A 115,343-nucleotide genomic window follows, 5' to 3' on the forward strand; every position below is an offset into this window, starting at 1 on the left:
GGCTAACCAAAGTAAATCAGAGTTTTTAGCCAATATGTCACATGAGCTTCGTACTCCTATGCATTCCATTTTAAGTTTTGCACGCTTTGGGCTAGATAAGCTTGGTGCAGGAGAAACCCCTGTCGATAAATTAAAAAAATATTTATCGCGAATAGAAACCAGTGGTGAGCGTTTACTTTTACTACTCAATAATTTGTTAGACCTGTCAAAACTCGATGCGGGCCATTTTCCATTTAACCCAAGTAACAATGATTTAATGGCGATCATTAAAACAGGCATCGAAGATGTCGCAGGCTCTGCAATGGAGAAGAATATTCAAATTCGAGTCAATTCTCCAGTAGATAAATTGCCGCTGTTTTGTGACCAAGAACAACTTAATCAGGTGATGCGAAACCTGCTAGGAAACGCACTTAAATTTAGCACGAAAGACAGTGAGATAGGTGTTGCGATTACCTTAGTTGAAGAAAAGGTCAATATTGCAATCAGTGACAGTGGTGTCGGTATTCCTGAAGACGAGCTAGAGCAGGTCTTTTCTAAGTTTGTGCAAAGTAGTAAAACCAATAGTGGTGCAGGTGGAACTGGGCTCGGTTTAGCGATTTGTAAGGAGTTTATACTACTACATAAGGGTTATATTTGCGCTAAGAACAATAATAATGGCGGTGCAACTGTGATGATTGAGTTACCATTAAAGAAACAAAACGAATTAATGGTTTAGCAAACTTGTTAAACCAAGACTATAACTATTCTATAGGTATCAAGAAAAGGAATAGATCATGGCATTGCAAAGAATTTTAGCTGTTGATGACGAGCCGTTTAATTTAGAGATCATAGAAGAAATCTTAGAAGACTTGGACTTACAATTGGTGACTGCAGAAAGCGGACCTGAATGTTTAGAAGTGCTGGAGTCGTTTTCCCCTCAAGTCGTTTTACTTGATGTAAGTATGCCGGGTATGGATGGCTATGAAGTATGCCGTCAAATAAAAGCAAACCCAGTCACTAAAGATATTGTCGTTATGTTTGTGTCTGCTCGAGGTTCAGTTGAAGAGCGTATGGAAGGTTATTCCGTAGGTGCCGAAGACTATATTGTTAAGCCTTTCGCTCATGGTGAATTAAAAAGCAAACTCAGTAATTTGGGGCAGATTTTACTTGAAAAAGAAAGTCTGGAACAACAAGTTGAAGATGCAACAAGCACTGCATTTAGCGCCATGGCGACCAGTAGTGAAATGGGGCAAATTGTTAATTACATCGAGCAAATCGGTCAAATAGACGATGTCTCTGAATTAGCACAAGCCTTGATCAGTTGTCTTTCAAGTTTTGGTTTGAATTGTAATATGGAGTTAAGAATTGACGACGACAGGCAGCATTTTGCGTCATCAGGTTTATGTTCTCCGATTGTGCTGGAACTTTTTGAGATCCTCAAATCAAAAGGCCGTTTACATGAGTTCCAAAACCGTATTCTGGTAAATTACGAAAATCTCAGCCTATTGATTTTGAATATGCCTGAAGACGATGAAGAAAAGCATGGTCGTATTCGCGATCATATTTGCTTTATCGTGAGTGTGACTGAGCAGCAACTTTTGTCAATTTTGACACGCAGAGAGTTACAAGAACAGCAGCAAAACCTCTCAGAAGTCATTTCTATGGTGCATAGTAAATTTACCGGATTAATGTCGTTACTGGACGATAACCGTAAGCACAACGAAGAGGTATTTCGCTCACTGCAAGAGCAGTTTGAGAACCGGATCCCGACGATGGGCTTAGATGAAGACCAAGAAGTATTTATCTTCACTAATGTTGATGAGGCAATCCAAAACTCTGTTGCGCGTGAAGAGTCTATCACTAGAGTCAGAACGGCTTTTGCTGAAATCGAAGCGGATTTATCACTAATCAATAAAAAGTAGTGGGGCAACCACTACTTAAGCATCGCGCGGTAATCCCTTTTCAATAATGCGGATCAAGCGCGATTGCTTTCTATCTTCATTGCGCTGTTTTTGCCTTTGTTGCTCTAAAGCCCATTCAATGTGCTCTTTAACCAAATCACTACTTTGATAAAGCGCAGCTTCTAATGCGTTTACGATGGTTTGATTAAATGGTGCATTTCCGAGCCCAACAGCTAGGTTTCTCTGCCAGCGTTCGAAACCAATTCGGCGAATTGGACTGCCTTCGGTATTTTTCAAGAATATATCTTCTGTCCAACTAAACAAAACCAGAAGTTCTTGATCTTTTAGGTTCTTACGTGGCGCAAAATCATCTTCTTGAGTAAGTTGCCCGAAGCGATTCCAAGGGCAAACCAGCTGACAGTCATCACACCCATATACGCGATTGCCCAGAAGAGTGCGATACTCTTCAGGAATGGGGCCTTGCAACTCGATGGTTAAATACGAAATGCACTTCCTAGCATCAACAACATAGGGTTCAACAATGGCACCAGTAGGGCACAATGTTAAACAGGCAGTGCATTTTCCACAGCCTTCTTCTTTGTTTGGTTTATCAATAGGAAGGGGTAAGTCAACAAATAACTCTCCTAAAAAAAACCATGAACCAGCTTGTTTATTGATTAACAAGCTGTTTTTACCACGCCACCCAAGCCCCGCTTTTTCGGCGAGTTGGCGTTCTAGTACTGGCGCAGAATCCACAAAAGGGCGAAAGCCAAACTGTCCAACTTCTTGTTCAATTTGTTGTCCAAGCTTCTTCAGTTTATTACGGATCACTTTATGGTAATCACGACCTAACGCATAGCGGCTAATATAGGCGGTTTCTTTATTTCCAAGCGCCTTTGCAAAGCTCGCTTCAGGTGGCAGATAATTCATTTTTACACTGATGATCCGCTGAGTGCCCGGGACAAGTTCAGCGGGTCTTGCCCGTTTCATTCCATGGGCGGCCATGTAACTCATTTCGCCATGATAGCCATTATCTAACCAGCGCTGCAGTTGAGCTTCGTGTTCTCTCAGATCAATGTCAGTGATCCCAACGTCGGCAAAGCCAAATTCTTTACCCCATTGCTTAATTTTTGCAGCAAGTTCAATATAATCAATCTTAGTGGCAGTCACGGAATCATAATCTTGGAAGCTAAATACACCACTAATTTACCACAATACGCATACCTCGCCCAACAGGTACAAGCTTATGAAGCACAAGCTGCGAAAAAAATGGGACTGTCTTTATGGCAATTAATGCAACGAGCTGGTGAGGCATTATTCAGTTTGTTTGACGTCGAGTTTGTTGATGCTGAACGAATCTTGATCTTGGCTGGAAAAGGCAATAATGCGGGAGACGCCTACTTGTTGGCTGCGCATTTACAGCAAACGGGCCGGCAGGTTGTCGTTTACAGTGTGTTTCCTACTAGTTTATTGCAAGGTGATGCGTTAAAAGCCTACCAGCATGCTAAATTATGTGAAGTAGAATTCAGTGCAGGTTGGCCTCAGCAGCAAACGTTTGATGTCATTGTGGATGGCATATTTGGCACAGGGTTTAAAGGTGATCTAAGTGCTCCGCTTATTTCTATTTTTGCTCAATGTGAAAAAAGCACTGCAACTAAGGTGAGTATAGATGTCCCCAGCGGTGTTAATGCCAATTCATCAGAGGTTGCTATTGGCGCCTTTAAAGCAGATGTCACGCTGACCTTTATCGCTTTGAAGCAAGGCTTATTAACGGGTAAAGCGACGGCGCATTGTGGTCGACTCTATTTAGCTGAATTGGGAATTGCAGAAGCGTTTGCAACGCTTATTAAGCCTAGTGCCACTTACCTCAATCAATGTGAGCACCTTTCGAACAGTCCAGCAAGAGCAATAGACACATACAAAAACCAATGTGGTCATGTGTTATTAATTGGTGGTGGGAAGGGGATGGCTGGTGCCATACGGCTCGCGGCAGAGGCCTGTTTACGCGCAGGGGCTGGCCTTGTCAGTGTCGCAACGCATCCAGATAATGTTGCCATGGTATTACAAGGGCGCTATGAGCTTATGGTTCATGGTCTTGAAAATAAAGCTGATTTATTGGCACTTATGGATAAAGCCGATGTCTTAGTGATAGGACCAGGACTTGGACAATCTAGTTGGGCAAAGAAGCTGTTTGATACTGCCATAGAGTTTGATGGTGAAATAGTCTTAGATGCCGATGGCTTAAACTTACTAGCAAAGCGACCAAAAAAATTACCAAGGTGCGTCATTACACCCCATGAAGGAGAGGCTAGGCGGTTATTAGGTGAGCATTACAGTATGTCTGCTCGCTTCGAAGTGGCGAAATTACTCCATGAAGAATATATGGCTTCAGTGGTATTAAAGGGGCCAGGCAGTTTGATATATGATGGCAATTGCACAGCAATTAACCGCTCAGGAACGCCTGCAATGGCCAGTGCTGGGATGGGAGATGTTTTATCTGGTATGATTGCTGCTTTAATTGCACAAGGGTTAGCCCAAAACACCGCTACACAACTCGCGGTGTATATTCACGGATTAGCAGCGCAGATAGCTGCTAAAGATGGTGAAAAGGGGTTACTAGCCAGTGATTTATTCGTTTATATTCGACGTTTATTAGGATAAACATGCGTAATACGTTTACTTTATTGTTAGAGGATCAAACTGCAACCGTGAATATGGGTGGCAGGCTTGCTCAGGTTGTTCAACAAGGCGCGGTGATTTTTTTACATGGTGATCTCGGGGCAGGAAAAACCACTTTAACACGCGGCATTGTGCAGGGCTTAGGTCACACAGGTAAGGTTAAAAGTCCAACCTATACCCTAGTAGAGCCTTATGAATTATCGAATTGCTCTGTTTATCATTTTGATTTATATCGTTTGGGCGATCCTGAAGAGCTAGAGTATATGGGGATCCGAGATTATTTTGCACCGACAGCGATTTGCGTGATTGAATGGCCTGAAAAGGGTCACGGGTTTATCCCGACTCCCGATTTAAACATTACTATGCAGTACCAAGGGGAGCAAAGACAGATCAGTATAGAAGCTGAGTCTGAACGAGGTATTGCAATACTAAACACACTACAAAACGATGAACAGTCTAAGAATAATTAAAATAATACAGTTAAGTCTCATCTTTTGCCTGTTACTGAGTGTATCGGCATGGGCAAAAAATAGCATCGAAGGGGTTCGGGTGTGGCCTTCACCTGAGAGTACCCGCGTCGTGCTTGATATGTCAGCCAAACCCGAGTTTAGCTACTTTATGCTAAAGAACCCGCTTCGTTTAGTGGTTGATTTAGAAAACACAAAAAAGCATAACAAGCTGCCGGCAATTCCTAAAGAGCATCGGGTATTGTCTAAGCTGCGTTATAGCAAACCCAAAAGTGCGAAAAGTACCCGCTTGGTGTTCGATTTAACGCGTACTGCTCGACCTGTTATTTTTGCTTTGGCACCCACAGGGCCTTATAAAAACCGTTTGGTGATAGATTTATATGGTAAGCAAAAAAGCTTAGAGGCGAACGATACTAAGAAAAAGCGGGAACGCGTGACTGATAGGGATATTATTGTTGCAATAGATGCCGGTCACGGTGGCGAAGACCCAGGTTCAATTGGCCCTTCAGGGACCTATGAAAAAAATATAACGCTCCCGATTGCGAAACGGCTGGCGAGGATGATTGATGCAGAACCGGGTATGCAAGCAAGGCTCACTCGCACTGGAGACTACTTTCTAAAGCTCAATACACGTACTTCAAAAGCAAGACAAAAACGTGCTGACTTTTTTGTGTCTATTCATGCCGACGCATTTACTCGACCAGAACCTAACGGCACCTCAGTATGGGTATTATCTTTACGACGCGCGCAGTCAGAAACTGGTAAATGGCTAGAAGACCGAGAAAAGCACTCTCAATTACTAGGTGGTGCTGCTGATTTGATTAAAGACACGGCAAATGAGCGCTATCTAGCAAAAGCCTTATTAGATATGTCGATGGACCACTCCATGAAGACGGGTTTTACCGTTGCCGAAGAAGTCGTAAGAGAGCTGAAGAAAGTCTCTAAATTGCATAAAAAAACGCCTCAGTCTGCTAATTTTGGAGTTCTAAAGTCACCTGATATACCGTCTATTTTGGTTGAAACAGGATTTATCTCAAATCCAAAAGAAGAAAAAATGCTTAAAACGGCACGTCACCAAGAACGACTTGCTCGTGCAGTTTTTAAAGCTATTCGTGCTCACTACCAAAAGAACCCACCTGTTGATTCATTATTTGCTCGCTTGAAAGAAAATAAGCCTATGCAGCATAAGGTGAAGCGTGGCGAGTCATTGAGTTTATTAGCACAGCGTTACGGCACCACGGTATCGGCGCTGAAAAAAGCCAATAAACTGAGTAAAAATACCTTGTATATAGGCCAGGTATTAAAAATCCCTAAAGTGTAGATGAGCATGAGCATTGAAATTTTACCAGCCCGTTTAGCAAACCAAATTGCAGCGGGTGAAGTGGTTGAAAGGCCTGCTTCTGTTGTTAAAGAGTTAGTCGAAAATAGTATTGATGCAGGAGCAAATCGCATCACTATCGATATTGAACGCGGCGGTCATAAGCTGATCCGCATTCGTGATAATGGTCGCGGTATTGTCAAAGATGAACTTACTTTGGCACTCTCTCGTCATGCGACCAGCAAATTGAAAAGTTTAGATGATCTCGAATGCATCTCATCTTTGGGGTTTCGTGGTGAAGCTTTGGCATCAATCAGCTCGGTATCGCGTCTTACTTTAAGTTCAAAGCCCGCAGAGCAAGAAACTGCTTGGCAAGCATTCGCAGAGGGAAGAGACATGGCCGTGCAAGTACAGCCGACTGCTCACCCCAATGGCACTACGATTGAAGTTAAAGATTTATTTTTTAACACCCCAGCTCGACGTAAGTTTTTACGTACCGAAAAAACCGAATTTAGCCATATTGATGAGCTGGTGAAACGCATTGCGTTAAGCCGCTTTGATGTGGCAATTACCCTGACTCACAATAAAAAAGTGGTTCGTCAATATCGTGCTCGAACGCCAGAGCAGGGTACCGACAGAGTAGCACAAGTGGCGGGTAAAGCGTTTGCAACCGACGCAGCATATATCGAATCCGGTGCTGAAGGCCTAAAACTATACGGTTGGGTATTACCGTGTGGAGATAATGGCAACTCACAATATACCTATGTAAATGGTCGTATGATGCGAGATAAACTTATTTTGCATGCAATACGCCAAGCATTTGAAGAGCAGATGGGGCAAATAGAATTGCCCGGCTTTGTGATTTATCTCGAATTGGACCCAAGACAAGTTGATGTTAATGTGCATCCGGCCAAGCATGAAGTGCGCTTTCATCAAGCGCGTTTAGTTCATGATTTTATTGTGCAAGCAGTGAAACAAGCGGTATTTATGCCAGAGCAAAGTAGTTTGAGTGCAGAGACACAACCAGATTATGTCGAAGATGCTCAGCAGCAGAACTATCGCTCAGAGCTGGCCTCCGCATCTGAGCCTCTTGTATCAGTCCCTTCAGGGTTTGATTTTACGCCCAAACCTAGCCAATTTTCATCAAGTGCCGGGCAAAGTAGTAGGGCGAACTCAACTTCATACTCAGGGGGGCGTGCAACTGTAAACCAGAATACGACTGAGCAAACTCAGCATCAATATAATGCCAATGAGTTTTACCAAGCACTGACACCGCAAGCTCAAACACCAGCATCTTCAGAGGCTTCGTCACTCGAAGACAATGTAGCAAATACAGTTGGTACAGAAGTCGACATGATGCCTTTGGCTGAGGGGATGCTGTTTGTTAAAAAGCAAAATCATATTCTGTTAAGTCATTATAAGTATGCTTTGTTACCTTTATGGCTAGCTGATATTGAGCAAGATGCGGCATTGACTGGTAAAGCTTTATTGTTACCAGTTCGCGTAAATTTAGACTCTGTAAATAAGCAAGCGCTCGAGAAAAACCAATCTTGGCTTACTTTGCTTGGATTTGATATTCAGTTTTTTGAAAAATACATTATGGTTAAAAAACTGCCAATCAATGTGTATAGCATAGATGTGGCTGAGCTAATCAATCGCACGTTAGAGTGTTGTAATAAAGAATTTAGTGATATTCATCATTGGCTTGAGTGGTTGTATGAGCAAACACCGAGTAGCTATTATGTCAGTGATAGCTTTGCAAATTTACAAATAAAAATACAAAACAACACACAATGTCTTTCAGCAATACAGGCAAAAGCAGTTAAACTAGACAGTAATATGTTTAAAATTATTTTAGAACAAGGCGCACAGTGAGTAAGTTACCTGTCATTACCCTAATGGGGCCAACCGCCGCTGGTAAAACAGCACTGGCAATTGAGTTATGTCAGCATTTAGACACAGAAATTATCAGTGTCGATTCTGCGCTGGTGTATAAAGGGATGGACATTGGTACCGCGAAACCCAATGCGCAAGAACTGGCGCAAGCGCCACATAAATTGATTGATCTGATCGATCCCAAAGAGAGTTATTCGGTTGCAGAATTTAGACGTGATGCCATTGAATGTATCGATGCGCTGCACGCGAAAGGTAAAGTGCCCATTTTAGTCGGCGGCACCATGATGTATTTTAAGGGGTTAATAGAAGGCCTATCACCTTTGCCTGAAGCAGATGACAAAGTTCGTGCCCAGTTAGAAAAAGAAGCCAATGAGTTTGGTTGGCCTACACTTCATGGACTTTTAACTGAAGTTGACCCAGAAGCCGCAGCGAAGATCAGCGAAAATGATTCTCAGCGAATTAATCGTGCATTAGAGGTGTATCGTTTAACAGGTAAAACCATGACAGAGTTGCAGCAACAAAAGCAGCCAGAGTTACCTTATACGTTTCATCAATTCGCCATCGCCCCTTCTGACCGTAAAGTCTTACATGACAGAATCGAAAAAAGATTTAAAATAATGTTAGATCAGGGGTTTAAAAATGAAGTTTTGGCCCTATATCAGCGAGAAGACCTACATTTAGATTTACCGTCGATACGTTGTGTTGGATATCGACAGATGTGGGAACACTTAGCCGGCGAATACGATCACGATGAAATGTTATTTAAAGGAGTCGCGGCGACGAGACAACTCGCAAAGCGACAATTAACTTGGTTGAGGGGATGGCCAAACGTGACTTGGTTAGAGACTGATTCGCAAGAAAACTTGCAACGTGTTCTAACTTCGCTAAGCTATTAGTAGTTGATAAATCAAGCTGTTCGAGTTTTCTCAACAAAGAAAATATAATAACACCTAAAACGAAGGATAAGACAATGGCAAAAGGCCAATCTTTACAAGACCCATTTTTGAATGTACTACGCCGTGAACGCATTCCTGTTTCAATTTTTTTAGTTAACGGCATCAAATTACAAGGTAAGATCCAATCATTCGATCAATTCGTAATCTTACTTGAAAATACAGTGAACCAAATGGTTTACAAACACGCTATCTCAACGGTTGTGCCTGCTAGAGCAGTAAATTTCCAATCTGCACAAGGCGGTGATAACACAGATAATTCTGGTAGCGAAGAAGGTAATTATTAATTTTTTAGGAGCGTAATGCTTGTTTGACCGTTATGAAGCCGGCGAACAGGCAATCTTAGTTCATATCGACTTTCAAAACGAAGGTGATCGAGAAGATCTCAGAGAGTTAGAAATGTTGGTATCTTCTGCTGGTGTTAGAAGTTTGGCGGTTGTGCAAGGCAGTCGCCAAGCACCACATGCCAAACTATTTGTCGGAACAGGTAAAGCAGAAGAAATCGCTGAGGTTGTCAAAATCCACAACGCAGATGTCATCATCTTTAATCACCAACTCAGCCCCTCTCAAGAAAGAAACCTAGAGAGTATCTGTAAATGTCGTGTATTAGACAGAACGACACTGATTTTAGATATTTTTGCCCAGCGAGCACGTACTCACGAAGGTAAGCTACAAGTTGAGCTCGCTCAGCTTAGGCATATTTCAACTCGCCTGATCCGTGGTTGGACCCACTTAGAACGTCAAAAAGGCGGGATTGGCTTACGGGGTCCGGGTGAAACTCAGCTTGAAACCGATCGTCGTTTATTAAGAGACCGTATAAAAAGTATACGTAAAAGGCTAGAAAAAGTCGCTACGGTTCGAGAGCAGGGCAGACGTGCGCGTAGTCGAAATGAAGTACCTACCGTGTCTTTAGTGGGTTACACCAATGCGGGTAAGTCTAGCTTATTTAATTTTGTTACTGATGCTGAGGTTTATGCTGCAGATCAGCTCTTTGCAACACTTGACCCAACGCTTAGAAAGTTAGAAATAGACGACATTGGCCCTGTCATTTTTGCTGATACTGTAGGGTTCATAAGACATTTACCTCACGATTTAGTCGCTGCGTTTAAAGCGACACTGACAGAAACCCGTGAGGCAGATCTACAATTGCATGTGATCGATGTTGCTGACAATAGAAGAAAAGAGAACATAGAAGAGGTACAATCGGTTCTTAAAGAGATTGAAGCAGATGAAATTCCTCAGCTTTTAGTCTATAACAAGATTGATCTCTTAGAAGATGTTAAGCCAAGAATTGATTTTAACGACGAAGGTGTGCCAATTCGAGTGTGGTTGTCTGCGCAAACTGGCGAGGGCACTGAATTACTACTAGAGGCTATCTCTAAGCTACTGGCAAAGAAAGTGTTTGCCCACACACTTTGCGTACCACCTGCGTCAGGTAAATTACGTGGAGCGCTGTTTAATTTAAACGGCGTTAAACAAGAAAACTATGATGAGCAAGGCAATTGGCTGCTTGATGTCCGTATTCCACAAGTTGATTGGGAAAGGTTGAAAAAAGAACAAGGTGCAAATATCGAGCAGTTCATCGTTTCAGTTTAAACAAAGACTGTTACGATTTTCTTCGCATAAAGATATAAGTCATGCGAGATATTTGTTAGATTTAACTTAATTCATTTTAGATAACAATGGAGTATAGCTATGGCCTGGAATGAGCCGGGTAAGAATGGCAATGATAACGATCCGTGGAAAAACCGCGGTGGTAAAGATCAAGGCCCACCCGATCTTGACGAAGTATTCCGTAAATTCGGCGATAAGTTTGGCGGTATTTTTGGCGGCAAACCTGGTGGTAGTAATGGTGGTTTAGGCGGTGCAGGTATTACCTTTGTATTGCTAATTGCTATCGTTGTTTGGGCTCTAAGTGGTATTTATACCGTGAAAGAAGCAGAGCGAGGCATTGTATTACAGTTTGGTAAATTCGATCGAATTGCTGAGCCAGGCTTACGCTGGAAGGCAACGTTTATTGAACAAGTAATTCCAATCGACATCGAAGCGGTTCGTTCGTTATCAGCGTCAGGTTTCATGCTGACTGAAGACGAAAATGTAGTGAGTGTTGAATTCGAAGTTCAGTATCGTGTTGTAGACCCAACGCTATATCGCTTTAGCGTGACAGATGCCGATCACAGCTTACAGCAAGCGCTTGATAGTGCGCTTCGTTATGTTGTAGGTCATTCACGCATGGACCAAGTGTTAACTACGGGTCGTGAAGTGGTTCGTCAACGTACATGGGACGAGTTAAATAAGATTATTGAACCATACAACCTTGGTTTAATCATCACTGACGTGAACTTTAAAGATTCTCGCCCACCAGCTGAAGTAAAAGATGCGTTTGATGATGCGATTGCGGCACAAGAAGATGAAGAGCGTTTCATTCGTGAAGCAGAAGCATACGAAAGAGAAATCGAGCCGCGTGCACGTGGTCAGGTTACTCGTATGACGCAAGAAGCTGAAGGTTACAAAGAGCGTATTATTCTTGAAGCACAGGGTGAAGTAGCACGATTCGAGCAACTTTTACCTGAGTATCAAGCGGCGAAAGAAGTAACTCGTCAGCGTCTTTACATCGATATGATGGAAGAAGTATTAGGTAGCAGTAGTAAAGTGTTGGTTGATGTGAAAGGTGGTAACAACATGATGTATTTACCGCTTGATAAGATCATGCAGCGCAGTGGTCAACAAGGCGCCATGACACTACCAAACGCGAACGACCTAAATCAATTACGCCAAACTTTAGGCCAGCAATCACGTAATAACAGTACTGTGAATAGCGCTAGAGATCGTTTTTCAAATGACAGATATAACAACAATGGGAGATAAGCGTTATGAGAAATTTTAGTTCTATCCTCTTAATTGTTGCAGTGTTGATGTCATTTTCATCGGTGTTTGTTGTTAAAGAAGGTCAACGTGCAATTGTTTTACTATTCAGTAAGGTACAAAAAGACAGTGAAGATAACGCGGTTGTATATGGCCCAGGCCTTCATTTCAAAGTGCCTTTCTTTAGCCAAGTAAAGCAGCTTGATGCGCGTATTCAAACGCTTGACGGTGCACCAGATCGTTTCGTAACGAGTGAGAAAAAAGACTTAATCGTTGATTCGTTTGTAAAATGGCGAGTGAATGATTTCAGCGCTTACTATCTGCGTGCGCGTGGTGATAAGCAATATGCTGAAACACTACTTAAGCAAAAAGTGAATAACGGTCTGAGAACTAACTTCGGTAACCGTACAATCAAAGAGATTGTATCTGGTGAGCGTAGTGAGTTAATGGCAGAAGCCTTGGTGCAAGCATCTGAGAGTGCGACTGAGTTAGGTATTGAGGTGTTAGACGTTCGTGTAAAACAAATCAACCTACCTAATGAAGTGAGTGAATCTATCTTCCGTCGTATGCGTGCTGAGCGTACTGCGGTAGCTAAAGAGCACCGCTCTGAAGGTCAAGAGAAAGCTGAAACAATTCGTGCAGAAGTAGATCGTCGTGTGACGGTTATGCTTGCTGATGCTGAGCGTAATGCGCGAAGCGTACGAGGTGAAGGGGATGCAACAGCGGCTAAGATCTATGCTGATGCATACAATAAAGACGCGGAATTCTTCGGTTTCGTTCGTTCTTTAGAAGCGTATAAGAAAACCTTCAATAACAAAGGCGATGTTATGGTGTTATCACCAGACAGCGAGTTCTTTGACTACATGAAGGATGCGAAAGGCGCGAAGTAATTAAATAGCGCTCGTATTTCTTAATTAAAAAGCCCTGATTTTTTCAGGGCTTTTTTGTTGCATTTCAAAACATTGTTTTATTCGCTTCCATAGTACAGAAAAAATACCACTTTTACGGTTATCTTCGTTGTCATTTTCTGGTAAAATCCTCGCCTAATTTTTTCTAAGTGATATTGCAATGGGTAAAAACGTCGTTGTACTAGGCACCCAATGGGGTGACGAAGGTAAAGGTAAAGTAGTTGATCTACTAACAGATAAAGCTTCTCTTGTTGTGCGTTATCAAGGTGGCCACAACGCGGGTCATACTTTGGTGATCAATGGTGAGAAAACAGTTCTACACTTAATCCCGTCAGGTATTTTACGTGACAACGTTAAGTGTGTAATTGGTAATGGTGTTGTATTAGCACCTGACGCGTTAATGAAAGAAGTGGGTATGCTTGAAGAGCGTGGCGTACCAGTTCGTGAACGTCTACTTATCAGTGAAGCATGTCCTCTGATCTTGCCTTACCACGTAGCATTAGACCAAGCGCGTGAGCTAGCGCGTGGTGAAAAAGCGATTGGTACAACTGGTCGTGGTATCGGTCCTGCATATGAAGATAAAGTGGCTCGCCGCGGTCTTCGTGTTGGTGATCTATTCAACCCAGAGCAGTTTGCTGCAAAACTTAAAGAAATTCTTGAGTACCATAACTTCACATTAGTTAACTACTACAAAGTAGACCCAGTTGACTTCCAGAAGACTTATGACGATGCAATGGCTGTTGCTGATATCCTAAAAGCAATGGTTGTAGATGTAACTGAGCTACTTGACCAAACACGTGAAGCAGGCGACAACATCTTATTTGAAGGTGCTCAAGGTACACTTCTTGATATCGACCACGGTACATACCCATATGTAACGTCGTCAAACACAACAGCTGGTGGTGTTGCGACGGGTGCAGGTTTCGGTCCACTTAACCTAGATTATGTACTTGGTATCGTTAAAGCTTACACGACGCGTGTAGGTTCAGGTCCTTTCCCTACAGAGCTTTACGATGGTCTTGATAAGCAAGATCCAGTAGGTAAGCACTTAGGTGACAAAGGTCATGAGTTCGGCGCGACTACAGGTCGTTTACGTCGTACTGGTTGGTTTGATGCTGTTGCAATGCGTCGCGCTGTACAGATCAACTCAATTTCAGGCTTCTGTTTAACTAAACTAGACGTACTTGATGGTGTTGAAACAATCAAGATCTGTACTGGTTACCAGTTAGAAGATGGCACAGTAACAAACGTTACGCCACTTGCAGCTGAAGGCTACGAGAAAGTAACACCTGTTTACGAAGAAATGCCAGGTTGGTCTGAAAATACATTCGGTGCAACGTCAGTAGAGCAGCTTCCTGAAGCGGCTATCAACTACATCAAGCGTATCGAAGAAATCACAGGCGTACCAGTAGATATCATCTCTACAGGTCCTGACCGTATCGAAACAATGATTGTTCGTAACCCATTTGGTGCGTAATTGAATCTTGTTTAGAAAAGCTGCTTCGGCAGCTTTTTTTGTGCCTGAATCTTTTCGTGCTGTTTAACTTTGGTATATTTATTGAATGATCTGAGCGTCATTTATGTGGGTGAGTGTTTATGTTTCAAAAGCGTCATTTAATCGGCTTACTATTAGCCATTATCAGTCAATTCTCTTTCGCACAGCCGGAAGAGTTAAAAGCCGTGCCGCTTTATACCCAAGCTGAATTAATTGAGTTAATTAAAAAGAACCAGCATTTAAAACGAGTCAAAGACGATGAGTGTCAGCTCGTGCAAGATATCGAAGCGCGTGCTGAAACCATGGCGTTGCCCTCATATCAATTTTTGTATGGTGACATGCTGGCCTATGCAGTGTGTGTAGAGCGCGACGTTGAACTTGGCCTGTATTATATGAAACAAGCTGCAGAGCAGGGCTTAGCCTCAGCGCTGGAGCAATTAGGCAGGTATTACGATGTGGGACAGCTTGTACAAGCTGATAAGGCAATGGCCATTACATATTTGCGTGAAGCTGCAGCGCAAGGTGATTTAAAAGCGCAAATGCGTTTAGTGCGCTTATTCAATGAAGGTCATGGTAGCCCAAGAGATTACGAAGACGCGTATCGATGGTTATTTCATTCAGTAGTAGCCGATAAAAAAGTTCACAAACAGATAGAAGTGGCGTTGGCAGATCTTGCCAGAAAGATGCCTGCGAGCGTGGTTCGCAGGGCAAGGTTACCAATGTAAAATTGGTAACCAGACTCAATTTACTATTAACTCACAGCCTCAGATTCATTTTGCAGGTATGAATCTTTCAGCACACTCATCTTGGGTGGTTGCAAGGCAACAATTTTATCCCCTTCTTTTGGTACATACTTTTGCTCACTCACAAATGGCCGAATTTCAATTTGCTCATCATCTTTGGCATTTTCTTCGATAATGAATAGGGGCAGAGCCTCTTTATTTACTTTTTGATATTTTTGCCAATCGAACTCTTCTGTAAGCTTAGTTGCGCTGATCTTACCACCTTTCGAGATCAGGCTACTGAGCTTGGCAAAGCTACCTTGTTCACCAAATAAAATTTGGCGAGATAAAAAAGTCGCACTGTCTTTGTTTGCTTTTGCATGGTTGGTTGAAGAGCGCAGTGAAAATACACTCTGTTCATTCAATAAATGAGAAAAATACTGTACACCTAGCGCATTATGATGACGGTTAGGAGAAAGAGCTAGTACCTTATTGAGTTGCGTCATGGGTAAATAGCGTTCAGCATGCTCGGATTGTGGGTTGCCATAATAGCATTGAAGGCCGTCCATACGTGCCATTTTACAGTTTTCCCAAGCTGGGTCTGATAAATGCACGCTGATATTTTGGTCTTGTAAACCCTTAGCAATCGCACGAGCAACATGATTAGCGCCAATTATCAGAAGAGTATTGGGACTCGGTTGTCGGACACCTAAAAACTTAGCGAAAGGGGTGGCAGTTAAGCTTTGAAGTACCACGGTGACTATGATGACAGTGAAGATCAGCGGCACGATTTTTTCGGCATCTGGAATACCTTTTTCAATCATACTTAACGCAAAAACAGAGCCTACTGCAGCGGCAACTATCCCTCGTGGAGCAATCCATGATAACAGCAACCGAGATTTAAATGATAAATCAGAATTAAACGTTGATACTGCAATACAAATAGGGCGGGCAACGAAAAGTACGATAGCGATAAAGATCACGGTATTCAAACCAAGTAACATTATATCGCTAACTTCTAGTCTTGCTGCCAAGAGAATAAATAGACTAGAGATTAAGATCATAGATAAGTCTTCTTTAAACTCTAATACAGAGTCAATTTCCAAATCGTCTTGGTTGCCCAGCCAAATACCAAACACTGTCACTGCCAATAAGCCTGACTCATGGCTTAAATGGTTTGAAAGTGTAAAACTGAAAAGTACGAGCGCTAAAATACCAAACTTATGTAATTCGTAAGGCAGCCACTCTTTTCTGATCAATAAAGTAGTGAGCCAACCACTGATTATGCCTATCCCTAGTCCAACCCCGAGTGTAGAGAATAAGGCCCACATGGTGTGGCCAAATACCTCGCCACTGCCAACTAGACTGACAGCTTCAAAGACTAATACTGCGAATAATGCGCCGATAGGATCGATCACTATGCCTTCCCACCTCAATACACGGTCTATGTCTTGGTTTGGTCGCATGGCATTAAGCATAGGTGCAATGACTGTTGGGCCTGTTACAACCAGCACTGCGCCTAAAATAGCCGCGACACGCCAATCTAGCTGTAAAATATAATAACCAGCAAAAGCAATAATGATAAAGGTCGTGAGCATACCTATTGAGCAGAGGTTACGAACAATTTTACCTATACCTTTTAATTCTCGAAAATGTAAGGTCAGTGCGCCTTCAAAAAGAATAATAGCAACGGATAAAGACACGACGGGGAAGAGTAAATCACCCAGTAAAAGATCTGGGTCGAGTTGACCGGTAACTGGGCCAAGTAATAAACCAACTAATAACAGAAATAGAATAGCAGGAACCTTAAAGATCCAAGCTAACCATTGCGCGAAGACTGAAAAAACAGCAATTCCAGCAATATAAATAGCTGACATGCATTCTCCTATCATATAGCCCTATGAGGATATAGCTATCTAGTAAATATAAAAAAATTTATAACGATTTATACAGTAATAGTCGGTTAATTTTATAACTCTATGCAATCCTGAACTAACGAACATAAACTTATTAAGTTAAACATAGCCCTGATTGAGAGAATATGTGTTTAAAATGAAGAAATAATGAAAGGCGGAAAGTGGTGGAGCTAAGCAGGATCGAACTGCTGACCTCCTGCGTGCAAGGCAGGCGCTCTCCCAGCTGAGCTATAGCCCCACGTTCCAGTTTGGATACGTTCGAAAATTTATATTTTTTTTATTTCTCCGTCAATACTGGTGGTAAAAAAATCCCAAAGTTTTTTCATGCTTTGTTACACTGATTGTCAAAATAATAAGAGTCTTGGTCTGTTTACTATGTTGAAGTTCCCTTTTCTTTTTTCACTTGTGGCGATAATTTTGTCTGGGTGTATGACAAAGCCTGATGAGCCTTTTAAAGTTGCAGATCAAACATTACACACACGTCTGGCTGATAATGGTTCAAAATTATTCGCCTTCATCGTAACCGTTGAGAAACAAGCTCGGGTGAAGTTAGATACACGAAAAGAGATCTCACGCAGTGAGTTTAAGATGTTTCTAAATGAAGAACATATCGAAGACTCGCCAGCATTAAAATTAGCTCTAGAAGAGCGTGCGGTACAGCTTCTAAAGATGGCTTTAGACGAGCAAGACTATTGCCAGCAAGGTTACGATATTAAAGAAGTGTATTGGAAAGAGCGTAAGGTGCAATTAAGAGGTCAGTGTCGTGACTGAAGTTACAGAAGTTAATAAGCTATCTGAGTTAGAGAGCTTATTTAAACAATTGAACTTCAATGCAGTAAAATATCAACACCCGCCTTTACACACGTGCCAAGATGCAGATGAACTTAATCTCAACCGGGTTGGTGTAAGGATAAAAAATCTATTTTTACGAGATAACTACGGTAAGCGACATTTCCTATTGTTGGTGCCTGCAGATTATCAGGTAGATTTAAAAGCGCTGTCTAAACAGCAAAAGTTATCGCGATTGGGATTTGCATCATCTCAACGGTTAGCTAAATACCTAGGTGTTAAACCGGGCTGCGTTTCAGCGTTAGCGGTTTTCAACGATACTGAACAAGTTGTTACTGTATGGGTAGAATCAAGTCTATGGCAGGCTGAGCAATTTCAGTGTCACCCGTTTTTCAATGATCAGACTTGGGTGTTAAACAAAGCGGATTTAGAGCGTTTTTTTGAGTACACAGGTCATGCGCCTCAAGTCATAGACGTGCCTTGTTTGTAGTTAGTAAGGCATGCAATAAGCCCAAGTGAGCAGCAAACTAATAAACAAGTCAAAAACGCGATATAGCCATATTCTTCAAAGATAAAACCAGGTAAGAATGACCCGAGTGCGCCACCGCTGTAATAAAAAGACACATAAGCACCGTTAGTCACCGAAGCTGGTGCGGTACTAATTTTGTTTGCTAACGGCGCTGCGGTTGCATGTATAACGAACATACAACCACAGAAAAGGGTAAAGCTGACAATGAATAGGCTGAATATATGACTTGTAAGCATGATGTGGCTTACACAATATAAAATAAAAATTAGACTCAGCAGTGCCCAAGCGTTTTTAATTTTCTTATTAAGCCATGGTGTGCATACAGATAAAATTGCTCCGACCAAATAGCCCGTGTAAATAAAACCAATTTCTTTATTATCCGTAATACCGTATTGATTTTGTACAATAAAGGGTAAAAAGTTCAGTAATGCGGCAAAGCAAAAGAACATGAAAAATACTGCGACGAATAGGCGTAAAAGAGCAGTGTCTTGTAAATGCACTAAATGCAGCCAGGGCTTTATTTTTTGTTTAGTGCTTTCTTCTTTCTTGGGTTGTTTAGGAATGATTAACGCCAGGATAACTAAGCCCACGCTAACTAAGAAGAAAAAGTTCTGCCACTGCCAAAATGCGGCAAAGTTTGCTGCAAGCATCCTGCCTAAGTATCCCCCAATAATTGAACTACCAATATACAGAGTCATATTTCTTTGTAACGCATCACCTTGAAAAGTGGTGCCGATATAACTTGTCATGCCTATTAGCGCAGCAGGTAATGTTAGGCCTTGTATAAGTCTGCAAATTAATAGTCCTGAGAAGTAATCTGAATAGGCAAAAAGTAAGTTACTTGCAGCAAGGATCAGTAAGGCGATACGCAAAATCGACAACGGATTGAATTGGCTCAGCATAACGCCGTAGCAAAGTGGTGCGATGGCAAGTGGCATCATTGTCACTGTCATTAATGCGCCACTGTTTGCAATTGAAACATTATATAGCTCAGAAAAAATAGGTAACAGAGGTTGAGGGGCGTATAAGACTAAAAATGTACAGACAGAGCAAAGCAGTAATTTAAATAATGACATGGTGTCTGATACCCAAAACAGCGCAAATAAGAAACTATTGTGCTAAACCTTTATAGGCTAGTTAAATATAAAGTTAAATTGCAGAGCATGTTAATGCATGAAACGCGTTAAGTTTAAAGCTTTATCAATTAGTTGGTAATTTTTTGCGCTAAATCACACTTTATTTGCTTTACTTTAGTTAGATTGCAGTTGCACCTCTCTTTGTCGTGTCGTGCATCTGAGTTAATATATTGGGAATTGTATTTTCATGGAGTTGCAGCATGGGTTCTCTACAAGACCAATTACTAAAAGCAGGTTTAACGACTGAGCATAAAGCCAAAGTTGCTAAAACCGAAAAACGTAAAGCACAAAAGAAGAAAAAGAAAAAAGGCGCGACAAGTGATCAATCTGACTTACAAAAGCATATTGAACAAACAAAGCTTGAACAGCAGCGCAAAGCCGAAGAGCTAAATCAAGCTAAGCAAGCTGAGTTAAAAGAGCGTGAGCAAGTTGCTCGTGTTAAGCAAATTTTAGAGCACCACAACCAAGATGAAATTCGTGGTGAAGTGACATTCAACTTTACCTACGACAATAAAGTAAAAGAGTTGGATGTGAACGAGCAAACTAAACAAGCCCTATCAAAAGGGCGTTTAGCAATTTGTGTTCTTGAAGGTAAGTTTTATGTACTTCAAGACGAGCCAGCACGTAAGATCGCTGAAGTTGACGAAAAATACATCGTTTTCCATGTTGCTGACGATACAGCAGAAAGCGATGAAGACGACCCATATGCAGGTTATGAGATACCAGACGATCTAACTTGGTAAATTCGTGATTGGGGCAAGTAAAGAATTCATATAGTCACACAAGAAGAGAAAATTATGAGTAAAGTAAAATATATGGTTTTAGGTACAGGCATTGCGTTAACTGCATTTGCAAACAATGCAGAAGCTGCAGACGGTAAAGCGTTATACACGGCAAAAATGTGCCAAACATGTCACGGTGCTGAAGGTAAAGCGCCAATCATGGACGCTTATCCTAAAATCAATGGTCAAAACAAAACATATCTACTTAACCAAATGAAAGACATTAAATCTGGCGCGCGCGCTAACGGTATGTCTATGGCAATGAAGGCGATGGTTGCAAATGTATCTGACGCTGAGCTAGAAGCGATTGCTGATTATTTATCAAAAGTTAAGTAATCCACATTGGATTATGAAAAAACCACCGCATGTCGGTGGTTTTTATTTTATTGAACATCGAACAAGAGTCATTTAGACTTCTAAACTTCTAAATTGGCTGGTTGAGCCAAGTTAATATTTTAAGGCAAATTATGTTTGAACTACCAAAACTCAACTTAAAAGACAAAGTCAGCGAACAAGAGTGGCAACTTCGTGTTGATTTGGCTGCGTGTTATCGTCTAGTTGAGCATATGCGTTGGGGGGATTTAATTTATACGCATATGTCTGCGCGTTTACCCGGTACAGATCATTACTTGGTGAATGCATTCGGTTTGAGTTTTGATGAAGTGACAGCATCTAATTTAGTGAAGGTCGACTTACAAGGGAATATTTTGGATGACACGCCATTTGAAATAAATCCTGCTGGATTCACTATTCACAGCGCTATTCACGAAGTAAGAGAAGACGCTCACTGTGTGATCCACCTACATACAAAAGAAACCATTGCTGTTGCCAGCCTTGAGTGTGGTTTATTGCCATTAAGCCAACACTCTATGTTCTCATTGCCCTCGCTGTCTTATCACGATTATGAAGGCTTAGCGGTGAATGAAGACGAAAAAGCGCGTCTACAGAGTGATTTAGGTAATACCAACCATATGCTGTTAGTTAACCATGGTGGTTTGACCGTAGGTCCAACGGTGGGTGATGCCTTTATGCGTTTTTATGACTTACAGCGCGCTTGTGAAATTCAAGTCGCGATCCAAGCGACGGGTCAAAAAGCTGTGCCTGTGCCTCAACCAATCATTGACAATATTTATAATCAAGCAAATGTCGTTCATAGCGGTAGCACTGGTGGTCAGTTAGCCTGGCCTGCAATGCTGAGAAAAGCGTACCGCCTTGATCCTAGTTTTGCTGAATAGGAGCTAACATGAAAGTAACTCGCGTCGAAGTTTTTGATATCCATTGTCCAGACAGACCAGCTTGGACTCCAGTTTTTGTTCGTATTCATACTGATGAAGGTATCAGTGGGGTAGGTGAAGCCGGTCTTGCTTATGACTTAGGTCACAGTGCGGCAGCGAGTATGATCAAAGAAATGGCAGAAGCTTTTCTTATTGGTCATGACCCATTTCAAACAGAAATGCTTTGGTCACGTATGCTACGTGAAAGTTTCTGGGGATTAGGTGGTGGCCCTGTAGTTTACGCTGCGATGAGTGCCATTGATACCGCACTTTGGGATATTAAAGGCAAAGCATTAAATCTGCCTGTTTATCAACTTCTTGGTGGTAAGGTAAACCCAGAGCTACGCACCTATGCGTCGCAGCTACAGTTTGACTGGGATGATGAATTCAAAGCCCTTGTGCAACCTCATGAATATGCGGAAGCAGCACACAAAGCAATTGCCGAAGGATACGACGCGGTTAAAGTTGACCCTATCATGTATGACAAAGACGGTAATACCTATTACGACCGTACTAAGCTTATCTCTCGCGCGGAAATGAAGTTATACCGTGCGCGTATGGCGGCTATTCGTGAAGCGGTAGGTGACGAAGTAGACATTATTTTTGAATGTCATAGTCTACCAGGGGCTACCTCAGCCATTCAAATTGGTGAGATTGCAGAAGAATTCGATTGTATGTATTACGAAGAGCCGGTGAATTACTTAAACCACTCTTTACATGCGAAAGTTGCCGATAAAGTGGCAGTACCAATTGCTGGTGGTGAGCGTTTATATAACCGCTGGGGTGTACGTCCATATTTAGAAGATCAAAGTGTAGATGTATTACAGCCAGACATCGGTCTATGTGGTGGTTTTACTGAAACGAAGAAAGTGTGTGATTACGCGGATATCTTTGATGTGCGTATTCAAGCGCACGTATGTGGTGGTCCTGTTGCCACTGCGGCATCGCTTCATTTAGAAACGGCTATTCCTAACTTCTTAATTCATGAGCACCATACTTATGCGATTAAGAAATGGAACCGTGAGTTATGTATTCAAGATCCACAGCCTAAGAACGGTGTATTCAAAGTATCAGAAGCGCCTGGTATCGGTATTGAGCTAAATGATGAAGTGGTTATGCGTTCTACACGAGTTGAAATAAAATAACAGCTAAACATCACTAAACCTAAAAAAGGGTCACATTACAGTGACCCTTTTTTAATGACTTAAGTTTTAGCTTGGTGGTGTATTAACTAAACTTAGCCATCTCATGTTCAAGGTCTTTAGTTAAACCTTTAATGCTGTCTGTTGCACTGTGAGCATGGTGAGATACATTGGCAGTCTGTGCCGCCGTATCAGAAATGGTGACTACACGCTGAGCGGTATCTTCACCCGCTGCGAGCTGCTCTTTGGCCGCATGGGCAATCTGGTCACTCATTTGGGAAATGGCACCCAGAGAGTTCGCAACCATTTGTAATGCATCACTGGCATCTTTAGACATTTTTACAGTCTTTTCAGATGTTTCTACACTTAAGCTCACAGAGCTTTTCGCCTCTTGTGTTGCAGATTGAAGATTACCAATCATGGTATGAATTTCTTCAGTACTTGATTGGGTTCTTTGAGCTAACTGTCTTACTTCGTCAGCAACAACCGCGAATCCTCTACCTTGCTCACCAGCCCTAGCTGCTTCGATGGCTGCATTTAACGCTAATAAGTTGGTTTGCTCCGCAATGCTTTGAATAACACTCAGTACATTCGCAATATTCTTAACTTCATCATCTAAAATACGAATATTATTACCAGCGCTGTCGATTTGCTGTTCTAATAGCGCGATTGCTTGTGCCGCTTCAGACGTTTGCTTATCTGCATTTTGACCTTGCTGCTCGGCTTCTTGTACGGAGTAAGCGGCCTGCTCGGCATGTTCAACAACAGTTTGCGCCGAGGCTGTCAGTTCAGTAATAGCCGAAGCAACCATTTGGGTTTCTTCACTTAAGCTGCGGGTGAGTTGCTCTAACTCTTCTGAGCGAGCTTCACCGTCATGGCTTTGTGATTGCAATTCAGCACTTACATGCTGGATACCATCGACAACGCCTTTCAGACCTTGCTGCATATATTGCATGGCGGCAATGATGCTTTCTTCATTGGCGTTGTTGGTGTTGATGTCTGTGCTTAAATTACCGCGAGATACACGTTTCACAATTGCAAGCACAGTATCAAGTTCTGCGCCCAGCTTATTAGATAGACCTAAGCCAAACTTAGCTAGAGCAAAGGCTAAAGCAGTCGCAATGATAAGAGAGATAACTAAAAGCCATTGAGCGGTATTCCAATAGCGTTCATTGACCTCTTTCATACTGATGCCCGTACCAATATACCAACCAAAGCGAGACGTTTTTTGAACAACAGACGTGAGGTCGACAACTTCCCCTTCACGAACAGAGTCCCAATGATAGGTGATAATACGATTGGTTTTATTACCGACCAGCCTTTTTACTTTCTGGCCTATGCTTTGGCCACTGGCATCTTTAAAGTCGTTAAAACTGGTACCTTGTAATTCAGGGTCGTGCGGGGTGGCAATAAAATCAAGCTTCTCGTTAACCACATATACATATTCTGAATCGTGATACTTATTCTCTCGAAGCATTTCTGTGGCTAACTTCTTAGCTTGCGCTTCGTCTAGTTCGCCTGTGGCAACATAATGTTCGAACTGTTCAACAATGTTGACCGTGCTTTTCATGAGTTGATTTATACGAGCAATATTATCACTTTCACTTGCGTGGCGAAGCGCTTGTAAACCAAACACTGCAACCACTAAAAGTGAGACGAAAATTGCCGCAGTAAATAAAATTATTTTTATTCTTAAGGTGATACCTGACAGCACGACGGACTCCTAACTTAGTTCAGTCTTTCATGTCTATCATGATTATAGGGTAGATGTTAAGTGAGGATTATAAAAATGCAGGGTTATTGATGTGATATTTTTTCATAAGCCCTGCATATTTATATGGTTATTAGCGAATGAGTTGAACTTCCTGTTCATTTAAAGCGCGATATTCACCAGGCGCAAGCGTTTCATCTAACTCGATACCACCAATATTTTCTCTATGTAATTCAATAACTTTATTTCCAACTGCTGCGAGCATGCGTTTTACTTGGTGGTATTTACCTTCGCAAATAGAGAGTCTTAAGCTGTACGTCGCTAAGCGCTCTGCTTTAGCAGGTAAAGTTGCATCTTTTTCACCATGTAGCATGACACCTTTCTCTAATTGAGACTGCATTTCATCACTGATAGGCTCTAGGGTTTCTATCAAATAAGTTTTAAATTTCCTCTGCTTAGGAGAAGTGACTTTGTGTGACCAATCGCCGTCATTGGTGATGAGGACTAAGCCTGTGGTGTCGATGTCTAAACGGCCTGCAACATGAAAGTTTTTTAAGTTGGGTTCATCAAGTAAATCGAACACGGTGGCGTGCATTTCGTCATTATTGGCACAGATATAATCTTGTGGTTTGTTTAGCATGTAGTAGCGCATACCTAGATACGCTATATGCTCGCCTTGCCATTCAACGTGGTCATCTTGTGAGATTGGGTGATCAAACTTTGTGATCAGTTCTCCATTCACTATAGCATTACGTTTTTTTATACCCGCTTTGACTTTGGAGCGAGGTAACTCTGTTATATGGCTAACGAATTTATCTAATCGACAAGGAAATTTCATGTTAAATCACTTTTGTAATGCATTGTAATGGCATTATACGAAAGCCGATATTTTAAATCAGTTCTTTCTGTATACTTCAGGCAATAAATCGTAAACATGAACACTGAGTTGATAGTCACAGCCCAGTAAATCTTCTAAAGCAAAAAGTAAGGTTTCACTGAGGAGCTGCTTTTTCTCAACTTCACGTCCCGCCATAATATGGGCTTGAACATGGACAAATCCAGCCTTGCCATTTCCAAGCTGAAAATGTTGAAAACTATTCGCACGGGTCTTTACCGTCGTTAAATCAAATAGCGCTGTGCCAATTGCAGCTTGATGAATGGTTGCGACCAGTTCTTCGGTCTGTATATGTAAGTTGTCTGAGTGCTCAATGATAAAGTGCGGCATAGATGACTTCGCTCGTTAATTATGCGTAAATAACGCTATGTTATGTGAATATAGATGTATTGTCAGATGTTTTTGAAACGCACGCTCGGCGCTATTTTGATCACTGCAGGCTTAATGGGTTGTAGTGATGACGCCGCTAAAGTCAGTTTAGGTTTATTTACTACCAAAGATGTGGTGGTTAAAGCGAAGCAAGATCCTATTGTAACAGGCGTGACTTGTCATATAAGTCATATAGAAGCGGATTTAGATTTTTCAGATCCTTCGGATATGTCAATTGCCTGTCGACAAACAGGCCCAATTACTGCCGATCAGTTACAGCAAATAGATTTATCAAAAGATGGTGAAGTGGTTTTTAAAGCCTCTAAAAGTATTTTGTTTAAATCATTAAAAGTGCGTCGTATTTACGATGCCGATACGCAAACCCTATTGTATTTGTCTTATTCGACTAAAGAGACCAGTGGTAGTCACCATCATGCTTTATCGAGTGTGCCTTTGTATAACACTCAGGCTTGGAATTGGACTAACAAAGAAAAATAGATATGTTGTCGTTATTTAAAGCAAAACCCCTTGTATCAAAAGAAGAAGAAAGTTGGTTAATTGATGCCTTTATTTGGGCATGCGATAACTTTGATGGTCAATATTTTTTAGAGCATACACAGGTTATCGAGCCGACAGGGCAGTTTTTCCCAGATCAGGTTTCAAGTGTTGAGCAAATGGCGCAAACCGTGTTTAAGCGCGTGCGTGATTACGCAGGCTTACAAGTATGGCCTGTGCAACTGGTTAACCCGAATCAAATGATGCCTCAGCAAATTGCACCTTTTAAATTTGTCAGCTCTAACCGTGGAGCGGATGCGCAGATCGTTAACCCGCCAAGTATCCCAATGAGTTTGTCTTATAACCCAAACCAGATTAATCAACCACAAGACCTCGTTGCCAGCTTGGCAGGAAGCCTAGCTTTGATGATGGTTTATCAAAAAGGTGTTATGCCGCCGGGGGGGAAAGAGCAAATTCCTGCAGCCAGTGATGCATTAGCGTGTTATTTAGGTTTTGGCGTGATGATGAGCAATACCGTCTATCAATTTAAAGGTGGCTGTGGCTCTTGCTATAACCCTTATGCCAACAGGCAGGCGGCGCTTACTGAACCTCAGACAGTGTTTATGCATGCACTGATCTGTCATTTCAAGCCGCAAGTTGATGGTAAAAAGCATCTAAAATCTCATTTGCGCAGTATGTATAAACAGGCGCAAAAGCAGATTAAGGCGTTGCTAAATGAATCAGCCAATCCATACTTGTTAGCGTTAGAAGAGAAGCGCCATGCTTAGTTATCTTGATGAGTTTTTATTAATCGCCATCGCGCATTTTTTTGCGGTGGCAAGCCCTGGGCCTGATTTTGCCATCGTACTTAAGCAGAGTATTCAGCAGGGGCGTAATAACGCCTTATGGACCAGTGCTGGTGTCGGGTTGGGTATATTTGTGCATGTCGCATATTGCTTATTAGGTGTGGCTTTAGTGCTAGCAAACTCACCAGAGTTATTTACTATTTTGAAGTATGTGGCTGGTGCGTATTTAGCCTATATGGGTGTGCAAGCGCTCAGAGCTAGGCCGGCATCTGGTGATGGCAGTGTTGAAACGTCAGAGCATGTTCAGGCTGAGTCGGCGTTTAAAGCATTTAAGCGCGGCTTTTTAGTCAATGCATTGAATCCTAAAGCGACTTTATTCTTTATGTCATTATTTACACTTGTAATTGCGCCAACAACGCCGACTTCTGTGCAAGCGATATACGGTCTTTATATGGCGTTAGCCACTTGGGCATGGTTCTCATTTTTAAGTATGGTTTTGAGTAAGCAACCTGTGCGTGCTTTTTTTCATCGAGCAGGGCATTGGTTTGATAGAGGCATAGGTGTTGTACTGATTGCCTTGGCAATTCGAGTGGTGGTGTAGCAATGAAAAAGAAACACATTAACTTTGCCTATGGTTCGAATATGTCTACCTCTAGGCTATTTGCGCGTTTACCCAATGCAGAATTACTCGGTGTGGGCACTTTACATGCTTATCAATTGACGTTTGATATGCTTTCTACCGACGGCTCAGCAAAGTGTAATATTGTGCCTGCAAAGCAGCGCGAGGTGTTTGTTCACGGTGTACTGTATGCGCTCGATGACCAAGAGCTTGCGAGATTAGATGCAATTGAAGGTGAAAGATACGACCGTGAAGCGGTGGAAATTGTGCGTCCATGTGGAGAAATACTCATCGCTCAGAGTTACATTGCTAACACTTTTATAGATATGCACCTGCCTTTTGACTGGTATGTCGAGCACGTTCTAAAAGGCGCGCAAGAGCATCAATTTAACTCAGATTATATAACTCAGATCTCTGCACAAGCATCGCAAAGCGATAGTAATCTTGAACGCGCTGCTAGAGAATGGGCCATCCACAAATTATAAAAGAACAACAACAAGGGACATTATGAAACTCAAGGCATTATTTTCAGCCATGTGTTTAGTTGCTGCAACAAGCAGCTTCAATGCATTTGCACAACAAGTTAAGCCACAAGACGTGGAGCAAGCTGTCAACGACGCTATGTCGCAATTTAACATACCGGGTATTGCCATTGCAGTGGTAGAGAATGACAAAGTTGTGTTAGCAAAAGGCTTTGGTGTCCGTCACTTAGAGTCACAAGCTCCGGTTAATGCGAATACGTTATTTGGTATTGCTTCTAACTCTAAAGCGTTTACCGCTGCGGCGTTGGCTATGCTGGTGGATGAGGGCAAAATTACTTGGGACGATAAAGTCATCAAGTATATTCCTGAGTTTAAATTACATGATTCATATGCCACTCGAGAAATGACCATTCGTGACTTATTAAGTCATCGCAGTGGTTTAGGGTTAGGCGCGGGTGACTTAATGATCTGGCCTGACACTAATAAATCAGTGTCTGAGCTAATTGAGGGGATCAGCCATTTAAAACCGGTTTCGAGCTTTCGCAGTCAATACGCTTATAACAACTTAATGTTCGTGATGGCCGGTGAAGTTGTTGCCCGTGTAAGTGGTTTAAGCTGGCAAGAATTTGTCGAGCAAAAAATGATGAAGCCGCTTGAAATGACCACGTCTCGTGCTGGTTTTTCTCGTATTGCTAAAGGCAATCAAAACTGGGCTACAGGTCATATTCCAATGGAAGGTAAACTAACGCCTTTCTTTGTGAACTATTTAGAAGATTTTCGTGGTGCAGGCGCGATTGCATCTAACGTCAATGAAATGAGCCAGTGGTTATTAACACAGCTTGATGGCGGTAAAATGCCAAATGGTAAGCAATTGTTTAGCCCTGAGCAGCAAGTACAAATGTGGCACCCGCATATTATGCGTGTGGCGTCTAAAAGTGCCTTTGAAGCGTATCGTCAGCAGTTTAGAGGCTATGGCTTAGGTTGGTCGATTGAAGATTACAATGGCTTCAAAAAAGTCGGTCATGGTGGCGGTATATTAGGTATGGTGTCGCAGGTTGCAATGATCCCAGAGAAAAAGCTGGGTGTAGTGGTTTTATCTAACCAGCAAGCTTACCCTGCATTAACAGCCATTATTAATGAAGTATTTGAAGATGCGTTAGGCCTTGAAGATCAAGACTATGTGACAGAAGCGGCTGAGCGCTTCCACAAAGGTAAAAAAGAAGCTTATGCCAAAGCTGGTGCGGTGAAGCTTGAACAAATACAACCTGCGTTACCGGCACAAAATTATACAGGTACGCTAACCAGCGATTGGTATGGTGATGTGATTGTTGAGTATGTGGCAGATGAACTACGTATTGATTTTACTCATACTAAAATGCTCAAAGGTAAACTAGAGCATCACACTGGCAATACTTTTATTGTGCGTTGGGACAACACACTATTAGAGGCAGATGCATATATCCATTTTGAAATGGATAAAGCACAGCAAGTAAAGTCAGCAAGCATGGAATATGTGAACCCGCACATTACCGACTTTAGTTTTGACTTCCACAATTTGGACTTAAAAGCCAAACGTGCAGATTAGCTTTTAGCTGTTGTAGGCCCGACTAAGTTAACTTAGTCGGGCTTTTTTGTATTAGCATTGATATAAGTTAAATCTTCTAACTAGCACCAAAGTCGCAAAGGCGTTATAAAATAATTTTGTTAAACTGAATGTGAACTTTCTTGGCAAGGACACGTTATGCGTACCGCAGTTATCAGTCACCCACATTGTCGTAAACATAAAATGATTGCGGATCACCCCGAGTGCCCAGAGCGTCTTGATGCGGTATCTGACCGATTATTGGCATCTGGACTGGATATTGCGGTGGCTCAAAAAAGTGCCCCTAAAGCAGAGTTAGAGCATATAGCATTGGTGCATGACAGAGCGTTAATCGATAAAGTGCTGACTTCAATTCCGCAAGAAGGATTAAGAGAGCTAGATGGTGATACTTGGCTATGCCCTGATTCGATGAAGGCAGTTGAGCGTGCGGTCGGAGCGGGTATATTAGCGGTTGATGAAATTTTAGCTGAAAGCATTGATGCTGCATTTTGCAATGTCAGACCGCCAGGGCACCATGCTAATCAGTCAACGTCTTCTGGCTTCTGTATTTTTAACAACGTTGCTATTGCTGCCGCTTATGCAAAACAGCAGGGTGTGAAACGTATCGCGATTTTAGATATTGATGTACATCATGGTAATGGCACCCAAGATATTTTTAGAGACGATAAAAGCGTACTGTTTTGCTCATTGTTTCAGTATCCGTTTTACCCTAATACCGCCATTGTAAATACTGACACTGTTATTAACTCACCATTGGCGATAGCCAGTGATGGGATTGATTTGAAGGCGCTATATTCACAGCAATGGGAGCCTACGTTAAGGGCGTTTAACCCCGAGCTAATCTTTATTAGTGCAGGCTTTGATGCTCACCTAGAAGATGATATGGGCAGCCTTAAATTCACTGAGGCGGATTATCAATGGCTAACGGAGCAGGTTGCTGAACTTGTTAAGCAAACAGAGTGTAAAGGGATTGTCTCTTACCTTGAAGGTGGTTATGCACTCTCTGCACTAGGTAGAAGTGCAGTGACGCACATTAAAGCCTTGGTTGAAGCTTAAGGCTTACTATTCAGAGCTCAGACTATTTAGTCTTGCCTGTAAATCTCACAGGCAAAATCATATAGATCTTGCAAAGAAGTGAAGCTTAGTTTCGCAATACAGCAATGACCGTCTTGCGCTAATTGCTGCTGCAGCTTTGTAGTTAACTTATCAAGGTTCACGTCAGTGCGCTGGCTTGACGCCAGGTTAAATGCCTCACCACTATTTTGAATATACATCGATTCCCTTTTCTGTTCCTCTGAAAAATAGAAAAGCGCATCAGACAGTGATGACTCACTTTCAATATACTCAATACTTTGTTCTGTTATGAGCAATAAAGGGAGTGCTTGAATAGTCAAAATTTGTCCTCAATCAAAGTTTGTTTCTTAGCCAATATTATACTGGCAAAGATTGACTCATTGCGAGGAGTGCTTAATGACAACTGAAAGTCGTCAACTAAAGGTCAAAGATATCTTTACCAACCAGCTGCTATCGTGTGATATCAGCACCTCATTATTTAGTGCGGTAACAAAAATGCGTGCGCACAAAGTTAGCTCTATTTTTGTCACGGAAGAAGACAAAATTGTAGGTATCTGGACCGAATCAGATTGCGTTAAGCTCAACTTTTCACAGCAAGGCTTTCAGCAAACACCTATTGGGGAATTGATGGCTACGCCAGTACAAAGCGTGCAAATTGATAAAAGCCTCAGTGAAGCTACCATCAAATTTCACCAATTAGGTATTCGCCATCTACTGGTTAAAGATGAGCACTTTGAGCCTGTTGGCGTAGTGTCATTGTCAGATATTGTGCGTAATCAGGGGTTAGATCATTATCTGCATTTTAGGCCAATAGAAGATCACTACGAAAAGAAGGTGACCATTTTAGATAGCAATGATTGCATCTCAAAAGTTATTGATGTGATGCGAATTAAGCAAGTTACAGCTGTGCTCATTCATAATATGTTTCTCGGTGAATATGGCATTATTACGCAAAGAGACATTGCTTATATGGTGCTTAACCCTGATTGGCGTATGCCATGCTGGGAGTTAGCCAGCTACCCAATGCAGTCAGTGGTTCCTAAAGACAGTTTGTTTGATGCTTACCGGTTAATGACTGCAAACTCTATTCGTCATTTAGTGGTCAAAGAGCCAACTACAGAGCAGGTTATTGGCTTGCTGGCATTAAAAAATGTCTTAACCGAAATTGAAACCGCATACTGTAGTGAACTCGAAAAAGTGCTTGCCCAACGCGACCTTGCGCTGCAAAAATCAGAGAAGAACCTCTACCTTGCGAATCGCATTATAGATGCGTCTCTAGATGGTATTATGATCACCAGAAGTTCAGGTGAAATTATTCAGATAAATCCTGCTTTTAGTGCCCTGACAGGCTACAAGGACTACGAAGTATTGGGCAAAACTCCCAATATTTTAAGCTCTGGTATTCATCCTCAGGAATACTATAAACAAATGTGGGATGAGTTAAATGAAAAAGGGGTATAGCAGGGGGAGGTTTGTAATCGTAAGAAAAATGGCGACATTTATGTAGAGTGGCTGACTATCATTGAAATCAACGAGCCTTATAGTGATGATGTGCTATACGCCGCTATTTTTAGTGACATTACAGAACGTAAAAATGCCGAAGAAAAAATTGTTCGCCTTGCCTATTTTGACGAATTAACAGGACTACCAAATCGTCGTTTGTTTAACGACCGGCTTTCGATGGCGCTTGCATCAGCGCACAGAGATAAACAAAAGCTATCAGTCATGTTTATTGATTTAGACCGCTTCAAAGAGGTCAACGATACCCTTGGTCACAGTGCTGGCGATGAGCTACTTATAAAAGTGAGTGAACGTATTAAAGGGCAGCTCAGAGAAGGCGACACATTAGCAAGACTCGGTGGTGATGAATTTGTGGTGTTACTGACTGAAGTAAAAGACTTGGCCGATGTGGTGTCGTTTGCCAATGATATTTTAGACTTGCTCGGGCAGCCATTTGAAATTAGCGGTATGAGTGTCGGGGCTACGGCATCTATAGGCGCGGCTGTGTACCCCGAAGATGGTTTAGACAGCGAATCTTTGCTTAAGCATGCTGATGTTGCTATGTACCGCTCTAAAGAGGTAGGGCGTAACTCTTTTCAGCTCTATAAAGCCTCTATGAATGCGCGTTCGTTAGAGCGTTTGTCGATGTTAAGCCGTTTTCAAAGCGCTTTAGAATGTAATGAATTTGAGCTTCATTACCAGCCAGTACAATGTTTAAACGAAGAGCACATTTCTAGTGTTGAGTGTTTACTTAGATGGCAAGATCCAAATTTAGGTATGATCTCACCAGCTCAATTTATTCCACTTGTTGAGGAGCTGGGCTTAATCACTAAATTGGACCAGTGGGTGATCAATTGGGCCTGTGAAAAAATGGCATTTTGGCGCCATCAAGGTATTCAACTGCAACGCATTGCGATCAATGTTTCGGCACAACATTTACATCAAGGTGAACTGGCTTTAACTGTGGCAAATGCCTTAGAGCGACATCAACTTCCGGGAAATTGCTTAGAAATAGAATTAACTGAAAACAGCTTTATCTGTAACTTACAAGAAGCAAAGAGCGAGCTGAAAAAGCTAAAAGCGTTAGGGGTTTCGATTGCGCTAGATGATTTTGGCACTGGTTATTCAGCCTTGAGTTATTTAACTAAGTTACCTATTGACGTATTAAAAATCGATGCAAGCTTTACTGCGAAAGTCCCTGATGAATATGGCAATAGTGAGATTGTGACAGCAATAGTAGCTATGGCAAAAGCCTTAAAGTTGAAAGTAGTTGCTGAAGGAGTAGAGAAGCAAGTTCAAAAGGAGTTCTTGAAGCAGCTAGACTGCCATTACTTGCAAGGTTATTTGTTCTGTCGGCCTTTAAGTGAGTCGCAATGGTTGAGTTTTTACCAAAAGCGTACAGGTTCAAAATTAGAGGCACCGATGCATTAAATGCATCGGTGTTTTGTATTAAGGATAACTTAACCTGAACTTAGGTTAAGAAATTTACTAATTTAACCAGAGCTCAGGTTAACTTATAAGGCTTCGAAAGCCACTTCGTAAGAGGTGAATTTACGAATGTTGATAACGCCTTTATCAAAGATTAAGTACTGACCTTTAATACCTTCAAGTACGCCAGACACTTCAGGATCTTTGTCGAAGTTAAACGAGCTGATCTTGGTCGGGTATTCTGTCACAGGGAAATCTAAATCAACGACTTCTTCATCTAATTGTTCAATGGCGGTGGCACCAAACAATTCAGCCAGCTCATCTAATTTAGCCTGAATCTGAGGAATAAGCTCAGCAGCAGCGGTTTTTAAATCAACATCGACACTGACACCTTTGAGCATATTGCGCCAATTGGTTTTATCGGCAATGAACTCGGCTAAAGCGACTTCTACGAGACCTGACTGTAAGCGTGTTTGCACTTTAAAAATTGGCAGGGCTTGCGTCGCACCTTGGTCAATCCAGCGTGCAGGAATTTGTGTATGGCGAGTAATACCGACTTTTAACCCAGATGTATTTGCAAGGTAAACATAATGCGGGATCATGCAATTCGCTTCACCCCATTCAGGCTCGCGACAGGTACCTTGATCAAAATGACAAGTTTCAGGTTTCATAATACACATGTCACAGCTTGCCAGTTTCTTCATACACACAAAGCAATGACCTTGTGAGTAACTTTTTTTGGTTTTTTTACCACAGCTACAACAGTAAATATTACCCGTGAAAGTTAGCTTAATCGCTTTGCCGAAATATTGGTTTAGATTAACTAATTCATCGCCTAGTGGAAGGTGATATTGAATCGGTTGAGTGTGATCTGCTTTTAGTTTACGCAGTGTACCTTGCATCTTTACGCCCCTAAAGATGTGAAAATTTAAGTGCGCAGTCTAGCAAAGCTGGTGGATAGATTATACCAATTTTATTAACTGACTAATCATTCTAGCGAGCTAAAAAGCCCACTAACTTCGTCTGAAATTTTTAATATAGAACAACTATATATCAAAATATCATCCTTGTTATTGAACTTTTTTTCTGTCGCAATAATAGGCCAGTAATTTAATGCAATTGGTATGAGAAAGGCCCTATAAAGGGCCTTTAATCATCTAAATAGATGTGAGATTACTGTTCGCGAGCAATGGCGCGATAAGCGATATCAGTACGGAACTCAACGCCGTCCCAATTGATTTCGTTAACCAGTGCATACGCACGCTTTTGCGCTTCAGTCACAGTGTGACCAAGTGCAGTCGCACAAAGTACACGACCGCCTGCTGTTACAACGTTTTCGCCATCTTGTTTAGTACCTGCGTGGAATACTTTCTCGCCTTCAGCGTAATCAACACGAAGACCTGAGATAGCATCACCTTTTGGATAGCTACCAGGGTAGCCTTTTGATGCAAGTACGACGCCTACCGCTGCACGTGAATCGAACTTAATTTCAGTTTGATCTAGCTCTTCACGGTTTGCCGCTTGAATTAGCTCTACTAAGTCAGACTGTAAACGTAGCATGATAGGTTGAGTTTCAGGATCACCGAAACGACAGTTATACTCGATTACCTTAGGCGTACCATCAGCGGTGATCATAAGACCTGCGTATAGGAATCCTGTGTAAGGAGCACCTTCACTAGCCATACCTTCAACCGTTGGGTTGATCACTTCGTTCATGATGCGCTCATGAATGTCAGCGGTTACAACAGGTGCAGGAGAGTAAGCACCCATACCACCCGTGTTAGGACCTTGGTCACCGTTGTATGCACGTTTGTGGTCTTGGCTTGTTGCAAATGGTAGCACATTTTTACCGTCAACCATGACGATGAAAGAGGCTTCTTCACCTTCAAGGAATTCTTCGATAACTACACGACTACCCGCTTCACCGAATGCATTTCCAGCAAGCATATCGCGGATTGCTTCTTCCGCTTCTGCTTCTGTCATTGCAACGATCACACCTTTACCTGCAGCAAGGCCATCAGCTTTAACAACAATCGGAGCGCCTTTTTCTTTTAGATAAGCAAGTGCAGGTTCGATTTGTTCAAACGTTTGATATTCCGCAGTTGGAATATCATGGCGTGCTAAGAAGTCTTTTGTGAACGACTTAGAGCCTTCTAGTTGTGCTGCTGCCGCTGTTGGGCCGAAGATAGCTAGACCTTCTTCACGGAAGCGGTCAACCACACCAATTACTAATGGTGCTTCAGGGCCAACAATGGTTAGCTCGACGTTGTTGTCTTTTGCAAATGTAACAAGTGCATCTAGGTCTTCAACTCCAATCGCTACATTTTCTAACTTAGGCTCTAGTGCTGTGCCTGCATTACCAGGTGCAACAAAAACGGTTCTTACAGAAGGGTTTTGAGCGGCTTTAAACGCAAGCGCGTGTTCACGGCCGCCACTGCCAATGACTAGTACATTCATGGCGTATTTATCCTATTATAACTTTTTGAATTTTAGGGTCATGCGATCGCTTTCCCCAATTGCCTTATACTGCTCAGCTTTTTCTTCACCTAAAGCTAAACGTGGTGGCAATGTCCAAACACCTTTCGGGTGATTAGCGCTATCAAGTGGGTTAGCGTTAATTTCGCTTGCTTCTACCAATTCAAAACCTGCTTTTTTAGCAACTTCGATAACATAGCTTTGCTTCATATACCCTGATGACTTTTGGTCTTCGTCGGCACGGTGTTCTGGTAAACGGTGTTCAACAACACCTAAGATACCACCCGTTTTAAGCGCTTTATTAAATGCTTTAAATGCACTTAAAGTGCTGTCTTCGCCACCACGCATGTACCAGTTGTGTACATTACGGAAAGTTAAAACCATGTCAGCAGAGCCTGTAGGGGCAATGTCTGAGTGAGTGACCGGTGCAAACTCGGTAATTTTTACTTCGCTAAAGCGAGTATCTTCAGCCACTTTCTGTTTAAAGCCAGCTAGTGAGCGCTGGTAATAACCTACTTTTGAATCAGCAGGGAAATGCGCTGCATAAAAAGTACCCTGGCCTTTAACAGCAGGTGCTAAGATCTCTGAATACCAACCACCACCAGGCGCAATTTCAACCACTGTCATATTTGGCTTAAGGCCAAAAAACTCAAGGGTTTGTGCTGGGCGACGGTATTGGTCACGAGCACGGTTCTTATCAGAACGTGCGCTATCAGCCACAGCAGAGGTTAACTCAGCAGAGCTAGATGATGTTGATGAACCTGTTGCAGAACAACCAGCAATGGCAGTAACAATGCTAGCAGCGAGAAGTGTTTTTAAACCGAATTTCATTTTTTATGTCCTTCACTTTGAGTGTGTTTTAAGCAGACTACTTGAAATTGGGAGAAAGAAAAAGCGCGAAACGATGAATGTTTCGCGCCTATCGATTAGTGACGGAAGTGGCGCATGCCAGTAAATACCATCGCCATGCCAGCTTCATCAGCTGCTGCGATAACTTCTTCGTCACGCATTGAACCACCTGGTTGAATAACCGCAGTGATACCCGCTTCAGCAGCGGCGTCAATACCGTCACGGAATGGGAAGAATGCGTCAGAAGCCATAACAGAACCTTTAACTTCTAGGTTCTCGTCAGCTGCTTTAATACCAGCAATCTTCGCAGAGTAAACGCGGCTCATTTGACCTGCGCCTACACCAATTGTCATACCGTCTTTTGCGTATACAATTGCGTTTGATTTAACGAACTTAGCTACTTTCCAGCAGAACATTAGATCTTTCAGTTCTTGCTCTGTTGGCTGGCGCTTAGAAACCACTTTAAGGTCACCCATTTCAACCATGCCTTGGTCACGGTCTTGTACTAAGATACCGCCATTAACACGTTTGATGTCAGCTTGCGTCGTTTTGCTTGACCATTCGCCACACTCAAGAAGACGAACGTTCTTCTTAGCAGCAACAATTTGCGTCGCTTCTGCAGAGATACTTGGTGCGATGATCACTTCAACGAATTGACGTGAAACAATCGCTTCTGCTGTATTTGCATCTAGCTCACGGTTGAATGCAATGATGCCACCAAATGCAGACGTAGGGTCTGTTTTGAAAGCGCGGTCGTAAGCTGCAAGAATGTCTTCGTCTACCGCTACGCCACATGGGTTTGCGTGTTTAACGATAACACACGCTGGCTTGTCGAACTCTTTTACACACTCAAGTGCTGCGTCAGTGTCAGCGATGTTGTTGTAAGAAAGGGCTTTACCTTGTAGCTGCTTTGCAGTTGCAACTGATGCTTCTTCAAGGTTGTTTTCAACATAGAAAGCAGCATCTTGGTGAGAGTTTTCACCGTAACGCATATCTTGCTTCTTAGTGAATTGCATGTTGATAGTACGAGGGAATTTAGTCTCAACTGCGGCTTCTTCAGTGTAGTCAGGGACCATTTTACCGAAGTAGTTGGCAATCATACCGTCGTATTGTGCTGTGTGCTCGTATGCTGCAATCGCAAGGTCAAAACGTGTTTGGTACGTCGTTGAGCCTTCGTTTGCTTGCATATCTGCAATAACGCGATCGTAATCTGATGCGTTTACAACAATTGTCACGTCTTTGTGGTTTTTCGCTGCAGCGCGCACCATAGTAGGGCCACCGATGTCGATATTTTCAATCGCATCTTCTAAAGTACAACCTTCTTTTGCAACAGTTTGTGCAAACGGGTAAAGGTTAACAACAACCATATCGATAGCTGAAATGTTGTTTTCTTCCATCACGCCTTCGTCTTGGCCGCGACGACCTAAGATCCCGCCATGTACTTTCGGGTGAAGGGTTTTTACTCGGCCATCCATAATTTCTGGGTGACCTGTGTAGTCAGATACTTCCGTGGCAGCAATGCCGTTCTCTGTTAGTAGTTTAAACGTACCGCCAGTTGAAAGTACTTCTACGCCTTGTGCACTTAGTGCGCGGGCAAATTCAACAATACCGGTTTTATCTGACACGCTTAGTAGCGCGCGACGAATTGGACGATGTATATCCATGATGGTTTGGGTTTCCTCAATGATTACTTAAGGGCTAGCTTAGAAGTGAGCTATTTTAGCCTAAAACGAATGAGAAAACGATTAAAAAGGCAGAGAAGAGGGTGAGAAAAACTGAATTTATGCTGTTGGTATTTTGCACAAAGTGTGTTTATTTGAAATTTAAGTATTAGTATATTAAAACGCTAAATTATTAAAATTTAGACAATAAAAAAGCACCCTAAGGCGCTTTTTTATATTAAGCATTAAGCAAAAACTGAAATTAGTTCATGCCGTACTTTTTAAGCTTCTTACGAAGAGTACCACGGTTGATACCTAGTAAGATCGCAGCACGAGTTTGGTTACCACGAGTATACGTCATTACTTCTTCTAAAAGTGGTGCTTCAAGCTCAGAAAGAACAAGATCGTAAACGTCTTGTACGTCTTGACCGTTAAGCTGTTTTAAATAGTGGTGTACAGCTTTTTTTACTGCATCGCGCAAAGGTTGCGGTTTCTCTTGTGACTGAACGTGAGCGTTAGTAATAAATGGAGAAGTCACATTTTGTTCGAACATCTTTATGTCTCTTTCTTAGTTAGCTGCTAGTGTTTTAAAGTATTGCTCTAATGCCTCGATTTGCTCATTTGGCGTTTCAAGGGCATTAAATACTCGCCTAAATTGACCTTCTTGGTCATGGGCCTGCAAATACCAAGATACATGTTTGCGTGCGATGCGCGCTCCCATCGGCTCCCCATAGAATTGATGAAGGTTTACTAAGTGCTCCATCAATATGCTTTGCACTTCAGATAATTCTGGTGCAGGCATATGCTCTCCGGTTCGCAAATAATGGTCTATCTCTCGGAAAATCCAAGGACGACCTTGGGCGGCTCGACCAATCATAATGGCATCTGCGCCCGTATATTCCAGTACCTGCTTCGCTTTCTCTGGAGAGGTAATGTCTCCATTGGCAACCACAGGAATTGATATTGAACGTTTAATATCCCGAATAGTGGCATATTCAGCTTCCCCTTTGTACATGCAAGCACGCGTGCGACCATGCACAGCCAAAGAAGCAATTCCATTACGTTCAGCTATCTTTGCAATCTCAACACCATTGCGGTTATCTGTATCCCAGCCAGTACGGATCTTTAATGTCACCGGTACATCAACGGCTGCGACAACTGCCTTAACAATTTCTTCAACCAGTTGTGGATACTGCAACAATGCAGAGCCTGCTAATTTCTTATTCACTTTCTTAGCGGGGCAGCCCATATTGATATCTATGATCTGCGCACCGTTATCTACATTGAACTGAGCTGCCTGTGCCATCAACTCAGGATCGGCACCTGCAATTTGTACTGAGCGAATACCAGACTCACCAGAATGATCCATACGGTTCATCGATTTATCTGTTTTCCATACTTTAGGGTTTGAAGACATCATTTCTGACACCGCAAGACCGGCACCCATTCGACGACATAGTTGTCTGAATGGTCTATCAGTGATCCCAGCCATCGGGGCTACAATCAAGTTGTTTTCAAGTTGGTATGGACCTATACGCACTGCTATCCAAATCTGCCTCGTTTCAAGGGGCGCTAAGTTTACGGTTTTTTTTGAAAAAATCAAAGGCTAATAATTGAACATTATTGCTTTTTTTTTGAACTTTATATCTTGACTTTTGATAACAGTTTGAAGGGGCTTTCTTATTGGGGGATTTTTGAGCAAAAACAGCATGTATGAAGAAAAATAATTTAGGTTATGAAAGTGAAAAAATCGTAAAGCCTGTTAAACACAGGCTTTAGCTGTTACAAGTTACTAACTCTACAGACAGGGTATTTTGTTTAACTTGCTTTCATTTGACCACTTACGCGCGTCCATTCTCCTTCTTGAGCAGTGGCTTCAAGGTCAATAAATGGCGCATAAACATCGGCAACAGATTGTGCTTGCTCTTCTAAAATACCTGACATGGCAATTGCACCTGTTGGCTTTAAGAAACCAAGAATGATTTCATGCAGTTCACGAAGTGGCTGAGCAAGGATATTTGCTACCACAATATCAGCATGAAACTCAGGTTGGTTTTCAGGTAGATATACTTCAAGCTGGTCGGCTACGCCGTTACGCTCTGCATTATCTTTAGAAGCAATCAATGCTTGCGGGTCAATATCAATACCAATCACGCGTTCAGCACCAAGTTTGATTGCAGCAATGCCCAAAATACCTGAGCCACAACCAAAATCGACCACTGTTTTCCCCGTCAGATCTTGGCTTTCTAGCCATTTTAAACAAAGGGCGGTTGTTGCATGTGTACCAGTACCAAATGCAAGGCCTGGATCCAGCAGTACGTTTACAGCATCTGGTTCTGGAATATCACGCCAGCTAGGGCAGATCCAAAGTCGCTCACCAAATTTGATTGGGTGGAAGTTATCCATCCATTCGCGTTCCCAGTCTTTGTCTTCTAGCTGTTCTATTTTGTAAGTAAGCGTATCAGCAATATTGGCTTTTAGATACGCGACAACCACGTCCATATCGTGTGCAGCATCGAACAGACCAATTACCATAGTTTCTGGCCATAGGATGACTTCGCCCGGTTTTGGTTCGTATACCGGAGTATTACTGCCGTCCATAAAAGTGACTGATGGACAGCCTACGTCTAAAAGTAAATCACTGATTTGGTCAGCGCTTTCTTTGTTAGCGTGAATGCGAATTTGGATCCAAGCCATGGGTATTCCTAAATAATAAGTTAATAAAAAGGCCGCTTATAGCGGCCTTCAAAATAAGTTTTTTATTCTTAGCCTTTAACGTCTAAGAAGCTCTTTAATAAGTCAGAGCGTGAAGGGTGGCGAAGCTTACGAAGTGCTTTAGCTTCAATCTGACGAATACGCTCACGTGTTACGTCAAACTGTTTACCTACCTCTTCTAATGTGTGGTCAGTATTCATATCGATACCGAAACGCATACGAAGTACTTTTGCTTCACGAGCTGTTAAACCTGCTAACACTTCGTTCGTTGCGCCACGAAGACTTTCCATCGTTGCTGAATCAATCGGAGACTCAATTGTCGTGTCTTCGATGAAATCACCTAAGTGCGAATCTTCATCATCACCAATTGGTGTTTCCATTGAGATTGGCTCTTTCGCAATCTTCAATACCTTACGGATCTTGTCTTCAGGCATCATCATGCGCTCTGCCAGCTCTTCAGGACTTGGCTCGCGACCCATTTCTTGTAGCATCTGACGTGAAATACGATTTAGTTTGTTAATCGTTTCAATCATATGTACTGGAATACGGATTGTGCGTGCTTGGTCAGCGATAGAACGTGTAATTGCCTGACGGATCCACCAAGTCGCATAAGTTGAGAACTTATAACCACGGCGGTATTCGAACTTATCAACTGCTTTCATTAAACCAATGTTACCTTCTTGGATAAGATCCAAGAATTGTAGGCCACGGTTGGTGTATTTTTTCGCAATTGAAATTACAAGACGTAAGTTCGCTTCAACCATTTCTTTTTTCGCACGGCGAGCTTTAGCTTCACCAATACTCATACGACGGTTGATGTCTTTGATACGCTCAATTGTTAAACCTGTGCTTTCTTCGATCGCTTTAAGTTTGTTGATACAGCGCTCTACTTCAGGCTTAACGTCTTGTAATTTTACTGAATACTTTTCGTTAGCCGCAATTTCTGCGTCAACCCAAGCCATATCAGTTTCGTTGTTAGCAAAGTGCTTAACAAAAGTCTTCTTCGGTACCTTAGCGATTTGTACCACTTGCTTCATGACAATACGTTCTTGAACACGTACTTTGTCCATCATTTCACGCATGTTGTTAACCATGCGGTCGAATTGCTTAGGTACTAGCTTGAAAGTACGGAAGTGATCACCAATTTCAGTAATTGCAACTTGCGCATCAGGATGAGCACGACCTTTTGTTTCAAAGATAACGCGTGCAGCATTATAAAGCTCACGAAGTTTTTCGAAGTTTTCGCGTGCTTCTTCAGGATCTGGACCTGTATCTGCTTCTTCTTCGTCTTCGTCATCTGAGTCATCGTCTTCATCATCAAGCTCTTCTTCGCTTAATTCAGAACCGATGTGTGTAGCCGAGATTTGAGTTTCTTCAGCATCAGGATCGAAGAAACCAGAAATAATATCGCTAAGGCGAATTTCTTCAGCTTCAAATTTGTCCCATTGCTCAAGCAGGTAAGTGATGGCTTCAGGGTACTCAGCAACTGAGATTTGTACTTGGTTGATACCTTCTTCAATACGTTTAGCGATTTCGATTTCGCCTTCACGCGTAAGTAGTTCAACAGTACCCATTTCACGCATGTACATGCGTACCGGATCGGTAGTACGACCGATTTCTTTTTCCACAGTTGCAAGTGCGGCAGCGGCTGCTTCAGCAGCATCTTCGTCTGTCGTAGTTTCTTGCATCATTAGTTCATCGGCATCTGGTGCATTTTCAGCAACCTTGATACCCATGTCATTGATCATACTAATGATGTCTTCTACTTGATCTGAATCTATGATGTCCTGTGGAAGGTGATCGTTAACTTCTGCAAACGTTAAGTAACCTTGTTCTTTACCTTTCTGAATCAGAAGTTTGAGTTGTGACTGAGGAGATTGATCCATAGAGAATTATGCTTCCACTCTGATAAGTTGATACAACAGGCGCTAGCACTACAGCATTTTAAGCTAGACGCACGTGAATAGAACATTATAACAGCAATGATTAATGTTCGCTAGTCATTCTAACGTTTAAGTGCCTGAGTTAATAACGCAAGCTCGAGTTTTTCGTCTCTACTTAAACCGTCGGTCTTGTCTTTTATTAATAAGGTCTCGTGTCGGTAATTTAAACACTGGTTTTCAATAAACTGGAAAGTATCTTTAAAATAATCTTCCAGCTTTTCATCAGCGACACCATGTTGCCAAACAGCCAGTTTTTTCAATGCGTCAAACTCAGGTGTATCTCGGTATTGCTCGAGTAGCTGTGCCGTCGTTATGTCATTATTTTGTAAACATAGATGCTGTATGTTGAGTAGCAGTTTAATGCCGGGAATGGCCATTTCGGCAAGTTCAGGCATGTATTCAACACTAGCTGCGAGCTTTGGGTGCTGTAATAATAAACCAATAGCGCCACGCATAGGTGTTACTTTGAACTTTCTTTCTATTGAAAGTTGCTCGTTTGGGTTATCGACTTTTTTAGCGAGCTGCTCTTTGGTTCGACCGATCAGCTTTGCCAATGTTTCTAGCAGGTTTTCTTGATAGAACTCACTGGGGACTTTAGAAATAAGCGGTAATGCATCGCTCATTAACTTGGCTTTTCCAGAGTCGGAAGTGACATCGCAATTTTCTAGTAACTTGCGAAACAGTACTTTTGAAAAGTCTTCAGCTTGATCTAAGCGAGATTCAAATGCATCTTTGCCTTCTTTTTGCACCAGTGAATCAGGGTCTTCACCATCCGGTAAAAAAACAAAGCGCAAAGATTTGCCATCTTTCAGATTACTTAACGCATTTTCGAGTGCCCGCCAAGCCGCATCGCGACCCGCTCTATCACCGTCATAACAACAAATAACTAAATCGGTTGTTCTGAATAGAGTCTGCATATGCTCTGGGGTTGTTGCTGTTCCAAGTGCCGCTACTGCGTAACTTATGCCTTGTTCGGCTAATGCCACAACATCCATATAGCCTTCAACAATGAGCATTTTCTCAAGCTTACTATTTGCTTGCTTTGCTTCATATAAGCCATACAACTCAAGACTTTTGTGGAAAATACGCGTTTCAGGCGAGTTCAAATACTTAGGGCCTTGATCATCCCCCATAACACGTCCGCCAAAAGCAACGACACGGCCACGCTTATCTCGAATAGGGAACATCAACCTATTACGGAAGAAGTCGAATTGTTTGCCTGGTGTTTTTTCGGATGCGAGTTTTAACTCGAGTAGTTGTTGCTTTTGTGCTGGATTGCGAGCAAGTTGATCACCTAATGCATTCCATTCGTCAGGGGCATAACCAATGAGGTATTTTTGAACCGTTTCACCAGATAACCCTCTACCTTTAACATAATCGATTACTTGCGTGGCATTTTTATGGTGTTTCAACTGGTGCTGAAAGAATTTTGCAGTTTGCAACATTAAGTCATAATCAGACTTTTTCTCTTGCATGCTGCGTTCAGGTTTACCTGAACCTTGCTCACGTGGTACTTCTAGGTTTAAAAGTGCAGCGAGTTCTTCAATGGCATCAACAAACTCGAGTTTGTCGTAGTCCATCATAAATGAAATAGCGTTACCGTTAGCGCCACAACCAAAGCAGTGGTAAAACTGTTTATCTCTAGAGACAGTGAATGAGGGAGTTTTCTCGTTATGAAAAGGGCAGCATGCTTGGTAATCTTTGCCTGCTTTTTTTAGACCAATCCGATTATCAATCAGGTCAACAATATCGGTTCTATCGAGCAGTTCGTCGATAAATTGTCTGGGAATCTTTCCTGCCATAAATACTCTAGAGTTTATACGAAGAAACCGAGCGCATGGCTCGGTTTACTTAAACATACTATCAGTATAAGGGATTATGCGCTTAATCTTTGCTTAATTAAACCAGAAACTTTGCCTAAATCGGCTTTGCCTTCAGCTTTTGCTTTGATTAAACCCATAACTTTACCCATGTCTTGCATACCTGCTGCGCCTGATTCGGCGATTGCAGCATCAATCAAAGCTAAAATTTCTTCTTCAGTCAAAGGCTGAGGTAAGAAAGCTTCAAGCGCTTCAATTTCATTGGCTTCAATTTCGGCTAAATCATCACGACCCGCATCTTTGTACTGGGTGTATGAATCACGGCGCTGCTTAACTAACTTAACTAAAACTGAGGTAATACCTGCATCGTCTAGTGTCGTTTTATTGTCAATTTCACGCTGCTTGATTTCAGCAAGAACCATACGAATTGCACCAAGGCGAACCTTGTCTTTTGCCTTCATTGATTCTTTTTGTGCGTCTTTTAGCTGTGTTAAAAGGCTCATTTATACAAGACCAAAAACGGATTAGTATAATTTAACGCGACGTGCGTTTTCGCGAGAAAGCTTCTTCATGTGACGCTTTACTGCAGCAGCTTTTTTACGCTTACGCTCAGCTGTTGGCTTTTCATAGTGCTCGCGACGACGAACTTCTGAAAGGATACCTGCTTTTTCACATGAACGCTTGAAACGACGAAGTGCTACGTCAAACGGTTCGTTCTCTCTTACTTTAATTACTGGCATTAAAAATTCACCTACCTAATTTATGAGCTAAGCTCATCTGATCAAATAATGACCACGTGGTTCAAAAATGGTGCGGTATTGTAAGCTGAAGCATTACCGCGTGTAAAGACTAAATTTTAGCAAATTACTTAGCATTTTCTTAATTTCGCTGATAAAGCCTGCAAAGTACTTGTCCTGCTTGTTTTTCTTTTAACACTTGCCAATTCTCAGGTGCATCAAAAGTACATTCTTTTTCGACTTCAACATAGATTAATGCCTCATCAGCAAGCCAGTCATTCTGTTCGAGTAAGTGGCAGCTTGGTTCGGCAAGCCCTTTTCTAAAAGGCGGATCAACAAAAACCAAATTAAACTTATCACCTTGATTTTCAATAGCTAAGTGTTCAATGGCACTCGTGTTAATTATATTTGTGTTATCTAGTTTTAAGGTGTTGGCATTGTTTTTTAGTTGTTCAGCGGCTTTCTTATTTAATTCAATAAAGGTCGCATGTGCTGCAAATCGTGATAAACATTCAAACCCCAAGCCGCCAGACCCTGCAAAGCAATCTAGTACATTGGCACCTCTGGTATCTTGCATTAACCAGTTAAACACCGTTTCTTTGACTCTATCAGTCGTTGGGCGCAACCCTTCTAAATCATTAACAGGTAACTTTCGGCCGCGAAATTGACCACTAATGATCCTAATGAAGCCATTATTGTTGGTTCGTTGAGGAGCTGATTTTTTTCTCATGCTTTTTGACATCAAACTGATTGTTATTTGGTGCTTAAATTAACCTAGGCAGCATTTTTACTACCTAGTGTTACGTGATACACTGGGCAAAGTTTTCAGTACAACTCTTATTAGCTAACGAAAAGCTTTGTTCTACCAGAGTGAGTTAGTTTATCAGACTTTATCTATATGGTATTTAGCGGGTATGGGAAAAAAGAATAAATTTCTGTCTTGGTTAGGTTTTGGCAAAAAAGACGAAGAGCAACAAAAGGCTCAACAAGCAGAAGAGCAGGCGCGATTAGAAGCTGAGAAGTTAGCACATGAAAAAGCCGAGCGTGAAGAAGCTGAGCGTTTAGCACGTGAAACAGAAGCGGCTGAGCAAGCACGTTTAGAAGCTGAAAGACTAGAACAAGAACGCATTGCTAAAGAACAAGCCGAACGTGAAGAAGCAGAGCGTTTAGCACGTGAAGCAGAAGCGGCTGAGCAAGCACGTTTAGAAGCTGAAAGACTAGAACAAGAACGCATTGCTAAAGAACAAACCGAACGTGAAGAAGCAGAGCGTTTAGCACGTGAAGCAGAAGCGGCTGAGCAAGCACGTTTAGAAGCTGAAAGACTAGAACAAGAACGCATTGCTAAAGAACAAGCCGAACGTGAAGAAGCAGAACGTTTAGCACATGAAGCAGAAGCGGCTGAGCAAGCGCGTTTAGAAGCTGAAAAGCTAGAACAAGAACGCATTGCTAAAGAACAAGCCGAACGTGAAGAATCAGAGCGCTTAGCGCGTGAAGCAGAAGCGGCTGAGCAGGCACGTTTAGAAGCTGAAAGACTAGAGCAAGAACGTATTGCTAAAGAACAAGCCGAGCGTGAAGAGGCAGAGCGTTTAGCGCGTGAAGCAGAAGCGGCTGAGCAAGCGCGTTTAGAAGCTGAAAGATTAGAGCAAGAACGTATTGCAAAAGAACAAGCCGAACGTGAAGAAGCAGAGCGCTTAGCGCGTGAAGCAGAAGCGGCTGAACAAGCTCGTTTAGAAGCTGAAAGATTAGAGCAAGAACGTATTGCAAAAGAACAAGCCGAACGTGAAGAAGCAGAGCGCTTAGCGCGTGAAGCAGAAGCGGCTGAACAAGCTCGTTTAGAAGCTGAAAGGCTAGAGCAAGAACGTATTGCAAAAGAACAAGCCGAACGTGAAGAAGCAGAGCGTTTAGCTCGTGAAGCAGAAGCGGCAGAGCAAGCACGTTTAGAAGCAGAAAAACTAGCTGAAGAAAAAGCCAAAGCGGAAAAGCCTAAAAAAGAAGGTTTCTTCTCTCGCCTTAAAAAAGGTCTTTTAAAGACAAAAGCAAATATTGGCTCTGGCTTTGCTTCTATCTTTAAAGGAAAGAAAATTGATGATGACCTTTTTGAGGATCTAGAAACGCAACTGCTTACTGCTGATTTAGGTGTTGATACCACCATGAAACTGATCGACAACCTAACAGATGCCGCTGACAGGAAGCAGCTTAAAGATGGTGAAGCGCTTTACGACTTAATGAAGCAAGAAATGGCAGAAATGCTAAAAGTTGCAGAGAAGCCATTAGAAATTAATTCGGATAAAAAACCATTTGTGATTTTAATGGTGGGCGTAAACGGTGTTGGTAAAACAACGACAATAGGTAAGCTTGCAAAGCAGTTTCAGCAAGAGGGCAAGTCAGTGATGTTGGCGGCTGGTGATACTTTCCGTGCAGCAGCTGTTGAGCAGCTTCAAGTTTGGGGTGAACGTAACGATATTCCAGTCGTTGCTCAGCATACAGGTGCTGATAGTGCATCAGTGGTATTTGATGCTTTCCAAGCTGCAAAAGCACGTAATGTTGATGTGTTAATTGCCGATACTGCGGGTCGTCTTCAGAATAAAGACAACTTAATGCAAGAGCTTGAAAAAATTGCGCGCGTTATGAAAAAGTTAGACCCTGATGCGCCGCATGAAGTCATGCTAACCATAGATGCGGGTACTGGTCAAAATGCCATCAGCCAAGTTAACCTATTTAATAAAGCGGTCGGCTTAACAGGTATCTCTTTAACTAAGCTAGATGGTACCGCGAAAGGTGGTGTTATCTTTGCTGTTGCCGATAAGTTCCAGATCCCTATTCGTTATATTGGCGTAGGTGAAGGCATTGATGACTTGAGAACTTTCAAGAGTGATGATTTTATCGAGGCGCTATTTAGCCAAGACGATTAACAAAGGAATAAAAGGGAGTGTTTACTCCCTTTTTGGTCTCAAAATAATAAAAGATAGTGAAGGCCTGATATGATCCGATTTGAAAATGTAAGTAAAACTTATCCTGGTGGTCATAGAGCGTTAGAAAAAGTCAGTTTTGAATTAGCTGATGGTGAGTTAGCGTTTTTAACTGGCCACAGTGGAGCTGGTAAAAGTACGCTGCTAAAGCTTATTAGCGTCATGGAAAGGCCTTCAGCGGGTCATGTATACATTAATGGCGTTAACTTAAACGTTGTGAAAAATCGACAAATACCCTACGTACGCCGTGATATTGGGATTATTTTTCAAAACCATCGACTGTTAGATAGATATAACGTGTTTGATAATGTGGCGCTGCCATTAGTGATTGAAGGGATGCACCACAAAAATATCACCAAACGTGTTCATGCTGCGTTAGATAAAGTGGGACTTTTAAATAAAGTAAAATGTCAGCCCAGTACTTTATCTGGCGGTGAGCAACAACGTGTCGGGATTGCGCGTGCTATCGTAAACTCTCCGCCTTTATTACTTGCAGATGAGCCAACGGGCAACTTAGATCCAGAATTATCAATGGAAATTCTCAAGCTGTTCGAAGATTTCAATCGTCATGGCACTGCTGTATTAATCGCGACCCATGACTTGGGGTTAATCGCTAGAATGAAGTATAAGAGCCTCACTTTGGATCATGGTCGTTTAATTACAGATCCATTAGCGCAGGGGGTGCTATGAGTTTACTTTTTAAAAGCCGTAACTCCCAAGGTGGCAGCAATAACCGTAATGGCATTAGTGCGCTGTACTTTTCGCTACTGAACTTTATTCGCCAAGGCATAAATAGTTTAGGTGAGATGTGGCGAACGCCAATCGCCTCTTTAATGACTATTTTGGTATTAGGGTTGAGCTTAACCCTACCAGCGACTTTGTATGTAGTCGTTAAAAACGTACAACAAGTGAGCAGTGGGTTTAGTGATGCCGCTGAGATATCACTATTCGTAAAGGAAGAGCTCAATGATGCACAAACGCAGACATTGGTAAAACGTTTAGCACTCTACCCAGAGATCGAAAGCGTCAGCTATATTTCGAAGTCTCAAGCTCTAAAAGAATTTAAACAGGTTTCAGGCTTTGGGCAGGCGTTAGATTACTTAGATGAAAACCCATTGCCGAATGTGGTGCTAGTGACGCCGACCGTGCGCTATAGAAAACCTCAAGCAGCCCAGCAGCTCCTGACTAAACTTGAAGCTGAAAGAGAGGTCGAATTTGGTAAGTTAGATATTGCCTGGTTAGAGCGGTTGAACGCACTTTTAAGCCTTTTAAAAGAAAGTGTATTTACAGTTGGCTTATTACTACTCAGTGCAGTGATACTCATCATAGGTAATACCATTCGTTTATCTATTATGGATAAAAAAGAAGAGATTCAAGTTTTAAAGCTAGTTGGTGCAACAAATGCTTTTATTCATACGCCATTTATCTGGACTGGTATATGGTATGGCGTAATAGGTGGATTTGTCGCATTCATGAGTGTGGTCATGATGCTATGGTGGCTAGAGTCAGCAGTGGCTATGGTAGCAGGTGTGTATCAAAGTAATTTTGTATTGACCGGCTTAAATGGCAACGAGTTATTAATTTTACTCTCATTGGCAATTGGGCTTGGCTTTAGTGGTTCTTATATTTCGGTTAGAAAATATATTAAAGACATAGAGCCAGATAAAGTTTAATTGAAGATAAATAGAGAGTGCTAAAATTAGCACTCTCAGCAATTTTTATGAACTTAACTGTCATTTATCTGTCATATCATTTCGTTAAATTCACAACTTGAAACACTTTTAAATTAATTTCAATAATCACTTTTTCTATATTTATCATTGGTTTATTTTTTTAATTCCAAAATTGAATAAAACTTCTTGCAATTAAGAACAGAAAAGTATTATATAGGTGTTAGCACTCTTAAGGTTAGAGTGCTAAAATCAGCTAAAATGTTTATCACTGAGGTGAAAAATGAGTAACGATATTTACGCAATGGCCCTGACAACAGGACAACAAAGCGCAAGTTTAGATGGCTACTTACAAACTGTAGGCCAAATTCCTATGCTTGATGCTGAGCAAGAGAAAGCATTAGCGACTCGCTTACATCAAGATGGTGATTTAGAAGCTGCTAAGCAACTTATTGTTTCTCACCTTCGCTTTGTAGCGCACATCGCTAAAAGCTATGCGGGTTATGGTCTGCCGCAAGCAGATTTAATCCAAGAAGGAAACATTGGTTTAATGAAAGCGGTAAAACGTTTTAACCCTGAAGTGGGTGTTCGCCTAGTTTCATTTGCTGTTCACTGGATTAAAGCCGAGATCCATGAATATGTATTGAAAAACTGGCGTATCGTAAAAGTTGCGACAACTAAAGCGCAACGGAAATTATTCTTTAATCTACGTAAGAATAAAAAGCGTCTAGGCTGGTTTAACCAAGATGAAGTAGCAACAGTTGCTAACGAGTTAGGTGTAAGTGAAAAAGAAGTTCGTGAGATGGAATCACGAATGAGTGGTCAAGACATGGGCTTCGACTTAACATCTGATGATAATGATGATGCACCAGCAAGCAGCTTCTCACCAGTACAGTACTTAACAGATCAAAGTGGCGATTTAGCTGATGTTGTTGAAGAAGAGCAATGGCAAGAGCAATCTCAAAACCGCCTGTTTGCAGCATTAAAAACCTTAGATGAACGCTCTCAAGATATCATTAGCTCACGTTGGTTAGCTGATGAAAAGGCTACCTTACAAGACTTAGCTGCTAAATATAATGTGTCAGCTGAGCGAGTCAGACAGCTTGAAAAGTCAGCGATGAAGAGGCTGCAATCAGCAATGCACTAAAATAGAATAAATTTCATAAAATGCCGCTATCTTTAGCGGCATTTTTTATGCCCGTAATAAGGCATACAGTTAGTCAGTGAACTTTGAAATGCTATAAAAGTACATTTGAGCTTACAAGTGTTCGCTAATTGATTATAATGCCGTGCTGATTTAAATAGGAGTATGGGTTTTGTTAGCTGTTTTACGTGTAATAGCTATGGCGCTATTTATTGTGTTGAGTTGTGTTTTTGGTTTATTGCTCTCAATCATTAGGCCGTTTCATAGAAACAATGTGCATATTATTGCTAGCTGGTTTGGCAAAATGTCGACAGTGGTAGGCGTTAAGTTAGAAATTAATGTCGATCCCAGTGCTCAAAAAGTTGGCCCAGCCATTTATGTCGCAAACCACCAGAACAACTATGACCTATTTACTCTACCTGCGGCAGTTCCTGAAAATACCGTGAGTATGGGTAAACACAGCTTAAAGTGGATCCCATTTTTTGGTCAGCTTTATTGGCTATCGGGTAACATTCTAATTAATCGAGGTAATCGTTCTAAAGCAATGGGTACCTTAGGTAAGTCAGTCGCAAAGATAAAAGATAATGGTTTATCTGTTTGGATGTTCCCAGAGGGCACCCGAAGCTATGGAAGAGGCTTATTACCGTTTAAAACCGGTGCATTTCATACAGCGATGAATGCAGATGTACCGGTGGTGCCGGTCTGTATGAATTCAACCCATGATTGTATTAAGCTAAATCGCTGGGACAATGGTACAATCTACATTGATGTATTGGCACCGATCACCCTTGATAAAGAAATCAGTGCCAGAGACCATGCTAGTGCAACACATACCCTGATGGCTGAACGTATTGCACAACTTGATGACAAGGTAAAAGAAGATAATGGAAAACTGGCGCGAAATTAGTGAAGACATCGTCGAATCTTTAATTGAAGACGGCTCTTCAACTGAAAAACTATACGAAGTTGAACATCACTTTGTAAGTGAAGATTTTAAGCAATTAGAAGAAGCAGCTTTAGCTGCATTTAAACTTGGCTATGACGTAGAAGACCCAGCAGAGCTTGAGCTAGAAGATGGGAGTAAGATCTGGGGCTTTGATGTTGTTGTTGAAGCAGAGTTAGACGTTGACGTTATTATGGAAGACGTTGATAAGTTAGCTGCGCTTGCTATTGAATGCAGAGTTGAATATGACGGCTGGGGCACTTACTTCCAAGAGTAGGCTGAAATCAGCGGAAATTACGAAGAGGAGTGAAAGCTCCTTTTTAATGCACTTTTTATAAGATTTTACTAGGGAGAATGTATTAAATTTCGTTTAAAAGATAGACGGGTTACGTTGAAAAATGATACAAACCATTCTGGTATCTAATTTGTTAAATTTATGTGCTTATGCTGGTTTCTTTGCCAATCTCTGAATTACAACCTGGGATGTTTGTAGATAGTGTATGCAAACAGCGCAGCGATGCCAAAATAAAAATAAAGTCCCGTGGTATGGTAAGGGATCAGGCGATTATTGCCCAGTTGCTTTCTAAAGGGGTAATGGAGCTAAAAATAGACTTTTCTCAAAGTGATATTGATGTTCCGGAAAAGTATCGGCCAGCACCAAAACAAGAAGAAAGCGAAACACCTAAAGAAGCCGCTCGTTCACCAATCAAGAAAGCATTCAAACCTGCAGTTGCAGAAAAATCTTTAGAGCAGGAATTTGCTAAGGCAAGTCAACAATTTGATCAACATTCTCAGCAATTAAAAAATTTATACAATGATCTAACCATAGGTGCAAAGCTTGATGTTTCTCTGCTTAATCAAGTTAGCAATGAAATCGTAGACTCAGTCTTACGTAACAGTAATGCGATGGCTATTTTGAGCCGCTTAAAAGACAAAGATGGCTACAACTGGCGTCACATGATCAACTGCACCATTTTAATGAGTGTGTTTGCTAAATACCTAGGCATTAAAAATGAGCAAATTCAGCAGTTAGCACTTGGCGCTATGTTACATGATGTAGGCCATACAAAATTACCCCAAGGGATCATTAATAAAACCGAAAACCTCAATGAGTTAGAATTTAAAGCACTGAAGAAACATGTGGTGCAATCATTAGGGCTGGTAAAAGGGGAGTCAGGGATCAGCCCGCTGGTGATGGATATGATTTTAAACCATCATGAAAGGGTGGATGGTTCAGGCTACCCAAGAGGCTTATCGGGCTCAAAAATCAGCAAACCAGCAAGGATGATGGCGATTGTCGATGTTTATGATGCAATGACGTCAGAGCGCCCTCATCAAAACGGTGAAGAGCCCATCCATGCATTACGTTATTTACTGGCAAATAAGCATCAGTTTGATGCACAGTTAGTGCAAAAGTTTATAAAGTGCTTAGGGGTTCACCCTGTCGGCACCATTGTGCGATTAACGAATGATAGGTTGGCACTTGTGCTTGAAGGGAATAAAAAATCACCCATGAAACCTAAGGTGAAAGTATTCTATAACACTAAGCACAAGCATCACATCACAGGAAAAGATCTTGATTTACATGCAGTCGAAGATGAAATTAAAGTCGTTGCCAGTGTTAGACCGAGTGATTACGAGCTCAATTTATCCCGCCTGTTAAGGTCTCATCTTTTAGTTTAGGTGTTTCGGAACGTGTTAAAGATTGCCATTTTGCAGATAATACCGCACCGAGTTGACAACTTGTCATCATAATAAGCCATAGAATAGTACCTTGTTCAGTGTGAAGTGCAAAGCAACTGCAAGCCAATGAAACGAGCGCAGCTAAAATTGTGCCTAACCAGAAAAGATTGATAGGATTATCACATTGTCCTGCTTTATTACAGGCGCAGTAATTGGCTTTACAAAAGCAATAAACACTTAATCCTGCAAACATCAAAGAGACTAGAATAAGCATGACGAACATGATGAAGGCTCCATTTTATGTTCCTTTAAAAGATAAGGCTTAGTTTAAAAAGGAGCCGAAAGATTGTCAATCTAAATGAGAATTAATATTATTTGGTTCTAGAAACGGTAGCCAATATGAATGCCACCAATAGACTTCACCTTTTCAGTGTCAGCTTGTTCGCAGAAAATGAAACATTCACCATCTTCTTCTTTTACGCCAAAACTCGCGCCCACATAAAAGCCTTCTTTACCTTGATTACTGAAGTAATAATTTGCTTTTGCGACTAAGAATCCGTCACTTGCATAGGCAGCTTGTTGTCCAAAGGTAAGTCCTAAATCGACATGATTGTTTAATTGATACTCATAGCCAAATGCATAGCCAATAATACCTACTGAGGCAAATGCGCTATGCTTCTCATTTATATCATATGTGTATTTTGCGCCAAGAACCCCACCATGTTCAAAGTGGCCAGCACCAAAAGACCAAGATGAATTATCATTTGCATGACTTGAAAGGCTGACGATAGACAATGTTGATGCGAGTAATAGTTGTTTAAGCATGGTTAATCCGTTTGTTATTTTTATTGTCGATGAGTGTATCAGTTTGTTATTTTTTTAGAAACAAAAAAGCGAGCCGAGGCTCGCGTTTTCTATGGTGTTAGCAATGATTAAAAGTGATATTACAAACTTTCAATCTTCGCTTTTTGCTCAAGTAATTTCGCTTTAGCATCAGAGTATTCGGCTAGCTTATCTTTTTCTTTAGCCAGCACCGCTTCTGGCGCGTTGTTAACGAATTTCTCGTTAGCTAACTTGTTTTGAACCTGTGCTAAGCCTTTCTCTGCTTTCTCAAGCTGCTTCGCGATACGAGCTAATTCAGCTTCAACATCGATTAGGCCAGCCATTGGGATCATGATCTCAAGGTTACCAACATACGATGTTGCACACGCAGGTGCTTCGTCTTTGTTATCAAGAAGCGTGAACGCTTCTAGCTTAGCAAGAGACGCTAAGAAAGCTTCGTTTTCCGTTAAGCGGCGCTTGTCTTCGTCAGATGCATTAGCAAGCAATACCGATAATGGTTTGCTTGGGCTGATATCCATTTCACCACGGATGTTACGAATAGCAAGAATGAATTGCTTAACCCACTCTAGGTCGTCCATCGCTTGGCTATCAACATTTGCTTCATTGTATACAGGGAACCCTTGAACCATGATGCTAGTGCCTGCAGTTTCGATATCTGCAAGTGGTGCAACACGTTGCCAAATCGTTTCTGTGATGTATGGCATTAACGGGTGCATTAAGCGAAGTAGGCTTTCTAATACCATGATTAGGGTATGGCGAGTTCCACGTTGCTGTGCTTCGTTACCTTTAAACAGTACAGGTTTAGTAAGCTCTAGATACCAGTCACAGAATTGGTTCCAAGTGAACTCATAAATGGTGTTTGCAGCTAGGTCAAAACGGTAGTTCTCTAGATGCTCAGTATATGTTTTAACAGTTGCTTCAAATTGGCCTAAAATCCAACGATCAGCGAGTGAGTATTGTTTTTCAGCATCTGTAGCGAAACCACAATCTTGCTCTTCTGTATTCATTAATACGTAACGGCTAGCGTTCCATAGTTTGTTACAGAAGTTACGGTAACCTTCAAGGCGGTTCATATCCCAGTTGATATCACGTCCCGTAGAAGCCATTGCTGCAAGGGTGAAACGCAGTGCGTCTGTACCGTGTGCTTCAATCCCGTTTTCGAATGTTTTACGGGTGTTCTTCTCAATCTTCTTAGCTAGTTGAGGCTGCATCATGTTACCAGTGCGCTTTTCAACTAGGCTTTCAAGGTCGATACCGTCAATCATGTCGATAGGATCAAGTACGTTACCTTTCGACTTAGACATCTTATCGCCGTTTTCATCACGGATAAGGCCAGTTACGTAAACGGTTTTAAATGGTACTTGTGGCTTGCCGTCTTCATCTTTGATGAAGTGCATGGTCATCATGATCATACGCGCAACCCAGAAGAAGATGATGTCGAAACCTGTTACCAATACGTCAGACGGGTGGAAAGTTTTTAAATCATCTGTGTTTGCAGGCCAGCCTTGCGTTGAGAAAGTCCAAAGTGCAGACGAGAACCAGGTATCTAACACGTCTTCATCTTGCTTAAGTGCAACATCATCCGCAAGGTTGTTATCGCGGCGAACTTCAGCTTCGTCACGACCAACGTATACGTTGCCTTCGTTGTCGTACCAAGCAGGGATGCGGTGACCCCACCAAAGCTGACGTGAAATACACCAGTCTTGAACGTCATTCATCCACGAGAAGTACATGTTCTCGTATTGCTGAGGTACGAACTTAATGTCGCCATTTTTAACTGCTTCTTTTGCAGGCTCTGCTAGAGGTGCTACGCGCACGTACCACTGATCAGTAAGAAGCGGCTCAATCACTACGCCAGAACGGTCACCGTAAGGTACAGTTAGGCTGTGATCTTCAATTTTTTCTAATAGGCCAAGTTCTTCAAACTCAGCAACAATTGCTTTACGTGCATCAAAGCGGTCAAGGCCGTGTAGGCGCTCAGGAATTGGCGCATCTAATTCAAGCTCTTTACCGTCGAATGTGTAGCTTTCGCCTTCGCTTAATACCGCAGCATCTTTGTTAAAGATGTTGATCATTGGTAGTTGGTGACGTTTACCTACTTCGTTATCGTTAAAGTCGTGGGCAGGCGTGATTTTCACACAACCTGTGCCTTTCTCCATGTCTGCATGCTCATCGGCAACAATTGCAATGCGACGGTTTACGATAGGCAGTAAAACTTCTTTACCGATTAAGTCTTGGTAGCGCTCATCATCAGGGTTTACTGCCACACCTGTATCACCTAGCATAGTTTCAGGACGTGTTGTCGCAACAATGATGTAGTCTTTACCGTCTTTAGTTTGTACGCCGTCAGCAAGTGGATAACGTAAGTTCCACATGTGACCTTGTTTGTCTTTGTTTTCAACTTCAAGATCAGAAATCGCAGTGTGTAGCTTAGGATCCCAGTTAACTAGGCGCTTACCACGATATATTAAGTCTTCTTTGTGAAGGCGTACGAATACTTCTTTAACGGCTTCAGAAAGGCCTTCGTCCATAGTGAAACGCTCACGGTCCCAATCAACAGAAGCGCCTAAACGACGTAATTGTTTAGTGATAGTGCCGCCAGAGTGGTTTTTCCACTCCCAAATTTTATCGATAAATGCATCGCGGCCTAGGTCGTGACGAGTTTTACCTTCTTCAGCAGCTAACTTACGCTCAACAAGCATTTGTGTCGCGATACCTGCGTGGTCAGTACCTACTTGCCAAAGCGTGTTGTTACCTTGCATGCGCTTATAACGAGTCAGCGTGTCCATGATGGTGTCTTGGAAAGCGTGGCCCATATGTAGGCTACCTGTGACATTTGGTGGCGGGATCATAATTGAGTATGCTTCGCCTTTACCTGATGGCTTAAAGTAACCATTGTCTTCCCAGTCTTTATACAAAGACTGTTCTATATCTTGTGGATTATAGGTTTTATCCATTTCACAGAACCTTAACTAGTGCTTAATTTTCAATTTCTTGAGTTGAAATATTGGCGCCGAGCTGACGTAAGTGCACAAAGCGCTGACGCGCGGCTTGCTTGGCGTTTTGCTCCGTCGGTACAAAATCATATACCTGACTGAAGCGTCTTATAAAGTCGGGTAGGGTGGTGGCTAAATTAATTAGCACATTGCGTCTACCAACGGGGGGTGTTTGGCCAATCTCGACAGGGGCGCCGCCTTTGGGGCCTTCGCCTTGCAGGTTGTGGGGCACAAAACTATCGGGTTCGAAACACCATAATTGCTCATCAATTAGATGGGCGTCATCAATCGAATCGACGTAGATAAACACACGATGGCCAGCTCTAAACTGCTTAGCAGCAGCGCGAGCGGCAAGATCAAAATGAGCCGGGATAGATACTTCCGGCTCATTATTTTGTTTTAACACATAAAATCGTGCGTTGATGGTCATAAATTCGCTTCAAATTACATATTTTAACGGTTTTACAGGGTTAAAATAAGCGTTCAAAATAAACCCGCATTTTGACACAGAACGAACTGACCATCAATCACTCACAGCGGTTAATCTGCTTGGGTTTCAGTTGGTCCAACACGATTTAATAGGTATTGTGTCAACATAGGTACAGGTCGACCTGTCGCGCCTTTGTTTTTACCACTCTTCCAAGCTGTACCTGCGATGTCTAAGTGTGCCCAATTGTACTTTTTGGTGAACTTAGATAAAAAGCATGCTGCAGTGATAGTTCCTGCTGCACGACCGCCTAGATTTGTGAAGTCAGCGAATGGGCTTTCAAGTTGCTCGTGATAGTCATCCCACAGTGGTAGTTGCCAAGCTCGGTCGCCACTTTGCTCAGATGCTTTTAATAAGTCATGGGCAAGTGGGTTGTGATTTGACAGTAAACCCGTTGCATGTGCACCCAGTGCAACGATACAGGCACCTGTCAGAGTTGCTACATCAACCACGATTTCAGGTTCGAATGCTTCAACATAAGTAAGTGCGTCACATAATACTAGGCGACCTTCTGCATCTGTGTTTAAAACTTCAACCGTTTGACCTGACATAGTAGTGAGGATGTCGCCTGGGCGATAGGCGTTTGAGCTTGGCATGTTTTCACAGCCTGCTAGCACACCAATAACATTAATCGGCAACTGAAGCTCTGCAACTGTGCGCATTAAACCCAATACGCCTGCAGCACCACCCATGTCGTATTTCATTTCATCCATGGCTTCGCCAGGTTTGATTGAAATACCACCTGAATCGAACGTTAGACCTTTACCGACAAAGACAACCGGCGCTTGCTCTTCAGGCGCGCCATTGTAGTGGATCACTGACATAACAGATTCGTTATCACTGCCACGGCCAACCGCTAGGTATGAGTGCATACCTAATTCTTCCATTTCTTTTTCACCGACAAGATTTACAGAAATGTTGTCAAAAGATTCTAATTCTTGAGCTTGCTCGCCTAAATAACGAGGATTACAGATATTCGGTGGCATATTAGCTACGTCTTTACACAGTTTTGCACCTGCTGCAACGGCAAGACCATGTTCAATGGCATTTTCGCCAATGGTTAACTCGCGACGCGTTGGTACGTTGAATACGATTTTACGAAGCGGGCGACGTGGATCTGTTTTTTTGCTTTTTAACTGATTGAATGTATACAAGCAGTCTTGTGTTGTTTCTACTGCTTGACGTACTTTCCAGTATGTATCACGGCCTTTAACATGTTGCTCAGTTAAGAAGCAAACCGCTTCCATTGAGCCTGTTTCATTTAATGTGTTGATAGTTTTTGAGATGATTTGTTTATATTGCTTGTCATCTAGCTCACGTTCTTTACCGCAACCAACAAGTAGTACGCGCTCACTTAAGATATTTGGAACATGATGAAGTAGTAATACTTGACCAGGCTTACCTTCTAAATCACCACGACGTAGTAAATTTGAAATGTAACCTTCACTGATCTTATCCAGCTGCTCACCGATTGGAGATAAACGACGCGGCTCATATACGCCAACTACAATACAGGCACTGCGTTGTTTTTCGGGACTACCACTTTTTACGCTGAATTCCATTGTGACTCCTGAGTCTAAATTATGTCTTTTTGAACTTTATCTGTCTTCGCTTATCCATATCATAAATGCATGATTATCTAATATGCTTAGTATGATATTTGGTTTTGATGACATATAATAAACTGACTAAAATAATCAGTTTACTCAATTTTTCCTACTATTCCAGTGAAACACGATGTTTTATAGGGGCATATTTTGCTAATTTTTCGCTACCTAACAGCTGAAGTCTTGAAGTCGCAAATTGCTGTCTTTCTCACTTTAATGACTATTTTTGTCTCACAAAAGTTTGTCAGAATACTAAGTGATGCAAGTGATGGTGGCACACCAAGCAATTTAATTCTTTCTTATTTGGCGCTTAAACTCCCTCAATTGGCGGTTTATATACTCCCTTTAAGTTTGTTTTTAGGGATTATATTGGCTTACAGCCGTATTTATGCCGACAGCGAAATGACCGTGCTTAAAGCGTGTGGTGTGAGCGAATGGTATGTGGTGCGAGTAACGCTGGTATCAAGTGTGTTGTTTGCTTTATTCGCGGGCGCGTTAAGCATGTATGTAGCACCTTGGGCGAATGAAAAAGAATATCAACTGAAAGAGCAAGCCGAAGCCGATGCGGGTCTGTCGAGTTTAAGGGCTGGCCGTTTTCAACAAACCGGCAATGAAAAAGCTGTGGTATTTATCCATGATATTAACCAGCAAGGTAGAGAATTAAACAAAGTATTTGTTGCTCAGCTACCTGATAAAGAATCTTCACAAGCTGCGCGCTTAGTATATGCACAAACAGGGCGTGTTATTGAACAAGAAACTGGCGAGCAGCAATTACAACTTGATAATGGCTTTCGTTTTGAAACTGACGGTCAAAGCCAAGCTTTGAGTAAAACCGAGTTTGGCACTTATCAAGTACAGATCCAAGAGCAAGAAATTGAGCATCAGCGTCGCAAGTTAGAAGCAATCCCGTCAAAGCAGTTACTTGAACTGGGCACACCTGAAGCCATTGCACAATTTCAACTTCGCCTTTCGACACCAATCTCTATCATTTTACTCACGCTTATGGCTGTTCCTTTGAGTGTGGTAAACCCAAGACAAGGTAAGTTTGCCAAGTTGGTACCTGCTATTGGTTTATATCTAGGCTATTTTATTCTTCTCAATGCGGGTAAGTTTCTAGTTGCAGAAGGAAAAGTACCTACTGCGGTAGGGCTGTGGTGGATACATATTAGTGCACTGTTTATCGGTGCTTATTTAATAGCGAAAGGTCGTCCATTTGGCGTCTGGTTGCGTTCATTATTTGCTAAGCGAGCACAAACAGCATGATGAAAACGTTAGATTGGTATTTAGGCCGTAGTATCTTACAAACAACCAGTTTTGCATTGCTGGTCTTTGTTGGTATTAATACGCTGATTAAGTTTATAGAGCAATTAAAGTCTGTAGGCCGAGGCTCCTATGATATTGCTGCTGCTTTACTTTACACCTTATATAGTATGCCTTCAGACATTGTTGTGTTTTTCCCTATGGCCGCGCTAATAGGTGGTTTGATGGGGTTAGGTGCGTTGGCATCGAGCAGTGAGCTGGTTGTTATGCAAGCAGCGGGCTGGTCAAGACTACAAATTATTGGTTCGGTCATGAAAACGGCGATCATTCTGGCGCTCTGTATGATGGCATTAGGTGAATGGGGGGTGCCGCAGTCAGAAAAAATGGCGAAGCAGATCCGAAATCATGCCATATACGGTGGAGAAGTCTTTAATGCGCAACAGGGCGTATGGGCTAAAGATGGTAATAACTTTATAAATATCGGTAATGTTGAGCAAACAGGCGACCTGAAAGATGTCAGTATTTATCATTTTGATGACTCATTAGCATTAACAAAGGTTACGCGCGTGGAGGCTGCAAAAAGTGTCCCTCAAGGCTGGCAGTTTCAAGGTGTGGAAGAAATGACGGTAGCGGATGTGCAAATTACCACTCAATACAGTGAGTCAATGCTCTATGCGTCTCAGCTCACAGCCGAGAAGTTAGACGTCGTTTCTGTAGACCCTGAATCATTGTCCTTTAAAGGCTTAATGTCGTACTTAGCTTACCTAGCTCAGAATGATCAAGATACCAGCACCTATGATTTGGCGCTTTGGCGAAAAGTGATGCAGCCTCTAACAATTGCAGTGATGTTGCTGGTTGCGCTGTCATTTATTTTTGGTCCTCTACGTTCTGTTAGTATGGGCGCGCGCATTATTATGGGGGTAGTAACAGGCCTAGCGTTTCATTTAAGCAACGAGATCTTTGGCCCCATTGTTATGGTTTATAACGTCCCTGCATTTATCGGCGCTGCGATGCCGGCCGTACTGTTTGTATTGGTGGCAACCGTTTTATTGAAGCGGCAACAATAGAAAGGTGAATCGAATCTATAAGTGTAAAAAAAGCCAGCATCTGCTGGCTTTTTTCATTTATGAGACTTTTGATTAGTGGTCTCTAGAAACTGATAAGTTAGCTAAAGCTATGAGCGCTTTTTTGTAATCAGAGTCAGGTAAAATACTTAAATAGTTGATTGCTTTTTGTGCTTCATCACGCGCTTTCTCCATCGCAAAATCAAGCGCCTTGGTGTCAGCTAAGGTTGCTAAAATGTCATCTAAAAACTGCATGCCATTACCTGTTTCAATGGCTTCTCTAATTTGTGCTACCTGTTGCTCAGAGCCTTTTTGCATCGCATAAATAAGCGGTAATGTAGGTTTACCTTCGGCTAAGTCGTCACCTAAATTTTTACCCATTTGATCAGCATTTGCGCTGTAATCTAAAACATCATCGACAAGTTGGAATGCTGTGCCCAAGTGCATACCATACAACTTTAAGGCGTCCTGTACTTCAATACTTTGCTCAAGTACAACAGCCGGCAACTGAGTGGCTGCTTCAAACAATTTTGCAGTCTTACTGTAAATAACCTGCATGTAACTCTGCTCAGTGGTATCCGGGTCATTACAGTTCATTAACTGCAACACTTCACCTTCTGCGATGACATTGGTTGCATCTGCTAAAATTTGCATTACTTGCATGTTCTGTAAGCCGACCATAAGCTGGAATGAACGTGTGTAAATAAAATCGCCAACTAAAACACTTGCCGCATTTCCAAACTCAGCATTTGCTGTAGGTTCGCCTCTTCTTAGAGCCGACTCATCTACTACATCATCATGAAGTAGGGTTGCGGTATGAATAAATTCGACGATTGTTGAGAGAGTTATATGCCTGTTGTCATTACAACCGAGCGCACGTGCTGCAAGTAAGGTAAGCATAGGTCTAATGCGCTTTCCGCCACTATTCACGATGTATAAGCCTAGTTGGTTTACTAGTGCTACATCAGATTGCATTTGTGCATGAATAAGTTGATTGACGTCTTGCATGTCATCTGCAATTAACGTCTGGATAGCTTTGATATCCATCTTGCTCCGAGCCAAGTTTGGTAATGGTAAAACGCGCGAATTGTACTACAAAAATTACGTAAGCTCGATAATTAGTCGTGAATGAGATCAAAAAAACTATTAAATTAATGGTTTGTCTATTTATTGAGCTGAAATAAAGCGGGTTGTTACTGTTTTAGGGAACACGATTTAGGTTATTTAAAAGCCGATAAATCAACGAAAAATAACTTTGGTTTATAGGGATTTTTAGATAGACTGTCAAAAAATAGTAATTCGCCCTCTTCGTAGCTAATTTTTATGCAAAATCTACAAAAATAGGGTTGCGTGAAGTTTAACATTAGCGTAAACTTCGCGCCCTATTGAAGAATATTAAGTTGCGTCGATTTGAGGGCGCACAACGGAGTTAAATATGTACGCGGTTTTCCAAAGTGGTGGTAAACAGCACCGTGTGACTGAAGGTCAAACAATTCGTCTAGAAAAATTAGACGTTGAGACTGGTGCAGCAGTTGAGTTCGATTCAGTACTTTTAGTTGCTGATGGTGAGAAAATCGAGATCGGTGCACCGTTCGTAAACGGTGGTAAAGTGACAGCTGAAGTTGTTTCACACGGTCGCGGTGAGAAAGTTAAGATCGTTAAATTTAGACGTCGTAAGCATTCTCGTAAGCAGATGGGCCACCGTCAGTGGTTCACTGAAGTTAAAATCACTGGCATTAGCGCTTAATTTTTAGAGGTACAGTAAGATGGCACATAAGAAGGCAGCTGGTAGTACTCGTAACGGTCGCGATTCAGAAAGTAAACGCCTAGGTGTTAAACGTTTCGGCGGCGAATCAGTTTTAGCGGGTAGCATCATTGTTCGTCAACGTGGTACTAAGTTCCACGCTGGTTCTAACGCAGGTATCGGTAAAGACCACACTATCTTTGCAAAAGAAGATGGTAAAGTAGTTTTCGAAACTAAAGGTCCTTTAAACCGTAAATACGTTAGCATCGTTGCTGAGTAATCGGTAAAGATTCAGAAAAACCCCGCTACGGCGGGGTTTTTTTTTGTATGTAAATTATTTTAGGTCTTTATCTAGCAACGCAACTCTAATGAGCAGGAAGCAACTGCTTGAGTTATAATTTGCTATCAGACCTCCCAAAACAGAGAGAAACCATGAAGTTTGTCGATGAAGTTGTAATTAGAGCTGAAGCTGGCGACGGCGGCAGTGGCATAGTGTCATTTCGCCGTGAAAAATATGTTCCTGATGGTGGCCCTGATGGCGGTGATGGTGGTGATGGTGGTAGTGTTTATCTCGTTGCAGATGAAAACTGGAATACATTAATTGATTATCAGTTTGAGCGATTCCACCGTGCTGAGCGAGGCACTAATGGCCAATCGCGTAACTGTACAGGTAAAAAAGGTGCGGACCTGTTCCTAAAGGTACCTGTTGGTACACGTGTCACTGACGAAGACACTGAAGAGTGTTTAGGCGATTTAACACAACATGGTCAAAAGTTGCTTGTTGCTAAAGGCGGCTTCCATGGTTTAGGTAACACGCGCTTTAAGTCGAGTGTAAACCGAGCGCCAAGACAAAAAACATTGGGTACACCTGGTGAGGTTCGTAACCTTAAGCTAGAACTTATGTTACTTGCTGATGTTGGACTGCTAGGTCTGCCAAATGCCGGTAAGTCTACGTTTATCAGAAGCGTTTCAGCAGCTAAACCTAAAGTTGCTGACTACCCATTCACAACGCTAGTACCAAATCTTGGTGTTGTTCGCCCTGAAGCGAGTAAATCATTTGTGATTGCGGATATTCCAGGTCTGATTGAAGGTGCTTCAGATGGTGCAGGCCTTGGTATTCGTTTCTTAAAGCACCTAGAGCGTTGTCGTGTGCTACTTCATATTGTTGATGTTATGCCAATTGATGGTACAGATCCGGTTGATAATGCATTTTCTATCATTAACGAGTTACATCAGTACAGTCCAAAATTAGCGGACAAACCTCGTTGGTTAGTACTTAATAAGATTGACCTACTTCCAGAAGACGAAGTAGAAGAAACTTGTGAGCGTATCACTGAAGAGCTTGGTGCCGAGGTTGTATACCGTATCTCAGCTGCAAACAAAAAGAATACTCAACCCTTGTGCTATGACATTATGGCGTTACTTGAAAGTATGCCAAAAGATAAGTTTGAAGAAGAGCAAGCGGAAGAAGAAGTTGAGTTCAAGTGGGATACTTATCATCGCGAAGCGAAGAAAAATGCGCAGGACGATGATTGGGATGACGACTGGGATGAAGATGATTATGATGTGGAAGTTATCTACGAGAGATAACTTTTAATAAAAGGGCTTTTAAAGCCCTTTTTTAATACTAAATGCTTAGGGAGCAACAATGATTATTTCTATGATTGCAGCAATGGCGAATGATCGTATTATTGGCGATGATAATCAGATGCCATGGCATCTACCTGCTGATTTGCAACATTTTAAGCGTGTCACCATGGCTAAGCCTGTGGTCATGGGGCGAAAAACATTTGAATCAATAGGGCGTCCATTACCAGGGCGTCGTAATATTGTGATAACCAGAAATACAACCTATAAAGCTGAAGGAGTAGAGGTTGTTTCAAGCCCGGAAGAAGCTTTGACCTTGCTTGAAGGAACAGAAGAGGTGATGGTTATAGGAGGTGGTAATATTTACGGTCAATTCTTACCATTAGCAGAGCGCTTATATTTGACCTTTATTGATCTAGCAGTTGCTGGTGATACGCAGTTCCCTGATTATGAAAAAGGCTATCAATGGATAGAAGTAGAGTCTGAGGTTAACCAGCCAGATGAAAGAAATAAGTATGGCTATACCTTTGTAACTTTACATAAAAAGTTATGAGTTTGTTGCGGTAGATTATATTGATTGCTACAATTATATACGTATTCTGTTACGAACAAAGTATTAAAGGGTCGACGAAATGAAATTATCTACCGCACTTGTATCAGCTTCGCTGGTTGTTGCGTCTTTTTCTTTTAGCTTTTCAGTAAAAGCAGATGAACAGTTAGCTGCTTCATTATGTGAGTATGTTGCTGCAAACGATAAAGGTGGTTTGCGTAAAAAGCTTAAAAGCTCTCGTCTAAAAATAAGGAACATTTTCGATGGTGTGTTATGCAATGGTAATAACCTATTACGTCACGCTATTGCTAGTAATGCGGTAGATGCCGGCGGGTATATTGTAAAAAACTTACCAAAAAGTAAATTAGCAGATGGTGCTGATATAGCTTGGGCTGAGGGCAACGGTCATGGTGGTTCAGCTTTAATAGGTACAATTAAAGCGCGCGCTGGTTTATAAACTTAGCCCGCTCTTATAGTTCTAAAAGCCAGAAGATATTTCTTCTGGCTTTTTTGTTTTTACAAAAATTAAAGCGCATTTAGCTATTTTTTCAGTGTGCTTTTCAATCAGTTAGTTTAAAAGATAAACATAAGTTAGATGGATTAAGCTAAGCTGCATATTCTATGAGCATTTGACAATAATTTACTATAAAAGTGTTTGACTTATTTTCGTAAGCCTTTATTATACGCATCCACAAGACGGAGAGGTGGCCGAGTGGCTGAAGGCGCTCCCCTGCTAAGGGAGTATAGGGTTTGTAGCCCTATCGAGGGTTCGAATCCCTCCTTCTCCGCCATTTTTAAATGGTTTCTTGTAATTAAGGACGCGTAGCTCAGCTGGATAGAGTACCTGGCTACGAACCAGGCGGTCGGAGGTTCGAATCCTCCCGCGTCCGCCACTTTCTCAAAGTGGTAAAATATATGGGTATCCTTTGGTTAGGATATAAAATTAAATCAAATACGGACGCGTAGCTCAGCTGGATAGAGTACCTGGCTACGAACCAGGCGGTCGGAGGTTCGAATCCTCCCGCGTCCGCCACTTTCTCAAAGTGGTAAAATATATGGGTATCTAAAGTAAGATGTAAAATAACTTGTTCCGGACGCGTAGCTCAGCTGGATAGAGTACCTGGCTACGAACCAGGCGGTCGGAGGTTCGAATCCTCCCGCGTCCGCCATCTTTCTCAGATGGTAAAAATAGAGAATTTGATATATGGACGCGTAGCTCAGCTGGATAGAGTACCTGGCTACGAACCAGGCGGTCGGAGGTTCGAATCCTCCCGCGTCCGCCACATCAAACCAATTGATGTGAGAAATAACCGACGAAAGTCGGTTTTTTTATGCCTAAAATTTAGATCGTGTTCCGGGTTGGCTAATTGAAATGTCGAAGGTTCACTCTTCATAAAGCAAGTCCCACGTCCGCCACATCAAACCAATTGATGTGAGAAATAGCCATTGAGCGTCGTTTTTTATACCTAGAATTTATTCTGTTTTAGCTAATCAGGCTGTCGAAGGTCCACTTTGGATCATGTATTCTCCCTTAGCTAACTGCTTCTTGCCGGAAAGCTTACAACTCTTTAGAGTAGAGTACAGCGTTATGCTGACCTTGATCATCTTGATGAATAAAATGCTTTATATAGTGCATACCAAGCTTCTTCATAATATTTATAGAGCCTAAATTGCCTTCAAGGGCCTCAGCAGAAAAAGTGGTATATGTGTTGTCAGTTACGAGAGTATTAGCAATATGTTGAGCAGCTTCAGTGGCATAGCCCTTGCCCCAACTAATTTGCTTAAAGCGCCAGCCCAGCTCCAAATTACAGTCGTTACGTTGACTTGTAAAAAAGTCCATCGGACGAACTAATATCCAGCCAATGAACAGGTCCTCTTCTAGGGTATTTACTTGCCATAAGCCCCAACCTTTTTCTAAATTTGTGAACTGCTCTAAACGAGGAATGAAAACCTCTCTAATTGTCTGCATTGAATTAGGCTTACCATGCGTTAAATATTTCATGACCGCAGGATCTTGGTCTAATTCGAATAGTAAATCGGCATCATTTTTATCCATAAGTCGATAACGTAATCTTTGCGAGTTTTGTATCTTCATTTGAGTTCCTTACTGCTATTATGCGCTTAGTTTATTACAATATGAGGCTTATAATCTAAGGGGTATTAGTGAAAAATTCAGTATTAGTTCTACGTCAAAAGCAAATAGCTGCGGCCAAGCGAGAGTTTAAAGCGCGAGGTTCAAAATTATCCCGCTGTGAAGCTTGTTTGCTTTCTGAACATTTGTGCATCTGTGACAACCTTCAAGTTGCCGAGGATTGTCAAAGCGCAGTGTGTCTATTAATGTATCACAATGAAAGTTTTAAGCCCTCAAATACGGGTCGTTTAATCGCAGATGTGGTGCCTGATAATTATGCATTTCGTTGGGATAGGACTGAGCCAGATGAGGCTCTGTTATCACTTCTAAAAGATCCAAGCTATCAGCCAATTGTTGTCTTCCCCGCTGATAGCGCAGAGCCAGAACGTGTTATTACTAAAGTTGAACGTGTTGAGTCTAAAAAGCCACTATTTATTTTTTTAGATGGAACATGGCGTGAAGCGAAAAAAATGTTTAGAAAGAGTGAGTATTTAGATGTTTTCCCGGTGCTTTCTGTGTCCCCAGACTCTCTATCAGATTATAAACTCAGAGTTGCTCCGCATGCTCATCAGCTAGGTACAGCAGAAGTTGCGTGTGTCGTGTTAGCTGAAGCAGGAGAAAGCTCTGCTGCAGAAAAATTAACAGCCCACTTTATTGATTTTAGAGATGCGTATTTAAAAGGTAAAAGAAGCAAAAGTTAATGAAGTATATAACGAAGAAGCGCGGCTCTATGAGCCGCGCTGACGGAATCTTCTAAGCATCCTGCTTTGGTTTTGAGCTGATCAGCTCCATGCAATCAATGTCCCTTCACTCGCTTTTTTGTGATTTGCGAGTATTACTTCCTGTAGTGTCCTTCATTGGCCTCATGCCAAACATACATATGCCCTTATCCGAGCTTCCTGCCATTATCCATAATGAGCTTTGCCATCATGGCTCCACTAATCCTATATACACCCTGTATGGCTCACCTTGAGCGCGCATCCTGTTGTTCCATAGGTTAATTAAACCGTATTTGGCAATAATTAACTATTACAGTCCATTACACATCATGTGATTTACAGCCGTCAATGGCTTCCTAAAAGATGTAAAAAGTTTAATGGAGTGACGAAGTAATAAAAGGTTAGAAATTTAATTATTTGAAAAGTTGATTTGGTGGATGGTGCACAAGCCCATGATAAATAATGTTTATTTTTAAATTTACTGTTGAGTTGAGCTGCTATTTACTTAAAAGCGACACTTAAAGTGAGAGATCTCTTACATAACCAGTTGCAAATTAGGCATTAATAGAAAATCTAGTTACAGTTTTTGATCAGCAAAAGGGTGTACTTTAAAAATAGAATAGTTAAAATTAGTTGATAATAATTATTGTTTGGCTTTGGAGGCCTTATGAAAAAAGCATTGGCTATTCTACTCTCAACTGTCACGTGTTTGCCTGCTATGGCAGCCGAAGAAATCAACATTTATTCTTTCCGTCAGCCTTTTTTAATTCAACCTATTCTTGATGATTTTACCAAGCAAACAGGCATTAAGACGAATGTGGTTTTTGCAAAAAAAGGGTTAATTGAAAGAGTTAAACGTGAAGGAAAGCATAGCCGTGCTGATGTGGTTTTAACATCAAACTTCAGTGCTTTAATGCAATTAGAGTCGATGGAACTAACTCAGCCGATTAAGAGCGACGTTGTGACCAAAAACGTACCTGCGAGCTTTCGCGACCCAGAAGGTCAGTGGGTTGCACTGACTAAACGTGTTCGTAACGTATATTCATCTAAAGAGCGTTTAGGTAAATTAGATGCGCTAACTTATGAAGAATTGGCTGATGTAAAGTATAAAGGAAAAATTTGTACTCGCTCTGGTAAGCACCCTTATAATTTAGGGCTAGTTGCATCTATGGTCGCGCACCATGGTGAAGCAGAGACTAAATCATGGCTTGAAGGGGTTAAAGCAAATTTAGCAAGAAAACCACAAGGTAATGACAGAGCGCAAGTTAAAGCAGTGAAAGAGGGCTTATGTGATCTTGCATTGGGTAATAGCTATTACTTTGGCAAGATGCTGCAAGATGAAAAGCAAAAGCCGTGGGCTGATTCTGTTTATATCAATTTCCCGAATCAAACAAACCGAGGCGCTCATTTAAATGTTTCGGGTGTTGTACTAACGAAATATTCGAAAAATAAAGAAAACGCCTTGAAACTTATTGAGTTTATGACGGACAATAAGGCGCAAAATATGTATGCGTCTATGAATATGGAATATCCAGTTAAACCGGGTGTAGCACTTTCTGAACTTGTGGCATCTTGGGGTGAGTTTAAGGAAGACAACTTACCATTGTCAGAAATTAGTAAATACCGTCCTTTAGCACTTAAGCTAATCGATGAGGTAAAATTTGATCTTTAATGCAATCATTACTTTCTCTGTCTAAGTGGCAGGTTTTTGCTTGGTTGATAGGCGTTTGCTTATCAGCACCACTGGCATTTTTAATCTTCGAGTCGCTGCAAGGCGACTCTGATGTTTTTACCCACCTGTGGGATACCGTGCTTTGGGATTATATTTATAATACCTTAGTACTAATTGCCGGCGTGCTCCTCTTAAGTTGCTTAATTGCATTACCGCTCGGCTGGCTTACTGCTTATTGTCAATTTCCCGGTAAAAAATACTTCGAATGGGCGCTGATGTTACCTTTAGCAATGCCAACCTATATTATTGCCTACGTCTACACCGACTTATTTGATTATGCTGGGCCGGTGCAAATTGCCTTAAGAGAGTGGTTTGGTTGGCAATCGCCGGATGATTATTGGTTCTTTGATATTCGTACATTAGGTGGTGCAATCGTGATGATTGCACTGGTTTTATACCCTTACCTCTACCTTATTTTTAAAACTGCTTTGCGTGAGCAGTCATTCAAGTTATTGCAAGCTAGCCAACTAATGGGTATGAGCCCACTACAAAGCTTCTTCAAGGTGAGTTTACCTCTTGCAAGAGGTGCTATTGTCGCAGCGCTTGCTTTGATCAGTATGGAAACCATGGCAGACTTTGCCACTGTGCATTATTTTGCTGTCAGCACGCTTACAACAGCCGTGTATGATACTTGGCTCGGCTATTATTCTCTAACAGCGGCTGCGAAAATTTCTGGGATAATGTTGTTGTTCTTATTTGTGGCCATCACACTAGAGAAAATCAGCCGTAAAAACACCACAGTGCATGAAAGACAAAGTGCCATAAACGACACGCATTTATATGTGCTATCAGGAAAGTACGCTTGGTTTGCCAGTATCTATTGTATTGTGGTGTTGTTTTTTGCTTTTGCTTTACCGGTTGGTGTGCTCGTTAGTTATTCAATAGATTACTTCGATCAAGCATGGAACTCTGAGTTTTTCTTATATGCTTGGCAAAGCTTGAAGATCTCTTTGTGGGTAAGCGTTATTGCAATCGCGTTAAGTATTATCGTGTTGTTTTATCAGCGCATTGGTGAACAAAAGTCTAAGGCTTTGCCAGGGCGTGTATCAAGCACAGGTTATGCATTACCTGGAACAGTATTAGCGATTGCGGTTTTATTGCCTCTAACTTTGCTTGATACTAAGCTAAATGAGTGGTTAGAAGGCACTACATTTGAACCTGGGCTACTATTTAGCGGTACTATTTTTGCCATGGTATTTGCGTATGTGGTACGTTTTTACGCCATTGCTCAAGGCGCTGTTGAAGCGAGCTATGTACGAATTAGTCCGTCGCTTGATATGGCAAGTCAAAGTATGGGTAAGAATTTTGCACAAATGCTAACTAGTGTGCATATCCCACTTTTACGCGGGGGCATTTTAACTGCTGGGTTATTGGTGTTTATCGAATGTATGAAAGAGCTTCCAGCTGCCTTATTGCTTCGTCCTTTCAATTTTGAAACCTTGGCAACCCATGTATTCCAATATGTGAGTGACGAGCAGCTAGAGCTTGCGTCCATTTCTGCATTATTTATTGTTCTTGTTGGCTTAGTGCCTTTGTATTTTGTTAATCGCTCAATGGAGCAGCACAATTCATGAGTAGTTTGTCTTTAAAAAACTTAAGCTATCAATACGATGGCCAAAAAGTGATTGAAAATTTAGATTTAGAAGTCGCCGAAAATGAAATTGTTTGCTTATTAGGTGCCAGTGGCTGTGGCAAAACCACCACTTTAAAAGCCGTGGCAGGTTTATTAACGCCTCAGCAAGGTCAAATTGTTATTCATGGTAAAACCATGAGTGACAACACGCAGTTTACAGCACCGCAGCATCGTAATATTGGTATGATGTTTCAGGATTATGCGTTATTTCCTCACTTGACGGTTGCTCAAAATATCGCGTTTGGCCTAAGTAAATTTAATAAGGCTGACAAACAAGAACGTGTAAATGAAATGCTTGAGCTTGTGCATTTATCTGAATTTTCTGAGCGTTATCCTCATGAGCTTTCAGGTGGTCAGCAACAACGTGTCGCCATTGCGAGAGCGCTTGCTTATAAACCTAACTTGTTACTGCTTGACGAGCCTTTTTCGAATATTGATGCGCAAGTGCGCTTCCAACTGATCAATGACATTCGACAGATCATAAAAGATCAAAAGGTCTCAGCTATCTTTGTGAGTCATTCAAAAGAAGAGGCCTTTGCTTTTGCAGATAAACTGGCTGTAATGCATCAAGGTAAAATCGCCCAATTAGGCGATGCTAAAACACTGTTTGAGCAGCCAGCTTGTAAAGAAGTGGCAGAATTCTTGGGGCAGGGCATTTATATTCCAGCGCAGGCTGAAGATAAATGCAAGTTTACCACTTCATTTGGTAGCTTTACTTCGACAAAAGCGTGTGAAAATGCGCAGGGTACAGGGCAAATTTATATTCGACCTGCTCATATACAGCTAGAAAATGGCGACACGAATGACGTCGAAATTCTGCAATCGCGTTTTATCGGGACTGAGTTTATTTATCAAATAAAAGTGGCAGAGCAAGTCATCGAAGTGCCTGTCGAAAGTGAACATGCCCTGAATATTAATGAGCCAGTGACTTTTAAAATTAAGCCACATGCGGTAAATTTCTTTTCATAGTCATTACTTATTATAACTTGGGGTGCCATGGCTCAGCCGCAGTCAGGAGTGTGTGCAGAGGCAAATCTGCATGGACTACATTTGTTTTTTAATGTACTTGATGGTCAAGATGAAGCCGTTAGAGCAGCATTAGGGCAATGTGAACGCTTACAGTCAGAGTTGAGCGACCGCTTCTCTGAGTCTATGGTATCTAGCTTTGTGGCCATTGGGGCACAATACTGGCCGCATATATATCCTGAATGTATTCCTAAAGAGTTAAAAAGCTTTCCGCATATTCGCTCTCACGAGCACCTAATGCACACTCAACCATTTGATTTGTTGTATGTGATCCGATCTGACAGAGAAGATGTGAATCATCTATTTGCTCAAAGTGTCAGGCATATGTTGGCTGGCAAAGTAGAATTGGTTGCACATATCCGCACTTTTCGTTTTTTAGATGGCAGAGACTTTAACGGCTTTATTTATGGTGCTAATACGCCTCATGGACGTTTTAAGCGCCAAGTGGCTTTAGTTCATGACCCTGAAAGCTTTGAAGACCAAGGTAGCTACATTCATGTGCAGCGAGTGAAGTTTGATCTAAACCGTTGGCAACAACTCAGTCTGAATGACCAAGAAGCTATTATGGGGCGCTCTCGTTTAGAAAATAAAAAGCTAGAGATTCCTTTGTCTAATAATCACGCAGCTCTATCTGAGCTTAACAATGCAGACAACTTACCACTGCTGCTTGAGCAAAGCATGCCGTTTGGAGATGTGTTTGAGCAAGGATCTTTATGGGTGAGTTGTGCCGCTAAGGGCAGTGCTTTTGAGAAGTTGTTAGCGACTCGAGTAGGAAACGAGCAGCACTACGATGCGTGGCTAGATTATTGTCAGGCCGATATGGGGGCTGCGTTTTTTGCGCCATCCGTGCAGTTTTTGCAAAACATGGCGCAAATAGCCGAAAGTTAAACGTTGTCGAATAAGGTTTTTACTTTCTCAAGCGTTACATCTATCTCTGAGATTTTAGCTGGTGCAATAAAAATAGTATCGTCACCAGCAATGGTACCTAATACGCCATCTGCAGTACCTAATGAGTCTAATAAGCGGGCAATCAGTTGAGCTGCACCAGGGCTGGTACGGATGATGATCATCATTTCATTGTGCATGATATCAATCACTAATTGTCTTAATGGGCTTTTTGCCGTTGGTACGCCCATTTCTGCCGGTAAGCAGTAAACCATTTCCTGTTTTGCGTTACGAGTTCTTACCGCACCAAACTTACTTAGCATACGTGACACTTTGCTTTGACTTACATTATCAAAGCCTTGATCTTTCAGGGCATCGACAATTTCACCCTGCGAGCCAAAGTTTTCTTCTTTTAATAGTGCTTTGAACGCCTTAATCAGTGCTTCTTGCTTCTCGTTTGCTTGCATAATTGAACTCGTTTATTAAATATTACTTAGATTTTACACAATTCTGAATCCAGACCCAACTTTGCAATTAAAAAACAAAGTGAATTGATTGCAAGATTTACTGAGATGTTGGATATTTCCAGAAATAGAAAAATGAATATTTTGAAGTGTAAAGCGAGCTTGCACGCTGAAAGCAATATTTTACAACTATAGTCGAAAAAAACCTTAAAATAGCGCCGATAAATTTGTTTTTACCTGCACTTTTCATTATCTTTACAGCACACACAATTCCACCTTCAAATTATGGAGAATTCCACATGAAAGTTGCTGTATTAGGTGCCGCTGGCGGTATCGGTCAAGCTCTATCTTTACTTCTTAAAAATGGCCTTCCTGCAGGTTCTGAGCTATCTCTATACGACGTAGCGCCAGTTGTTCCTGGTGTTGCTGTAGACCTATCTCACATCCCAACTGCAGTTAAAGTTGCAGGTTTTGGTGCAGATGATCTTGACGCAGCGCTAGCGGGTGCTGACATTGTTCTTATCCCAGCTGGTATGCCTCGTAAGCCTGGTATGGACCGTGCTGACCTTTTCAATGTTAACGCTGGTATCATCAAGACACTTGCAGAAGGTATCGTACGTAACTGTCCTAAAGCACTAGTTGGTGTTATCACTAACCCAGTAAACGGCACTGTACCAATTGTTGCTGAAGTATTCAAAAAAGCGGGTACTTATGAAGCTTCACGTGTATTCGGTGTAACTACGCTAGACGTTATCCGTTCAGAAGCATTCGTTGCTGAACTGAAAGGTGTTGACGTATCTGAAGTTAAAGTACCAGTTATTGGTGGTCACTCAGGTACTACTATTCTTCCTCTACTTTCTCAAGTTGAAGGTGTTGAGTTCACTGAAGAAGAAGTTGCAGCACTTACTCCACGTATCCAAAACGCGGGTACTGAAGTTGTTAACGCGAAAGCGGGCGGCGGTTCAGCAACACTTTCAATGGGTGCAGCAGCAGCACGTTTCTGCTTCTCACTAGTTAAAGGTCTTCAAGGCGAGCAAAATGTTGTTGACTATGCATACGTTGCAGTTGAGAACGGTGACGCAGCATACTTCGCACACCCAGTACGTTTAGGTACTAACGGTGTTGAAGAAATTCTTTCTTACGGCGAGCTAAGCGCGTTCGAAGAGAAAGCAAAGAACGACATGCTAGAAACATTAAACAAAGATATCCAAGAAGGTATCGACTTCATGGCTGCGCAATAATCGCAACCTGAAAGTTTTAAGACCCGCTTCGGCGGGTTTTTTTATGCCTGAACCTTTTTGCTTGGCACCTTTTGTGTTTAACCTTGGTAGCTAAGAGCTAAGAGCTAAGAGCTAAGAGCTAAGAGCTAAGAGCTAAGAGCTAAGAGCTAAGAGCCAATAAATTAAAAATTAGGGTATAAAAAAGCAGCTACAGCGCTGCTTTTTAATTTGATAAGTTACTTAAGGTTAGTTATTCAGAGCTAACCTAAGTTCTCTTGAGCGCTCTAGTTGGGCAAGTAAGTCTTTAGCGACCGGTTTGAACTTCGCCAGTTCGGTTTTAGGTAATGGTTCCGACTTAGGTAGTTTTACTGTTTTCGGGTTGCGGTGAACCCCATTCACTAAAAACTCATAGTGTAAATGCGCACCAGTTACTCGGCCTGTTGCACCAACAGTACCAATTTTTTGGCCCTGTTTTACCTTCTGGCCTGTTTTAACCATACGTTTATTCAGATGCAGGTACTTAGTGACATACTGACTGCCATGCTGGATAAACACATAGTTACCATTGAGCTTATTGTATCCGGACTTAGTGACTTTACCATTACCAGCAGAAACTACTGGAGTACCAACGCGAGCAGCGTAATCAATGCCTCTGTGTGGTCTTACTAAACCAGTAACCGGGTGTTTACGACGTGGGTTAAAGTTTGAGCTGATATATTTAAAGTTAACTGGGGCGCGCAAGAAGGCTTTACGCATACTGCGCCCTTCTGGTGTGTAGAAATTACCGTCGGTGTGACGAATTGCACTAAAACGTTCACCTTGATTAATAAACTCAGCAGCGATGATTTTACCATTTCCGATCAGCTCACCATCGACGTAATGGGTCTCGTAAACCAAAGAAAAGGTATCGTCTTTTCGAATGTCATTGGCAAAATCGATATCCCAACCAAAGATGTCTGCAAAGTTCATAATTTGACGTTCGGATAAGCCAGCCGAAATACCAGCTGTCCAGAAGCTTGATTTAATTTTACCGCCAGCGCTTTGATTGACTGTTTCGATTTCTTTGCTGTGAATCGCTGTTTGATATTTTTGCTCTTCATCTAACGATACCAACAAAGTATCTGTTTTCGAAAGCACATATTTAAGGTGGGTTAACTCACCTTCGGTATTCTTTGCAAAACTCAACACCTCACCAGGGTGGATTTTAGTCAGTTTGCGTGTTTCAGCATTGGTGTTAACTAGTTTATGTAGAGTCTGCGCTGAAAAGCCTGCTCGCTTGAAAAGTACCGCAAGGCTATCACCATGTTTTACTTCAAAGTCATTAAACTCTAGGGCATCAATTGTGGTCTTCTCTGGCGCTTGAACTTCTGCGGGGGCACTTAAAGTTGTAAGCTGCTCTTCATTTTCAGAAACTTTTACGGGTAATTCGTAACGTTTGCCAACTTCGAGTGCTTTTTTGTCACTATCTCTTGATGCAGTTGCCTTTTCTGACGGCCATAAAGCAATTATCAGCATGACAGAAATGCAGGTAAGAATAAGCAGTTTGTGTTTTTTAGGAAGCTTATGAACAACGTGAACCATAACGCGCCTTTTCTGCTGTCAAGATAAATCGGTAATAATATTGCAGGATATACGCAATAAAGCGTGAATACCAGTGTTTTGTGCATTTAAACTGATCTGAATATAGGCTAGAATCGTGCGATAAACTGTATATTTTGGAGCGACGAATGGTGGACTTTGAAACTGCATTAGCTGAGATTAAGCGCGGTGCAGAAGAGATTCTTATTGAAGATGAATTAAAGGAAAGATTGAAATCTGGTAAAAAGCTAAAAATTAAAGCGGGTTTCGATCCAACAGCACCAGATTTGCATTTAGGTCACACTGTTCTAATTAATAAAATGAAAACCTTCCAAGACTTAGGTCATGAGGTTATTTTCTTAATTGGTGATTTCACCGGTATGATTGGTGATCCAACGGGTAAAAACGTCACTCGTAAACCACTAACACGTGAAGACGTGTTAGCAAATGCTGAAACTTATAAAGAGCAAGTTTTCAAAATCCTAGATCCTGCAAAGACCACAGTAGCATTTAACTCTACTTGGATGGAACAGCTAGGCAGTGCAGGCATGATCAAACTAGCTGCACGCCAAACGGTTGCGCGTATGCTAGAGCGTGATGACTTTAAAAAGCGTTATGCTGGCGGTCAAGCGATTGCAATCCATGAGTTCTTATATCCTTTAGTACAAGGTTGGGATTCTGTTGCACTGGAAGCTGACGTAGAATTAGGTGGTACTGATCAGCGCTTCAACCTACTAATGGGTCGTGAGTTGCAAAAAGATGAAGGTCAAAAGCCACAAACAGTATTAATGATGCCGTTACTAGAAGGGACAGATGGCGTTCAAAAAATGTCTAAGTCACTAGGTAACTACATTGGTATTACTGATGCACCAAACGACATGTTTGGTAAAGTCATGTCAATTTCAGATGAATTAATGTGGCGCTATTACGAGTTATTAAGCGCACTTTCAATTGAAGAAATTGAAGGCCTTAAGCAAGAGGTTGCAAATGGTCGTAACCCGCGTGACATTAAGATTGATTTTGCTAAAGAAATGATCGCACGTTTCCATAGTGAAGCAGATGCTGAAGCTGCACACCAAGATTTCATTAAGCGTTTCCAAAAGAATGCTTTACCTGATGAGATCCCAGAAGTGACTATCACAATTGATGAAGACTCTACGATGATCTCCCAGCTGCTTAAAGAAGCAGGTCTTGTAGCTAGTACTTCAGAAGCCATGCGTATGATTAAGCAAGGCGCTGTTAAGTTAAACGGTGAAGAGAAAGTGACTGATAGTAAGCTTGTGATTGAGAAAGGCTCTACACAGATTTACCAAGTTGGTAAGCGTAAGTTTGCAAAAGTGACAGTAAGCTAAACACTCGTTATTTCAAATATTAAAAAGCTGGTTTTAAACCAGCTTTTTTTATGTCTTTTTTTCATGTTTATTTGCTTAAGTATTTAAATAAAGCGCAACAAACCAATCTAAAAGCCATATCAGTGCGATCAAAGAGAAAGTAAACCACTTAATTCTTTCTAAAAATGTTAAACACTGCTTAATATCTTCAGGCTCAGGGTGACGTTCAGCGCCAATACGCATTTTCGCAAAGCGCTCACCTTGATATTTACACGGGCCACCTAACTGAATTGATAGGTTTGCTGCAAATAGAGATAAGATCCAGCCAGTATTCGTTTGATAGCAGTGCCTTGCATAGTGCTTGAAGTAATGAAAAGTTTTCTTACCTTGTAAAAACAAGGCCAGTAAAAAGATAAAGCCTCTGAGCGGTAAAAACTCAATATAAAAAATGGCTGCCTGCAATGGTTTTATAAAAGCGCTATTCGGCGGCACGCGCTTGCGCCAAGCATGATCACATACCAGTAGTAATTTAAAAGAGAATGCAGCGAGCGGGCCGAGTAATAAGTAAAAGAAAATCACAAGGTAGTAGTGACGAACCGTTCTTAAGGCTGTGCTATCTATGCAGGCTTTGGCAATACCTATACTTGATAACTCATTGACTTCACGAACTACGTTTTGTGCCAACAATTGCCTCGCTGTTGCTTTTTGTTTTTGTTGTAGAAGTGCAGCTATGCGTTTGGCTCTTTGTAAAACGCGAGTATCTAAACAAAAGTAGAGTACTAATCCCCCGAGCCAAGCTGGGTAAAATGCAAACTGACTGATCAGTGCTGCAATAAGTACAATGGTAAAAATGGGGAGAAAGAAACCTAATACACCGGCTATTTTTTGTAATGAGGCACTCCGCTCAGGTTTAAAGACACGAGCGCCTATGCGTTCAAAAATAAGCGAAAAGAAAGTAATAGGGTTGTAGCTATTCAGCAGCGGTAACGAGTGAGCCGCTGCTATCGCGCAGATAAAAATAATGAGGCTTTGAAAAGCCTCAAACGGCTGACTTTCTAACATTATAAGCTAGTGTTGTTTAGCTGCTCAAGTAGTTCAGTCACTAGTTTAGAAGAATTTACAGAAGCAACTTCTAGGTATTCTTCAAAAGATTGTGGAGACTCTTTACCTGCAATATCTGATAGAGAACGGATCACAACAAATGGCGTATTAAGTACATGGCATGCCTGAGCAATTGCTGCGCCTTCCATTTCTACAGCTAGCATTGATGGGAAATCTTGACGCGTTTTGTCAATGCGAACAGGATCACACATAAAAGAATCACCAGTACAAATTAAGCCAACCTTTGTTTGTGTGTCTTCAAGGATAGCTACACTCGCTTTCGCAGCGTCAATTAATGCTGCATGAGCCGCAAAGCCAGCAGGCATTTGTGGGACTTGACCAATCTCGTAGCCAAAAGCTGTTACATCTACATCGTGGTGGCGAACTTCGTCAGAAATAACCACATCACCGACATTTAATTCAGGATCAAAGCCGCCAGCAGAACCGGTATTAATGACGCAGTCTGGGTTGAAATTGTCAATTAAAAGGGTTGTCGCAACGGTTGCTGCCACTTTACCAATGCCAGATTGAACTAGAGTCACAGTATGACCGGCTAGTTCGCCAGTATAAAAAGTGAAGCCACCTTTAGTTAGCTCTTCTTTGTTTTGTAAAGCCTCACGCAAGATTGCAACTTCAGGCTCCATTGCACCGATAATACCTACTTTCATGATTTCTATTCCTCAAAAAATTTTCGCTAGTATAGCCTATCGAACTTTTATAAAAAACTTGTTCATATCAGCGATGATATAAAGCTTTATCATCATGGTATTGAGTGCAAAGCATCTATTTAGAAAGAAAAAAGCCCTTTGAATATTCAAAGGGCTTACGTGACATATGGAAACTTTTAAATTTCAGCAAGCTGGGTTTGCGTTGAATGCGCCTTTGCTTGCGAAGGAGAAAGCACTGCAGGCTTCTCTGTACGTGTTCTCGGTTTGCGAACTGGTTGCGGTTGTTGACCAATTTTATACAAAATTGCGCTACGTACTTCATTTGCTTTATAGCCTGTTTTTACTTTCATACGAATATGTGGAATATTCGCTGACTCTAAAGCACCATTAACAAACCAATCTTTTTGCGCTTTATGGCCACTCTTGTTCGAATTGTTTACAAGATCAACAGCTGCAACAATGTTTAGTGTGGTTTTATCAATAAGTACGTAATCGAGTTGTTTATTTTTAGCTTTTGCCAACGCCGCTCTGCGCGCTTTTTTTGACAAACCGGGCTTACACTCGATTAAATCAATCAACTTCACACGGCTGACAATCTTAAATTTATCGCCAACTGCACGTTCTAATAGACTTAGGAAAGTGGCTTCAACAGTACTGAAGACAGATTCTTTACGATTGAAAGGGTATGGATTGCCACCTACATCGGTATATTTTGCAATGACGATCGAAGCGCCAGCTACCAATGCAAAAACTAATAATAAAGCGAACTCCATATAACACTCCACAACAACAATTTGACTTTGAACTTTATAAGCAAAGTTCTTGCCAATTGTGGAGTGAAAACAGGTTTAAGCTGAATAACCGCCAGGTAAGCCTTTGAATGCATAGGCCACGGCGTCGTGAGCATGTAAAGATTCGTAGTGATTAATCTTGATATAGTAGTCGGCAAACCCTGCGTTTTCGAACAGTGCTTTGAGCTTTCTTGCCGCATCTTCACAAAACATCAGGTTTTGGCCGTTCAAACGAGCGAACTCTTGCTCATCTTCGCGTTTCACTGCCGCTTGAACGGGGGTTTTAAGTTCATCTTCAACTAAGTTGACTAACCCTACAATGTCGAATTCTTGACAGTTTTCATCAAGTTTAACTTTAATGTTTGAAATACTACGTTGCGAATGCGGTGTTGCTAATACGCCCTCGGTAGTGCCAAGCCAAGCATGCACTTCTTCGTGAGAAATGTCTTTATCTTTAAACTTCGCTGCGAAAGCGTCTTGAATAAGTTGACGAGCTAACGCCGCAGAGCAAGGACAAGTAGATGAGTAGGTAACATCTAATGCCAGTTCTATAGAAAACGTTTGGTTAACCAACGAGGCAGTAATGCTTACTGGGTAACTTTTCCAACCTTGTTTTTTGCTTAGTAAAGAAGGTCGGCGTAGTGGCAATTCAAAGTTAATAACCACTTTTGCCGCATCGCTGATATCTTGGTGTGTCGTTACAAATTCGTCGAGAAGTTGCTTTAATGTACTTGGAGAAAGTGCTTGTTCACAAGACAAATTATCTAGAGCTAAGAATAAGCGAGACATATGAATGCCTTTCGCGTCTTCTTTATGCAGGTTTACAAATGCGTCTGCTTTTGCTGTTACAGTTTGCTCCGGCAAGCCTTTTGTTGCAAGCATTAAAGGTAGCTCGATGTTACCCATTCCTACCCAATCTAATTTACCGGTTTGAAGTGCATCGGCTGAATGAGCAATATCTGGCATTGTAGTCTGCATGTTAACCCTCTTTTTCACGACATTTTCGAGTCGCGAATATTACACTATTTAGCGCTTTAATGCGTATATGTTCTTATTATCAATTAGCGCGTTTATTGAGAACTGTTAAGAACATTATACGTCTATTATGGCTTTTTGGACTTTTAATGCTTTGGGATTAATCACTTGCTTGCGTATAATGAAACAGTTAACGGAGCAAATTGATTAATATGATAGATTCTTCATTTGGATCATGGCTAAAAGTCCTTGCCAATGTGATTAATAAGTACGGTGAAAAACAAGCTGGAGTGCTGTGTTATTGCCTAATATTACTCGCCTCACTAATTCTGTCGTGTATGTTCTATTATGTGGCGTTAGGCGAGATTGTCATTGTTGACGTATTGGCAATTATGTTTTTTGCCGCCGTTACTTCTCCTGCCTTACTGGTTATTTGCATTCAAGCACTCAAAGAACTTGAGGCTTCTAGAGCGTATTTAGATACTGCAACTCAACAAGAAAAGCTTTTAAATCAGAGCTTAAAAGACAATATAACCCGGCTAAACAGCGAAATTGACGAACGTAAAATCGCTTTACATGCTAAGCACCGAGCCATTGAAGAGTTACGTCGTGAAATCGCAGAGCGTAAGAAAACGCAGCAAGAACTTGCGCAACAAAGTATGCTGCTTCGCTCAATTGTCGATTCTTCTCCCGATTTATTCTATTACCGCGACGAGCGAGGTATTTTTGCTGGTTGCAACAAGATGTTTGAAAAAGTCATGGGTAAGCATAGCGATGAGCTTATCGGTAAAAGTGTTTTTGATATTTACCCTGAAAGCTACATTCCTGAAGTGCTTAAAACCGATGAGCAAGTTGCGAAAACGCATCAAGCGCTCACGCTAGACGTTGAGTATCCGGTCAATGATGAAAACCGCTGGTTTGAGATGCGCAAGCTGCCATTTATCAATGAGCAGGGCGAGTATATTGGTTTACTTGCGTTTGGCCGTGACATTACTTCGCGTAAAGAGGCAGAACAAGAGCTTGAAACAGCCTATAAAGATAAAGGTAAGTTCATTGCGACTTTAAGTCATGAGCTTCGCACACCACTGAATGGCATCGTAGGTTTAACTCGTATGATGCTAGACACAGATCTGAGCAAGCAACAAAAGAGCTGGTGTAATACCATTTTCTCGAGTGCAGAAACCTTAGGTAATATTTTCAATGACATCATAGATCTCGATAAAATCGACAGAGAGCAGTTAGATATTGCTGCCGACAGTATCAATGTCTCAGATTTTATTAATGATGTGGTGAATTTTGCTGGGCTTATTGCAGAGCAAAAGGGGTTAGAGTTCAATATTAGCAGGCAAGGGATCTTAGATGTCTACGCTTTATTAGACCCAACTCGCTTAAGGCAAGTGCTTTGGAATTTAATTAACAATGCCGTGAAATTCACGCACAGAGGCAGTGTGACACTTGAATGTAAGCGTGAAAATCGTGATGGCGAAGTGTGGCTCGTTATGAGCATTACTGATACCGGAACAGGTATTGCACAAGATCAACTCGCTAGAATCTTCGAAATGTATTACAAGGCACCAAGTGCTAATGGTTCGAATGCCATAGGTTCAGGGATTGGACTAGCAGTGACGAAAGCGCTTGTTGAAGCAATGCAGGGCAGCATTCAAGTTAGTAGTATTGTTGGTCAAGGAAGTCGTTTTGAGGTTGAAATTCCACTAACCTTGACAGCAGCACCAAAAGAGCAAAGCTATGCTGGTCGTAGCCTTTACATTCTGTTAGTTGAAGATGTGCCTTTGAATGCAGAAATCGCGACAAACCTACTTGAGCAGCGAGGGCATGAAGTCATTTGGGCCGAAACAGGTGAGGATGCACTTTCGTTTGTTGCAACTGAAGATGATCTCGATTTGGTCTTACTCGATATGCAATTGCCAGATATCAATGGTGATGAAGTTGCTCGGGAGATTAGAGCTGACAGCCATTTCGATAAATTACCTATCGTCGCCTTAACAGCTAATGTTCGTAGCGCAGAAGAAGAGCTTGAAGGGATAAGCATTCAAGGCGCACTAGCTAAGCCAATCAATACTATTAAGCTTGATAAAATGCTTGCAGAGTTATTCGGTATTAATGCCAGAGCGACTAAACCTAAACTCATAGAAACTAAAGCCAATTGTGCTGATAAACAAGCTGAATTTACTTTGCTTGAAATGGAAACTATCTGTGATTTTATCGACTCAATGGGCGTTGAAGCGTTTAAACGAAGTTCAGATCTATTTGCTAAGTTAAGTCCTAAGTATTGTGAAGAATTACAGCAATCTATCAATAGCAGTGACTTCGATGAATACAGCTCTGTGGCTCATAAACTTAAAGGTGCATCTGGTTCAGTTGGTTTAAAGCAAGTTCAAGAGCATGCTAAAAAGATGGAAAAAGAAGTGGCTGAAGTCGGATCTGAAGTCGCTCAAACCTGGTTAGACGAATTATATGATTTGCTTGAAGCGGGACAAAAAGAACTTAAAACGGTTGTTGATAGTTGGAACGGGTAACTGTTAAAGAGCAAGTTAGCATAGTATGAGTGAGGGGGCTTTATATTGAAGTTATCCAAAATACTTTTGAGCCCTTAGTTTAGAAATAATATTTTAAAATAATGAATTTTAGTTATTAAAAAAGGGCCGTGAGGCCCTTTTTTACAAGTATAAACTAGTAAAATTGATTAGCTATCAATCTTACCGATGAAGCGGTAACCTTCACCGTGAATAGTACTAATTAGCTCAGAAGTATTAGTATCACTTTCAAAGTGCTTACGAATACGACGAATAGTAACATCAACTGTTCTGTCATTTGCGCGAAGTTCACGACCAGTCATATGCTTAATCAATTGCTCACGGCTGAAAATACGGCCCGGTGAATCAAGCATTAAACGTAAAGCACGGTACTCGCCTTTAGGTAAGCGCTTAGCTTCACCTGCAGGAGATGTTAAACAACGGCTATTCTCATCAAGTTCCCAACCGTTGAACGTAATTACACCACTGCTTTCAACAGATGCATCTTCAGGGCTGTTACCTGTACGAGAGATTAAGTTACGAGCACGAATTGTCAGCTCTCTTGGATTGAAAGGTTTTGTGATGTAATCATCAGCACCAATTTCTAAACCAAGAATACGGTCAACATCATTGTCGCGGCCAGTTAAGAAAATTAAGCCAACGTTTTTCTTCTGACGAAGTTCGCGAGCTAAGATTAAGCCATTCTTGCCTGGTAAGTTAATGTCCATAATAACCAGGTTGACATCATCATGAGTCGTTAGCTTGTCGTGCATATCATCGCCATCAATGGCTTCAATTACTTTGTAACCTTCTGCCTCAAATAAACTAACGAGGTTCAAGCGAGTTACGTCTTCATCCTCAACAATCAGAATGACTGGCGTTTGCATTATCATTTAACCTTTTAGGAATATGTTATTTACATTTTATTCGGTACTAGAAAAAAAAACCGAATATTTAAGATTATAGGAGTATATCTAAATGTTAACAAGTAAAATCAGTTAGGGTGAAACTTTGCTACGGCGAGTAACCGAGAAAGTACTTTAAAGTTATGTTTTGCAATCTGTTGCTTATTAACATAAAGCCTGATTTTATTGCCCTCCTGAACAAGCGCCGCCATTCCTTCATTATCTAAAAAACTGAGGTTATCACTAACCATTAACATATCTAGGGGCGTATTCTTGTCATAAGAAGACAGTATATCATTGCCAAGAGCTCCATCAAAGTATGTGATTTCACATTGACTGGAAAGTTCCAAAATAGCGGTGTTTTTTTCTACTTTTTTTATGCTAATTGGTAAACCTTTTATTTTCAGGCTTTTATTTTTAGTAAGTATTGCGCCGGGCCCTGACTTCAGATCATAAAAACAAAAACGGATGCCGCTATCGCCCATTGATGGAAATTCAATAAAATTTGCCATTTGATATAAAAAAGCAGAGCGAATTTGTTCCGGTGTTTTGGCCATAACACCGAAAGAGCAAATTAACAGAAAGCAGGTTAACCAAAACCTCATGATGTCAATTCGCCTAATGGTAAAGAAATAACAAATCGAGTGCCATCGCTATAGTCTTCGTCTAGAGTAATAGAGCCATCTAAAGCCTGAGTGACTAGGTTGTAAACTAAGTGCATACCTAGACCACTGCCACCTTCCCCCCGTTTGGTTGTTACAAATGGATCGAAGATCCTCTTTTTAATAGAAGTTGGTACGCCACTACCATTATCCACATATGTAATCTCTAGGTTGCTTCCCTTGCTTTCAGCACCAATTTTGATCTGATTATTTTGCTCATTTTCAAAACCATGAATAAGAGAATTCGATATGAGTTGTTCGAATATTTGCTGAAGAGGGCCTGTCTTACTCGAAATAGTTAATTTTTCAGGTAAGCTTAATTCAATCTCTGGTGACTTAATTGAAATTTCCGCATTCATAGCCATTAAGATATTATTTAACAAAGCACTCACGTTGACGTCAGCACTAATTTCAGTATCTTGACTCACTGCCACACGCTTAAAGTTAGAGATAAGATCAGCGGCACGGTTTAAATTTCTATAGATAAGATCAAGGTTTTCAACCCCATCGTTAATAAATCTTTCTAGTTGTTTAGATGTGAGCGTCTTTTGCTCAAAGGCCGACTGTATATCAGCGAGCTTATCTCTTAAAAGCGTTGAACCTGTAACACCAAGGCCAATTGGCGTATTTACTTCATGGGCAACCCCCGCAACCATTTGACCCAAAGAAGCCATTTTCTCACTTTCTACAATCTGGTTTTGGTATTGGTGCATGCGCTCTAAGGTATTAAGTAATTCTTGGTTTGCTTCACGAAGAGCTATGGTCCTTTGATTAACTTTTTCTTCTAAGCTTTGGTTTAGTTTATTAATTTCTTGTTTATCAGCTTCGTGACGTTCAATTTGATTTTGTGTACGAGAAAGCATGATATTGAGATTATTTGAAAGGGTATTTAACTCTTCAATGTGACTGCTCGATGCTCGCGTGCTGTAATTATGATTTTTAGATACGTCTTGGAGAAGCAAAGATAGATCTTCAATAGGTGCTGCAATGCGCTTTTGTATACTACGAGAGACTAATAGGACTAATAAGAGAACGAAGAGGGTGAGTAATATATCTACAAGAATTTTGTTGTTGATGTACCTATTCAGTCTCTCAAGAGAGCCTCTAATGTAAACATAACCCTCAATTTTTCCTTCATACTCAACAGGCTTTATTAGCTCTATGTGATCGTCAGTGATGCGCGGCATTTTGAGTTCTTCAATACTGCCGACCTTTAATGGTACTGGAGGTGTTTTACTAGCGTTATAGCTGGTAAAAAAAACAGGTTTTTTTGTAACGTCGTCAATATCATAAATATGTATGTTTTTGACGAGCTCAACTTTACTAAATGACTTTAAACGTTTTTCTTCGGTTTTCCTGTCTTCGAAAATCAGCGTGATCTGGGCATTAAAAGCAATGATATCGGCTATCATATCGAGCTTATTAATGATCAGCTGTTTTTGTTCTTTAACGTCAAGATAAGTAGAGATAGAAATTGATAGCGATAGGCATAGAGCTGTTACGAGCATCACTGCACTTATCAATACCTTTCTAATGCTTGTTTTTGTTATTTGTTTAGCCATTCGCTAGCCTTTGCAACCTACATGCTTACCAATATGGTGTGAGTAGTAGACATAAACTTCAAATTTTTGAAATGTTTACAAAAATAAAGCGTTATTTAGAACTTTAATAAACCTAGTGTAGCAAAGGGAAAAAATAAAAATAACTAAAAATTGCGATGAAGCCTAAGCTATTTTTCTTTAAGTTTGAATTATTTCATTCTTTGTTCTTAGAAATGAAAGTTAGGTCATTTGGTTTAAAAAATAGTCTGGCAACTCAGGGAAGTTTTGAGCAGGGCCATTAAGCGTTTATAAAGCTGAATGACCCATTAAGTAAAGCGGTTAAGGTTTTTGTGCGTGGTATACCGCAAATTTATTATTTTTCGCAATGGTTACATACTCACCAAACTGTGCTTCTAAGATTGGCTGATATTTTAAGAAGCTATTAGCAACTATGGTAAGCTTGCCTTTAGGTTTTAAGAATTGCTTAGAAAGTGCTAAAAAGTCTTCAGCAATTTGATAATCAGTTGAAATACCCGTATGGAATGGCGGATTACTGATGATTAAATCAAATTGCCCTGACACAGCTTGCATACCATCACTCAAAATCACATTGCCTTCGAGGTTATTTAGTTTTAGCGTCTGTTCGGTAGCATATACAGCTAAAGCGCTGACATCTAAACAGTTCAGTCTCAATTCTGGAGTTTTTAGTCCTAGGTAAGTGGCGATAATCCCTGCACCACAGCCAAAATCTAGCACTTTACCTTTATAAGGCACGGCAATTTGCTCGAGCAACAGACGAGTACCATCATCTAATTTACCGTGATTGAAAACGCCAGGCACACTTGCTACTACAAAGCTCTGGTCGTTCACACTCACAGTGAATGTGGTTTGGTAACTGCTGATATCAAAACGCTCTATTAAAGTTAAATCAGCAAATTCAAACAATACGCAGTGTTTTGCGCTTTCTAATTTATAAAATTCACCTGCAAAAGGTTTAAACTGCTTTTCAGCAGATTTAACGCCCCCTTTGTTGTCGCCAACAATTAAAACACGTGTTTTAGGTGAAGCGACGGCTCGGATATTATCGAGCATCATCAAGGCTTCAGGCTTTGATTTCGGATAGTAATAGATAATTAAATCTAGCTCTTCGAGAACAGGCAAACTATGACCAACATGGCTAGTAGTGCCTTTATGTTTTTGTGAGTCTTGATGATCAGCAAGGTTATAGCTAAAAGCATTAATATCGCTATTTGGGTTTAATTGCTTTAACTCGCGAAGAAAGCCGTCGCGCATGGTGTTAATCACTAAAATGCGCTGACCTGTAAGTTCTTCTTCGTTGCGAAGAAGCAATAAACTTGGGTTTGCTAATCGACTCATAAATACTCTATTTAAAATCTCTACTTAATTTTGCGCAAAGGCAAAACTATACCAATCCTAATTTCATTAAGATAAAAGAGCCATCAGGCTCTTTTATCTAACTAAAAAATAACTGTAAAAGTTAGAATTAAATTTTAGTTGCTACGCTTGAACATTAAATCCCAAACGCCGTGACCTAGGCGATGGCCGCGCTGTTCAAACTTAGTCAGTGGGCGATTGTCTGGGCGAGGCACATAATCTTGTGTCTCAGAGATATTTTCGTAACCAGGTGCTGCAGTCATTACTTCTAGCATATGCTCTGCGTAGTTTTCCCAGTCAGTAGCCATGTGGAACACGCCGCCAATTTTTAGCTTTTGGCGTAGGCTTTCAACAAACTCTGGCTGCACAATACGGCGTTTGTGGTGGCGCTTTTTGTGCCAAGGATCAGGGAAGAATAACTGCATGGTTGTTAGGCTGCCATCAGCGATGCAATCAGCAAGCACTTCAACAGCGTCATGTTCAAATACACGCAGGTTCGTTAAACCCGCTTCGTCGGCTTCCATTAAGCATGCACCAACACCCGGGCGGTGTACTTCAATACCGATGAAGTTTAAATGCGGCGCGTTCTTCGCCATTTCAACTAACGATTTACCCATGCCAAAACCGATTTCAAGCACGACGTCGTTGTCGTTGCCGAATACTTGAGAGAAATCTAGTAAGCCTTGGCTATGCTCTAAGCCCATGCTTGACCAACATTTTTCAATGGCAGCAGCTTGTCCTTTTGTTAAACGGCCTTCGCGCTTTACAAAACTACGGACTTTGCGGATGTATTTACCTTCATTTAGAGCTTCTTCTAAATTGGCTTTACTCGATTCGTTCATAATCAATTCTGTGCTGTAAAAATGGGCGCATATTATCCCTGTTCCACGTCCGAAGTACAATACTTGACTGGATATAAAAGGCCTCTACACTGTGCGCCGAGTAAAGTAATCATAGTCGTGGTGATATGCAGGTTTCAAAACAGCAAGCCAAATGGTTTGCCGAGCAAGTAGTAGAGTGGTACCACCTTCATGGTCGAAAGACCTTACCTTGGCAATTGGGCAAGACGCCTTACAAGGTATGGGTGTCGGAAGTGATGTTGCAGCAAACACAAGTTGTTACTGTGATCCCTTATTTTGAACGTTTTATGGCGCGCTTTCCGACGATTGTCGATTTAGCTGATGCACCAGAAGATGAAGTGCTGCACCACTGGACTGGTTTAGGTTATTACGCCAGAGCACGTAATTTACATAAAACAGCGAAAATTGTGCGTGATCAATATGCAGGCAAGTTTCCTGAAACTTTTGAACAAGTTGTCGATTTACCGGGGATAGGCCGTTCGACTGCAGGTGCGATTTTGTCGCTCTCTCTGGGTCAGCCGCATCCGATTTTAGATGGTAATGTAAAGCGTGTTCTAGCTCGATTCTTTATGGTTGAAGGCTGGTACGGGGTTAAAAAAGTAGAAAATTTACTTTGGTCCTTAAGCGATACCATCACGCCAAAAGACAATGTCACTGAATTTAACCAAGCCATGATGGATTTAGGCGCTAGTCTTTGTTCGCGTAGTAATTTTAACTGCGAAGCTTGCCCGTTAGTGAGTCAGTGTCAAGCCTATGCAAACAACCAAGTTAAAGCTTTCCCTAACTCTAAACCGAAGAAAGAAAAGCCAAAAAAGCAGGCGTATCATTTAATAATAAATGCAGATAACAAGGTGCTAATGGAAAAGCGCCCAAGTTCGGGCATTTGGGGGGGGTTGTTTGGCTTCTTTGAATTTGAGTCATTACAAGACGTTGAGGCTTTTATTGTTCAGCAGGGGCTTAAAGGAAAAGTACAATCTCTAGAATCGTTTGTGCATATTTTTACTCACTTTGAACTGACGATACATCCGCAAATTTTAAAGTTAGATACTATTCCAGATTGTGTTCATGACAATCCGCTTATCTGGTTTGACTTAGCAGAGCATCCAGAAGTTGGGCTTGCAGCACCAACGAAAAAGTTAGTTAAACTCCTAGGCACAATGGGGTAGACTAACGTCATTAATCGAGCATTTAATTAGGTGATGAACTATGGCACGCACAGTGTTTTGTCAGAAATTACAAAAAGAGGCTGAAGGCCTTGCTTTTCAACTTTACCCTGGTGAAGTAGGTGAAAAGATTTTCAATAATATCTCTAAAGAAGCTTGGCAACAGTGGCAGCATAAACAAACCATGCTGATCAATGAAAAGCACCTAAACATGATGGACCCAGATCACCGTCAGTTGCTTGAAGAGCAAATGGTCGGTTTCTTATTTGAGGGTAAAGAAGTAGAAATCGAAGGCTATCGTCCACCTGAGAAATAATACCAATCCTCTTAATTAAGTGATCTATTTTGAGGCAAGTAAAACTTGTCGATAGCAAGGCGAAAATTTTGCTATTTAGTTGTTCTAAATAAGAAGTTTTCAACGAAGCTAGCGTCAGTTTTAGTCCCTCAAAATGATTAAGTATTATTGAGAATTGGTATAATCTTTATCTAAATTTAAAAAGCCCCGCAAACTCTAGTTTGCGGGGCTTTTATTTGTTTCTTACTTTTCGGTGCTATTTGCGATTAGTGAAGAATACGCGCTCTGATAGTACCTTCAACTGCGCTAAGCTCTTTCAGCGCTACTTCAGAATGGTCGGTATCTACATCAATAACAACATAACCAATTTTGTCGTCGGTTTGTAGGTACTGAGCTGCAATGTTTATGCCGTGCTGAGCAAATGCCTGGTTAATTTGCGTAAGTACACCCGGGCGGTTGACGTGAACGTGTAATAAGCGGCTACGATTCGCAAGCTCAGGTAGTGATACTTCAGGGAAGTTTACCGCACTTAATGTAGAGCCATTATCTGAGTATTTAGCCAGTTTACCCGCGACTTCAATACCAATATTTTCTTGCGCTTCTTGTGTCGAACCACCAACGTGTGGGGTTAAGATCACGTTATCAAATTCGCGCAGTGGAGAAACAAACTCTTCATCGTTAGATTTTGGCTCTACTGGGAATACGTCGATTGCAGCACCTGCTAGCTTTTTATCTCTTAGAGACTCTGATAGTGCATCGATATCGACCACTGTACCGCGAGAAGCATTAATTAAAATCGCACCTTGCTTCATCACTTCAAGCTCAGCCATACCGATAAGGTTCTTGGTCGATGGTGTTTCTGGTACGTGCAAACTTACTACATCGGCACGTTGTAAAAGTTGTGTTAGGTTTTGAATTTGTTGTGCATTACCTAGCGTCAGTTTGTCTTCGATATCGTAAAACTCGACTTTCATACCGATGTTTTCAGCCATAATACCAAGCTGAGTGCCGATGTGGCCGTAACCAATAATACCTAAAGTTTTACCACGAGCTTCATAAGAGCCAATAGCTGATTTGAACCACTCTCCACGATGAGCCATAGCATTACGCTGTGGAATGCCACGAAGTAATAAAAGAATTTCACCTAGTACGAGCTCAGCTACTGAGCGTGTATTTGAGAATGGCGCGTTAAATACCGCAATACCACGTTCTTTAGTCGCTTGTAGGTCAACTTGGTTTGTACCAATACAAAAGCAGCCTACTGCGACCAATTTTTCTGCAGCATCAATAACGCGTTGATTTAAGTGAGTACGCGAGCGAATACCCACAAAGTGAACGTCTGAAATACGTTCGATGAGTTCATCTTCAGGTAAGGAAGTCTTTACATAATCAATGTTGCTATACCCATTTCGCTTAAGAGTTTCAACAGCGCTTTGGTGTACGCCCTCTAACAACAGTATTTTGATCTTTTCTTTTGCTAAAGAAACCTTACTCATGACTCATTCCTATTTTACAATTTTAGGACCTTCTGGTGTCCCTGTGATAACGATGTCTGCGCCGCGCTCAGCAAATAAGCCGTTGGTAACTACGCCGACGATTTGGTTAATTTGTTGCTCAAGCTGCTTTGCATCGTTGATCTCTAAACCGTGAACATCCAAGATCACATTACCGTTGTCAGTGATCACGCCCTGACGGTAAACCGGATCGCCACCTAGTTTAAGCAGTTCTCTTGCCACATAACTGCGTGCCATAGGGATCACTTCAACCGGGAGTGGGAATGCACCCAAAGTCTCTACATGCTTAGTGTTATCAACAATACAAATAAACTTATCAGCTACTGCCGCTACGATTTTTTCACGGGTTAATGCTGCGCCGCCGCCTTTGATCATGTCATTTTGCGCATTGATCTCATCAGCACCATCAACATACACGTCTAGCTTAGCCACATCGTTTAACTCGTAAACTTCAATGCCTAGTGCTTTTAACTTTTCAGTAGAAGCTTCTGAGCTAGATACCGCGCCTTTAATGTCATCTTTAATGCTGCCTAACGCATCAATAAAGTGATTTACCGTAGAGCCTGTACCAACACCTACAATCGTGCCTTCTTCTACAAACTCTAGTGCAGCCCACGCCGCTGCTTTTTTCATTTCGTCTTGAGTCATTTCAGTTCCAAGGTTGTTGTCAAAAGTTGTCAACGCAAGTATACCGAAAACGTAGGCAAAGTGACGTGTTTTAAGCGTTTAACGTTGAAGTTTTACCACTGGTAAAACTTCGTCGGTGTTAAAATCTGCTGTAAAGGCACATCCCATGCTTCTATTGGTAAGCTTTCTACTTTCTGACAATCATGAGCAAGGCCTATTAACTTAGGCTTCTCACGTTGTTCAGCATAGTGCTTTGCCAATGTTCTATCGTAGTAGCCGCCGCCCATTCCAAGTCGATTACCTTGCTCATCAAATGCAACTAAGGGCATTAGCAAAATATCTAATTCAGGAAGCGGGCAAATTTGGCTGCAATTCAGCTTAGGTTCCAAGATAGCATAGCGATTAGCCACCATGGGTGAGTTTTCTTCATATTGCTGAAATAGCAATGAGGCGCCGTTGAAAGGGTGAATTATAGGTAGGTAAACTTGATGTTTTTTAGCTCTAAGTTCTTGAATTAGTTTGTTTGTGTTGAGTTCACCATCATTGCTTAGATAGAGCCCTATTTTGGCCTTTTTAGGGAGGTTTACCTGTTGAGAAAAATTAATAGTTAAATTTTCTTCAGCTTGATTTTGAAATGATGGGGTTAGATTTCTTCTAGCTTCGCGCACTTTTTTTCTAATTTCAGTACGCGATATTTTCGAATCGTGAATTTTACTCATGTTAAAAAGCGACTAGTTCAGGGAAAGTAAGTGCGATAGCTAATATGATCAACAGAATGATGAGTACAATACCAAGACCATATTGCACTTTTTTACTGCGTTTAGGGGGAGGATCAAGCTCAAGTTCATCAAAAAGGTCGTCTTCTTGCCAATCATCTTCGACTTTATTTTCTTTCACGATCTCTTGTGCAGGTAAACGTTGCTCTAATTCTTCTAAGCGTTCTTCGATTCGAATAAGGCTAGACGTAATGTAATCAAGCGCTTCTAGAATGCGTTCATCTTTAGAGTTTTGAATTGAGCTGGCGCTATTTGCATTGCTCTCAGCTGATTGCAGCTTGGCATGTAAACCGAAACTGGCCAATAACTTTACTTGTTTAAGGCATTTGGCTTTTTCGCTGGGGGCAAATAAAGATTTGCCTTGCGTGAACGCTGTGATTTTTTGCGGCGTTGTTTTAAGTTTTAAGCTGAGCTGCTCGATGGCGGCAGATTCACTCACGCTGCTATCGAAGCCGGCAAATACAACACGGTATTTGTCAGTCATGGAAACATCCTTAAATTCGCTAATGCTTTGAGTATACCCAAATTTTAAAGACATGCGAATGAAGGAGGGGCTTTATCATGGCCTTATAAGTAAGATATAAGGCCATGGAATAAGTTTTTAGTACTTAGCTGACTTGCCTGTAGGTAGGGCGTTTTGAATAAATTCACGTAAGTCTTGATTTGATTGCTCTAAATCAGCACGACGTAAATACATCATATGACCTGAGCGATAACCTTTAAAGCTTAAACGGTCACGCATTTTTGCACTCGGGTCGAGTTGCCACATCGTATATTTTGCATCGAAATAATTGGTTGCACCGTCATAGTATCCTGCTTGCACTAATACATTAAGGTAAGGGTTTTGCGCCATAGCTAAACGTAGTTGCTCACCGGTGTTGTTGTTTGTCCGATCCCATGGATGCACTGAACCAAACATATTGTATTTAATATCGGTTTTGTAGTTTAACTCTTCACGTAGATAGTAATTAATAGCTGGCGTGAAAGAGTGTAGCCATGAGGTTAGCTCAGGCCAGTAGTCAGGGCGGCTGCCTGCATCGCGTTTATCAATACCTAAATAACGAGAATCTAAGCGGCCAAGTGTTTGCCCTCTGTCTCTTAGCAGCTCTTTCCAAAAAGCGCTGGTCGGAATATCTAAATTGTTCTGAGCGACAAAGGTTTCTGATAAACCACTGAACTTAGCAACTTGTTTAATTGTTTGTTGCTTTTCAGCATCGCTGATAAATGCACCTTTTGCCAATGCTGGTAGGTATTGGTTAATAGTGTAAGTTTCAACTTCGCCTAATACATCTAATAAGTCTTTATTTTGTAGCTCTGGCGCTAAAGCTTTGTGATACCAAGCCGCCGCCGCATAGTAAGGTAAGCGATTTGCAGCTTTTACAGGGCCTTGGCGTTTAATGCCAATGTCGGTAGGTGAAACCAATACTACGCCATTTAAGTACATCCATTGGCTATTTTGTAGTTCATGAGCAAGACCTGACACACGAGTTGTGCCATAGCTTTCACCAATTAAGAACTTAGGTGATAAAAAGCGGTTGTTGCGATTCACAAAAGTGTTTAGCCATTCGGCGAGATATTTGATATCTGCATTTACACCAAAGAAACGCTTTTTCTGCTCAGCTTTACTAGGCATTTTTCCATCTTTGTTTGGTAAAACTCGCGAATAGCCTGTATTCACAGGGTTTACGAAAACAATGTCAGCGACGTCTAAAACTGAGTAAGGGTTAGTTTGTACACCGTACGGTTGAACTGGGTAGCCTTCAGTATCGATATTTAAAGTTTTAGGGCCTGTGTAAGCAATATGCATCCATACTGACGCAGAACCAGGGCCACCATTGAATGAGATTAGTAGTGGGCGCTTACTTAAATCTTTAACATCGCTTTTCTTGTAGTAGGTGTAATGCAAAGAGGCGATCGGGTGACCTTCTTCATCCCAAACAGGCTGAGTGCCTGTGGTCGCAGTGTAATTAATTCTCTCACCCAGAATTTTAGTTTTATGTTTTGTGACAACTTGATTGTCTATGTCGATTTGACGGCTATGTTCACTTGCACTGACCGCATGGCTGATCAGCAATGCAGCACTGATGATGATGGTTTTTAGTTTCATTACTTACTCCTCTATTGAGATTAATAATGTTCAGCATTTTGCCAATATGCAAAGAATATGAGTCAAATTAAAGGTTCCTTAGGATAGATGCGTAGATCGTTTAAAAAAGACGCACCAACACAGTTCAAGTTGAATGTTTATGCACTTAACTGGTGCAATTTATTTGATTTTTAATGTTCTCAAATTGTTAACTTTATGTATTTTTTAAAGTTTTAATTTTGGTATAGAGCTTGATTATTCATTGCCAACATAACGCATCACAATGTCGAAGGGGGCAATATGAAAATGATCAGCGCTATCATCAAGCCATTCAAACTTGATGAAGTCAGAGAAGCATTATCGGAGCTAGGTGTAGAAGGTATGACAGTTGTTGACGTAAAGGGTTTTGGTCGCCAACGCGGTCACACTGAGCTTTACCGAGGTGCTGAATATCAAGTTGATTTTATTCCAAAAATCAAAGTTGAAATCGCAACACAAAGCGAAAACGCAGAGCGTATTGTTAACACCTTAAGTGAAGTCGCTCGCACCGGAAAAATCGGTGACGGTAAGATTTTTGTGTATGACCTAGACCAAATTGTACGTATCCGTACTGGTGAATTCGACGAAGAAGCGATTTAGGAGCAATAACAATGGAAAACAGCATCATAGAACTCAAGTTCTCTTTAAATACTTTTTACTTTCTGATCTCTGGCGTATTGGTTATGTGGATGGCAGCGGGTTTTGCCATGCTTGAAGCGGGTTTAGTTCGCTCAAAAAACACCACTGAAATTCTAACAAAAAACATCGCGCTCTATGCCATTGCTTGTACTATGTTCTTGCTGGTGGGTTACAACATTATGTACGTCGATAATACAGCCGGTGGCATAGTACCAAATTTTGGTGCGCTTATTGGAAGTGCCGCAGATGATGCAACTCATGCATTAGAAGCTGATTTCTTCTTCCAAGTTGTATTTGTAGCAACGGCAATGTCAATCGTATCGGGTGCAGTCGCTGAGCGAATGAAACTTTGGGCTTTTTTGGCATTCACCGTCGTTTTAACTGGTTTAATTTACCCAATAGAAGGCTTCTGGACTTGGGGCGGCGGCTTCTTATCTGAAATGGGCTTTGTAGATTTTGCAGGTTCTGCGATTGTTCATGGTGCAGGTGCAGCAGCGGCGTTAGCGGGTGTATTACTGCTAGGAGCTCGTAAAGGTAAATATGGTAAGAACGGTGAAGTTTATCCAATTCCAGGTTCAAATATGCCACTTGCAACACTAGGTACATTTATCTTATGGATGGGTTGGTTTGGTTTTAACGGTGGTTCGCAATTATTCATTGCAGATAAAGCAAATGCAGTTGCTGTGAGTCAAATTTTAGTGAATACCAATGCTGCGGCAGCAGCAGGTGCGATATCAGCACTACTAGTATGTAAATTACTTTGGGGCAAAGCAGACTTAACTATGATTTTAAATGGTGCATTAGCTGGCCTAGTTGTGATCACTGCTGAACCGGCTTCGCCATCACCGACACTGGCGGTATTACTAGGCGCATTAGGTGGTTCACTGGTGGTATTCAGTATCGTGTTCCTTGATAAAGCTAAGATTGATGATCCAGTAGGTGCGATTTCTGTGCACGGTACCTGTGGCGCTTTAGGCATTATGTTAGTACCACTCTCAAATGGCGATGCGAACTTTGTGACACAGTTAATTGGTTTAGTCAGTATCTTTGCTTTCGTATTCATTGCTTCTTACATTGTATGGGCCATCTTAAAGTCAACAATGGGCATTCGAGTTGGTGAAGAAGAAGAGTTATCAGGTATGGACCAGCACGACTGTGGTGTCGATGCTTACCCTGAGTTTGTTACGGTTCGCGGTCAATAGTTGCCAAAGTTTCAATTTGCACGCAGTGGGTGAAGAACAAATATCAGAAGTATCGAGTTAAGATTAACTGAGTGGTGTTCATGTGATGAGAGTTACCTACTGTGTGCATTTTGAATACTAAATGAAATCAAGCCTAACTTAGCAATGAGTTAGGCTTTCAGGTCTTGTTAATCTAAGGTACTCTATGTTGAATTAACTGGCATTAATCATTCGTGAACTTAGGCATGGCCGAAAAAAAGACTCCTACCCCAAAATCGTCTACAAAAAAAGCAACACCGAAAAAAAGCGCTGCGCCTAAATCGAAAAGCACAAAAAAAACAACGAATAAAACTACAAAACAGTCCAAAGGCAGATTTGCTAAATTCAAACAAAGAACCTTGCTAGGACTTTGGCGTTTATTTTGGAAAGGCAGTATCGCAGTTATCGCGGTGTTAGCGTTTTATGTAATTTACCTTGATGCCAAAGTGACTAAGCAATTTGAAGGGAATAAATGGCAGTTGCCAGTGCAGGTCTATGCCCGAACGATGGATTTTCGTCCTGATCAATATCTGTCAGAAAAAGAAGTGCTTTGGGAATTAAAGCGCCTAAATTATTCAGAAGTAAATAAGCTTAGCCGCACAGGTCAGTATGTTGTTGAAGGTCGAACTATCCGTATTTATCGACGCGCTTTTGAGTTTTATGATGGTGTTGAACAAGGCAAAGTATTTACCTTAAATTTTGCCGGTAAAAAATTAGCCAGTATAGTCAATGAGTCTGGTCGACGAGTGCCTAAAGCTCGCTTAGAACCCGTACAAATAGCCCGTATTGGCAATGATTCTAAGCAAGACAGAGAGTTTGTTCCACTCGATAAATTTCCCACTATTTTAAAAGATGCGTTATTGGTTGTGGAAGATAGAAATTTCTATGAACACCATGGTGTATCAGTTCTGTCTATTCTTAGAGCACTTTATACCAATATTAAAGCAGGAAGAACGGTGCAAGGTGGCAGCACATTGACCCAGCAGTTAGCTAAAAACTTTTACCTAACCCGAGAACGCACTCTTACGCGTAAGATCAATGAAGCCTTGATAGCGATGATCTTAGACTTCAGATATAGCAAAGATGCCATCTTAGAAGCTTATTTAAACGAGGTGTACTTAGGGCAGGCATATAATCAAGGTGTGCATGGTATGGGACTGGCTGCGGAGTTTTACTTTGCAAAGCCTGTCGATGAGCTTGAGTTTGACCAAATCGCGTTATTAGTGGCTATGGTCAAAGGGCCTTCTTATTATAATCCGAGACGTTACCCAGAACGCGCCCAAGAACGACGTGATCTGGTGCTCAGATTGCTAGCAGAAAATGGTTACTTAAGTACTAATGAATATCGTCAGTCACTTGAAAGGCCAATTAAAGTTGAGCCTTTAAGCCGTGACCGACAACAAAATTATCCAGGTTACCTAGAGTTGGTAAATCGAGAGTTAAAAGATTTATTACCTGATCAGCAAGTCATTAATGCTGGTGTGAGGATATTTACCTATTTCGATTTACAAAAACAAGCTGCAATGGAGGAGTCTATTCGCAAAGGCTTACCTTATCTAGAGCGCAAATATAAAACTGAAAAGCTTGAAACCGCGATGCTCTCAGTCAACCTTGAGAAAGCGGGGGTATCTGCTTTGGTAGCTGGTCGAGATATGCGCTTTAGTGGCTTAAACCGCGCACTCGATACCAATCGACAAGTGGGCTCACTAGTTAAGCCTGCAATATATCTTTCGGCTTTTGAGCAAAACACTCATAACCTTGGCACATTGTTAGAAGACGGACCGCTAGAGGTCAAAGATAGTTCAGGGGATGTATGGACCCCTGAAAACTTCGATCATAAATTTAGAGGCAAAATGCCGCTTTATGAAGCATTCAGTAAAAGTATTAATATTCCGGCGGTAAACCTAGGATTAGATATTGGCGTGCATAAAGTCGCTGAAACACTGAGTGAATTAGGTATTAAGCAGCAGATTGAGCAATACCCTTCGTTACTTCTTGGTGCTCTAGAGCTTTCTTCATTTGATGTGGCACAGATGTATAGCACCATTGCCAGACAAGGTCGCTATCAGCCACTTACCAGTATTGCAGCTATGACCAACTCGGTTGGGCGAGTCTTGTATGAACATCGTACGCGTTCAGAACAGCGTTTTGCCGAAGAATCAATTTATATGACCAATTATGGTTTAAAAAGAGTCACCAAAGATGGCACTGCAAAACGCATTAATCTTCACTTTCCGTCTATCCAACTTGCAGGCAAAACAGGCACCAGTAATGATCTAAGAGATAGCTGGTTTGCAGGCTTTGATCATAATACCGTTACAGTAGCTTGGCTAGGGCGTGATGATAACAAACCAACAGGTTTGACTGGGTCTAGTGGTGCGCTTGAGTTATACATTCGCTATCTGAAACCACTTAACCCACAGGCAATAGCCGATCAGAGACCGGACGGTGTGCGCTGGGCGTTTGTGAACCCAAAAACAGGCCGTCAGGCTGCACCAAGTTGCGGTAAGGTTATACAATTGCCTATTAGGCGAGAGCTATTTAACCCAACGCCAACTTGTTCATAAATTGGCGTTACCTATTATAAAAGGGCTAAACAGCATCACTAAAATTGGAGTTTCTTAACTGCCCCCCCAAACTGAGAGCTCATGCGTGCAAGTGTATGGGCATCATACTATTAGGTTGCAATCACTGACTCTGTTGTATGTCGGTTATACTTTTAAAACCTAAACTGTTTAACGGCTCCATTTAGCTGAGTGCTCATTGCTGCAAGTGCATGGGCATCATCTTGAGTGGCAATTGCTGATTCAAGGGTGTGTTGAGCAACATTGTTAATGGTTGTCGCATCACTCAAAGCTTGTTGGGTGGCTTGAGATTGCTGCTGCACTAACACACTAATATGTTGGCCCTGATTATCTATGTCGACCATGCTGGTTTGCGCTTCTTGTAACACCTGATTGGTTTTTTCTGCTGCTAGCACGCCTTGCTCCATTTGCTCAACACTTCGGCGCATTTTGTCTTGCGTGGTATTTGAAGCCTGTTGAAGTGCATTAATGATGGTGTGAATTTCTTCTGTTTGCTGTTGTGTACGTTTAGCTAAAGTTCTCACTTCATCGGCAACAACGGCAAAGCCTCGGCCTTGCTCACCAGCACGAGCCGCCTCAATAGCAGCATTAAGCGCGAGTAAATTGGTTTGTTCGGCAATTTCACTGATCGCGACACTGACCTTACTAATGTCTTGGCTGTCTTGTGCGAGCTTATCAAGTGCTTGTCGACTTTCTTCAAATTCTTGTTGCAACATAGTCATATGCTGAGCAAGTTCTGTCGTGTTTTCACTGCCTTGCTTTACATGACTTGCCGCTGTGCTTGCCAATTGTGTTGCTTCTTGGGCTGAATGCTCAACTGAGGTGGCGGCATTATTCATTGCTTCTAACGCTTCTACAATGGTGCCAATATTTTGCTGTTGCTGACTGACATCTTCACGAGTACTTTGGCTGATTTCATTGAGTTTGCTGGTGGCATTTTGCAGGTTGCCACTGGTACTTTTTACATCACCAAGCAGAGTAACCATAGCATCAAGTACCTGATTGTATTGGTAGGCAATAATACTCATTTCGTCATTACCAATCGCAGTTGCTTTGGCACTTAAATCACCTTGTGCAGCTTTACTTGCGTTGTGCTCAAACGCGCGAATATTGTCTACCACAGCAAAGTAAAAGCCGAACATGAGGTAACTCGCTAGCAGAAGTGACACGACTGCAGCAAGCACGACACTGTTTCTGATAATTTGTTGAGATGATAATCGTTCGTTTAGTAATGCTTTTAAAAGCGGAGTTGCCGTATTGATGAGCATACTTACTTGTTCAAGCGTATCACTTTTTAAATTATTGAATTGGCTTTGTGATAATTGTAATTCATCAGGGTCAAGCAGATTGTTTTGAATACTATTTTTAAAAGCTTGTACGGAACGTGTCACCTTATCTAGTTGCTGTGATAGCGATGATTTTACAGTTTGATTATCTGCGATAGCCACCGCCAGTTTCCCTTCTAAACGTTCAGCATAACTGGGTAATGATTTATTGTAATTCGAGAGTGCAATAAAGGTGTCTGGGGTAAATGAGCCCGCTTGGATCACCAGTGATACTTGCTCAGAAGTGAGATTTATTTGATCAATTAAGCTCGGAACAGACTCAACCAAAGAGCGGTTTATGTAAGAGCGTGCAATATCGCCATCGATGGCGAGTTTTGATTGAATAGATACTTGTTCGAGCGCGTGTTGTTGCGAGCTATCTGTGATAATAAAGCCATTTCCTCTGGCTAATTGACGGTTTGCCTGCTTATTTTCAGACATAACATTTTGTAAAAGAGTAGGGTAAAGCGCTAAACCACTTTGTTGCTGCTGTGTGAGCGCAATATTTTGGCTGAGAATAGAGCTTAAGAAGAATAAGCTGACACTGAGTGGAACAAGTAAAATACCAAAAATTAGACTGATTTTGCTTTTGTATTTCAAATTGGCCATTAAAGAAATAGCGGGTGAGAAAGGCGTTTTTGATCCTTGCATGTGCGTCACTTATTAATTGTGTGTATTAGATAGACCGAACAACTTTTAATTTTAGTTCAAAAATATTTATTTTCTTTAAAAAACAAAAAAGCCCACAAATGTGGGCTTTTAATTTATTGCTACAAAACTTCTTATAACTTTTTAAATACTTTTGCTGCTGCGGCAATCGTGTCTGCAATATCAGAATCTGTATGCATCGAGCTTACAAAGCCAGCTTCAAAAGCAGAAGGGGCAAGGTAGACGCCTTCTTCAAGCATTAAATGAAAGAACTTTTTAAAGCGCTCTAGGTCACATTCAGTTGCTTGCTGGTAGCTATTTACAGACTCAGCAGTTGTGAAGAAGAAACCAAACATGCCACCCACATAATTTGTAGTCAGTGGAATACCCGCTTCATCAGCAGCTTGTTGAAAACCTTCGCACAGTGCTTTGCTTTTTGCTTCAAGCTCTTGGTGTAAGTTACCTTGGCTTAATAGCTCAAGTGCTTTTAGGCCAGCGGCCATCGCGATTGGGTTACCTGATAGCGTACCAGCTTGATACACTGGACCCACTGGCGCGATGAAATCCATGATTTCTTTTTTACCACCGAAAGCACCCACTGGCATACCGCCGCCGATCACTTTACCAAGACAGGTTAGATCAGGCTGAATGTTGTAATAAGCCTGTGCGCCGCCTAGTGCCACGCGGAAGCCTGTCATTACTTCGTCAAAAATAAGTACTGATTTGTGCTCATCACAGACTGAGCGAAGTCCTTCAAGGAAACCTTCAACTGGCGGAATACAGTTCATGTTGCCCGCAACCGGCTCAACGATAATACAAGCAATTTCGTCTTTGTATTCATTGAAGATAGCTTTAACTTGCTCAATGTCGTTGAACGCTACCGTTAATGTGTGCTTGGCGAAATCAGCAGGAATACCCGGAGAGTTAGGCACACCCATAGTTAAGGCACCAGAACCGGCTTTAACTAATAGTGAATCAGCGTGACCGTGGTAGCAGCCTTCAAACTTTAGAATTTTGTCACGGCCTGTGAAGCCACGAGCAAGACGAATAGCACTCATTGTTGCTTCAGTACCAGAGCTTACCATGCGTACTTTTTCGATTGATGGCACTAGCTCTTTTACTTTCTCAGCCATCAAGATTTCAGTTTCAGTTGGGGCACCGTAACTAAGGCCGCGCTCAACAGCTTCTAAAACTGCGTGCTTAATTTCTGGGTGGTTGTGACCTAAGATCATAGGACCCCAAGAGCCCACATAATCGATGTATTTTTTATCGTCAGCGTCGTAAGTATAAGGACCTTCAGCATTGGTGATGAATAGCGGCGTGCCACCTACACCATTGAATGCACGCACTGGTGAGTTAACGCCACCAGGAATCGATTCTTGAGCACGAGAAAATAAATCTTGGCTAATTGTCATGTATATAGTCCTATTTTAACTGTTACGTTTACGGCTGAACCAAGGTACATCTACCTCGTAGTTATGTACTTGGTTTTCAACACCTAAAGTTAACGCGAATAACGCCATGCGGATCAATACGCCATTTTGTACTTGACGGAAGATTGCTAAGTTGTCGTTATTGTTTAAATCATTGTCTAGCTCATTTGCATCACTGCGGCTATCGCGTGGCAGTGGATGCATAAGCACAGAGGTTGGCTTGCAGTGTGCATTATAAATTGACTGGCTAATTCTAAAGCCGCCACGGTACTTATTGGCTTCTTCTTGAGATGGGAAGCGCTCTTCTTGAATGCGGGTTTGATAAACGATATCAGCAGCTAGGTTACCTTCCATTTTCGAAACCAGTTCTATTTGATGACCCGCGTTCGATACAGTATCAAGAATATAGTCAGGCATTTGCAAGCCATCAGGTGCAACCATAGTGAATTTAACATCTTTATAGTGGCATAACAGTTTTGATAAAGAATGTACGGTACGACCATATTTTAAGTCGCCTACTAGCGCAATGTGCATGCCATCGATGCCACGCTCAAAGCGGTGAAGTTCTTTATCTATGGTTAAAAGGTCAAGTAATGCCTGAGTAGGGTGCTCATTTGGACCATCACCACCGTTGATAACTGGCACATCAGAACCTGTAGCAAATTCAGCTACAGAACCCGCATCTGGGTGACGCATAGCAACTGCATCTGCATAAGCTGAAATAACGCGCGCGGTATCGTATAAAGATTCACCTTTAGCTAGAGCTGAGCTTTGCATGCCCGTCGTTTCACGAACCAAACCACCTAGTAAATTGAACGCAGTACCAAAGCTGACACGCGTACGTGTACTTGGCTCAAAAAATAGGTTAGCTAGAACAGCACCTTCAAGCACATTGGTACGTTTTTGCTTTTTTGCATATGGTTCCATTTTCTTTGCTACAGCAAAGATCTGTTCAATGGCATCTCTGTTTAATTGATTTACAGAGAGAATATTTTCACCTTGGAAACTTAACATGAGGCGATCCCTAATCAGAAAATGACGAGCGATTAAAAGCGAGGCTTTCAACCAATATATTTAGCAGGCCAAGACTGGCTGACTTGGCGCCGCATAATAGCACAATAAAGCAGAGTTTTAGACAATTAAAAGCTAGGTTTGAGTATTGCCAGCATGATTATCGCTAAAAGCAATAACACCGGAAATTCATTAAAGATCCGATAAAAGCGATCACTGCGCGTATTTCTATCATGTTTGAAATCGGCAAGCAGTTTAAAGCAGTAGCCGTGGTAAATATAAAGGATGATCACTAAGGCAAGCTTGTAATGTAGCCAGAGGTTATATTTAAACCACTCTCGACCGTACTCAAAAATCATTAACAGACCAAAAACCAAAGTGAGTAAAGCAAAAGGCGTTACAAAGAACAGTAATCTGCGCTCCATCACTTTTAACATGGCACTACAAGGTGGTTCTTGGTTGATAGCGTGATATACAAATAAGCGGGGCAGGTAAAAAATACCGGCAAACCATGCCACCATAAAGAAAATATGCAGTGCTTTATATACAAGTAATGCTGTCATTTAGCCTCCAGTTTAACTGGTTCTTATTGTTAAAATTTGACGGATCTGATCCCAGCGGACCACACCCATAACATGGTGTTCATCTTTTTGATTAAACACATATACGGCGCCACTTCGTTTATCGTTTAATAAATCAAAAGCGTCTGACATGGTTGCTTGGCTACTTAAGCCTTGCATCGGAATGTAAGAAATATTCATAGAGTCGTCAGACATCAAACTTAAATCGTATTCTGCCAGTCGATAGCCATTTTGTTCATCAAATACGATAAGTGGCGTGTGGCTATTTACCGCAGACAGCGACTCTTTTATTTGCTCTTTGTCATCAGAGTAGAGTAGCTTGAATTGCTCATTCATCTCTTCAACAATTCCCACTTTTTGCAGTACTTCACTGGCGGGTGACACTTGGTAGGCCAAGCCTTGGAAATCAAGTTGTTGTAAGAAAATAGAGCGATTTCCAAATACTTGTAATGCCGTCACGTATGCGGTTGAAATCACTAACATCGCAGGGACGATAATTTGTGGGCTTGCAGTCAACTCCATTACGGCTGTTAGGGCTGCTAATGGGGCGTGTAGAGTTGCTGCTAGTAAGCCTGCCATACCAAGTACGCTGTAGGTACCGGCAATATGTTGATCAGGGCTAATAATTTGCCCGAAATAAGACATTAAGGTGCCCATTACAACACCTAAGCCTATGACAGGGCCTATTAACCCACCTGGAATACCTAAACCGATAGCAAATAAAGTTGCCAGTAACTTAGCAATTAAAATAGTCGTGAGTAATTGAATATTTTCAGGTGATGTAACTGCCAGCGTAATCGCACTCATACCAGAGCCCATAGCTTGAGGCACTAGATTACCGATTAAGCCGGCAATTAACCCCGCTAGCATCAAACGTGGGAACATGCTTAAAGGCTTAAATGTGCGGATGATCATCATTAGGTTCTGGTTAAATGCAAAGGCGACAGCTCCTAAAATAACACCACAAATTACCAAATACGGATAATGCCAAAAGCTCAAGGGCGTGACACTGATAAGGGCGAGCTCGGTATCATGACCAAATACAAATTGTGTGGCTAATGCGCCCGTGACAGCGGCAAGCATGATAGGCACGAATATATGTACTTTATATTCACGCAGTACGACTTCCATTACAAAGATAACCGCAGCTAGAGGTGTATTGAATGAGGCGGCAATGCCAGCAGCAACACCACACCCAGAAAGGGTTCTTGCTGCATTCCAGGGAAGATGTAGTCGCTCTGATAACACACTAGCGCCGGTTGCACCCATATGTACAGAAGGGCCTTCTCGACCAACGGAAAAACCGCTAATTAGTGCTAATGCTCCACCAAAAAATTGGTTTGCAGTATTCCAAATCGGCATTTGTCCATAGTGATGCTTAATGCGGTGAATAACAAAAGGTATACCTAGTCGGTAATGCTTGAAGCCAGTCATAGCAGCAAACAAAGCAATCAAAAAAGCCGCTAAAACGGGTAGACTAACTCTTAAATGCTCTGGTAGTTGTGTAAAGTCATCCGGGGAGTCTAGAAATAAACTTTGCACGCCATAAATCGTAAGCCTAAATAAGATAATTAAAATTGCAGCGATTAAACCTGCAGCGACACCTAGTAAGCATAACTGAACAGAGGTTTTTGGCTTGGCTAATTGGCGCCTAAGGGCGTCCAGAGACATGGCTTTATTCCGATAAAAAACAGACCCCTAAGTGTATCAAATAAATTGGTTTTCGTCTTGTTTTAGCGCAAAGAAGATAGCTTTTCTAGCAAGTTGTTACTGAGTATTCTACAAACGGATTACTTGATTAAAATACTCGGGTATTAGATAATCGCGCCATTATCAGAATTAAGGGTCGAGAGCATGTCTGATCAGTTACCAATTCAATTTAGCGACGCTGCAGCAAAGCGTGTGAAAGAGCTTGTTGCAGAAGAAGAAAACCCAGATTTAAAACTACGTGTATACGTGACAGGTGGTGGTTGCTCTGGTTTCCAATATGGTTTCACATTCGATGAGAAAGTGAATCCGGGCGATTTGGAGATTGAGAAAAATGGCGTATCCATGGTTGTTGACCCAATGAGTATTCAATATCTTGTAGATGGTATTGTTGATTACACCGAAGGGTTAGAAGGCGCACGCTTTTTTGTTAATAACCCAAATGCGACGACAACTTGTGGTTGTGGTGCAAGCTTCAGTGTTTAAACACAGTAATTTATTTAAAAAGCCACGCAGTCGCGTGGCTTTTTTTATGGGCTTTGCGTGACCCAAATCATGAGAGCGAAGAAGCTCAGCACAAATACGCTAAATAAAAGAATATAAATAAATCCTTTCTTCCCTTGCTTAATAGGCACCCCTTGGCTTTTCAAAAACCAATACCAAAGTATGCATAGCATAATGGGCAGTAAAAAAAGTACTCTAATCATAGTTTTCCTTTTAGCGAAAATTTAATTTAGCTTTAGTCAACAATCTTCTAATAAAATTTATTTATTCATATTTTTAGAATAAAAAGTTAATTAGTTTGTATTAAGTGTAAAGTTAATGCTCTAATATTTATCATTAAATTTATTATTTTTATTAGTGTAGACGCAAAATATAGTCTATACCTATTTTGGGACATGGGTACAAACTCTGGATTTACCATGTCGCACTGTGATATACAGTACATGTTAGGTTGAGACGGGCATATTTCAACTTAAAGAAACAATAAAATCATCGAGTAGGAGATGTAACATTATGATGGGTAAAACGGTTTCTTCTGAAGAAAATGGTAAGTTAACTAAGTGGCTTAAAAGCAAGCGTCATGAGAAAGGCCATACAATGCGAAGTCTTGCGCAAGTTTTAGGAACTCCACATTCATTTATTGGCAAAATTGAAAACCAAGAACGTCGTTTAGACGTGATTGAGTTTCTTCGTTACTGTGAAGCACTAGAAGTGGATCCGTATGAAGGCTTAAGCTTACTTAACAAAGAAGAAGCATAAGTTTTAACACCTAAAGGTGCGTAGTGTTACGCACCTTTAGTTGCAGTTGAGTTTTTATGAAACTGCTTTTCTATGGCATATAGCTTATGTCTAATCATGTAAAGAAACAGTAAAGAAGGGATTACCATCATTGCGGTAACTGCAAAAAATAACGCCCAATTCCCATCTAACCAGTCATCGATTACCACACCACTATAAGCTGATAATAAAGTACGGCTTAAGCTACTTAAAGAAGCCAATAATGCATAATGAGTCGCACTAAAGGCGCGATCGCACAGCATTGAGATAAATGCCACCATAGCAACTAAAGACCAAGCTTGGGTGAAGCCGTCTACAACGATAGCCAGTGCATATAAATGTTCTTTTGGGCCTGCTATAGCAATCCAAGAAAACATTAAATTAGAAGCAGCCATGGCGATACCGCTGACAAATAACCCTTTTACTATGCCGTATTTGTGATTGAAAATACTGCCTAAGAAAGCAAATACGATGGTAATGAGCCCGGTACCTAGTTTTGAATACTGACCAATTTGTGTATTGGTAAAACCGATTTCTTTATAGAAAACAATAGACATGCGAGCTAAGAAAGCTTCGCCAACTTTAAATAAGAAAATAAAGGCGAGTAAGGCAAATGCTGTTTTTACGCCATTTTTAGTGAAGAAACTTTTGAAAGGTTCAACTAATGTTACTGCTAACCAAGCTAACAGGCGTTGCCATATGGAGTTTCCGTTTACGAATAACTTATTTTGATACTCTTTTTCTAATTGAGCGTGAGTGAGCTCACGATGTGATTTAGGCTCTTTTGCAAACAGGGTAACTAGCATAAACAATAATACAATGCCAGCGAGTACAAAATAAACTTGTGACCAATCAAAACTGGGTAAGTCAGCAAGAAAGAAAGGCAAAGCACCTAAAAGCGCATAACCTGACCACCAACCTGAGGTTGCCATTGCTGCGGCCGCAGTGGCTTTTTCACTTTCAGTTGTATCTAAAGAGTCAATGCGAAAAGCATCAATGGCAATATCATGAGTTGCGCTGGCAAGGGCAATTAAAAAGCACAACAAAGCAGCGAGGAACAGTTGATCCTTGAGGGTTACAAAGCCAAGACTCAGTGTCGCGAAGAAAGTAACTATCTGACCAAGTAAAATCCAGCTGCGTCGCTGACCTAATAGGTTGCCCAACAGAGGGAGTTTTAAACGGTCGAGTAAAGGGGACCAGAGAAAGTTGATGGTATAGGCGCTGAATACCACACCAAATAAACCAATCATACTGCGGCTTAAGCCTTCATCTTTGAGCCAAGCAGACATCACAGAACCAATAAGCACCCATGGAAAGCCGCTGCTTAGGCCAAATAAAAAGATGGTGAGAAGGCGTTTGTCTTTGTAGTAGCCTAAGTACTCACTTAGGCTAGAGTTGATTTGCATGACTGTCCCGTCAATTAAAGAGCTTCAGCTTTTAGGATCTCTACTTGATAGATCATCACAGGCTTTTTAGGCACGAAATCGTAGCCAATTTTTTCATTAAATCCAGTTTCGACTTGTGTGATTTTATCCAGTGTTTCATAGCCTTCCATAACATTACCAAACACAGCGAACCCCCAGCCTCTGCCAGGGTTTAAATGATCGTTGTCTTTCATGTTGAAGAAAAACTGACGAGTGGCGGTGTGAGGCTCATTATCTTGATACGCCATGGCAATGGTATACATGTCATTCTTTAAACCATTGCCACTTTCGTTGAAAATAGGTTTACGTTGGAACAAGCCATCATAATCTTTGTCATAGCCACCGCCTTGGATCACAAAAAATTCGTCGATCTCTGAGTATTGATCTTTTTCTATACGATGAAAGACAGAGTTTTTGTAATCACCATTGACTACATAAGTCAGGAAATTATTTACAGTAAGCGGTGAGCGTGACCTGTCTAGTTCGACAATAATGTCCCCTTCACTGGTGATTATTTTTACTCGTGGGAACAGGTTGTTCTTTTGAACAAATCTGCCTTCTTTATTACTAGCAAAGGCATGACTACTCATACAGATAATGAATAAGGTGATAAGTAACTTTTTCATGATTATCCTTTGAAGAAGTTAATTAAAGCAGGATCTGAGACTATACGGGTAATCACTTGCTCACTCAACTCATTAAGTTGGCCTTCAACTTTAGCTTGCTCATGCTTTAGTGGACCTGTCATTTGAGCTTGACCTGAATAAGTTTTTTCGAATGTGCGCTTACCTTGTGTTGCTAACACCTTAATTTTAGCAACGGCATTACTTTCATGTTGTGTATAAGATTCTGTTACTTTTGAATGAAAAGAATCAATGTGCAACGTCAAGGTGTTATTACCCATTGAAGTGAGCTGTGCACCATTAGTTTTAAGGGCTTGCTCAAACGCCATTTTTACCCGTTTGCTTAGCTCAGCATCTGGTAGGTACTCAGCAGGCTCTTGATCGACCACCTTGATTGTGAATTTACTGATCCTATGGTCTTCGACCGCTAAGGTTACTGGTACATTAAAGTCGGCTACTTTGCCTGCTTTATAAACCGGGTTTAAGATCACAGATTTTGGTTGGCTGGCACAACCTGCCAGCAACATGCCACACAATACAAGTGCAATTTTTTTCATTTTTAGCCTCTCTTTGTGGTACTTAGCACAGTAAATTTTTTATTGTTACCGATGACTTTACAGTTTCCGAATAAGCGGAGCAATTTTTCTTGATAATCTAAATGGCGGTTACCAATAATTCTTAATTCACCGCCTGATCTGAGCGTTTGCTTCGCCTGCACAAACATCTGCCACGCAATATGATCTGTGATTGCTTGTGCTTGGTGAAATGGCGGGTTACACAAAACCAAGTCTGCACTGTTAGGTGCAAAATCAGTTAAACAATCATCTTGAACAAACTCACAGTCTTGCACACGCTCAGGCAAGTTATTCTCGATATTTGCTTTGGCACTAGCGACAGCCATGGCGGACTCATCAACAAAAGTGACTTTAGCATTTGGCATTTTTGCCAATGTTTGTAAGCCGATAACACCATTTCCACAGCCTAAATCAATCACCCTTAACGGTTTCTTACCCTGAGGTAAATAATTGCTAAAAAAACGCGCGCCAATATCAAGAGAATCACGAGAAAATACATTGGCATGGTTTAGGATAGTGAAATCAGATTTCTCTAAATGCCAACTCACCGGAAACTTACAAGTCTGCTTTTTGTGTTTAGTTTGGCTAAAAATTAGACGTGATTTCTTAACAGCTAAACTAGTCGAAGGCTCAGCAATAAAATGGCTGAAGCTTTTTAATGTAGAGGTGTGTATTTCTTTCGCTTTACCGGCAGCAATCACCGGCACATCATGTTCAAACTGACTGAGCAAGCTAAGTTGATATTGTAAAAAACCTGCATTTTTTGGGATTTTGATAAGAATAAGATCAACGTCGCTAGGTAAATCTGAGAGACTATCGAGTAATACAGTTTGACGAATTTCTAACTTGTTTTCTTCAAGATTATAAAGGCATGCTTGCTGACTGACATAAGAGTCATTAAAACTGGTCACTTTGCGAGAGTTTTGCGTATCTAAAGCATGTAATGCACAGCTTAAGGCGCCAAAGCCATCGTTTAATACCAAAATATGTTGCGCGTTGACATATTCGTTTTGAATATGTTCGATTAAATACTCATCGGCTGAATCCCACGCTTGTAGGCTTCTGTTTTTTTGATCGAGGGGAAATCGATGTAAAGTTAGCGAGTGGCCGCCCAATACAGCTTCAGTCGTCATAGTTTTTTATAAGTAGTCATTTTATGAGGTGAATAATAGCATGACATCAAAACTCACTAAACCTGAGTTACCCGAGGGGTTTGCTTATTTTCCAAATTTGATCTCATTTCAAAAAGGGCTCGACTTATATAAACACCTCACTGTGGAGTTAAACTGGCAACAACCCAGTATTCAGGTTTTCGGTAAGTTTCATCCTATTCCTCGTTTGCAGAGCTTTGTGGCTGATGAAGGGGTACATTATGCCTATTCAAATCATACATTAGCTAATCAATGCTGGACGAAACCATTGGCTGCGATGCGCAGTAAACTTCAGAACCACTATAATCAGACCTTTAATGCTCTGCTATTAAATTGGTATCGAGATGGTCATGACACTATGGGGTGGCATAGTGATGATGAGGTTGAGTTAGGCGCTGAGCCTTTAATCATTTCAATTTCTTTAGGCGCTGCGCGTAAATTTAAGATCAAACATAAAACGACAGGTCAGCAATGGGAGTTAATGCTGGAGCACGGCAGTTGTTTAGTGATGTCGGGTAACAGTCAGCAACTTTTTCAACACTCATTGCCGAAACAAAGCAAAGTAAAAGGCGGGCGTATCAACCTGACATTTAGAAGTATTGTTAAATAATCCTATCTCGGTATAGTAGCCACAATTGAAAAATGCAGAGTTTATATTCATGTCAATGCAATCTCAGATCGAAGAAAAAATCGCTGCGGCAATCGCTTGCAAGCATTTAAATGTCATAAATGAAAGCCACATGCACAGCCGTGGCGAAGAGTCTCATTTTAAAGTAATTGTGGTCAGTGAAGAGTTTGCGGGTAAACGATTATTACCGCGTCATCGCCAAATTAACGACATTCTAAAAGTTGAATTAGCAGAACACATTCATGCACTGTCTATTCATGCCTATACGCCTGAAGAGTATTCAGAGCAGCATGGACAAATTCCTGAATCACCAAAATGTTTAGGTGGCTCGAAATTTGATAAATAGTCAAAATTAGGGTTAAGCGAGACTTTTATCATCGAATTAAGCCTAATTTTATAGCTGATCAGACCTGTATTTTTAAGATCAGCCTTTAAACTACGCTCCGTAAATTTAAATAAAGATAGGAATCATCATGGTCATTAAGCCGAAAATTCGTGGTTTTATTTGTACCAATGCACACCCCGCTGGTTGTGCCGCTCACGTTCAAGAGCAAATCGATTATGTAAAAGCACAAGGGCAATTAGAAAACGGTCCTAAAAACGTACTTGTAATTGGTGCATCAACGGGTTACGGCCTAGCTTCTCGTATTACAGCAGCGTTTGGCTCTGGTGCTAAAACTCTGGGTATTTTCTTCGAAAAAGAAGGTACTGAGAAAAAGCCAGCTTCAGCAGGTTGGTATAACACGGCAGCTTTTCAAAATGCAGCAGAAGCGGCGGGTCTTTGGTCTAAGAATATCAACGGCGATGCGTTCTCTGATGAGCTTAAAGCTAAAACAGTTGAAACGATTAAAGCTGAAATGGGTAAAGTAGATTTAGTAATCTATAGCCTAGCGTCTCCGCGTCGTACTGATCCTAAAACGGGTGAAACGCATTCATCGGTACTTAAACCTATCGGTCAAGACATCACAACGAAGAACTTAAATACGTCTAAGCGTATAATCGATTCTGTAAGCGTAGAAGCTGCGAATGAAGACGAAATCGCTAACACAGTAAAAGTGATGGGTGGTGAAGATTGGGAGCTTTGGATCAATGCATTAAAAGATGCAGGCGTGTTAGCTGAGGGTTTCAAAACAAGCGCTTACACTTATATCGGTAAAGAGCTAACTTGGCCAATCTACGGTCACGCTACCATTGGTAAAGCAAAAGAAGATTTAGACCGAGCTACTATAGCTATCCGTGAAGCGACAGCTACTCTAAAAGGTGAAGCGTATGTTTCTTCACTTAACGCTGTTGTGACACAAGCAAGCTCAGCTATTCCTATCATGCCGCTATATATTTCAGCTTTATTCAAAGTGACTAAGGCAGATGGTACTTATGAAGG

108 protein-coding genes, 6 tRNA genes and 1 pseudogene (2 of these 115 cut by a window edge) are annotated in these 115,343 nt (G+C 41.5%); 63 read left to right on the forward strand and 52 right to left on the reverse strand.

Annotation, left to right across the window (positions count from 1 at the left end; all coding sequences use genetic code 11):
- Window positions 1-715 carry the final stretch of an ATP-binding protein gene (locus ABMY35_RS05910; protein WP_349285423.1) on the forward strand. The gene continues 1,247 nt to the left of window position 1, outside the view, so only the last 715 of its 1,962 coding nucleotides appear in the window; its start codon lies beyond the left edge, outside the window; its stop codon occupies window positions 713-715.
- 58 nt (window positions 716-773) lie between these two features.
- Window positions 774-1,901 carry a response regulator gene (locus ABMY35_RS05915; RefSeq protein WP_349285424.1) on the forward strand — a complete coding sequence of 376 codons (1,128 nt, stop codon included), beginning with the start codon at window positions 774-776 and terminating at the stop codon, window positions 1,899-1,901.
- A 15-nt stretch (window positions 1,902-1,916) separates the two neighbouring features.
- On the opposite strand, the gene queG is transcribed toward ABMY35_RS05915, so the two are convergent.
- A complete protein-coding gene (queG, locus tag ABMY35_RS05920; protein ID WP_349285425.1) occupies window positions 1,917-3,050 on the reverse strand; it encodes a tRNA epoxyqueuosine(34) reductase QueG in 1,134 nt (377 codons plus the stop codon).
- Window positions 3,051-3,062: 12 nt separating this feature from the next.
- On the opposite strand from queG, the gene ABMY35_RS05925 reads away from it, so the two are divergent.
- The 11 genes from ABMY35_RS05925 (at window position 3,063) to ABMY35_RS05975 (ending at window position 15,186) form a co-directional block, all read left to right on the forward strand.
- Window positions 3,063-4,541 (forward strand): NAD(P)H-hydrate dehydratase, encoded by a 1,479-nt coding sequence (locus ABMY35_RS05925; RefSeq protein WP_349285426.1) that lies wholly within the window; start codon window positions 3,063-3,065, stop codon window positions 4,539-4,541.
- A 2-nt stretch (window positions 4,542-4,543) separates the two neighbouring features.
- Window positions 4,544-5,029: a tRNA (adenosine(37)-N6)-threonylcarbamoyltransferase complex ATPase subunit type 1 TsaE gene (tsaE, locus tag ABMY35_RS05930; RefSeq protein ID WP_349285427.1), complete on the forward strand. Its 486-nt coding sequence runs from the start codon at window positions 4,544-4,546 to the stop codon at window positions 5,027-5,029.
- Window positions 5,007-6,347, forward strand: coding sequence for an N-acetylmuramoyl-L-alanine amidase (locus tag ABMY35_RS05935; protein ID WP_349285428.1), 1,341 nt, complete (start codon window positions 5,007-5,009; stop codon window positions 6,345-6,347). The genes tsaE and ABMY35_RS05935 overlap by 23 nt, the downstream gene beginning before the upstream one ends.
- 6 nt (window positions 6,348-6,353) lie before the next feature.
- Entirely contained in the window at window positions 6,354-8,219 is a 1,866-nt protein-coding gene (gene mutL, locus ABMY35_RS05940) for a DNA mismatch repair endonuclease MutL (protein ID WP_349285429.1), read from the forward strand.
- A 23-nt stretch (window positions 8,220-8,242) separates the two neighbouring features.
- The gene (gene miaA, locus ABMY35_RS05945; RefSeq protein ID WP_349285740.1) at window positions 8,243-9,136 is read left to right on the forward strand and encodes a tRNA (adenosine(37)-N6)-dimethylallyltransferase MiaA; all 894 of its coding nucleotides are present in this window, start codon (window positions 8,243-8,245) and stop codon (window positions 9,134-9,136) included.
- 74 nt (window positions 9,137-9,210) lie between these two features.
- Entirely contained in the window at window positions 9,211-9,480 is a 270-nt protein-coding gene (hfq, locus tag ABMY35_RS05950; RefSeq protein ID WP_138478010.1) for an RNA chaperone Hfq, read from the forward strand.
- Window positions 9,481-9,499: 19 nt separating this feature from the next.
- The gene (gene hflX, locus ABMY35_RS05955) at window positions 9,500-10,789 is read left to right on the forward strand and encodes a ribosome rescue GTPase HflX (protein ID WP_349285430.1); all 1,290 of its coding nucleotides are present in this window, start codon (window positions 9,500-9,502) and stop codon (window positions 10,787-10,789) included.
- 99 nt (window positions 10,790-10,888) lie between these two features.
- Window positions 10,889-12,061, forward strand: a complete 1,173-nt coding sequence (gene hflK, locus ABMY35_RS05960; protein ID WP_349285431.1) for an FtsH protease activity modulator HflK — start codon at window positions 10,889-10,891, stop codon at window positions 12,059-12,061.
- Window positions 12,062-12,066: 5 nt separating this feature from the next.
- The gene (gene hflC / locus ABMY35_RS05965) at window positions 12,067-12,948 is read left to right on the forward strand and encodes a protease modulator HflC (protein ID WP_058030977.1); all 882 of its coding nucleotides are present in this window, start codon (window positions 12,067-12,069) and stop codon (window positions 12,946-12,948) included.
- A gap of 178 nt (window positions 12,949-13,126) precedes the next feature.
- Entirely contained in the window at window positions 13,127-14,443 is a 1,317-nt protein-coding gene (locus ABMY35_RS05970; RefSeq protein WP_058030976.1) for an adenylosuccinate synthase, read from the forward strand.
- Window positions 14,444-14,556: 113 nt separating this feature from the next.
- On the forward strand, window positions 14,557-15,186 hold the full coding sequence (locus ABMY35_RS05975; protein ID WP_349285432.1) for a tetratricopeptide repeat protein: 630 nt from the start codon (window positions 14,557-14,559) through the stop codon (window positions 15,184-15,186).
- A gap of 26 nt (window positions 15,187-15,212) precedes the next feature.
- On the opposite strand, the gene ABMY35_RS05980 is transcribed toward ABMY35_RS05975, so the two are convergent.
- Both ABMY35_RS05980 and ABMY35_RS05985 read right to left on the reverse strand, forming a co-directional pair.
- The gene (locus tag ABMY35_RS05980) at window positions 15,213-17,060 is read right to left on the reverse strand and encodes a sodium:proton antiporter (RefSeq protein ID WP_349285433.1); all 1,848 of its coding nucleotides are present in this window, start codon (window positions 17,058-17,060) and stop codon (window positions 15,213-15,215) included.
- 201 nt (window positions 17,061-17,261) lie between these two features.
- Window positions 17,262-17,337: transfer RNA gene (locus ABMY35_RS05985), tRNA-Ala, on the reverse strand.
- A gap of 191 nt (window positions 17,338-17,528) precedes the next feature.
- Between ABMY35_RS05985 and ABMY35_RS05990 the strand changes: the two genes are divergently transcribed.
- Together ABMY35_RS05990 and ABMY35_RS05995 are read left to right on the forward strand one after the other, a co-directional pair.
- Window positions 17,529-17,870 (forward strand): hypothetical protein, encoded by a 342-nt coding sequence (locus ABMY35_RS05990; RefSeq protein WP_349285434.1) that lies wholly within the window; start codon window positions 17,529-17,531, stop codon window positions 17,868-17,870.
- Between the two features lie 49 nt (window positions 17,871-17,919).
- Entirely contained in the window at window positions 17,920-18,378 is a 459-nt protein-coding gene (locus tag ABMY35_RS05995) for a prolyl-tRNA synthetase associated domain-containing protein (RefSeq protein WP_349285741.1), read from the forward strand.
- On the opposite strand, the gene ABMY35_RS06000 is transcribed toward ABMY35_RS05995, so the two are convergent.
- A complete protein-coding gene (locus ABMY35_RS06000; protein WP_349285435.1) occupies window positions 18,351-19,493 on the reverse strand; it encodes an MFS transporter in 1,143 nt (380 codons plus the stop codon). The two genes, ABMY35_RS05995 and ABMY35_RS06000, sit on opposite strands and share 28 nt — an antisense overlap.
- 260 nt (window positions 19,494-19,753) lie before the next feature.
- On the opposite strand from ABMY35_RS06000, the gene ABMY35_RS06005 reads away from it, so the two are divergent.
- From ABMY35_RS06005 to ABMY35_RS06020, 4 genes are all read left to right on the forward strand, one after another.
- The gene (locus ABMY35_RS06005) at window positions 19,754-20,296 is read left to right on the forward strand and encodes a DUF2058 domain-containing protein (protein WP_058030972.1); all 543 of its coding nucleotides are present in this window, start codon (window positions 19,754-19,756) and stop codon (window positions 20,294-20,296) included.
- Window positions 20,297-20,350: 54 nt separating this feature from the next.
- Window positions 20,351-20,671, forward strand: coding sequence for a c-type cytochrome (locus tag ABMY35_RS06010; protein WP_349285436.1), 321 nt, complete (start codon window positions 20,351-20,353; stop codon window positions 20,669-20,671).
- Between the two features lie 131 nt (window positions 20,672-20,802).
- Window positions 20,803-21,570: a class II aldolase/adducin family protein gene (locus tag ABMY35_RS06015; RefSeq protein ID WP_349285437.1), complete on the forward strand. Its 768-nt coding sequence runs from the start codon at window positions 20,803-20,805 to the stop codon at window positions 21,568-21,570.
- Window positions 21,571-21,578: 8 nt separating this feature from the next.
- Complete coding sequence (locus tag ABMY35_RS06020; protein WP_058030969.1) at window positions 21,579-22,754, forward strand: mandelate racemase/muconate lactonizing enzyme family protein; 1,176 nt, start codon at window positions 21,579-21,581, stop codon at window positions 22,752-22,754.
- Window positions 22,755-22,836: 82 nt separating this feature from the next.
- On the opposite strand, the gene ABMY35_RS06025 is transcribed toward ABMY35_RS06020, so the two are convergent.
- The 3 genes from ABMY35_RS06025 to ABMY35_RS06035 all read right to left on the reverse strand — a co-directional run bounded on the left by ABMY35_RS06025 (window position 22,837) and on the right by ABMY35_RS06035 (window position 25,687).
- Entirely contained in the window at window positions 22,837-24,465 is a 1,629-nt protein-coding gene (locus ABMY35_RS06025) for a methyl-accepting chemotaxis protein (protein WP_349285438.1), read from the reverse strand.
- Between the two features lie 130 nt (window positions 24,466-24,595).
- On the reverse strand, window positions 24,596-25,300 hold the full coding sequence (locus ABMY35_RS06030) for a pseudouridine synthase (RefSeq protein ID WP_349285439.1): 705 nt from the start codon (window positions 25,298-25,300) through the stop codon (window positions 24,596-24,598).
- Between the two features lie 57 nt (window positions 25,301-25,357).
- Window positions 25,358-25,687, reverse strand: a complete 330-nt coding sequence (locus tag ABMY35_RS06035) for a 5-carboxymethyl-2-hydroxymuconate Delta-isomerase (RefSeq protein WP_349285440.1) — start codon at window positions 25,685-25,687, stop codon at window positions 25,358-25,360.
- Window positions 25,688-25,753: 66 nt separating this feature from the next.
- Between ABMY35_RS06035 and ABMY35_RS06040 the strand changes: the two genes are divergently transcribed.
- From ABMY35_RS06040 to ABMY35_RS06065, 6 genes are all read left to right on the forward strand, one after another.
- A complete protein-coding gene (locus tag ABMY35_RS06040) occupies window positions 25,754-26,224 on the forward strand; it encodes a CreA family protein (RefSeq protein WP_349285441.1) in 471 nt (156 codons plus the stop codon).
- Between the two features lie 2 nt (window positions 26,225-26,226).
- Window positions 26,227-27,009 carry a hypothetical protein gene (locus ABMY35_RS06045; protein WP_349285442.1) on the forward strand — a complete coding sequence of 261 codons (783 nt, stop codon included), beginning with the start codon at window positions 26,227-26,229 and terminating at the stop codon, window positions 27,007-27,009.
- Window positions 27,002-27,628: a LysE family transporter gene (locus tag ABMY35_RS06050; protein WP_349285443.1), complete on the forward strand. Its 627-nt coding sequence runs from the start codon at window positions 27,002-27,004 to the stop codon at window positions 27,626-27,628. Before ABMY35_RS06045 ends, ABMY35_RS06050 begins: the two co-directional genes overlap by 8 nt.
- 2 nt (window positions 27,629-27,630) lie before the next feature.
- Window positions 27,631-28,131, forward strand: a complete 501-nt coding sequence (locus ABMY35_RS06055; RefSeq protein WP_349285444.1) for a gamma-glutamylcyclotransferase family protein — start codon at window positions 27,631-27,633, stop codon at window positions 28,129-28,131.
- Window positions 28,132-28,153: 22 nt separating this feature from the next.
- Window positions 28,154-29,713: a serine hydrolase gene (locus ABMY35_RS06060; protein ID WP_349285445.1), complete on the forward strand. Its 1,560-nt coding sequence runs from the start codon at window positions 28,154-28,156 to the stop codon at window positions 29,711-29,713.
- 156 nt (window positions 29,714-29,869) lie between these two features.
- Complete coding sequence (locus ABMY35_RS06065) at window positions 29,870-30,787, forward strand: histone deacetylase family protein (RefSeq protein ID WP_349285446.1); 918 nt, start codon at window positions 29,870-29,872, stop codon at window positions 30,785-30,787.
- A gap of 26 nt (window positions 30,788-30,813) precedes the next feature.
- On the opposite strand, the gene ABMY35_RS06070 is transcribed toward ABMY35_RS06065, so the two are convergent.
- Entirely contained in the window at window positions 30,814-31,125 is a 312-nt protein-coding gene (locus tag ABMY35_RS06070) for a DUF4144 family protein (RefSeq protein WP_349285447.1), read from the reverse strand.
- A gap of 76 nt (window positions 31,126-31,201) precedes the next feature.
- Here ABMY35_RS06070 and ABMY35_RS06075 point away from each other — a divergent pair.
- Window positions 31,202-33,736: pseudogene (locus ABMY35_RS06075) on the forward strand (EAL domain-containing protein).
- 83 nt (window positions 33,737-33,819) lie between these two features.
- Here the strand turns inward: ABMY35_RS06075 and ABMY35_RS06080 are convergent.
- The 12 genes from ABMY35_RS06080 to rsmD all read right to left on the reverse strand — a co-directional run bounded on the left by ABMY35_RS06080 (window position 33,820) and on the right by rsmD (window position 46,663).
- A complete protein-coding gene (locus tag ABMY35_RS06080; protein WP_349285448.1) occupies window positions 33,820-34,635 on the reverse strand; it encodes a DUF2797 domain-containing protein in 816 nt (271 codons plus the stop codon).
- A gap of 271 nt (window positions 34,636-34,906) precedes the next feature.
- Window positions 34,907-36,190 carry a phosphoribosylamine--glycine ligase gene (gene purD, locus ABMY35_RS06085; RefSeq protein WP_349285449.1) on the reverse strand — a complete coding sequence of 428 codons (1,284 nt, stop codon included), beginning with the start codon at window positions 36,188-36,190 and terminating at the stop codon, window positions 34,907-34,909.
- Window positions 36,191-36,205: 15 nt separating this feature from the next.
- Window positions 36,206-37,039: a methyltransferase gene (locus tag ABMY35_RS06090; protein WP_349285450.1), complete on the reverse strand. Its 834-nt coding sequence runs from the start codon at window positions 37,037-37,039 to the stop codon at window positions 36,206-36,208.
- A gap of 95 nt (window positions 37,040-37,134) precedes the next feature.
- Window positions 37,135-38,721 carry a bifunctional phosphoribosylaminoimidazolecarboxamide formyltransferase/IMP cyclohydrolase gene (purH, locus tag ABMY35_RS06095; RefSeq protein WP_058030955.1) on the reverse strand — a complete coding sequence of 529 codons (1,587 nt, stop codon included), beginning with the start codon at window positions 38,719-38,721 and terminating at the stop codon, window positions 37,135-37,137.
- A 259-nt stretch (window positions 38,722-38,980) separates the two neighbouring features.
- Window positions 38,981-39,271 (reverse strand): DNA-binding transcriptional regulator Fis, encoded by a 291-nt coding sequence (gene fis / locus ABMY35_RS06100; protein WP_005491017.1) that lies wholly within the window; start codon window positions 39,269-39,271, stop codon window positions 38,981-38,983.
- A 15-nt stretch (window positions 39,272-39,286) separates the two neighbouring features.
- Window positions 39,287-40,258, reverse strand: coding sequence for a tRNA dihydrouridine synthase DusB (gene dusB, locus ABMY35_RS06105; protein ID WP_349285451.1), 972 nt, complete (start codon window positions 40,256-40,258; stop codon window positions 39,287-39,289).
- Between the two features lie 278 nt (window positions 40,259-40,536).
- Window positions 40,537-41,415, reverse strand: a complete 879-nt coding sequence (gene prmA / locus ABMY35_RS06110; RefSeq protein ID WP_349285452.1) for a 50S ribosomal protein L11 methyltransferase — start codon at window positions 41,413-41,415, stop codon at window positions 40,537-40,539.
- Between the two features lie 68 nt (window positions 41,416-41,483).
- Window positions 41,484-43,319 carry an RNA polymerase sigma factor RpoD gene (gene rpoD, locus ABMY35_RS06115; protein ID WP_349285453.1) on the reverse strand — a complete coding sequence of 612 codons (1,836 nt, stop codon included), beginning with the start codon at window positions 43,317-43,319 and terminating at the stop codon, window positions 41,484-41,486.
- A 119-nt stretch (window positions 43,320-43,438) separates the two neighbouring features.
- The gene (gene dnaG / locus ABMY35_RS06120) at window positions 43,439-45,178 is read right to left on the reverse strand and encodes a DNA primase (RefSeq protein WP_349285454.1); all 1,740 of its coding nucleotides are present in this window, start codon (window positions 45,176-45,178) and stop codon (window positions 43,439-43,441) included.
- A 74-nt stretch (window positions 45,179-45,252) separates the two neighbouring features.
- Window positions 45,253-45,699, reverse strand: coding sequence for a GatB/YqeY domain-containing protein (locus ABMY35_RS06125; RefSeq protein WP_058030950.1), 447 nt, complete (start codon window positions 45,697-45,699; stop codon window positions 45,253-45,255).
- Between the two features lie 21 nt (window positions 45,700-45,720).
- Window positions 45,721-45,936 (reverse strand): 30S ribosomal protein S21, encoded by a 216-nt coding sequence (gene rpsU / locus ABMY35_RS06130; RefSeq protein WP_010362466.1) that lies wholly within the window; start codon window positions 45,934-45,936, stop codon window positions 45,721-45,723.
- A 139-nt stretch (window positions 45,937-46,075) separates the two neighbouring features.
- Window positions 46,076-46,663, reverse strand: coding sequence for a 16S rRNA (guanine(966)-N(2))-methyltransferase RsmD (gene rsmD / locus ABMY35_RS06135; RefSeq protein WP_349285455.1), 588 nt, complete (start codon window positions 46,661-46,663; stop codon window positions 46,076-46,078).
- Between the two features lie 184 nt (window positions 46,664-46,847).
- Between rsmD and ftsY the strand changes: the two genes are divergently transcribed.
- The 7 genes from ftsY to ABMY35_RS06170 all read left to right on the forward strand — a co-directional run bounded on the left by ftsY (window position 46,848) and on the right by ABMY35_RS06170 (window position 54,342).
- Window positions 46,848-48,845, forward strand: coding sequence for a signal recognition particle-docking protein FtsY (gene ftsY / locus ABMY35_RS06140; RefSeq protein ID WP_349285456.1), 1,998 nt, complete (start codon window positions 46,848-46,850; stop codon window positions 48,843-48,845).
- A 69-nt stretch (window positions 48,846-48,914) separates the two neighbouring features.
- A complete protein-coding gene (ftsE, locus tag ABMY35_RS06145; protein ID WP_349285457.1) occupies window positions 48,915-49,592 on the forward strand; it encodes a cell division ATP-binding protein FtsE in 678 nt (225 codons plus the stop codon).
- Window positions 49,589-50,575: a permease-like cell division protein FtsX gene (gene ftsX / locus ABMY35_RS06150; protein WP_138480798.1), complete on the forward strand. Its 987-nt coding sequence runs from the start codon at window positions 49,589-49,591 to the stop codon at window positions 50,573-50,575. The genes ftsE and ftsX overlap by 4 nt, the downstream gene beginning before the upstream one ends.
- A gap of 280 nt (window positions 50,576-50,855) precedes the next feature.
- A complete protein-coding gene (gene rpoH / locus ABMY35_RS06155; RefSeq protein WP_349285458.1) occupies window positions 50,856-51,719 on the forward strand; it encodes an RNA polymerase sigma factor RpoH in 864 nt (287 codons plus the stop codon).
- A 169-nt stretch (window positions 51,720-51,888) separates the two neighbouring features.
- The gene (locus ABMY35_RS06160) at window positions 51,889-52,623 is read left to right on the forward strand and encodes a 1-acylglycerol-3-phosphate O-acyltransferase (RefSeq protein WP_349285459.1); all 735 of its coding nucleotides are present in this window, start codon (window positions 51,889-51,891) and stop codon (window positions 52,621-52,623) included.
- Window positions 52,601-52,936, forward strand: coding sequence for a ribonuclease E inhibitor RraB (gene rraB, locus ABMY35_RS06165; protein ID WP_130254004.1), 336 nt, complete (start codon window positions 52,601-52,603; stop codon window positions 52,934-52,936). The genes ABMY35_RS06160 and rraB overlap by 23 nt, the downstream gene beginning before the upstream one ends.
- Before the next feature lie 167 nt (window positions 52,937-53,103).
- The gene (locus ABMY35_RS06170) at window positions 53,104-54,342 is read left to right on the forward strand and encodes an HD-GYP domain-containing protein (protein ID WP_349285460.1); all 1,239 of its coding nucleotides are present in this window, start codon (window positions 53,104-53,106) and stop codon (window positions 54,340-54,342) included.
- Here ABMY35_RS06170 and ABMY35_RS06175 read toward each other — a convergent pair.
- From ABMY35_RS06175 to pepA, 5 genes are all read right to left on the reverse strand, one after another.
- Window positions 54,302-54,625, reverse strand: a complete 324-nt coding sequence (locus ABMY35_RS06175) for a hypothetical protein (RefSeq protein ID WP_349285461.1) — start codon at window positions 54,623-54,625, stop codon at window positions 54,302-54,304. The two genes, ABMY35_RS06170 and ABMY35_RS06175, sit on opposite strands and share 41 nt — an antisense overlap.
- A gap of 98 nt (window positions 54,626-54,723) precedes the next feature.
- Window positions 54,724-55,167, reverse strand: a complete 444-nt coding sequence (locus ABMY35_RS06180) for a hypothetical protein (RefSeq protein WP_349285462.1) — start codon at window positions 55,165-55,167, stop codon at window positions 54,724-54,726.
- Between the two features lie 119 nt (window positions 55,168-55,286).
- Window positions 55,287-58,142, reverse strand: coding sequence for a valine--tRNA ligase (locus tag ABMY35_RS06185; protein ID WP_349285463.1), 2,856 nt, complete (start codon window positions 58,140-58,142; stop codon window positions 55,287-55,289).
- A 22-nt stretch (window positions 58,143-58,164) separates the two neighbouring features.
- The gene (locus tag ABMY35_RS06190) at window positions 58,165-58,611 is read right to left on the reverse strand and encodes a DNA polymerase III subunit chi (protein WP_130257318.1); all 447 of its coding nucleotides are present in this window, start codon (window positions 58,609-58,611) and stop codon (window positions 58,165-58,167) included.
- Between the two features lie 110 nt (window positions 58,612-58,721).
- Window positions 58,722-60,230 (reverse strand): leucyl aminopeptidase, encoded by a 1,509-nt coding sequence (gene pepA, locus ABMY35_RS06195; protein WP_058030939.1) that lies wholly within the window; start codon window positions 60,228-60,230, stop codon window positions 58,722-58,724.
- Between the two features lie 195 nt (window positions 60,231-60,425).
- Here pepA and lptF point away from each other — a divergent pair, with 195 nt between their 5' ends.
- Both lptF and lptG read left to right on the forward strand, forming a co-directional pair.
- Window positions 60,426-61,538, forward strand: a complete 1,113-nt coding sequence (gene lptF, locus ABMY35_RS06200) for an LPS export ABC transporter permease LptF (protein ID WP_349285464.1) — start codon at window positions 60,426-60,428, stop codon at window positions 61,536-61,538.
- Window positions 61,535-62,602, forward strand: a complete 1,068-nt coding sequence (gene lptG / locus ABMY35_RS06205; protein WP_349285465.1) for an LPS export ABC transporter permease LptG — start codon at window positions 61,535-61,537, stop codon at window positions 62,600-62,602. The genes lptF and lptG overlap by 4 nt, the downstream gene beginning before the upstream one ends.
- A 72-nt stretch (window positions 62,603-62,674) precedes the next feature.
- Here lptG and ispB read toward each other — a convergent pair whose 3' ends face one another.
- Window positions 62,675-63,646: an octaprenyl diphosphate synthase gene (gene ispB, locus ABMY35_RS06210; protein ID WP_349285466.1), complete on the reverse strand. Its 972-nt coding sequence runs from the start codon at window positions 63,644-63,646 to the stop codon at window positions 62,675-62,677.
- 388 nt (window positions 63,647-64,034) lie between these two features.
- Here ispB and rplU point away from each other — a divergent pair, with 388 nt between their 5' ends.
- The 10 genes from rplU (at window position 64,035) to ABMY35_RS06260 (ending at window position 67,763) form a co-directional block, all read left to right on the forward strand.
- Window positions 64,035-64,346, forward strand: a complete 312-nt coding sequence (gene rplU, locus ABMY35_RS06215; RefSeq protein ID WP_058030935.1) for a 50S ribosomal protein L21 — start codon at window positions 64,035-64,037, stop codon at window positions 64,344-64,346.
- Between the two features lie 19 nt (window positions 64,347-64,365).
- Window positions 64,366-64,623 (forward strand): 50S ribosomal protein L27, encoded by a 258-nt coding sequence (rpmA, locus tag ABMY35_RS06220; protein ID WP_349285467.1) that lies wholly within the window; start codon window positions 64,366-64,368, stop codon window positions 64,621-64,623.
- Window positions 64,624-64,775: 152 nt separating this feature from the next.
- A complete protein-coding gene (gene cgtA / locus ABMY35_RS06225; RefSeq protein WP_349285468.1) occupies window positions 64,776-65,933 on the forward strand; it encodes an Obg family GTPase CgtA in 1,158 nt (385 codons plus the stop codon).
- A 58-nt stretch (window positions 65,934-65,991) separates the two neighbouring features.
- Window positions 65,992-66,483 carry a type 3 dihydrofolate reductase gene (gene folA, locus ABMY35_RS06230; protein ID WP_349285469.1) on the forward strand — a complete coding sequence of 164 codons (492 nt, stop codon included), beginning with the start codon at window positions 65,992-65,994 and terminating at the stop codon, window positions 66,481-66,483.
- A 79-nt stretch (window positions 66,484-66,562) separates the two neighbouring features.
- Complete coding sequence (locus ABMY35_RS06235) at window positions 66,563-66,937, forward strand: DUF3718 domain-containing protein (protein WP_349285470.1); 375 nt, start codon at window positions 66,563-66,565, stop codon at window positions 66,935-66,937.
- A gap of 241 nt (window positions 66,938-67,178) precedes the next feature.
- A tRNA-Ser gene (locus ABMY35_RS06240) sits at window positions 67,179-67,271 on the forward strand.
- A 25-nt stretch (window positions 67,272-67,296) separates the two neighbouring features.
- Window positions 67,297-67,373 (forward strand) — tRNA-Arg (locus ABMY35_RS06245).
- Window positions 67,374-67,436: 63 nt separating this feature from the next.
- A tRNA-Arg gene (locus tag ABMY35_RS06250) sits at window positions 67,437-67,513 on the forward strand.
- Between the two features lie 59 nt (window positions 67,514-67,572).
- Window positions 67,573-67,649 (forward strand) — tRNA-Arg (locus tag ABMY35_RS06255).
- Between the two features lie 37 nt (window positions 67,650-67,686).
- Window positions 67,687-67,763, forward strand: a tRNA-Arg gene (locus ABMY35_RS06260).
- Between the two features lie 275 nt (window positions 67,764-68,038).
- On the opposite strand, the gene ABMY35_RS06265 is transcribed toward ABMY35_RS06260, so the two are convergent.
- Window positions 68,039-68,575, reverse strand: coding sequence for a GNAT family N-acetyltransferase (locus tag ABMY35_RS06265; RefSeq protein WP_349285471.1), 537 nt, complete (start codon window positions 68,573-68,575; stop codon window positions 68,039-68,041).
- 68 nt (window positions 68,576-68,643) lie between these two features.
- On the opposite strand from ABMY35_RS06265, the gene ABMY35_RS06270 reads away from it, so the two are divergent.
- The 5 genes from ABMY35_RS06270 to ABMY35_RS06290 all read left to right on the forward strand — a co-directional run bounded on the left by ABMY35_RS06270 (window position 68,644) and on the right by ABMY35_RS06290 (window position 74,609).
- Entirely contained in the window at window positions 68,644-69,312 is a 669-nt protein-coding gene (locus ABMY35_RS06270) for a DTW domain-containing protein (RefSeq protein ID WP_349285472.1), read from the forward strand.
- A gap of 736 nt (window positions 69,313-70,048) precedes the next feature.
- Complete coding sequence (locus ABMY35_RS06275; RefSeq protein WP_252371489.1) at window positions 70,049-71,002, forward strand: Fe(3+) ABC transporter substrate-binding protein; 954 nt, start codon at window positions 70,049-70,051, stop codon at window positions 71,000-71,002.
- Window positions 71,002-72,636: an iron ABC transporter permease gene (locus ABMY35_RS06280; protein WP_349285473.1), complete on the forward strand. Its 1,635-nt coding sequence runs from the start codon at window positions 71,002-71,004 to the stop codon at window positions 72,634-72,636. The genes ABMY35_RS06275 and ABMY35_RS06280 overlap by 1 nt, the downstream gene beginning before the upstream one ends.
- Window positions 72,633-73,664: an ABC transporter ATP-binding protein gene (locus tag ABMY35_RS06285; RefSeq protein WP_349285474.1), complete on the forward strand. Its 1,032-nt coding sequence runs from the start codon at window positions 72,633-72,635 to the stop codon at window positions 73,662-73,664. Before ABMY35_RS06280 ends, ABMY35_RS06285 begins: the two co-directional genes overlap by 4 nt.
- Window positions 73,665-73,691: 27 nt before the next feature.
- A complete protein-coding gene (locus ABMY35_RS06290; protein WP_349285475.1) occupies window positions 73,692-74,609 on the forward strand; it encodes a Dyp-type peroxidase in 918 nt (305 codons plus the stop codon).
- On the opposite strand, the gene argR is transcribed toward ABMY35_RS06290, so the two are convergent.
- Window positions 74,606-75,073 carry a transcriptional regulator ArgR gene (argR, locus tag ABMY35_RS06295; protein WP_058030925.1) on the reverse strand — a complete coding sequence of 156 codons (468 nt, stop codon included), beginning with the start codon at window positions 75,071-75,073 and terminating at the stop codon, window positions 74,606-74,608. The two genes, ABMY35_RS06290 and argR, sit on opposite strands and share 4 nt — an antisense overlap.
- 296 nt (window positions 75,074-75,369) lie before the next feature.
- Here argR and mdh point away from each other — a divergent pair, with 296 nt between their 5' ends.
- On the forward strand, window positions 75,370-76,311 hold the full coding sequence (mdh, locus tag ABMY35_RS06300) for a malate dehydrogenase (RefSeq protein ID WP_058030924.1): 942 nt from the start codon (window positions 75,370-75,372) through the stop codon (window positions 76,309-76,311).
- Between the two features lie 225 nt (window positions 76,312-76,536).
- Here mdh and ABMY35_RS06305 read toward each other — a convergent pair whose 3' ends face one another.
- Window positions 76,537-77,871, reverse strand: coding sequence for a peptidoglycan DD-metalloendopeptidase family protein (locus ABMY35_RS06305; protein ID WP_349285476.1), 1,335 nt, complete (start codon window positions 77,869-77,871; stop codon window positions 76,537-76,539).
- A gap of 149 nt (window positions 77,872-78,020) precedes the next feature.
- Between ABMY35_RS06305 and tyrS the strand changes: the two genes are divergently transcribed.
- Window positions 78,021-79,220 carry a tyrosine--tRNA ligase gene (tyrS, locus tag ABMY35_RS06310; protein ID WP_349285742.1) on the forward strand — a complete coding sequence of 400 codons (1,200 nt, stop codon included), beginning with the start codon at window positions 78,021-78,023 and terminating at the stop codon, window positions 79,218-79,220.
- A 75-nt stretch (window positions 79,221-79,295) separates the two neighbouring features.
- Here tyrS and ABMY35_RS06315 read toward each other — a convergent pair whose 3' ends face one another.
- From ABMY35_RS06315 to folE2, 4 genes are all read right to left on the reverse strand, one after another.
- Complete coding sequence (locus ABMY35_RS06315) at window positions 79,296-80,261, reverse strand: cobalamin biosynthesis protein (RefSeq protein WP_349285477.1); 966 nt, start codon at window positions 80,259-80,261, stop codon at window positions 79,296-79,298.
- Window positions 80,261-80,968, reverse strand: a complete 708-nt coding sequence (gene mtnN, locus ABMY35_RS06320) for a 5'-methylthioadenosine/S-adenosylhomocysteine nucleosidase (RefSeq protein WP_349285478.1) — start codon at window positions 80,966-80,968, stop codon at window positions 80,261-80,263. Before mtnN ends, ABMY35_RS06315 begins: the two co-directional genes overlap by 1 nt.
- Before the next feature lie 176 nt (window positions 80,969-81,144).
- Window positions 81,145-81,741: a DUF2726 domain-containing protein gene (locus tag ABMY35_RS06325; protein ID WP_058030920.1), complete on the reverse strand. Its 597-nt coding sequence runs from the start codon at window positions 81,739-81,741 to the stop codon at window positions 81,145-81,147.
- A 75-nt stretch (window positions 81,742-81,816) separates the two neighbouring features.
- Window positions 81,817-82,737, reverse strand: coding sequence for a GTP cyclohydrolase FolE2 (gene folE2, locus ABMY35_RS06330; RefSeq protein WP_349285479.1), 921 nt, complete (start codon window positions 82,735-82,737; stop codon window positions 81,817-81,819).
- 209 nt (window positions 82,738-82,946) lie between these two features.
- On the opposite strand from folE2, the gene arcB reads away from it, so the two are divergent.
- Window positions 82,947-85,271, forward strand: coding sequence for an aerobic respiration two-component sensor histidine kinase ArcB (gene arcB / locus ABMY35_RS06335; protein WP_349285480.1), 2,325 nt, complete (start codon window positions 82,947-82,949; stop codon window positions 85,269-85,271).
- 167 nt (window positions 85,272-85,438) lie between these two features.
- Here arcB and arcA read toward each other — a convergent pair whose 3' ends face one another.
- The 5 genes from arcA to trmB form a co-directional block, all read right to left on the reverse strand.
- On the reverse strand, window positions 85,439-86,155 hold the full coding sequence (gene arcA / locus ABMY35_RS06340; RefSeq protein WP_138480158.1) for a two-component system response regulator ArcA: 717 nt from the start codon (window positions 86,153-86,155) through the stop codon (window positions 85,439-85,441).
- Between the two features lie 107 nt (window positions 86,156-86,262).
- On the reverse strand, window positions 86,263-86,730 hold the full coding sequence (locus ABMY35_RS06345; protein ID WP_349285481.1) for a YfiR family protein: 468 nt from the start codon (window positions 86,728-86,730) through the stop codon (window positions 86,263-86,265).
- 44 nt (window positions 86,731-86,774) lie between these two features.
- Window positions 86,775-88,397, reverse strand: coding sequence for an ATP-binding protein (locus ABMY35_RS06350; protein ID WP_349285482.1), 1,623 nt, complete (start codon window positions 88,395-88,397; stop codon window positions 86,775-86,777).
- Between the two features lie 318 nt (window positions 88,398-88,715).
- Entirely contained in the window at window positions 88,716-89,753 is a 1,038-nt protein-coding gene (locus ABMY35_RS06355; protein ID WP_349285483.1) for a methyltransferase, read from the reverse strand.
- A 134-nt stretch (window positions 89,754-89,887) separates the two neighbouring features.
- The gene (trmB, locus tag ABMY35_RS06360) at window positions 89,888-90,613 is read right to left on the reverse strand and encodes a tRNA (guanosine(46)-N7)-methyltransferase TrmB (protein ID WP_138629563.1); all 726 of its coding nucleotides are present in this window, start codon (window positions 90,611-90,613) and stop codon (window positions 89,888-89,890) included.
- Window positions 90,614-90,738: 125 nt separating this feature from the next.
- Here trmB and mutY point away from each other — a divergent pair, with 125 nt between their 5' ends.
- Window positions 90,739-91,797, forward strand: coding sequence for an A/G-specific adenine glycosylase (mutY, locus tag ABMY35_RS06365; RefSeq protein WP_349285484.1), 1,059 nt, complete (start codon window positions 90,739-90,741; stop codon window positions 91,795-91,797).
- A 40-nt stretch (window positions 91,798-91,837) separates the two neighbouring features.
- Window positions 91,838-92,110, forward strand: coding sequence for an oxidative damage protection protein (locus ABMY35_RS06370; protein ID WP_058030911.1), 273 nt, complete (start codon window positions 91,838-91,840; stop codon window positions 92,108-92,110).
- A 245-nt stretch (window positions 92,111-92,355) separates the two neighbouring features.
- Here the strand turns inward: ABMY35_RS06370 and serA are convergent, their stop codons facing one another.
- The 5 genes from serA to ABMY35_RS06395 form a co-directional block, all read right to left on the reverse strand.
- A complete protein-coding gene (serA, locus tag ABMY35_RS06375; protein ID WP_058030910.1) occupies window positions 92,356-93,585 on the reverse strand; it encodes a phosphoglycerate dehydrogenase in 1,230 nt (409 codons plus the stop codon).
- Window positions 93,586-93,594: 9 nt separating this feature from the next.
- The gene (gene rpiA, locus ABMY35_RS06380) at window positions 93,595-94,251 is read right to left on the reverse strand and encodes a ribose-5-phosphate isomerase RpiA (RefSeq protein WP_138480172.1); all 657 of its coding nucleotides are present in this window, start codon (window positions 94,249-94,251) and stop codon (window positions 93,595-93,597) included.
- A gap of 92 nt (window positions 94,252-94,343) precedes the next feature.
- Window positions 94,344-94,949, reverse strand: coding sequence for a 5-formyltetrahydrofolate cyclo-ligase (locus ABMY35_RS06385; RefSeq protein ID WP_349285485.1), 606 nt, complete (start codon window positions 94,947-94,949; stop codon window positions 94,344-94,346).
- Between the two features lies 1 nt (window position 94,950).
- The gene (locus tag ABMY35_RS06390) at window positions 94,951-95,490 is read right to left on the reverse strand and encodes a hypothetical protein (protein WP_349285486.1); all 540 of its coding nucleotides are present in this window, start codon (window positions 95,488-95,490) and stop codon (window positions 94,951-94,953) included.
- 117 nt (window positions 95,491-95,607) lie between these two features.
- Window positions 95,608-97,113 carry a carboxypeptidase gene (locus tag ABMY35_RS06395; protein ID WP_349285487.1) on the reverse strand — a complete coding sequence of 502 codons (1,506 nt, stop codon included), beginning with the start codon at window positions 97,111-97,113 and terminating at the stop codon, window positions 95,608-95,610.
- 279 nt (window positions 97,114-97,392) lie between these two features.
- On the opposite strand from ABMY35_RS06395, the gene ABMY35_RS06400 reads away from it, so the two are divergent.
- From ABMY35_RS06400 to mrcB, 3 genes are all read left to right on the forward strand, one after another.
- A complete protein-coding gene (locus tag ABMY35_RS06400; RefSeq protein WP_130254678.1) occupies window positions 97,393-97,731 on the forward strand; it encodes a P-II family nitrogen regulator in 339 nt (112 codons plus the stop codon).
- Between the two features lie 11 nt (window positions 97,732-97,742).
- On the forward strand, window positions 97,743-98,972 hold the full coding sequence (locus ABMY35_RS06405) for an ammonium transporter (protein WP_130254679.1): 1,230 nt from the start codon (window positions 97,743-97,745) through the stop codon (window positions 98,970-98,972).
- A gap of 224 nt (window positions 98,973-99,196) precedes the next feature.
- Window positions 99,197-101,557, forward strand: a complete 2,361-nt coding sequence (mrcB, locus tag ABMY35_RS06410; RefSeq protein WP_349285488.1) for a penicillin-binding protein 1B — start codon at window positions 99,197-99,199, stop codon at window positions 101,555-101,557.
- Between the two features lie 152 nt (window positions 101,558-101,709).
- Here the strand turns inward: mrcB and ABMY35_RS06415 are convergent, their stop codons facing one another.
- From ABMY35_RS06415 to ABMY35_RS06435, 5 genes are all read right to left on the reverse strand, one after another.
- A complete protein-coding gene (locus ABMY35_RS06415; RefSeq protein ID WP_349285489.1) occupies window positions 101,710-103,551 on the reverse strand; it encodes a methyl-accepting chemotaxis protein in 1,842 nt (613 codons plus the stop codon).
- Window positions 103,552-103,682: 131 nt separating this feature from the next.
- Window positions 103,683-104,963: a glutamate-1-semialdehyde 2,1-aminomutase gene (gene hemL, locus ABMY35_RS06420; protein WP_349285490.1), complete on the reverse strand. Its 1,281-nt coding sequence runs from the start codon at window positions 104,961-104,963 to the stop codon at window positions 103,683-103,685.
- A gap of 15 nt (window positions 104,964-104,978) precedes the next feature.
- Complete coding sequence (locus ABMY35_RS06425) at window positions 104,979-105,995, reverse strand: aspartate carbamoyltransferase (RefSeq protein WP_349285491.1); 1,017 nt, start codon at window positions 105,993-105,995, stop codon at window positions 104,979-104,981.
- Window positions 105,996-106,120: 125 nt separating this feature from the next.
- Window positions 106,121-106,555, reverse strand: a complete 435-nt coding sequence (locus ABMY35_RS06430; RefSeq protein ID WP_349285492.1) for a CopD family protein — start codon at window positions 106,553-106,555, stop codon at window positions 106,121-106,123.
- Window positions 106,556-106,567: 12 nt separating this feature from the next.
- Window positions 106,568-108,244 carry a chloride channel protein gene (locus ABMY35_RS06435; RefSeq protein ID WP_349285493.1) on the reverse strand — a complete coding sequence of 559 codons (1,677 nt, stop codon included), beginning with the start codon at window positions 108,242-108,244 and terminating at the stop codon, window positions 106,568-106,570.
- A 183-nt stretch (window positions 108,245-108,427) separates the two neighbouring features.
- On the opposite strand from ABMY35_RS06435, the gene erpA reads away from it, so the two are divergent.
- Complete coding sequence (gene erpA / locus ABMY35_RS06440; RefSeq protein ID WP_058030898.1) at window positions 108,428-108,766, forward strand: iron-sulfur cluster insertion protein ErpA; 339 nt, start codon at window positions 108,428-108,430, stop codon at window positions 108,764-108,766.
- Window positions 108,767-109,297: 531 nt separating this feature from the next.
- Complete coding sequence (locus tag ABMY35_RS06445) at window positions 109,298-109,543, forward strand: helix-turn-helix transcriptional regulator (RefSeq protein ID WP_058030897.1); 246 nt, start codon at window positions 109,298-109,300, stop codon at window positions 109,541-109,543.
- Window positions 109,544-109,569: 26 nt separating this feature from the next.
- Here the strand turns inward: ABMY35_RS06445 and ABMY35_RS06450 are convergent, their stop codons facing one another.
- From ABMY35_RS06450 to ABMY35_RS06465, 4 genes are read right to left on the reverse strand one after another with little or no spacing between them, the layout of a single operon-like run.
- Window positions 109,570-110,967: an MFS transporter gene (locus tag ABMY35_RS06450; RefSeq protein ID WP_349285494.1), complete on the reverse strand. Its 1,398-nt coding sequence runs from the start codon at window positions 110,965-110,967 to the stop codon at window positions 109,570-109,572.
- A gap of 14 nt (window positions 110,968-110,981) precedes the next feature.
- Window positions 110,982-111,611 (reverse strand): peptidylprolyl isomerase, encoded by a 630-nt coding sequence (locus tag ABMY35_RS06455; RefSeq protein ID WP_349285495.1) that lies wholly within the window; start codon window positions 111,609-111,611, stop codon window positions 110,982-110,984.
- Window positions 111,612-111,613: 2 nt separating this feature from the next.
- Window positions 111,614-112,165 carry a YajG family lipoprotein gene (locus ABMY35_RS06460; protein ID WP_349285496.1) on the reverse strand — a complete coding sequence of 184 codons (552 nt, stop codon included), beginning with the start codon at window positions 112,163-112,165 and terminating at the stop codon, window positions 111,614-111,616.
- 2 nt (window positions 112,166-112,167) lie between these two features.
- Window positions 112,168-113,316 carry a methyltransferase gene (locus ABMY35_RS06465; protein WP_349285497.1) on the reverse strand — a complete coding sequence of 383 codons (1,149 nt, stop codon included), beginning with the start codon at window positions 113,314-113,316 and terminating at the stop codon, window positions 112,168-112,170.
- Window positions 113,317-113,356: 40 nt separating this feature from the next.
- On the opposite strand from ABMY35_RS06465, the gene ABMY35_RS06470 reads away from it, so the two are divergent.
- From ABMY35_RS06470 to fabV, 3 genes are all read left to right on the forward strand, one after another.
- The gene (locus ABMY35_RS06470) at window positions 113,357-113,944 is read left to right on the forward strand and encodes an alpha-ketoglutarate-dependent dioxygenase AlkB (RefSeq protein ID WP_349285498.1); all 588 of its coding nucleotides are present in this window, start codon (window positions 113,357-113,359) and stop codon (window positions 113,942-113,944) included.
- Window positions 113,945-113,993: 49 nt separating this feature from the next.
- A complete protein-coding gene (locus ABMY35_RS06475; RefSeq protein WP_130254693.1) occupies window positions 113,994-114,308 on the forward strand; it encodes a BolA family protein in 315 nt (104 codons plus the stop codon).
- Between the two features lie 127 nt (window positions 114,309-114,435).
- On the forward strand, window positions 114,436-115,343 hold the 5' portion of the coding sequence (gene fabV, locus ABMY35_RS06480) for an enoyl-ACP reductase FabV (protein WP_349285499.1). The gene runs 283 nt beyond the window's last position; the window shows 908 of its 1,191 coding nt (coding positions 1-908); the start codon lies at window positions 114,436-114,438; the stop codon falls past the right edge of the window.

The sequence above is a fragment of the Pseudoalteromonas sp. BZB3 genome (assembly GCF_040104455.1).
Lineage (GTDB): Bacteria > Pseudomonadota > Gammaproteobacteria > Enterobacterales > Alteromonadaceae > Pseudoalteromonas.

Excerpts from the sequence above, each read along its gene's own strand:
- ABMY35_RS05915 (WP_349285424.1), top strand. The coding sequence starts at position 774 with ATGGCATTGCAAAGAATTTTAGCTGTTGATGACGAGCCGTTTAATTTA.
- tsaE (WP_349285427.1), top strand. The coding sequence starts at position 4,544 with ATGCGTAATACGTTTACTTTATTGTTAGAGGATCAAACTGCAACCGTG.
- ABMY35_RS05935 (WP_349285428.1), top strand. The coding sequence starts at position 5,007 with ATGAACAGTCTAAGAATAATTAAAATAATACAGTTAAGTCTCATCTTT.
- mutL (WP_349285429.1), top strand. The coding sequence starts at position 6,354 with ATGAGCATTGAAATTTTACCAGCCCGTTTAGCAAACCAAATTGCAGCG.
- miaA (WP_349285740.1), top strand. The coding sequence starts at position 8,243 with ATGGGGCCAACCGCCGCTGGTAAAACAGCACTGGCAATTGAGTTATGT.
- hfq (WP_138478010.1), top strand. The coding sequence starts at position 9,211 with ATGGCAAAAGGCCAATCTTTACAAGACCCATTTTTGAATGTACTACGC.
- hflK (WP_349285431.1), top strand. The coding sequence starts at position 10,889 with ATGGCCTGGAATGAGCCGGGTAAGAATGGCAATGATAACGATCCGTGG.
- hflC (WP_058030977.1), top strand. The coding sequence starts at position 12,067 with ATGAGAAATTTTAGTTCTATCCTCTTAATTGTTGCAGTGTTGATGTCA.
- ABMY35_RS05970 (WP_058030976.1), top strand. The coding sequence starts at position 13,127 with ATGGGTAAAAACGTCGTTGTACTAGGCACCCAATGGGGTGACGAAGGT.
- ABMY35_RS05980 (WP_349285433.1), bottom strand. The coding sequence starts at position 17,060 with ATGTCAGCTATTTATATTGCTGGAATTGCTGTTTTTTCAGTCTTCGCG.
- ABMY35_RS05990 (WP_349285434.1), top strand. The coding sequence starts at position 17,529 with ATGACAAAGCCTGATGAGCCTTTTAAAGTTGCAGATCAAACATTACAC.
- ABMY35_RS06000 (WP_349285435.1), bottom strand. The coding sequence starts at position 19,493 with ATGTCATTATTTAAATTACTGCTTTGCTCTGTCTGTACATTTTTAGTC.
- ABMY35_RS06005 (WP_058030972.1), top strand. The coding sequence starts at position 19,754 with ATGGGTTCTCTACAAGACCAATTACTAAAAGCAGGTTTAACGACTGAG.
- ABMY35_RS06010 (WP_349285436.1), top strand. The coding sequence starts at position 20,351 with ATGAGTAAAGTAAAATATATGGTTTTAGGTACAGGCATTGCGTTAACT.
- ABMY35_RS06015 (WP_349285437.1), top strand. The coding sequence starts at position 20,803 with ATGTTTGAACTACCAAAACTCAACTTAAAAGACAAAGTCAGCGAACAA.
- ABMY35_RS06020 (WP_058030969.1), top strand. The coding sequence starts at position 21,579 with ATGAAAGTAACTCGCGTCGAAGTTTTTGATATCCATTGTCCAGACAGA.
- ABMY35_RS06030 (WP_349285439.1), bottom strand. The coding sequence starts at position 25,300 with ATGAAATTTCCTTGTCGATTAGATAAATTCGTTAGCCATATAACAGAG.
- ABMY35_RS06035 (WP_349285440.1), bottom strand. The coding sequence starts at position 25,687 with ATGCCGCACTTTATCATTGAGCACTCAGACAACTTACATATACAGACC.
- ABMY35_RS06040 (WP_349285441.1), top strand. The coding sequence starts at position 25,754 with ATGTTTTTGAAACGCACGCTCGGCGCTATTTTGATCACTGCAGGCTTA.
- ABMY35_RS06045 (WP_349285442.1), top strand. The coding sequence starts at position 26,227 with ATGTTGTCGTTATTTAAAGCAAAACCCCTTGTATCAAAAGAAGAAGAA.
- ABMY35_RS06050 (WP_349285443.1), top strand. The coding sequence starts at position 27,002 with ATGCTTAGTTATCTTGATGAGTTTTTATTAATCGCCATCGCGCATTTT.
- ABMY35_RS06055 (WP_349285444.1), top strand. The coding sequence starts at position 27,631 with ATGAAAAAGAAACACATTAACTTTGCCTATGGTTCGAATATGTCTACC.
- ABMY35_RS06060 (WP_349285445.1), top strand. The coding sequence starts at position 28,154 with ATGAAACTCAAGGCATTATTTTCAGCCATGTGTTTAGTTGCTGCAACA.
- ABMY35_RS06065 (WP_349285446.1), top strand. The coding sequence starts at position 29,870 with ATGCGTACCGCAGTTATCAGTCACCCACATTGTCGTAAACATAAAATG.
- ABMY35_RS06080 (WP_349285448.1), bottom strand. The coding sequence starts at position 34,635 with ATGCAAGGTACACTGCGTAAACTAAAAGCAGATCACACTCAACCGATT.
- purD (WP_349285449.1), bottom strand. The coding sequence starts at position 36,190 with ATGAATGTACTAGTCATTGGCAGTGGCGGCCGTGAACACGCGCTTGCG.
- ABMY35_RS06090 (WP_349285450.1), bottom strand. The coding sequence starts at position 37,039 with ATGAAATTCGGTTTAAAAACACTTCTCGCTGCTAGCATTGTTACTGCC.
- purH (WP_058030955.1), bottom strand. The coding sequence starts at position 38,721 with ATGGATATACATCGTCCAATTCGTCGCGCGCTACTAAGCGTGTCAGAT.
- fis (WP_005491017.1), bottom strand. The coding sequence starts at position 39,271 with ATGTTCGAACAAAATGTGACTTCTCCATTTATTACTAACGCTCACGTT.
- prmA (WP_349285452.1), bottom strand. The coding sequence starts at position 41,415 with ATGGCTTGGATCCAAATTCGCATTCACGCTAACAAAGAAAGCGCTGAC.
- rpoD (WP_349285453.1), bottom strand. The coding sequence starts at position 43,319 with ATGGATCAATCTCCTCAGTCACAACTCAAACTTCTGATTCAGAAAGGT.
- dnaG (WP_349285454.1), bottom strand. The coding sequence starts at position 45,178 with ATGGCAGGAAAGATTCCCAGACAATTTATCGACGAACTGCTCGATAGA.
- ABMY35_RS06125 (WP_058030950.1), bottom strand. The coding sequence starts at position 45,699 with ATGAGCCTTTTAACACAGCTAAAAGACGCACAAAAAGAATCAATGAAG.
- rpsU (WP_010362466.1), bottom strand. The coding sequence starts at position 45,936 with ATGCCAGTAATTAAAGTAAGAGAGAACGAACCGTTTGACGTAGCACTT.
- rsmD (WP_349285455.1), bottom strand. The coding sequence starts at position 46,663 with ATGAGAAAAAAATCAGCTCCTCAACGAACCAACAATAATGGCTTCATT.
- ftsY (WP_349285456.1), top strand. The coding sequence starts at position 46,848 with ATGGGAAAAAAGAATAAATTTCTGTCTTGGTTAGGTTTTGGCAAAAAA.
- ftsE (WP_349285457.1), top strand. The coding sequence starts at position 48,915 with ATGATCCGATTTGAAAATGTAAGTAAAACTTATCCTGGTGGTCATAGA.
- ftsX (WP_138480798.1), top strand. The coding sequence starts at position 49,589 with ATGAGTTTACTTTTTAAAAGCCGTAACTCCCAAGGTGGCAGCAATAAC.
- rpoH (WP_349285458.1), top strand. The coding sequence starts at position 50,856 with ATGAGTAACGATATTTACGCAATGGCCCTGACAACAGGACAACAAAGC.
- rraB (WP_130254004.1), top strand. The coding sequence starts at position 52,601 with ATGGAAAACTGGCGCGAAATTAGTGAAGACATCGTCGAATCTTTAATT.
- ABMY35_RS06170 (WP_349285460.1), top strand. The coding sequence starts at position 53,104 with ATGCTGGTTTCTTTGCCAATCTCTGAATTACAACCTGGGATGTTTGTA.
- ABMY35_RS06175 (WP_349285461.1), bottom strand. The coding sequence starts at position 54,625 with ATGTTCGTCATGCTTATTCTAGTCTCTTTGATGTTTGCAGGATTAAGT.
- ABMY35_RS06180 (WP_349285462.1), bottom strand. The coding sequence starts at position 55,167 with ATGCTTAAACAACTATTACTCGCATCAACATTGTCTATCGTCAGCCTT.
- ABMY35_RS06185 (WP_349285463.1), bottom strand. The coding sequence starts at position 58,142 with ATGGATAAAACCTATAATCCACAAGATATAGAACAGTCTTTGTATAAA.
- ABMY35_RS06190 (WP_130257318.1), bottom strand. The coding sequence starts at position 58,611 with ATGACCATCAACGCACGATTTTATGTGTTAAAACAAAATAATGAGCCG.
- pepA (WP_058030939.1), bottom strand. The coding sequence starts at position 60,230 with ATGGAATTCAGCGTAAAAAGTGGTAGTCCCGAAAAACAACGCAGTGCC.
- lptG (WP_349285465.1), top strand. The coding sequence starts at position 61,535 with ATGATGAAAACGTTAGATTGGTATTTAGGCCGTAGTATCTTACAAACA.
- ispB (WP_349285466.1), bottom strand. The coding sequence starts at position 63,646 with ATGGATATCAAAGCTATCCAGACGTTAATTGCAGATGACATGCAAGAC.
- rplU (WP_058030935.1), top strand. The coding sequence starts at position 64,035 with ATGTACGCGGTTTTCCAAAGTGGTGGTAAACAGCACCGTGTGACTGAA.
- rpmA (WP_349285467.1), top strand. The coding sequence starts at position 64,366 with ATGGCACATAAGAAGGCAGCTGGTAGTACTCGTAACGGTCGCGATTCA.
- cgtA (WP_349285468.1), top strand. The coding sequence starts at position 64,776 with ATGAAGTTTGTCGATGAAGTTGTAATTAGAGCTGAAGCTGGCGACGGC.
- folA (WP_349285469.1), top strand. The coding sequence starts at position 65,992 with ATGATTATTTCTATGATTGCAGCAATGGCGAATGATCGTATTATTGGC.
- ABMY35_RS06235 (WP_349285470.1), top strand. The coding sequence starts at position 66,563 with ATGAAATTATCTACCGCACTTGTATCAGCTTCGCTGGTTGTTGCGTCT.
- ABMY35_RS06265 (WP_349285471.1), bottom strand. The coding sequence starts at position 68,575 with ATGAAGATACAAAACTCGCAAAGATTACGTTATCGACTTATGGATAAA.
- ABMY35_RS06275 (WP_252371489.1), top strand. The coding sequence starts at position 70,049 with ATGGCAGCCGAAGAAATCAACATTTATTCTTTCCGTCAGCCTTTTTTA.
- ABMY35_RS06280 (WP_349285473.1), top strand. The coding sequence starts at position 71,002 with ATGCAATCATTACTTTCTCTGTCTAAGTGGCAGGTTTTTGCTTGGTTG.
- ABMY35_RS06285 (WP_349285474.1), top strand. The coding sequence starts at position 72,633 with ATGAGTAGTTTGTCTTTAAAAAACTTAAGCTATCAATACGATGGCCAA.
- ABMY35_RS06290 (WP_349285475.1), top strand. The coding sequence starts at position 73,692 with ATGGCTCAGCCGCAGTCAGGAGTGTGTGCAGAGGCAAATCTGCATGGA.
- argR (WP_058030925.1), bottom strand. The coding sequence starts at position 75,073 with ATGCAAGCAAACGAGAAGCAAGAAGCACTGATTAAGGCGTTCAAAGCA.
- mdh (WP_058030924.1), top strand. The coding sequence starts at position 75,370 with ATGAAAGTTGCTGTATTAGGTGCCGCTGGCGGTATCGGTCAAGCTCTA.
- ABMY35_RS06305 (WP_349285476.1), bottom strand. The coding sequence starts at position 77,871 with ATGGTTCACGTTGTTCATAAGCTTCCTAAAAAACACAAACTGCTTATT.
- ABMY35_RS06315 (WP_349285477.1), bottom strand. The coding sequence starts at position 80,261 with ATGTTAGAAAGTCAGCCGTTTGAGGCTTTTCAAAGCCTCATTATTTTT.
- mtnN (WP_349285478.1), bottom strand. The coding sequence starts at position 80,968 with ATGAAAGTAGGTATTATCGGTGCAATGGAGCCTGAAGTTGCAATCTTG.
- ABMY35_RS06325 (WP_058030920.1), bottom strand. The coding sequence starts at position 81,741 with ATGGAGTTCGCTTTATTATTAGTTTTTGCATTGGTAGCTGGCGCTTCG.
- folE2 (WP_349285479.1), bottom strand. The coding sequence starts at position 82,737 with ATGCAGACTACAATGCCAGATATTGCTCATTCAGCCGATGCACTTCAA.
- arcB (WP_349285480.1), top strand. The coding sequence starts at position 82,947 with ATGATAGATTCTTCATTTGGATCATGGCTAAAAGTCCTTGCCAATGTG.
- arcA (WP_138480158.1), bottom strand. The coding sequence starts at position 86,155 with ATGCAAACGCCAGTCATTCTGATTGTTGAGGATGAAGACGTAACTCGC.
- ABMY35_RS06345 (WP_349285481.1), bottom strand. The coding sequence starts at position 86,730 with ATGGCCAAAACACCGGAACAAATTCGCTCTGCTTTTTTATATCAAATG.
- ABMY35_RS06350 (WP_349285482.1), bottom strand. The coding sequence starts at position 88,397 with ATGGCTAAACAAATAACAAAAACAAGCATTAGAAAGGTATTGATAAGT.
- ABMY35_RS06355 (WP_349285483.1), bottom strand. The coding sequence starts at position 89,753 with ATGAGTCGATTAGCAAACCCAAGTTTATTGCTTCTTCGCAACGAAGAA.
- trmB (WP_138629563.1), bottom strand. The coding sequence starts at position 90,613 with ATGAACGAATCGAGTAAAGCCAATTTAGAAGAAGCTCTAAATGAAGGT.
- mutY (WP_349285484.1), top strand. The coding sequence starts at position 90,739 with ATGCAGGTTTCAAAACAGCAAGCCAAATGGTTTGCCGAGCAAGTAGTA.
- ABMY35_RS06370 (WP_058030911.1), top strand. The coding sequence starts at position 91,838 with ATGGCACGCACAGTGTTTTGTCAGAAATTACAAAAAGAGGCTGAAGGC.
- serA (WP_058030910.1), bottom strand. The coding sequence starts at position 93,585 with ATGAGTAAGGTTTCTTTAGCAAAAGAAAAGATCAAAATACTGTTGTTA.
- rpiA (WP_138480172.1), bottom strand. The coding sequence starts at position 94,251 with ATGACTCAAGACGAAATGAAAAAAGCAGCGGCGTGGGCTGCACTAGAG.
- ABMY35_RS06385 (WP_349285485.1), bottom strand. The coding sequence starts at position 94,949 with ATGAGTAAAATTCACGATTCGAAAATATCGCGTACTGAAATTAGAAAA.
- ABMY35_RS06390 (WP_349285486.1), bottom strand. The coding sequence starts at position 95,490 with ATGACTGACAAATACCGTGTTGTATTTGCCGGCTTCGATAGCAGCGTG.
- ABMY35_RS06395 (WP_349285487.1), bottom strand. The coding sequence starts at position 97,113 with ATGAAACTAAAAACCATCATCATCAGTGCTGCATTGCTGATCAGCCAT.
- ABMY35_RS06400 (WP_130254678.1), top strand. The coding sequence starts at position 97,393 with ATGAAAATGATCAGCGCTATCATCAAGCCATTCAAACTTGATGAAGTC.
- ABMY35_RS06405 (WP_130254679.1), top strand. The coding sequence starts at position 97,743 with ATGGAAAACAGCATCATAGAACTCAAGTTCTCTTTAAATACTTTTTAC.
- mrcB (WP_349285488.1), top strand. The coding sequence starts at position 99,197 with ATGGCCGAAAAAAAGACTCCTACCCCAAAATCGTCTACAAAAAAAGCA.
- ABMY35_RS06415 (WP_349285489.1), bottom strand. The coding sequence starts at position 103,551 with ATGCAAGGATCAAAAACGCCTTTCTCACCCGCTATTTCTTTAATGGCC.
- hemL (WP_349285490.1), bottom strand. The coding sequence starts at position 104,963 with ATGACAATTAGCCAAGATTTATTTTCTCGTGCTCAAGAATCGATTCCT.
- ABMY35_RS06425 (WP_349285491.1), bottom strand. The coding sequence starts at position 105,995 with ATGTTAAGTTTCCAAGGTGAAAATATTCTCTCTGTAAATCAATTAAAC.
- ABMY35_RS06430 (WP_349285492.1), bottom strand. The coding sequence starts at position 106,555 with ATGACAGCATTACTTGTATATAAAGCACTGCATATTTTCTTTATGGTG.
- ABMY35_RS06435 (WP_349285493.1), bottom strand. The coding sequence starts at position 108,244 with ATGTCTCTGGACGCCCTTAGGCGCCAATTAGCCAAGCCAAAAACCTCT.
- erpA (WP_058030898.1), top strand. The coding sequence starts at position 108,428 with ATGTCTGATCAGTTACCAATTCAATTTAGCGACGCTGCAGCAAAGCGT.
- ABMY35_RS06445 (WP_058030897.1), top strand. The coding sequence starts at position 109,298 with ATGATGGGTAAAACGGTTTCTTCTGAAGAAAATGGTAAGTTAACTAAG.
- ABMY35_RS06450 (WP_349285494.1), bottom strand. The coding sequence starts at position 110,967 with ATGCAAATCAACTCTAGCCTAAGTGAGTACTTAGGCTACTACAAAGAC.
- ABMY35_RS06455 (WP_349285495.1), bottom strand. The coding sequence starts at position 111,611 with ATGAAAAAGTTACTTATCACCTTATTCATTATCTGTATGAGTAGTCAT.
- ABMY35_RS06460 (WP_349285496.1), bottom strand. The coding sequence starts at position 112,165 with ATGAAAAAAATTGCACTTGTATTGTGTGGCATGTTGCTGGCAGGTTGT.
- ABMY35_RS06465 (WP_349285497.1), bottom strand. The coding sequence starts at position 113,316 with ATGACGACTGAAGCTGTATTGGGCGGCCACTCGCTAACTTTACATCGA.
- ABMY35_RS06470 (WP_349285498.1), top strand. The coding sequence starts at position 113,357 with ATGACATCAAAACTCACTAAACCTGAGTTACCCGAGGGGTTTGCTTAT.
- ABMY35_RS06475 (WP_130254693.1), top strand. The coding sequence starts at position 113,994 with ATGTCAATGCAATCTCAGATCGAAGAAAAAATCGCTGCGGCAATCGCT.